The sequence below is a fragment of the Mesorhizobium sp. M0618 genome (genome assembly GCF_040320765.1).
In the GTDB taxonomy this organism is placed as follows: domain Bacteria; phylum Pseudomonadota; class Alphaproteobacteria; order Rhizobiales; family Rhizobiaceae; genus Mesorhizobium.
Map to the genome: position 1 here is coordinate 57,672 of NZ_JAMYQH010000002.1, position 115,343 is coordinate 173,014.

Below are 115,343 nucleotides of genomic sequence, written 5' to 3' on the forward strand. Positions count from 1 at the left end.
CGAAGCGATCGAGGTCGAAGGGGCGGCTGATGTCGTTGTGCTTGCCGGTCGCCAGCAACTGCGCCAGCAGCGTGCCGCCGGCGGGGATAGCCTTGAAGCCGCCCGTGCCCCAGCCGCAATTGAGGAACAGGCCGGGCAGCGGTGATTCGCCTATGATCGGCGAGGAATCCGGCACGACATCGACGATCCCGGCCCATTGCCGCATCAGCTTGAGCTGGCCGAAGATCGGGAACATTTCCAAAAGACCGGCAATCACCTCCTCCAGCGTCGGCAGATTGCCGCGCTGCGCATAGGAAGGGATGCGGTCAAGGCCGCCGCCGATGACGATCTCGCCCTTGTCCGACTGGCTGACATAGACGCCGCAGCCGGGCGACAGCACCACCGTGTCGAGGATCGGCTTGACCGGCTCGGACACGCAGGCTTGCAGCGCATAGGAATTGATCGGCAGCCGGAAGCCGGCCTTTGCCGCCAGCACCGAAGAATGCCCGGCTACCGCCATGCCGATGCGGTCGGCACGGATCGCGCCACGCGAAGTCTGGACGCCGCGACAGCGGCCGCCTTCGATGATGAAATCAGTGATCTCGCAGTTCTGGATGATATCGACGCCGAGCCGGCTCGCCGCCCGCGCGTAGCCCCAGGCGACGGCGTCATGGCGCGCCGTGCCGGCCCTGCCTTGCCAGATGCCGCCGAACACCGGGAAGCGCGCGTCCGGCGAAAAATTGTAGATCGGCGCCACCCGGCGCACATCCTCGGGAGAAAACAATTCGGCATCGATGCCGTTGATCTGCATAGCGTTGACGGTACGCGCCCCGATCTCCATCTCCGCGGTCGAGTGGCACAGATTGACCATGCCGCGCTGCGACAGCATGACATTGTAGTTCAGGTCCTTGCCCAGCCCTTCGTAAAGGCGGTGCGCCAGCCCGTAGAGCTCAACGCTTTCCGGGTAATAGTAGTTGGAGCGCACCACGGTGGTGTTGCGGCCGGTGTTGCCGCCGCCGATCCAGCCCTTTTCCAGCACAGCGACCCTGGTGATGTTGTGGTTCTTTGCCAGGTAATAGGCCGTCGCCAGCCCATGGCCGCCGCCGCCGATGACGATCGCGTCGTAGGCTGGCTTCGGCTCGGGCGAGCGCCAGGCCGGCTTCCAGCCAGTCTGGCCGGCCAGGCCCTCCTTGAACAGCGATAATGCGGAATAGCGTCTGGTCATGGCGTGCCGGACAGATCTGAATTTCTGAAGGGAACGTGAATCATTGCATGGTCTTTTGCACGGATGCCGCCGGTTCGATCGGTCATGCCCGCATCGCCTTGCCCAGTGGATCGTATGGCGACGAAGCGATGACGCGCGCACCTCTTTCGACGCCGACGATGTGGGTTGTCAACTGCGTATCGATCTCGGCCGCCTCGCGCTCGACCAGCGCCATGGCGAGGCTCTTGCCGACCGTATGGCCATAGCCGCCGGAGGTGACGAAGCCGGCAAGCCTGCCTCTGTTCCAGACCGGCTCGTAGCCACTGGCATCGGCATCCGTCGCGTCGATTTCGAGCGTCACCAGCGTGCGCCTCGATGAAGCCTTCTGCTCTTTCAGGGCCGCCTCCCGCCCGATGAAATCGCCCTTGTCGAAGGCGATCCAGCGGTCCATCCCGGTCTCATCAGGCGTATAGTCCTGCGTGAACTCGCGCGACCAGATGCCAAAGCTCTTTTCGAGGCGCAGCGAATTGACCGCGCCGAAGCCGTATTCGGTGACGCCCAGATCGCTGGCTGCGGCAAGCAGCGCACGGCGCAGGCCCGCGTGCTCATTGGCCTGGCAATGGATCTCGTAGCCGAGCTCGCCGATGACCGACAGCCGACCGACCTTGGCCCGCACCAGGCCGACATCCAATGTCTTGCAGGCGAGGAAGCCGAAAGCCTCGTGCGAGACATCCTGGTGTGTCAGCCGCTCGAGCAGCATTCGCGCATTGGGTCCGGCGAGCGAGAAACCAACAATGGCGTCCGAAATGTCGCGGACGGTGACGCCTTCGCTCATATGCTGCTCGAACCAGCGCATATGCCACTGGCGCAGATAGTAGGATCCCATGATCCACCAGGAGCCATCTCCCCAGTTGAAGACGGTCAGGTCGCCCTTGAGTTTGCCGTTTTCGCCCAGCATCGGCGCGAGCTTGGCGCGTCCCGGCTTGGGCAGCGCACAGGCAAGCAGCCGGTCCAGCCAAGCCTCGGCCCGCGGACCGGTGATCTCGTAGCGCGAGAAAGCTGATATATCGAGCAGGCCGACACCTTCGCGCACTTTGCGGCATTCCTGTGCGACAATGTCGAAGGCGTTGGAGCGCTTCAGCGTCGGTGTCTCGACGAAGCCTTGCGGCGCGAAATAGAGCGGCACTTCCATGCCCCATGAATTGCCCCAGCGCGCGCCGGCGGCATCCATCGCGTCATGCGCGCCGGCTGTCTTCAAGGGCCGTCCCGCCGGCAGCTGCTCGTTGGGATAGCTCATGACGAAGCGGCGCGAATAGAACTGCCCGGTGGTCTGCCTGATGTATTCGCGGTTGGAGGCGAAGTCGCCATAGCGGGCGATGTCCATGCCGTAGACGTCGGCTTCCGGCTCGCCATGGATCATCCATTCGGCCAGCGACTTGCCGACGCCGCCGCCTTGCAGGAAACCGGCCATGACGCCGCACGCCACCCAGTAATTGGGCACGCCGCGCACCGGGCCGACCAGCGGATTGCCGTCCGGTGAGAAGGTGAAGGCGCCGTTTACCCAGCGCTTGATGCCGGCTGTCTCCAGGCAGGGATAACGGCTGAAGCCGAGCGCCAGCTCGTCGGCGATGCGGTCGGTATCTTCCTGGATCAGTTCGATGCCGTAGTCCCAGGGCGCCCCGTCCATGTTCCAGTGTTTGTGGTTGACCTCATAGATCCCAAGCAGAAGGCCCTTCTGCTCCTGGCGCATGTAGGTGAAGCCTTCGAGATCGACGATCAGCGGCAATTCCATGTCCAGCGCCTGGATTTCGGGCAATGCCTCGGTGACGAGATAATGGTGTTCCATCGGCGATACCGGCAGGTCGATGCCGGCCATCCTGCCGACCTGCTTGGCCCACAGTCCGCCGGCATTGACGACGTGCTCGGCAATCACCGTGCCCTTCTCGGTGACCACGTCCCAACCGCCATCGGCGCGGCGGTTGAGTTCCAGCACCCGGTTGTGCTCGATGATGTCGGCGCCGCGCAGCCTGGCTGCCTTGGCATAGGCGTGCACGACGCCTGAGGGATCGATATGGCCCTCGCGCGCGGCAAAGAGGCCTCCCAGCATGCCGTCGGTGTTGAGGATCGGGCAGCGCTGCTTGATCTCATCGACACCGACCAGGTGGACATCGTCGATGCCCATGGTCTGGAAGATGCGGTAGGAGGCCTTGAGCCATTCCCAGCGCTCGGGCGCCGAGGCGACCGAGATGCCGCCGGTCATGTGCATGCCGATGCTCTGGCCCGATTCCTTCTCGACCTCGGAGAGCAGGTCGATCGTATAGGCCTGCAGGGCGGCGATGTTGGGATCGGCGTTCAGCGCATGGAATCCGCCGGCCGCATGCCAGCTCGATCCCGCTGTCAGTACCTCGCGTTCGATAAGCGCGACGTCGCTCCAGCCGAACTTCGCCAGGTGATAGAGCACCGAGGCTCCAACCACGCCGCCGCCGATGACGATCGCCCTGTATTGGGATTTCATCCTGTCACACTCCACCCAGTCAGTGCGGCGTACCCTATCGGTATTGTACATATGTGTCTAGAGTTTGGCGGAGGACGGAATGAACGGTCCATGACGTCGCTTTGCGCCGATGCGGCAGAGGGGCGCCTCCGCTGCTGTCGGCAGCAAACGTGCTTGCTATTTGGGTCGATGCGCGCCCGCGAAGTCGCCAGCCGCGGGGGCCGAACGGGCCGTACTATCGGTTGCGCGAAAGCGTTTTCTCGACATAGCGCGAGAAGTCTTCGACATCCTCCGCCGGGGGCTCCTGGCCGGTGAAGCTGCGCAGATAACCGGCGACGTGAGGCAGGCGGCTGCTCATCGGCTCGTTGAGCTCAAGCGAGTAATAGCCGATCTGCATGAAATACAGCACACGGGCTCGCACGAACGCGTCTTCTTCCTCATAGCCGTGGCGCATGAACATGTCGCGGATGGCGTTGACGCGCTCCTCGTCGGCCTCGTCGAGCGCGCGCCTGATGGCGGGCGAGCGGCGGGCCCAGGCCCTGATCGCGAAATCCAGCTGCGGATCGAACAGTTTTTCGTCCACCCAGCATTCGAAAATGCTCATCACCCCGCGGATGACGGTCGCGGAAGGCTGCCTGGCCCGTTCGACGATGAACCTGGTGTTGGTCTGCCGCCAGTAATCCAGCAATTGATCGAGCAGATCCTGTCGGCTCTTGAAATACCAGTAGAAGCTGGAACGCGACACATCGAGCTTCTGTCCAAGCGTCAGCACGCGGACGCGTTCGACACCGTCAGAGATCAACGTTTCAAGCGCAAGCTTCAGCCAGTCTTCGCGAGTGGCCTTGATATTGCCGGTGGCGCCGGCGCGCTGAATCGTCGTTCCGAGAGCTGCCATCGACACGACGCATGACACGCTGCCTCAGGCAAATCAAGGCTATGGACATTTGTGTACAGACCAAATCGGGCCCAAGCCGAACGATGCATCGTGGCTGTTGGCTGCATCGAGGCTCGATGGGGCATTGTCGTCGCCCGCCATCCGCGCGGCGCAAGCGGGGATTTTTGTCGCGGCTGCTGGTTCACTGTTTGCTTTCCCGCGAGGCAATTGTCTGGCAAATACCAGTTCAGACAGATGCCCGCGCGGCCAACAAGCAGGAACATACGATATGACGCTGTTTCGAAAGAACCTCATCGATGGCGAGTGGGTCGGCGACGCCGGTTCGCGCAACATCAACCCCTCGGATACCGGTGACATCGTCGGCGATTATGCCTCGGCGGGTGTCGAACAGGCCAAGCAGGCGATCGCCGCGGCCAAGGCAGCGTTCCCGGCTTGGTCCCGCTCCGGTCCGCTGGCGCGTCACGCGGTGCTGAAAAAGGCCTCCGACGAGATTTTGGCGCGCAAGGACGAGATTGGCCGCAACCTCGCGCGTGAGGAAGGCAAGACGCTGGCCGAAGGCATAGGCGAGACCATTCGCGCCGCCCAGATTTTCGATTTCTTTGCCGGCGAAACGTTGCGTTTGACCGGAGAGGTCGTGCCGAGCGTGCGGCCGGGCGTCGGCGTCGAGATGACGCGCGAGGCGGTCGGCGTGGTCGGCATCATCACGCCGTGGAATTTTCCGATCGCCATTCCGGCCTGGAAGATCGCTCCGGCGCTGACACACGGCAACACCGTCGTCTTCAAGCCGGCGGAGCTGGTTCCCGAGAGCGCCTGGACCATTGTCGACATCCTGCATCGCGCCGGCCTGCCAAAGGGCGTGCTCAATCTCGTCATGGGCAAGGGTTCGGTGGTCGGTCAGGCGATGCTCGACAGTCCCGACGTCAACGCCATCAGCTTCACCGGCTCGGTCGGTACCGGCAAGCGCGTTGCCGCGGCAAGCATCGAACACATGCGCAAGTTCCAGCTTGAAATGGGCGGCAAGAACCCACTGGTCGTGCTCGACGATGCCGATCTTGCGATCGCCGTCGATTGCGCGCTCAATGGCGCCTTCTTCTCGACCGGCCAGCGCTGCACCGCGTCGTCCAGGCTGATCGTGACCGAGGCCATCCATGACCGTTTCGTCGATGCCCTCAAGGATCGCATGAGCAAACTGGTCATCGGCGATGCGCTCGACGCGCAGACCCAGATCGGTCCTGTCGTCGACGCGACGCAGCTGAAGCAGGACGAGGACTATATCGCCATCGGCGTCAGGGAAGGTGCCACGCTCGCCTTCGGCGGCGAGCGGCTCGACCGCAAGACGCCAGGCTTCTATCTGCAGCCGGCATTGCTGACCGAGGCCACCAATGCCATGCGCAGTTCGCGCGAGGAGATTTTCGGACCTGTCGCCAGCGTCATTCGCGTCAAGGACTATGACGAGGCGCTTTCCGTCGCCAACGACACGCCCTTCGGCTTGACCTCCGGCATCTGCACCTCGAGCCTCAAGCATGCCACGCACTTCAAGCGCAATTCGGAGGCCGGAATGGTGATGGTCAACCTGCCGACGGCGGGTGTCGATTTCCATGTTCCCTTCGGCGGCCGCAAGGGTTCGAGCTATGGGCCGCGCGAGCAGGGCCACTATGCGGCGGAGTTCTACACCACGGTGAAGACGGCCTATACGTTCGCAGGCTGATCGGCAGTGACCGATCAGCCTGACTGATCGGTCACTGCCGACCATGCCGGCAACACCGCCATGCACATCTGGATTGGAGGGGCGCGAAAGGATGACAGTGCAAGATCTGATCTGGCTTAACCCGCCGCCGCACCATTCTATCGACGGCGACAGCGTTCGTGTGCGCACCGGTAAGGAGACCGATTTCTGGCGCGAGACCTTCTACGGTTTCTGGCGCGACAACGGCCACTTCCTGCACCGGCCGGTCGAAGGCGATTTCAGCGCCGAAGTCACGGTCAAAGGCGACTACGAAGTCCTCTATGATCAGGCCGGGCTGATGGTCCGGCTCAGCGAAACGCACTGGATCAAGGCCGGTATCGAGTACACCGACGGCCTTGCCTATTTCTCCGTTGTCGTCACCAACGACACGTCAGACTGGTCGCTGGTCGCCATTCATGCCGATCCGAACGGCGTCAGGATCCGGTTGACCCGTCACGCCGAGGCGATCCGCGTCCAGTACCTCGATGCTTCCGACGGCCACTGGAAGCCTGTGCGGCTTGCCTATTTCCCGACCTCGAAGACGGTCGATATCGGCATGATGTGCTGTTCGCCGCAACGCGAGGGCTTTGAGGTAACGTTCTCCGATTTCTCCCTCGGTCCGCCGATATCGCGGGAATTGCACGATTGAGACGTGCGGTCTTGCGCTGAACCGCAAGCACTTCGACCTTTGCCACGATCAAGTCTGTAGACCGCCGCGTGCCTCCGTCCGTGCCGGGAGTTGGTCGCGGCACTGCAGCCGGCGAGATCGTCAGCCAGTTGCGACGCCGCCAGACGGCTCGAAATTTTTGGCCCGGGTTCGGCTCAAGGCGAATATGCCAGGCAGTACGTTGCAACGCTATTGGCATCCGCGCTAGGAGTTGCCGATGGGCAGGTTTCGAAGGGCTGTCAAAAGAGCCGTCTATTCCAGGGCGCTAAGGTTTCTTGACGTTCCGCCCGTGCTGTGGTCGCAGGGCATCGGGCATTTCTGCGATTTCGCCGGGCCGCGCTGGTATCGCAATGCGCCAACTGCATCGACGCAGAGCGAGGCATTTTTCCGCCAACATTACAGCGGCGCGCATGGCATTGTCTGGCTGCGCCTGAGCACCTTGTCCAGGGATGCGCAAACCTGCGACCTCGACACGTTCGTCAGGATCGTGCTGCCGACGATCACGGCACCGTTCACGCTGCTGACGACCGACGGAGATGCTTCGGTGCCGTCGGATCTGGCGAAGGACACCGTCGACCAACTTCTCGCCAACCCTTTCCTGGTCTCCTGGTACAGCCAGAATTGTGACGGCACTCACCCCAGAGTGAAGCCTTTCCCGATCGGGCTCGATCTTCACACGCCTCGGTCTCTTGCCACGCCGGCAGGGCTTGTGAAGCAACTGGAAATCATACGCGCCCGGCAGGATCATGTGGACCGCCGCCCGCCCAGGCTGTTCTCTGATTTCAGCATCAGCAATGGCTCGAGGCAGCGCCGGGAACTGCTTGATGCCCTGGGCGGATGTCCGCACGTCGATTTTCTGACGAAACGGGTCTCGCAGCGCTCGATCTGGCAACTATACTCGCAATACCCGCTCGTGCTGTCCACCGAAGGCAATGGCCTGGACTGCCATAGGACATGGGAGCTGTTTTATCTCGGCTGCATCGTCGTCACCAGGACCTCGCCGCTCGACCCGCTCTACCAGGGCCTGCCTGTCATTATCGTCGACGACTGGCATGAGGTGAGGGACCCCGATGCGCCGAGACGCTGGATAGAGCAGGTCGCGCATCTGACCGACCGGGGCCATGTTTGGGGACGCTTGCATCCGCAAACCTATCTCGGCCCCATTCGGCAAGAGCTTCAGCACGCATCCTGATAGGGCAGACCACGAATTTCCGGCTGGACGTGGTGCGAAGCGGGGCTCCTGCAAGCGATGTGGAACGATGTGGCTCCTCCATATCTGGTGGAGGGACGGATCATGTGCCAGCCTCGTCCAGCCCCAGCCCGCCGCGGACAGCATCGCGGATGGCTTCTGGGCCGAACCTTGCCCAAACCGCTTGATGCGCGCGGATGCGCTGCCGTGCCCTGCGGTCGGCATCCAGGCAGAGTCCGACAGCCATTCCGGCAAGCCCTTCATCGGTATCCGACAGCAGCAGCTCCTCCCCGTCGACCAGATCCAGGCCCTCGGCCGCCAGAGGCGTGGCAATCACCGGCACGCCCCACGCCATCGCCTCCAAAATCTTGATGCGGGTGCCGCCGCCTGCCGCAAGCGGGATGATGGTGAGATGCGCTCTCGACAGAAGCGGCGCCATGTCTTCGGGGTCTTCGACGAGCTCCACGCCCCGCAATCCTGCCAGCGCTTGCACGGCCGTTGTCGGGTTGCGCCCAGCGAGAATCAGTGTCGCGGTCGGCAAGGCCAGTCGGATGCGCGTAAGTATGGAGCCGGCTAATCTCTGGACGGCGTCGACGTTTGGCGGATAGCCGAGATGGCCGACGAACAGGATCACCGGAAAGCTTTCGCCGGATCCGGGCTCGTCGGGCAGCGTTTCGGGGCTATGCCCGGCGTGCGGAATTCCGTTTGGAACGACATCGATCGGCAACTTATGCCGGGAAAGCGCCATCAACCGCTCTCGATCCTGGCTTGAGCAGACCCAGACCCGGTCGACAAGGGCAATCGCTTTTCTCTCGAGACGCCTGATGCCAAGGCTTGGCGTGATCGTCGCCACCGCAGGCCGCTTCACATCGACGTGCCGCAACTGCCCCGCCAAGTCGGACTCGACGTTGTGCATGTCGAGGATGAGATGTTTCGTCAATGCCCGCAAAGGCCGCAGCAGCTTGAACAGGCCGATGCCCTCGATCAGCACCGTATCGGGGCGGAAGTCCCGAACCAGTGCCTCCAGCCGCGTCAAGGCGACGCGCGAGATGCGACGCTCCGCCCTTATGCGCCACCACCCGATCGAAGCGGAGCGGGCCTCTCCCTTGATCGACAAGGCTTCGGTGCGGATCGACGGATCGGTTGTTTCCGTCGCCTGCGGCAGCACAGACACCAGGCAGACCGGGCCGAATTGCGCAGCAGACTCAGCATTGCGGTAGTTCCGCAAATCCGCGCCGGAGATCGGCGGAAAGGCCGGATCGTGGGACACAACCAGCACACGTCGCCCGGCTTTCGCCGCGGAGACAGCGTCGAGCGGTTGTGCGTCCGCGGGTTTCAAAGCGGACGCTCTGGGCTTTGCGCCGGAGGCTTCATTCCAGACGACATGCGCGACGGCCCCAAAACCACAACAATCGGCTTCGACTTGTTCAGCCGAACGCCGCTTTCGTCAAGCGCCGCATCGTCGCTGAATGTCAGATGCACCAGTTGCGCGCCCTGCCGAATGTCACCATCGCCTGGACCACGCCAACCAGCGGCCCGCCAGATGCTTCCATGATGAGGTGAGCCTTGTCCGCCGATAGGCGTCACCGGCCATCTTGATGCCTTGCGCCTGCGTCGGGAATGGATGGATGACGTCGGCCAGCGCCCGCAGTCCCATGTCCGATTTGATCGCCAGCGACACCGCATTGATCATCTCGCCGGCATGGCTGGCGACGACCGTGGCGCCCAGGATGCGGTCGGACCCCTCCCTGACGTGGATTTTGACAAAACCCTCCTCCTCGCCGTCCATCACCGCACGGGCGACATCGTGCATCAGCACCGTATAGGTCTTGACCGGAATGCCGCTCTGGCGCGCCTCCGCCGGATAGAGGCCGACATGGGCGATCTCCGGATCGGTATAGGTGCACCACGGAATGACCAGTTCGCTCAGTTTCCTGCGTCCGAGAAACAGGGCATTGCGCACGACCATGCGGGCTGTCGCCTCGGCGGTGTGGGTGAATTTGTAGGCGAGGCAGACATCGCCCGCCGCATAGATGCGCGCATTTGTGGTGCGGAGACAGTCGTCTACCTTGATACCGTCGGCATCATATGCCACCCCGGCGTTTTCCAGGTCGAGGCCGTCGACATTGGGCGATCGGCCGATGCCGGTGATGATCTCGTCGACGGAAATCGTCGTCGTGACGTCGTCGCACACCAGGTCGGCGAGCTTCTTGCCGCCTTCCGTCCGCACCGCCACCACCTCGGTGTTGAGGCGAACTTCGACACCTTCGCGCGCCAGCGCGTCCGAAAGAATTTGGGCGGCATCGCGTTCCTCACCGGGCAGGAACATCGGTTCGCGCTGCGCCTGGATGACCTTCGCGCCCAGCAGGCAGAAGGCCTGCGCCGCTTCGCAACCGAGTGGTCCGCCGCCGATGACCAGAAGCCGCTTCGGGCACTCCGTGAGATCGAACATGGTCTCGTTGCTGAGATAGCCGGCGTCGGCAAGCCCCGAGATCGTCGGCAGCCTCGGGCGCGCGCCTGTCGCGATCAGCGCCTTTCTGAAACGCAAGGTTTGTCCGGCGACCGTGACAGCGTCCCTTCCGGAAAACCGCGCTTCACCGAATAAAGGTCGATGCCTTCGGCAATCAGGCTATCGGCGGCATCGGCGCGGCTGATCCGCTGCCGGATCTGCCGCATCCGCGTCATGGCGCGCTGAAAGTTGACGTGAAGACGGTCCGGCATGTCGCCGCCGAAATTCTCGGCGTCGCGCATGTCGGCATAAAGCCTTGCGGTGCGGATGATCGACTTCGACGGGATGCAGCCGACATTGACGCAAGTTCCGCCGATCAGGTTGCGCTCGATGAGCGCGACCTTTGCGCCGAGGCCGGCCGCTTCGTAGGCGGCGGTCAGTCCAGCCGGTCCGGCACCGATGACGACGAGGTTGTAGGGACCGTCCGGCTGCGGGTTCTTCCGGTGCGGCGGATGGGCGCCCTTGATCAGCTCAATGTCGTTGTGATCGACAGGAAAGGCGGCAGCCCTGGTCCGGTCACGCGACATCGCCGCCACCCGACGCCGGGCTTGCCGGCTGAGACAGCCAGCCGCCATTGAATCCGGCCTTGCGCAAGCCGTTGCGGATGTGTTGATTTGACCGCATCAGTCTCCAGATCAACCCTGACCGATGGTTCTCGATCATCATCACCACGATGCCTTGATCCAGCCCATAGTGGCCTTCCGACACCCAGCCGTGCCTCCCGAATTTACGTCGGTTCGCCAATGTCGGATTGAAACCGCTCGGCAGTCGAAAATTGTCGATCACCTCGGGGTAGCGATCACCGAGATGGCGCAACGCCGCCAGGCAGATCTCCGGGGCGAAAGGCAGTGATGCCGGATAGGACCAAGGCGCGATCGTCCCGTCATCGGGACCGAACGGCGCGCCGCGCGCGGCATAGCCGGAAAACCGCCGGCGCTGTCGCTCCACGCTGGTGCGAAAACCGCCTGGCCCGTCGCCCGCCGAAAGACCCCAAAGGTTCTCGTCGTAGCCGCCATAGCCGTAAGGGTTGTGGCGTGCATAGTCGCGATGCAGATAGGTCGAGCGGCGGCTGTTTTCGAAATAGTCCGAGTTCTTCTCGCGCATGAAGGCGTCGCGGATGCCGGCGAAATCGATCCAGGCATGCGAGAACTGGTGCATGAACAGCGGACCGCCATACAGCACGTCGTAGCCGTAAATGTTCTCCCACTGATAGGTCGCCGTCCAGCCCTCGTAGCTGTTGTCCGAAGTCGGGCTGTCGGGCGAGGCCATCGACAGGACGTAGAGGATCGTGGCTTCGTTGTAGCCCTCCCAGCCATAGTGGAGAAAGCCGCTCCTCGGCTTCCAGCCTTGTCGCAAGGTCGGGCTTGAGCCTTGTGCCCACCGCCAGTCGACGCGCCGGTAGAGCGCCTCGGCCAGTTGGCGGATTTCGGCTTCCTCGTCATCATCACCGGAGAAATAGGCGCCCGCCACCAGCATGCCCGATATCAGCAATGCCGTATCCACCATCGACAGTTCGCAGCGCCAGACGCGCAGGCCGGTCCGCATGTCGAGGAAATGGTAGTAGAAACCCTTGTGGCCGGTGACCTCCTCGCCATTGCCTTGCGAGCCGGCCGAGAAGAAACGCAACGCGGCCAGCGTCAGCTTCGCGGCGGCATCGCGCGCCATCCAGCCGCGCTCGACGCCGACCGGATAGCTGGACAGCGCGAAGCCGACGACAGCGATGCTGGCCGGCGAATTCGGCCGCGAGGTGTCGGCGACCAATCCGTTTTCGGGGTTCACGTTCTCGAGGAAATAGTCGAAGGCGGCGCGCTGATAGCGGTCCAGAAGCTCGTCGTCGGACAGCGCGCCAGGCTCGGCCCTAAGCAAAGGAAGCAAGCTCCCGCCGGATGGCTGCAGCGTCCGTCAACCGCCAACCAGTTGCCCCGCGCCGGCAGGTCATCACGCATGCTGAACTGTCATGCCGCGTCATAGCTTTCCCGCATAGCTTTGTTGCGTCAACGTCGATTCGACGTCTGGACTATACGCCCCTACGCTCCAGTTCGTTGCGTCGTCACGCGGAATTGAGATGCGTCCTGCCTCAGTAGGTGGCGCGGCCGCCGGAAACGTCGAACACGGCGGCGGTCGTGAACGAACACTCTTCCGAGGCGATCCAGCAGATCAGCGCCGCCACCTCGTCGACCTCGCCGAAGCGCGCCATCGGTATCTTGGACAGCATGAAGTCGATGTGCTCCTGGCTCATCTGCCTGAAGATCGCGGTGCGCACGGCCGCCGGTGTGACGCAATTGACCGTCACCTTGGTCTTGGCCAACTCCTTACCGAGCGACTTGGTCAGGCCGATCACCGCGGCCTTCGAGGTGCTGTAGGCCGAAGCGTTGGGATTGCCTTCCTTGCCGGCGATCGAAGCGATGTTGACGATGCGGCCATAGTTGCGCTCGAGCATGTGCGGGACAAGCGCCTTGTTGCAATAGAAGACGCCATTGATGTTGATGTCGATGACCTTCTGCCAATCTTCGACCGAGTAATTCCAGGTCGTCATGTTGGGTCCGGTGATCGCCGCACTGGTGACCAGGATGTCGACACCACCAAGCGCTTCGATCGCCGACTGCTTGGCGCGTTCCACACCGGCCGCATTGGCGACGTCGATGGCAACACCGTGGAGGCCGGGAAGGGTAGCCTTGGCCTGTTCGATCTGAGCCGGATCGCGATCCCAGACTGAAACCCGTCCGCCCTCTTCGACAATCCTCTGAGCCACTGCCAGACCGATGCCCGATGCGCCGCCGGTGATCACCGCCGCTCGACCGCTGAACCGTCCTGCAAAATTCATCGGCATCTGATTCTCCCCCCGTCACCTGAACCCGATGGACGCCAACCACGCGCGACCGCCATACCATCGACGGCGACTGTGCGGTCACCATCAGGCAAGTTCAAGCCGGCATGCGAGGCCGATCGTCTGGGCCAATCCCGTTACCCGGCATGCCCCTCGAGCTCTCTGCCCAGCGCCTTCACCATCGCCACCAGCGCCGGTCCGATCTCGGCATGCGCGCGCTCTTCCGTGATGATCTCGCCGATGCCGCCGCAGGTGATGGCAACCAGCGGCGAGCCGTCACTCGGACGGAACGGCACGCCGACTGCATGGATGTAGCTGTGCCAGGCGCCGAACGACGTCACATAGCCCTTGTCGGCATACTGGGCGATCGCATCGTCGATCGCCGCCGCGATCATCGCCGCCCTGTCCGGCTCGGCCTCCTGCAAAGCCCCCACAAGGCTGGCACGCTCCTCGGATGAAAGTGCCGCCGCATAGGCCAGCCCCATCGATGTCTTCCAGATCGGCAGATAGGAGCCCGGGTTGAGGCGCAGCGTGACAAGGCTCTCCGACCGGCAGTTGGCGAGATAGACCATGTTGAGGCTGTCGCGGGTGCCAAGCGCCACCGCCGCCCCCGTCAGATCGGCCAGCGGTTGCATCAGCGGCCGGGCGACGTGGACGACCGCACTGGAACTCAGTGCCGAATAACCCAGCGCCACGGTGGCTGGTCCCAGGCTATAGCGGCCGAGGTCCTTGTCGTAGAGGAGATAGCCAAGCGCGCTTAGCGTATAGGTGATGCGCGAAACCGTGGCCTTGGGCAAGCCGGTGCGGGCAATGATGTCCTGATTGCCGAGTGAGGCATCGCCCGGGCGGAAAGCGCGCAGGATGCCGAGCCCGCGCACCAGCGACGACGAAAGCTGCGCGCCTTCGACTTCAAGCTCCGTCTCGTCCCTGGTGGCTCGCTTGCGCACGCTGAAGTCTTTCTGGCGTCGTCGTCCGCCTGTCGGGCCGGTGTCGCCGGCGTTGTATCAAAAATGAAATTAAATTCCATTTATATTGACAGGCGCTTTCCCCCACTGTCAATATGCTTCCCTCGATGGCATCTCCAAGCGCCCTGTGCCATCTTACGAAGCCCCTCCTTGTGAAGGTAGCCACGTGTCTCGCTATATTTTGCGCCGGCTTATCGCCATGCCGTTTCTGGTGCTCGGCATCGTCACCATTGCCTTCCTGATCACCACGGTGACCAAGGGCGATCCGCTGACCGCGATTGTCGCCGAACAGCAGATGAGCAACCCCGAAGTGGTGGCCGCCGCCAAAGCGCGCTGGGGTCTCGATCGTCCTTTGCCGGAACGCTATATGATATATCTTAGGAATCTGCTGAGCGGCGATCTTGGCACCTCGTTCATCACCAAGCGCAATGTCGGCACCGACATTCTCTACCGCTTGCCGGCAACGCTCGAACTGGTTTTCGCTGCGATGATCTTCGGCACCACGCTCGGCATTGTGCTTGGTGTGCTGGCCGCCTATTTCCGCAACAGCCTGATTGACCATGGCGCGCGGCTGTTCGCCTTGTTCGGCTCTTCGCTGCCGGTGTTCTGGTCGGGGCTCGGCCTGTTGTTCATCTTCTCCGTCATGCTGAACTGGCTGCCGGGGCCGGGCAGGGTCGATGCCCGCCTGGCATTGCCGCCCGGCATCACGGGCTTCCTGACCATCGATTCGCTTCTGGCTGGCGACTGGACCGTCCTCAAGGACGCGCTCTGGCACCTGCTTCTGCCGGCCTTCGTGCTCGGCTGGACGGTTTCGGGCACCATATCGCGGCTGGTGCGCGCCAACATGCTGGATGTGATGAGCCGCGAGTTCGTGCTCACCGCGCGCGCCAAGGGGGCGAGCGAATTCCGCGTCGTCATTGTCCACGCGCTGCGCAACACCATGGTGCCGACCTTGACCGTCATCGGCTACTCCTTCGCCTATCTGATCACCGGCGCGGTGCTGACCGAGACCATCTTCTCCTGGCCGGGCATGGGTTCCTATGCCGTCGAGGCGGCGCGCGCGCTCGACTTCCCGGCAATCATCGGCGTTACCATCGTTGGCGGCCTCGCCTTCCTGGTCACCAACCTCATCACCGACATACTCTATGTCGTGGCCAATCCGCGGGTGAGATTAAGCTGATGGCAGTCGTCGTCACCAAGTCCCGCTCCTCGACGGTTCCCGAATGGCTGACCGCGCCTTTGGTCATCGGCACGATCGTCATCCTGTTCTGGCTGTTCATGACCGTGTTCGCCAATCTGGTCGTGCAGTTCGATCCGCTCGAAATGGTGGCGCGCCGGCTGCAGCCGGCGAGCTGGGCGCACTGGCTGGGCACCGACGCACTCGGGCGCGATGTGCTGGCCCGCACTCTGCACGGGGCCGCGCATTCGCTGCCTATCGCGGTACTGGTCGTCGTCTCCGCTGTGATCATCGGCTCGCTGCTCGGCGCCATTTCCGGCTTCGTCGGCGGCCTGACCGGCGCGGCGATTATGCGGCTTGTCGACGTCACTCTGTCCTTTCCGCCGATGCTGCTGGCCATGGCCGTCGCGGCGTCGCTCGGCCCCGGCCTCGGCAATGCCGCCATCGCCATGGTGCTGGTCTGGTGGCCGGTCTACGCCCGGCTGATGCGGGCGCAGGTGCTGGAGGTGAAGGAGCGCGAGCATGTCGAGGCGGCGATCGCTGCCGGCGCCAGGCCTCGACGCGTGCTGTTCACGCACATATTGCCGCTTTGCTGGACCCCGGTGCTGATCAGCGCGACCATGGATCTCGGCCAGGTCGTGCTGCTTGCCGCGTCGCTCAGCTTCATCGGGCTCGGCGCCACGCCGCCGACGCCTGAATGGGGGTCGATGATCTCCGATGGCGCCGTCCATTTCTACCAATGGTGGATCGCCTTCGGTCCCGGCGTCGCCATCCTCACCATCGTGCTCGGCTTCAACTTCATCGGCGACGGCTTGCGCGACATTCTCGATCCAAGGTCGGATTAAGCGATGAGCGCACAGATATCTTCAGCGCCACCGGGCGCAGTCGACAAGGCGGGCAGAGGTGAGCCGCTGCTGTCCATACGCGGCCTGCGGGTAGGCTTCCGACGGGCAGGCGATCAGTTCGAAGCGGTGCGCGGCATCGACCTCGACGTCGCCAAGGGCGAAGTGGTCGGCATTGTCGGGGAGTCCGGCTCGGGCAAGTCCGTTGGCATGCTCGCCGCGCTCGGCCTGACGTCGAAGAATGCGGTGGTCACCGGTTCGGTCCGCTTCAACGGCGACGAACTGGTCGGCAAATCGTCACGCGAAATGCGCAAGATCAGGGGCGCGCGGATAGCCATGATTTTTCAGGACCCGCTGTCCTCGCTAAACCCGGTGATGACTGTCGGCGCCCAGATCGCCGAGGCGGTCAGGCTGCATCAGCGCGTCACCCGCAAACAGGCCATGGCGCGCGCGGTGGAATTGCTCAATCTGGTGGCGATCCCGCAGCCGGAGCGCCGGGTGAACCAGTATCCGCATGAATTCTCCGGCGGCATGCGCCAGCGCGCGGTCATAGCCATGGCCGTCGCCAACGATCCCGATTTGCTAATCGCCGACGAACCGACCACGGCGCTCGATGTCACGGTGCAGGCGCAGATACTGTCGGTGCTGCGTTCGCTGCAGGAGCGGCTCGGCCTTGGCCTGGTGCTGATTACCCATGATCTCGGCGTCGTCGCCGGTCATGCCGACCGCGTCGCGGTCGTCTATTCCGGCCGCGTCGTCGAACAGGCTGGCGTGTCCGAGCTGTTCGCCGACCCGCGCCATCCCTACACGCGCGGCCTCATTGCCTCGATCCCCAACCTCGAGGAAAGCCGCGAGCGGCTGTTCTCGATCGACGGTTCGCCGCCCGCACTTGGCCGCTTGCCGGGCGGCTGCGCCTTCCATCCGCGCTGCATCTATGCCGAGGCACGCTGCCGGACCGAGGATCCGCCTTTGCACGATATTGGCGGCCGGTTCTCGGCCTGCCATTTCGCGACGACCTTGCCGCCCTTCCACAGCGCTGCGCTGGTGGCGGCCAGCCTGGACAATGGAAGCGTGAGCCCATGAGCGCAGCGGAGCAAATTCAAGTCGAAACCAAGCCGGCGGCAGCGCTTTCGGTACGCCATCTCGTCAAGGACTTTCCGGTTCGCGGCGGCCTCGTCTTCGACCGTGCCGTTGCCCATGTCCGTGCGGTCGCTGATGTCTCGTTCGACGTAGCCCCCGGCGAAACGCTGGGCCTCGTCGGTGAATCCGGTTGCGGCAAGTCGACCCTCGGGCGCTGCCTGATGCGGCTGATCGAGCCGACCAGCGGCGAAAGCTGGTTCCGGGGCCAGAACCTGCTCGCGCTCAATCACGAAGACATGCGCCTGATGCGGCGCTACATCCAGCTGGTCTTCCAGGATCCGTACGGGTCGCTGCATCCGCGCATGCGCATCGCCGACAACATCGCCGAGCCGCTGCGCATGAGCGACATGTCGGCGGCCGACCGCCGCGTGCGCGTCGCCGAACTGCTCGAACTCGTCCGGCTCAATCCCGATCACGGCAAGCGCTATCCGCACGAGCTGTCCGGCGGCCAGCGCCAGCGTGTGGTCATCGCCCGCGCGCTGGCCCTCAACCCGCAAGTGGTGATCCTCGACGAACCGGTTTCGGCGCTCGACGTTTCGGTGCAGGCTGGCGTGCTCAATTTGCTTAGGGATATTCAGCAATCCTTCGGCACCTCCTATCTGTTCATCGCCCATGATCTGTCCGTCGTGCGCCACATCTCGCACCAGGTCGCGGTGATGTATCTCGGCAAGATCGTCGAGATCGCGCCCGCGGCCGAGCTCTATTCCAGTGCGCTGCATCCCTACACGCAGGCGCTGCTGTCGGCGGTGCCGCTCGCCAATCCCGAGAAGGAGCGCAGGCGCGAGCGCATCGTGCTGACCGGTGACGTGCCGAGCCCGCTCAACCCGCCGTCAGGCTGCCGCTTCCGCACGCGCTGCTTCAAGGCGCAGGCGATCTGCGCTGCCGTCGAACCGCCGCTCGATCCGCCTGGCGGTTCGCATCGGGTCGCCTGTCATTTCCCGGAGCCGGTCAACACTTTAAAGGCTGTCTGACCGGTCCTCACGATTGCTGTACCCACGAAGGATATTATCGTGACTGAAGCCCAAACTGACGATGCCAGCACGGCGGGCCGTGGGCGCCTGCCGCTCGAAGGCATCAAGGTTCTCGATCTTTCGCGCGTGCTGGCCGGTCCGTGGGCGACGATGAGCTTGGCCGATCTCGGCGCCGAAGTCTGGAAGATCGAGAACATCGACGGCGGCGATGACACCAGGGCGTGGTCGGTGCCGAGCTACAAGGGTGTCTCGACCTACTATCTCTGCGCCAATCGCGGCAAGCAGAGCATCGCGCTCGACATGAAGAGCCCGCAGGGGCTGGCCATCGTGCGCGAGCTGGCGGCGAAGGCCGACATCGTCGTCGAGAATTTCCGCTCCGGCACCGCCGATCGCCTTGGCGTTGGTTTCAAGGAGCTCAGTGCCTCAAACCCACGGCTGATCTATTGCTCGATCTCCGGTTACGGCCAGACCGGCCCCGATGCCGGACGGCCCGGCTATGATTTCGTCATGCAGGCCGAAAGCGGCCTGATGGCCATCACTGGCGAGAGCAATGGCGAGCCGATGCGTGTCGGCGTCGCCATCACCGACATCGTCTGCGGCATGGTCGCCACGCAGTCGATCCTGGCAGCGCTTTTCGAGCGAACGACGACCGGCAAGGGGCAGTTCCTCGACCTGTCGCTGATCGACTGCGCGCTCAGCCTGCTGATCAATGTCGGCAGCGGTTATCTCAACACCGGCCGAGAGGTCGCCCGATACGGCAATGCCCATCCGACGGTCGTTCCCTATCAGATATTCGAAGCCTCCGATGGCAGCTTTGCGCTGGCGGTCGGCAATGACCGCCAGTTCGCGGCGCTGTGCGAGAAGGTCGTTGATCTGCCACATCTGGCTGGGGATGCGCGCTTCATCAAGGCAGGGGCGCGCGCCACCAACCGCGAGGCGCTGATCCCGCACCTCACCGCCGTCTTCAAGACCAAGCCGCGTGATCACTGGATGTCGGCCTGTGCCGCCGCCAGCGTGCCGGCCGGCACGGTAAAATCGATACCGGAAGTCTTCGATAGTCGCAATGTGCGCGAACGTGGCCTCGTTCAGACCTTGCCGCATCCGCATCTCGGTTCCGTCGCCATGGTGCGCCCGGCGCAGGGACTTGCCGCGCAGTTGACCGCCGACTTCACCGCGCCACCGATGCTGGGCCAGGACACAGCTGCCGTGCTGGCCGACGTGCTCGGCTACAGCGCCGAGACCATCTACCAGTTGGTCGGCACTGGGGCTGTCAGCGTCTATGCGCCTGCCGCCGAACCGATCCCCGCCTGATCTTTCACGGAGCGTGACAGCCCTCGTCGCATTTGTGGGGTCGACTGAGTGGTTCTCTACTTCAAGAGCGCGAAGAGCCGTTCCTTGTTTTGGCGCTATTCCCAAGGGAAAGCGCTATGCGGTTTTCCCGGGAAAACCGCTTCACACTTTTCCTGGAATTGCTCGGCCGGTTATTTCTGCTGGCCGTAGCTCTTGTAGCGCCCGCGAATGGCGGCGAGTTCGCTGCCCTCGATGAGCACCGGCGTGCCGGCGCTGCGCGCCAGCAGATATTGCCGCGCCAAGGTTTCGAGCTTGATGGTGCGGATGAGCGCCATGTCGAGATCGCCGCCGAAAGCGATCATGCCATGATTGGCGAGCAGGCAGGCCGACCTGTCCTTGAGCGCGACGACGGCAACCTTGGCCAGGTCGCTTGACGCGAACAGCGCATAGTCCGAACAGCGCACATCATCGCCACCGAAACCCGCGACCATGTAATGGAACAGCGGCAGTCCCTCGCGCAGGCACGATAGCGCCACGCAATGGTCGGGATGGGCATGGACGACGGCGCCGGCCTCGGGAAAGGCCTTGTAGATCTCGGCGTGCATTTCCCATTCGCTCGATGGCCTGAACGCACCGTCCCAGGCTCCATCGAGCTGCATCGCCACCATCTGCTCCGGCCGCAAGGCGCTCGTGGCTATTCCCGTCGGCGTGATCAGCATGCCGGCTGTCGTGCGCACGCTGATGTTTCCGGTGGTGCCGACATTCATCCCACTAGCGTCCAGCGTCTGCGTCGCGGTGATCAGGCTGGCGCGTGTAGTCTCGGTATCCATCACGATGCCTTTCCTGTGGTTGGCCGCATGACAGGTTTTGCCGGTGGCCATATATCGATCGCCGGCGCGACGGTGGTCGCCCGTGTCATGTCTTGCAGGACGTCGGCGAAAATATCCGGGCCGCCGAGCTTTCCCGATTTCAGCATCAGCGCCAGCGGATCGGATGGCAGGTCGGGGAGGTGGGCGATGGCGCGCGACAGTCCCGGGCCCTCATAGGCGCCCATGGCGATCCGGTCGATGCCGAGCGCCTTGACCACCGAACCGGCTGTCTCGCCGCCGGCGACGACGAGCCGGCGGACGCCGAGTTCACGCACCAGAATCTGTGCAATCCCGGCCAGGATCTCTTCCGCCCTTGCTGCCACCACATCGCGGCCGTGCGCCTGCTGCAGCGCTTCGACCGTCGCTTGCGGCGCGGTCGTGGCAATGGCGATCATCGCACCGGGCAAATGCCGCTCGGCAAAGGCACGCGCTTCGGCCATGATATCGGCGCCGGCAAAGGCGCTGGCAAGGTCGATCGTCAGCAGTGGATTGTTGCGCGCAAAACGCTCGAGCTGTTCGATGGTGCGGTCGGCGACGCTGCCGGCCAGCACCGCTGCCGGCCCTTCGACGGCCGGCAGGCTGGCGGCAACGAGATCGCCTGAATTCAGCAGCCCATGCGTGAGCCAGGCCGGCGGCAGATGCGCGGCGACCGAGGAATTGCCGGTCATCAGCGGCAGGTCGAAGGTCGCTTCCGCGGTCGCAACCAGGTCGCGCTCGCGGATCGTGTCGGTGATCAGCAGCGTCTCGCCGCCCGCGCCGTGCTCTCGTATGGCGTTGCGGATGGCCTCCGCCCCGGCATCGACGACGAGATAGGGCACCAGCCCGACCTTGCCCTTGCTCTGCGCCTGCAGCACGCGAACCAGATTGGAATCGGTCATCGGCGTCAGCGGATCGAAGCGCTTGGGCGATTCACCCAGCAATTGGGCGCCGCCGAACATGTGTCCCTGATAGACGGTGCGGCCGGTCTCACACAGCGCCGGGGCGAACAGCGTGACGCCGCCGCCAAGCCGCTCGAGCAGCGCCTCGGCGCAAGGACCGATGTTGCCGGCAGGTGTCGAATCGAAAGTGGCGCAATATTTGAAGAAGATCTGCCGGGCACCAGCTTCAAGCAGCCGGTCCGCCGCCTCCAGAACCTGGCGCACCGCATCGCTGGCCGCGATGACGCGTGTCTTGAGCAGGATCACATGGGCAAGATTGCCTGGTGGGATCGGCGCACTCAGTCCGACCGTGCATCCCGTTGGAATGCCGCGCGCCACCAGCATCGACGCCAGCTCGGTGCCGCCGGTCAGATCGTCGGCTATGGCGCCGAACAGGAGTGAAGGCGTCGCGGTCATGCGCCCCGTCTCATATCCGTCTGCACCATGGCTGCCCGTCTCACAGTTGCCTGTCTCATGTCGGTGGTCAGGCCATTCGTGGTATCATATACACAGCCCATGCGACGCAGGCGACGCCTGCGCCACTGCAAGAACGGAGAGCGGATGTGACTGCTTCTATCGCGCCGATCGCGCGCGACAATCTGACGACGCGCGTCTACGAGGAGCTTCGCCGCGCCATGATGGAAGGCCGTTTCTGGCCGGGCCATCGCTTCAAGATCCGCGACCTCGCCGCCAGCCTTCAGGTTTCCGAAACGCCGGTGCGCGAGGCACTGATGCAGCTGGTGCGCGAAAAAGGCCTGGAGATGGAGGCCGGTCGTTCGATCACCGTCGCCCAGTTGTCGCTGGCCCAATATCTGGAACTGCGGAGCATAAGATTGCACCTCGAAGGCATGGCCGGTGCCGCGGCAACGACGCGCATCGAGCCGCGCGAAATCGACCGTCTGGCTGCGGTGCATGAGAAACTGATTGCCAACGAGGACAATGGCCATTGGTTCGAAGCCGTCCGCGACAATTGGGAATTCCACCACTCTATCTACGAGGCGGCGCAAATGCCGGAGCTGCTGGCCATCATCGAGGGCATCTGGCTGCGCAACGGTCCGCTGGTGAACTATCAGTACCCGCACGCGAGGCCGACCTATGACGGCCGCCACCGGCATCTCGACATCCTCGACGCGCTGCGCGCGCGCGACGAGAACGGCGTGCGCAAGGGCATTCAGCAGGACATGATCGAAGGCGGCCGCCTGTTGGTCAAGGTGCTCGAGCGGCTGAACGACGGTGCGGTCACGCCGGAGGAACTGCGCCGCGCGGCGCAGAACGGCCGTCTGGTGTCGGCCGCCGGCTGAACGATCTGTTTGCCTCCACCGCATGGGCGCTGGTTCACGCCACCTGCGCCGCGGCGGCCATGCCGGCATCGGCCGCCTGCAGGGCGAGATCTATGTCTTTTGCGGTGTGCGCGGCACTCAGGAACATGTTGTGCCGGGGATGGAAATAGGCGCCTTCGCGCAAGGCGGCCGAGCAGAAGGCATTGGCCAGCTTGAACTCGGCATCGTCGTCGAACAGCACCATCGGCATCGACGCCGGACCGGTCTGGCGCAGCGACAGGCCATGCTTCTTCGCTGCCGCGTCGAGACCTGAGCGCAGCCTGTCGCCGGCTTCGGTCATGCGGGCAATCGCGTCGGTATCGCGCAGCGTGCTGATGGTGGCGATCGCGGCGGCCATGGCGACGGCGCCATACCAGAAGGAACCCGTCACATAGATCTTGGTCGCGGCCTCGCGAAACCGGTCGGTGCCGGTGATGGCGGCCAGCGGATAACCATTGGCGATAGCCTTCGAGAAGGCGGAAAGGTCCGGTCGTACGCCGAGCGGCTCCCAGCTGCCGGCGAGGTCGATGCGGAAGCCGGCCCGCACATCGTCGACGATCAGTGCCGCGTCGGCGGCGGTAGTCAGTTCGCGCGCCCGTTTGGCGAAGGCGGCTGTCGGCAATTCCTGGTCGCGGGCGATGTCGTGCCGGAAGGCGGTGACGACGACAGCAGCGAGATCGTCGCCGGCCTGCTTGACGGCTGCCTCGAGGCTGGCAACGTCATTGTAGTCGAAATGGATCAGGTGGGCGCGGTCCTCGGCGGTGACGCCGGCGAGCGAAGGCGTGCACCACGGCACGGCGCCGTGATAGGAGCCGCGCGCGACCAGCACCTTGCGCCGGCCGGTGCCGGCACGCGCGATTGTCACGCAGGCCGTGGTGGCGTCGGTGCCGTTCTTCTGCAGCATTGCCCAGTCGGCATGCGCGACGGTCTTGACCAGCAACTCCGCCAGCTCGACCAGAACTTCACCCGGGCCGTTCATCGCATCGCCCAGGCGACGTTGCTTCTCGGCTGCCTCTTCGACGGCCTGGTGATGGTGGCCGAGGATGTTGGGCCCCCAACTGCACATCAGATCGATGTATTCGCGTCCATCGACGTCCCAGACCCGGCAGCCATCGGCGCGCTCGAAGAACTGCGGATAGGCGGAGCCGAGATAGCGCGTCGCCATGTGTCCCCACATGCCGCCCGGAATGACCGAGGCCGCACGCTCGCGCAGCAACTGGTCCTTGGAGTTGATCAGGGAAGGCATAGCGAAGTCTCCGTATATTGATATATCATATATTGAGTTTGGCGCTGGAAGAACAGGATTTGCTGATCGTCCAGGATGAGAAAACGGGAGGCGTCAGGCCGCCTCCCGCATCTTTCGCTCAGTGGCTGAGTTCCGCCAGCGGCAGGTTGCAGCAGGCGCTGTAGCGCACGCCCTTGACGTCCGACTTGTAGGCCAGGATCAGGTTCGGGCTGATCAGCGGCAGGATGATCCTGTCCTTGATCATCTCCTCGCCGGCCTGGTGCCACAGCTTGGCAGCCTCGTCGCCGCTCGCCGCGAGGGCTGCCTTGTATATATCCGCTTCCTTTGGGTTGAGCACCGACGGGTCGCGCTCCGCGCCGGCGCGGCGTGCCCACGGGCTGCCCTTGGTCATGGCGAAATAATCGATGTATTGCGAGGTGCCGTAATAGTCCGGCGCGTAGAACACCGCGGTCATCGGGATGCCGTCGCCATTGACGCGTTCGCGCCAGTTGGCGAAGGGGATCGGCTGCAGATCGAGCTTGATGTTGATCTTGGCCAGATCCTGCTGAACCTTCTGCATCAGAAGCGACAGGTCGACGCCGTAGACGTTCATGCCGGGAAACGCCGCTTCCATCTCGAAGCCGTCGGCGTGTCCGGCCTTGGCCAGAAGTTCCTTTGCCTTGGCGACGTCATAGGGCTGCGCCTCGAAGCCCGAACCGCCGGGGAAGCCGAGCGGGATCGGCGCACTGATCAACTGGCCCTCGGAGCCGATGGTGAAGTCGAGGATGCTCGGACGGTCGAGGCCGAGCGAGATGGCCTCGCGCACTTCGGGCGTCAGTGGCACCTTGTTGGCCTTGGCGCCGGGCGACAGCGCCACATAGATGAAGTTGTAGGACGGCACGGTCTCGATCTTCACGTCGCTGCCGGTCATCGTCTTGGCCGTATCCGGGTCGATCTGCATGGCGATGTCGGCGGTGCCGCTCTGCAGCATCTGCGCCTGCGCCACCGCATCCTTGGTCTGGCGGATGACGACTTCGCTCAGCGCCGGCGCCGTGCGCCAGTATTTGTCGTTGCGTGCCAGCCGCAGCTCCGAATTGGGCTCATAGGATTTCAGCACGAACGGCGCGCTGCCGGCCGAATGCGCCAGGAACCAGGCCTCGGCATTGTCTGTCGTCGAGGCTTCCGCATCGGCCTTGGCGCCGGCTTCGGAAGCAACCTTGCTGTTGACGACCGCTGCGTAGGGCGCCGCCGCGATGTTGAGGAATTCGGAGCTCGGCGCGACCATCTTGACGACCACCGTATGCGCGTCCGGGGTCTCGATCGAGGCGACATTGTCCATCAGGAACGAGGCGCTGCCCTTGAGGTTCTTCAGCCGCTCCCAGGACCATTTGACGTCCTTGGCTTCAACCGGCGAACCGTCCGAGAATTTGGCGGCCGGGTCGAGTGTGAAGGTGAAGCTGCTCTGGTCGGCATTGCCTTCCCACTTCGAGGCGAGCAGTGGGATCAGCTTGTTGTCCTTATCGAGCGTCAGCAGGGATTCATAGACGCTGGAATTGTAGATCTGGCAGGTGTCGCAGAAGGCGCGGTGCGGGTCGAGCGAGTTGAGGTCGATGTTGCGTGCGATGACCAGCGGCTTGCTGTCCTGCGCGAACGTGGCCGGTGCCCAGAAGGCGCTGGTGGCCAGCAGCACGGCTGCCAGCATCGTCGCTCTGGTCTTGCTTCTCGGTAGGATGGTCATGTCAGTTCTCCCATTTTCTTGTCGGATCTTTGTGGCAATGCGTTCGCTCTATCCGCCCACGCCAGTGAGGGATTGAAGCGCGGCCTTGAGCTTTTCAGCGCCGCCCAGTGCGGCGCGGTTGAGCGGGGCCGATACGACGGGAGCAGAAAGGCTTCCCGTCACATGCAGGATCTCGTGATCGAGATAATCGAACACGCGATCCTGAATCTCCTGTGTCAGTCGTCCGCCAAGCGATAGCCCACGCTGCACCTGCTCGATGACGGCCACTCGGTTGGTCTTGCGGATCGAGGCTTCCACCAGCGGCCAGTCGAGCCCGGTCGGGTCGAGGCTGCGCAGGTCGATGATCTCGGCATCGGCGCCGGTCTCCTCGACCACCTGTCTGGCGACAGCAACCATGCTGGCGCTGGTGAGCAGTGTGTAGGCGCTGCCCGGCCTGACTATCTTCGCCTTGCCGAGCCGCACGCAATAGTCGCGGTCGTCCGCAGGCACAGGGCCTTCGCTCGGGAACAGTTCGACATGCTCGATGACGACGACCGGATCGTCGCATTTCAGCGCTGAATTCATCAGGCCGATATAGTCGAAGGGCGTCGTCGGCGCGACGATGCGCCAGCCGGGAAACAGGGCGAACAGGCCGGACGGATCACCCGAATGCTGCGAGCCGTAGCCGGTGTGCGGCGAGACGCGCACCCTGACCACGATGGGCACCGGAAAACCGCCGCCGAACATGTGACGCACCTTGCTGACCGCGTTGAACAGCTGGTCGGCGGCAACCAGGCAGAAGTCGCCGAACATGATCTCGACGATCGGCCGCAAGCCGCAAAGCGCTGCACCCAGCGCCACCCCGACAAAACCGTTCTCGGCGATCGGCATCGCCAGCACGCGCTCCGGCCAGCGTTCCAGCGCACCTTTTGTGGCGCCCGAAACGCCGCCGCGCAGCCGGTGCACGTCCTCGCCCATGATGATGATGCGCGGATCCTGCTCCATGGCGCGAGCGATGACCTCGGACGCGGCAACCATGAATTTGACCGGCTTGGTCTCGGCCGGCGGCACGTCCTCGATCTCGAGGAAGCGCTCGCTCTTCAGTTCGGAAAGATCGCCGCGGATCTGGTTGTCGACGTCGCTTGGGTCCGGCCACAGATGATCAGGAATGCGCAGCGCGTTGCCGCTCATTTCGGTCAGCGAATCGGCAGCGGTGTTGACCACCTCCATGACGCGCTGGTCGAGTGTACCGAGGTCCGAATCGTTCAGGATGCCCATCGTCTTCAGGCGAGCCGCCATGGTGGCAAGCGGGTCGCGCGCTTTCCAGGCGTCCTCTTCGGCCCGCGTGCGGTAGCCGAATTCGCTGCCCGGGCGGGCGCCGCTCTGATGCAGGAAGCGGTAGCAGAGCGCCTCGACCAGCACCGGGCCGCCGTCTTCCTCGATCGTCCGGCGCGCCTTGCGCATGGCATGGTGGACGGCCACCACATCCATGCCGTCGCATTCGATGCCGCGAAAGCCAAGCATAGGTCCGCGCGAGGCCAGCCGCGTCTCGCGCGTCTGCTCGTTGATGTGAGTCGAGACGGCATAGAGATTGTTTTCGGCGAAAAAGATCACCGGCAGCCGGTATAGCGCGGCGATGTTCATCGCCTCATAGGCCGGCCCTGCCATCATTGTGCCGTCGCCGAAGAAGGCGACCGAGATGTTGCCGGTACCAAGCAGCTTGTCGGCGAGCGCGTAGCCTGCCGCATGCGGCAGGTTGCCACCGATGATGGCGCTGGTGCCAGGAATCCCCGAGGCGTCGTCGCGCATATGCATCGAGCCGCCACGGCCGCCGCAATAGCCGGCGCTGAGGCCCATGATCTCGGCCATCAGGCCGCGCACCGATCCCTGCATGTCCGGATTGAAAGCGTCGCCCAACGGGTCGAATCCGCCGGGCGTCTGCGCGTTGACAAGCTTGGCCAGCACCTGGTGATGGGCGCGGTGGGTGCCGTTGATGCGGTCGCCGGTGCCGAGCACGGACATGGCGCCGACCGCCGTCGCCTCTTGTCCGATGCTGGCGTGGGCCGGACCATGCACCAGCCCGGCATTGGCCAGATCGAGCACCTTTTCCTCGAAACGGCGGATGAGCAGCATCTGGTGGTACCAGCGCACCAAGCCCGAAACCTCGGCGTCGTTCCAGTCCGAATCGTCGACCTCTAGCCGCAACCAGGGCGCCGATGGCTGGATCGATGTCTGCTGGACCATGTCAGCTATTTCCGTTCTGGTAGATGATATATCAAATATTTTCTCAGTCGATTAGGCCGTTCATTTTTCCTGGGGCACGATGCTGGCTAGAAGGTTTGCAAACAAATGGAATTAAATTTCATTTTTGTGACGAGGCAGAGACTAAGCCGGGACGGCGCGGTTCCGCAAGAGGAATTTTGAGACTGCTAGCAGGGCCCATGTCGGTTCTTCGCCCGACAGATTTTCTAACGCTATTCGATATTGGTATGATATAATCACACCGACATTATAGGAGAAATCATGGCTGCCACCGAAAAGCGCACCTTCAGCCTGCCAACAGAGCAGGCTGCTTTCATCGACCGTCTCGTTGAATCAGGAACCTATGCGACCAGCAGTGAAGTGATCCGCGCCGGGCTTCGTGCCCTGCAAGAGCGCGACGCGGCCGTAGAGCGTTGGCTGCGCGAGGAAGTCGTGCCGACCTATGACAGATGGAAGGCAGACCCTTCCCGAGTTATCCCAGCCAATCAGGCTTTTGACGACATCCGCGCTCACCACGCCGCCCGCTTTAAGAGGGATGTGTGAAGCGCCGGCATATTGTTCTGTTGCCGGAAGCCCTAGCGGACTTAAGATGGATATACGACACCATCGAGATCGCCGCCGGCAACGTCACGGCCATACGCTATATCGAGCGTATCGAAGCCTACTGCCAGGGTCTCGACTACGCCTCGGAGCGCGGAACACGCCGTGACGATCTGCGGCCGGGGCTTCGGGTTGTCGGTTTTGAGCGCCGTGTAACGGTGACCTTTACAGTGGAATCCGACCAAGTGGTGATTTTCCGTGTGTTCTATGGCGGCGCCAATTGGGAGGATGAGCTCTAACCTGCAACGGGAAAAAGCGTAAACCGCCTAGCTGTCCGAACCCCGGCTGTCAGTCGACCAGATGCTGGAAGAACTGCAAAAACAATTCCCGCTCGGTGGTGATGTCGAGCTTCTCGTAGATACGCCGGCGGTGGTTCTTGACCGTGCCGACGGTGATGCCGAGGCGCTCGGCGATGTTCGCCGTCGGGTGGCCGGCGAGGATCAACTGGACCAGCTCCCGCTCGCGCAGCGACAGCTCCGGCCACAGGCTGGCCGGAATGGTCGGCTCCTGCCGGGGCGAGGCGCCGGGGCTGGTCGGTGCCGATGTGCGGGAGAATTCGGTTCCGCGCGCCTTGATGTCGAGCGCATGCAGCGCCTCGAACACCGGCAGCCGCTCGTCCAGCAGCGAGATTTCGCTGTCCTTGAAAGAAGCGGTCGAGCGATCGAGGAAGATGCCGAGGCACCAGTCACCGCCATCGGCCAGCATGATGCCGACCTCGTCGCAGATGTCCGACTGCGCCAGGAAGCCGGCAATGTACTGGCCGCGCTTGGCTTCGTCGTCGGCGAGCCGCTTCAGCGGCATGATGCCCAGCCGGCGTTCGCGCCGCCACGAGGCATAGAACGGGTCGAAGACGTAGTAGTTGTCGAGATAGCGCCGGACCATTTCATCCGAGAAGCGCCGGTGCTTGACGAATTCCGGCGTCTGCGTCGCCGAATAGCGCGTCACCGTGACGAGGTCGTGCTCGATGTCGGCGCCGATCAGGTCGATCAGGCAGTCGACATGCCTGTCGGTGCCGGTGGCGGCGATCGCTTTGGCGAGCGGCGCCCAGATATTGTCCATGCGCATGCCCTTTTCTCGGCGATGTCAGCCCAGCCGTCATTGTGTCTTTAGGCATATGGCGCGAAGCCGCCTGTCGAATCTAGCCTGGCGTCAACCTAGACCAGATCCCGAGGCGACCGTGACCCAACCCAATCTCACCGCCCCCATCGTCGGCAATCCAATTGTCATCGGCATCGACGCCGGCGGCACCATGACCGACACGATCCTTGTCGATCAGGACGGCCACTTCAAGATCGGCAAGTCGGCGACCACGCCGAAGAACGAAGCCGAGGGCTTCCTCGCGTCTGCTGAGGACGCGGCGGATGCCTGGGGCATCTCGCTGGAATCACTGTTTTCCGGCGTCAATGTCGTGCTCTATTCCGGCACCGGCATGCTCAACACGCTGTTGTCGCGCACCGGCCGCCGGCTCGGCCTGATCACCACCAAGGGCCTCGAGGACATGATCCTGATGGGCCGCGGACTGCAGGCCTGGGCCGACTATTCCTATGCCGACCGGCTGCATGCGGTCACCCATCATCATCCCGATCCGCTGGTGCCGCGCCGCCGCACGCATGGCGTCACCGAGCGCATCGACCAGTTCGGCGACATCGTGCTGCCGCTCTACGAACACGAGGTCTCCATCGCCGCCAAAAAACTGATCGCCGACAAGGTCGAAGCGATCTGCATCATGACCATCTTCTCGCACGTCAATCCCGTGCACGAGAAGCGCATCGCCGAGATTTGCCGCGAAGAGGTGGAGGAGGCCGGCGCTGACATCATCGTCTACACCAGCCACGAGGTTCGTCCGGTCATCCGTGAGCAGTCACGGCTGAACTCGGTGCTGATCGAGGCCTACGCGACTTCGCGTGGCCGCAAGCAACTTAGGGGTATCGAGGACGTCTCGAAGAAATACGGCTTCAAGTATGGCGTGCAGACGCTGCTCTCCTTCGGCGGCCTGACCTCGATCAACCATCCGCGCCTGCATGAAACCATGATCTCCGGCCCGATCGGCGGCATTCTGGGCGCTGCCTATGTCGGCAAGCTGATCGGCAACGACTCACTGATCTGCTCGGATATGGGCGGCACCTCCTTCGACATGGGCGTCATCACGCGCGGCCAGACCCGGATCGAGAACGAGCCGCTGATGGACCGTTTCAAGCTCAACGTGCCGACGTTGCATCTCGACACGATCGGCGCCGGCGCCGGCATGATCCTCAAGGTCGACCCGCTGACCAAGAAAGTTTCGCTCGGGCCTGAAAGTGCGGGCGCCGATCCGGGTCCGATCTGCTTCGCCAGGGGCGGCACCGAGCCGACCATCGCCGACTGCGACGCCATTCTCGGCCGCCTCAACCCACACTATTTCCTGGGCGGGAAGGTCGTGCTGCAGGTCGAAAAGGCCCGCCGCGCCTTCCAGGAGAAATGCTCCGACATCCTTGGCGTCGGGCTGGAGGAAGCCGCCGAAGGCATGATCGACATGCTGGAGTCCGATGCCAACAACGCGCTGCGCCGGGTCATTTCCGGGCAAGGCATCCACCCCTCGGAATTCACACTGCTGTCCTATGGCGGCTCCGGCCCGTTGCATCTGGCCGGCTGCTCCAGGGGCATCGGCTTCAAGGACATCATCACCTTCCAGTTTGCGGCCGCCTTCTCCGCCTTCGGCTGCACCACGGCCGATTTCATGCGGCGTCATTCCGTCTCCACCCAGCACGACATCCCGTCACGTGCCGACGAGGCTACGCTGGCCGCCTTCGGCGCCAAGGTCACCACTGTCTGGGACGACCTGACCAGGGCCGCGGTCGACGAGATGATCGCCGACGGCCATGCCAGGGAGAAGATCAGGACCGTGCCGTTCCTGATGATGCGCTACACCGGCCAGCTCGAGGACGTCGAGGTCATGGCGCCGCTTGCCAAGGTCGATTCGGCCGACGACATGCGTAGGGTTATCGACGAGTTCGAGGCGGTCTATGCCAAGGTCAACCATCGCGTGTCGCGCTATGGCGAGGCCGGCTTCACCATCACCGAACTCGGGCTGATCGCCACCGCCGACAAGGTCAAGCCGGTGCTGTTCAAGCGACCGCTCGGCAAGTCGGATCCGGCAGCCGCCCACAAGGGTGTGCGCGAGGCCTATATTGGCGGGCGCTGGCACAAGGCCAATCTCTACGAGATGGACCTTTTGCAGCCAGGCCACGAAGTCATCGGCCCGGCCATCATCGAACATCCCGCCACCACGCTCGTCGTTCATCCGCAGGACCGCATCCACGTCGATGAATGGACGCTGCTGCACTATACCCACGCTTGAGAGGGCGACCGCCATGTTGGACAAACCTGCCTCGGCCCTGCGCCTTCGCGAAAGACTGCTCGATTCCGAGCGGCTGATGGAGGAAACCGGCTGCTATGACGGCATCACGGAACTCACGCTGCGCAACCAGGATCCGCTGAAATTCGAGACGCTGCACACCAAGCTGCGCGCCTATTGCGTCTCGGCACGCGAAATGGCCCGCCGCATCTCGGCTTCCCCCGGCGTGCGAGAGGTCGGCGAAATGGTGGTCGCCATCTACACGCCCGAGGGCGACGCCATTGCGCTCTCCAACGGCATCATGGTGCATGTCCATACGATGAGCCGCTTCATCAAATGGATGATCAAAAACGGCTACGAGGACAACCCTCGCATCCGCGAAGGCGACATCTTCGCCAACAACGATGCCTTCATAGGCACCGTGCAGGTGCCCGACGTCATGGACGTCGTGCCGATCTTCCATGAAGGCACGCTGGTCGGCTGGGCCGGCGCTGTCTGCCACGAGCTGGAAGCCGGCGGCATCACGCCGGGCGGCGACGTGTGTCTGGCGCAGGAGCGCTTCACCGAGGGTCTGTTCGTCTGCGCCGAGAAGATCGGCGAGAATGACGAGATCCGCCGCGACTACGTCATCCGCTGCGAACGTAATCTGCGCATGCCGATCTACTGGGTGCTGGACGAAAAGGCCAAGGTCGCCTCCTGCATCGACATGCGCGAAAGCGTCAAGCAGCTGATCTCGGAGATCGGCCTAGACTACTGGATGAAGGTCTCGAAGGAGTTCATCGAGGAAGGCCGCCGCGCCCAGCTCGCCCGCACCCGCCAGCTTACCGTGCCCGGCATCTATCGCGGCCACACTTTTTACGGCCATGTCACGGCGGGAAAGCCCGGCTTCCAGCTGCTCGGCGATCCCGACTGGCTCTATAATATCCCGATCGAGATGGAGATCACCACCGACGGCAAGATCACCATGGACTTCGAGGGCACGCAGCCCTGGGGCTACCATTCGATGAACTGCACGCCGGCCGGCATGGATGGCGGCATGTTCGTGACGCTGACCCAGCACATGAATTTCGAAGGGCTGGTCAATGACGGCGCCTGGATGGCAACCGAACTGAAACTGCCGCACGGCACCTGGACCAACCCCGACAACGAGATGGTGGCGACCGCCACCTCGTGGGCGCTGCTGCTGCCAGCCTATGGCGTCTTCCAGCGCCTGCTGTCGCGCGGCTTCATCGCCCGCGGCTTCGTCGAGGAGGCCTTTGTCGGCCAGGTCAACAGTCCTATGATCGAAATGGGTGGCGAGAGCCAGTACGGCACGCCGTTCGGCATGGCCCATTTTGAATGCGCCGCCGCCGGCTCCGGCGCGCTCGCCATCAAGGATGGTCTCGACACCGCCTATGTCGGCTGGAACCCGGAATCCGACATGGGCAACATCGAGGTCTGGGAACAGTCGATGCCGATGGTCTATATCGGCCGCTCGATCGTGCCGAATTCCGGCGGTGCCGGCAAATATCGCGGCGGCTGTTCCTTCGTCTCGACCTGGCTGATCAACAAGACCTCGCATCTGCGGCTCCACACCTCCGAGCACTCCTCGCGTGTGTTCGACAACGCCGGCATGTGCGGCGGCTATCCGGCGCCGACCTGCCAGAAGCATCGCGCGGTGCGCAACTCAGACATTCACGAACTCGCCGCAAAAGGCGAACCGCTGGCGCATGCGCCCGGCATCGATCCGCATGTCTCCGACTACGAGCGGAACATCGGTGGCGACCATGTCGTGGTCGAGGGCCCCTACATCACCTCGCCGCACAAGTCCGGCGACATCTTCAGCCATTCTTACAATGGCGGCGGCGGTTACGGCGACGTTCTGGAGCGCGATCCGATCAAGACGGCCTGGGATGTCGAGAACGGCTTTCTCACCCGGCAAGCGGCGGACCAGGTGTTCGGCATCGTGCTGAAGGACGATGAGGACGGTTATCCCATCGCCGATATCGACGCCACGGTCGAGCGCCGCGCCGCCATGCGCAAGCAGCGTCTGGCGAAAGCAGTACCGGTGGCGGATTGGATCGCCAAGGAGCGCGGCCGCGTCAAAAAGGCCGATTTCGCCCCCGAGGTGAAGAAAATGTACGCCAGCGCGATCAAGCTGTCGCCGCGCTTCACCAGCGAATTCAGCGAGTTCTGGAACGTCGATGCCAGATCGATCTTCATGCCGGGAGCAAAACCATGACCTCGTACAGCAAGGAAGTCCTGGGCGATCTGGCCGCAGGCAAGCTGCCCTGGCCACAGACAAGGCGGATCATGAGTGCCTACAAGGACGATGACCGTTTCTTCAAGATGGTTGCCGTCTATCAGGATCGCGTTGCCTGGAAGGACCCGATCCTGCTGCCGGTCTCGGACCATCTGTTCATCTGCCAGAGCGGCGATGAGCGCATAACCCGCTGCGAATGCGGCCACTCCTTCGGCGACTATCGCAAGAACTGGAAGCTCAAGGCTGCGATCAACGTGCGCAACACCGAGGAGGCTTTGCGCGAAATCTATCCGAACAGCGATCTCCCCGATCCCGAGTGGATGGAAATCCGCGAATTCATCTGTCCTGAGTGCGGCACGCTGCACGAGGTGGAGGCGGCGGCACCTGGCTATCCCATCGTCCACGATTTCGAGCCCGACCTCGAAGGCTTCTATCGCGAATGGTTAGGCAAACCGCTCCAGCAAACATGAAACGCTGGCGATGGAGGCTGCGCCGGTGTGATTGCCAAATCCGGTCAGGCCTGATTGCCTGCCCGGAACGAAGTGGAGACCGTGCGCCATGACAAACCTTTCCGGCCGTAGCGCCATCGTTACCGGTGGGTTCTCGGGCATGGGCTTTGCCATTGCCACGGCTTTGGCTGAAGCCGGCGCCAATGTCGCCGTCGGCTCCTACATCGCGCCGGCCAGCTCTGACAGGTCCGATGCCGCCTACTATCCAGGCGCGGACGAGATCGAGCGGGTGCGTACGGCTCTCGCCGCCCACTGCACCAGGGTCCACGCCGCCCATCTCGACGTCCGCGACAGCGACGTCACCAACCGTTTTGTTGCGGAAGCCGAAGCGGCCATCGGGCCGGCCGACATTCTGGTCAACGCTGCCGGCACCACCGCCGAGCAGCCGGTCTGCGGCCATTCCGACGCGCTGTGGGACAAGATCGTCGACACCAACCTGACCGGCGCCTTCCGTGCCACCCGCGCCGTGCTGCCGGGCATGATTGAGCGCGGCTGGGGCCGCATCGTCAATATCGGCTCAACCGCCGCCTCGGTCGGCTGGAAGGACAACCCAGCCTACTGCGCGTCCAAGGCCGGCCTGCTCGGCCTCACACGCTGCGTGGCGCTGGAAGGGGCAGCGCATGGCGTCACCTGTGTCATGATCAGCCCGACCTGGGTCGAGACCGAACTGATGCGCCGCAATGTGGCGCAGGTCGTCGAGCGCGAAGGCAAGGGGCGCACCGCTGAGGAAGCGAGGGCCGAGATCGCCAAAGGCAACCCGCAGCAGCGCATGCTGCAGCCGCAGGAGATTGCGGCTCTGGCGGTATTCCTGTGCTCGGATCTCGCCAAGGGCATCACCATGGAGAACATCCAGATCACCGGCGGAGCGCTTTGGTAGCGTCTCGGACGCGCAACCAGCTGATCTCTCCGCAGATGCCTCGCTGTAAGACAAGGTGACCGGATTTGCCATTGAGCGCCGGGCGCAATAGGTTATATTGCACTGCACAATGGAGACGCCGTTTATTGCACGCCCATATTTGCGAAGATTCCGGCCGGCTCATGGCTTGCCGGCCCTGGGTCGTGTCGGCGAGACTCTGAGATGAAGATTCCAAAGTCCCTGCTGATCGATCCCGAGAAGAATTCGGTCTATGGCGCCTTTGCCGTAGTCGTCTCGATCTGGGCGTTTTCCTATTCGGTCATTTTCGGCCAGGTGCTGATCCTGGCCTACTATGCGGTCTGGCTTCCGCTCATCCTGGTCGACTACCGGCGGTTTTTGCGACATCTGTCCAGCGCCTGGCTGCCGCTGCTGTTTGCGGCCTATGTCTGCTTCTCGGTTTTCTGGTCGCAGGCTCCCGGCGTCACCGCAAGGACGTCGGTCCAGTATTTTTCCCATATTGCCTGCGCCTACATAGCTGCGCGCACCGTCAGCGTGCGCACGTTGACCATAGGGGCGCTGGTCGGGATATTCGTCGTCCTTCTCTATTCTGTGAAGGTCGGGAATTATTCCGAGGATGTCCTCGACGGCACCGTGAACTTCGTCGGCGCCTTCGCCTCCAAGAATCAGATCGGCTTTGTCGGCTCGCTTGGCATCTATTTCTGCGTTGTCTTCCTTGCATTCTACAGACGCGGCCGGCTGAGCTTCATACTGGCGGTGCCCGTCGTGCTGCTGTCGGCCTATGTACTGGTCGCCTCGCATTCCGCCACCTCGATGGCCTCGATACCCGCGGTTCTGGCGCTGGTGGCGCTTCTTGCGATGAGCAAACTTCTGTCACGCCGCTATCGCCGGGTCATCTTCCTGATCGGCGCCGGCCTGCTGGTCGTGACGGCCTTCGTCGCCTTGAATCTCGGGCTGATGGACTTCGTCCTCGGCCTCTTCGGCAAGGATTCGACGCTCACCGGGCGAACCTATCTTTGGGAACAAGGCTGGAACACGGTGCAGAAATCGCCGATTCTCGGCGTCGGCTATGCCGCCTATTGGGTGCAGGGCTTCGCTGAAGCCGAGCGGCTGTGGAACGAATTCTACATCACCACCCGCACCGGCTTTCACTTCCACAACACCTACATCGAGGCCCTCGTCGAACTCGGCTTCGTCGGAGCGACGCTGGTGTCGCTGATCATGCTGCGCACGCTCTACGGCCACGTCTCGGCGGTGATCTTCAAGGCATGGCAGGCGGACTCGGTGATCCTTTTCGGCGTGATGGTGCTGTTGCTGATCCGCTCCTTCGTCGAGGTCGAGATTCTCAACCCCTACATCATGGGTTCTTTCCTGATGTATTTCAGCTTCTTCAAGCTGGCGCGGCTGCCCGTTACCCGCAGGCGGCGGTCGCCGCGTCCCGAGCCGGCTGACGCGGCCGGGGGCGAGGCTGACTGGCCTCGGCATGCCCGCCGTCCGGCGGTCGCCGATCAGGCGTGAGCTATCGTCTCGGGACCTGAAGTCGCGTCAATACAAATTCCCCTGATCGAAGGCTCAAGCAGGCCGGGCGCGAGGCGGGAAATCCATGCCTCCGCGAAATAGACTGAAACGCTGGATTGTCAGACTCGCGTGCTCCGAGCGACCAGGACGTCCGGCGCGCAGCTGTTACTGTCCAAAAGCCGTGCTCCAGAAGCGCCAGGGCGTCCGGCCGGCACTTCCAGTTACGGCGCCGCGAAAACCAATCTCAGAACGTGCAAATGCGAATATCCGCGGACCATCCGCTCACAGAAGGCGACGAGCGTATGAAGCGGTTCTGCATTTCTGTCAAATGATGAACCGCTCAGCGCTTAGCAAGTCTACTGGCTGGCCAGCGGCGCCAGCTTGACCTTGATCACATCGCCAGGCAGCACCGGGGTTTCTTCCTTGGCGGCTATCTCGGTGGTCTTGCCATCGAGATTGCGCACCAGTGAATAGAGCAGGGTAGGTTGCTGATCGTTTGTTATAGCGGCCGCCATCGCGGGATCGCTGGCCTGGGCTATCAGGCCTTTCTGCATGTTCACCTTCAACGCGGCCTCGTTCAGGTCGGCTTCGGTCTGCTGCCGGTCAGTGGCGAGACTTGAACTCAAGGTGTTCTGGGCATCGATAGCATCCTGCTTCGCCTTGCTGATCGCCTGCTTGGCGGTGAGGATGGCGGTTTCGTAGTCCAGGATCTTGCCCTGCAGGTCGGCCACGGACTGGCGCGAATCCAGCAGACGGGCATTGGCGATCAGGCCCTTTTGCGCCAGCGGACCGATGCTGGCGAGTTGCTGCTGCGCCAGGTCGACCTGCTGCTGCTGATTGACGATCTTCTTCTGCAGCGATTCGATCTCGGACTCCAAGACACCTTTCAGATCGTCGAGCGCCTCGAGTTTCAGCTTCAGCGCCTTTTGGTCGGCCGTCAGGATCGTCATCTCGTCCGCGACGATGGCTGGCAGCCTTGGATCGCCCTCGACTTCCTTAGGCACGTCGAAACTCGCCTTGCCGGCCATGTCCGCATCGATGCGGGCGCGCCTGACGATCAGTCGAATGCGCTGGTCGTCGGAGATGTCGAACATGCCCTTGGCGGTGACAAGGTCCTTGCCGAGCTGGGGGCCGTAATCGGCGTTGCGCCTGATGCCGCCCGCGACGCTGATCGCCTTCAACACCGTCAGGTCTGGGACATAAGGAAATTGACCTGGGTTCTGGACTTCGCCCGAAATGTAGAATGGCCTGAACTGCGCCATCTCGACCGAGGCTTCCGGTCGGTCTGACAAAGCGAGCTTTTTCTGCAAAGCCTCGCCGATCGCCGCCGCGATTTCGGACGTGGTCTTGCCGGATGCCGGCAACTCGCCGGCGAACGGCACCGACAGCGTACCGGATGGACCGACCGTGTACTCGCCATTCACCGCCGACCAGTCACGAAATGTGCCTTCGACGGTCTGCCATTCGGCGACGCGGATGGTGAGCTTGTCTTGCGAGCCGAGGCGATAGTCGCCGGCGGCGGCGATATGCGGGACGACGAGCGCCATGGCAAGGCATGTGGCCAGCAAACGCGCCCGCCGCAGCCGGCCGGAATCCGGGCCGCTGCGAAAGGCTTCGAACAAATCTGTTTTCAACTCAACGTTCCGATCCGCTATAGCCCCATCGCCCGATGAGCTTGCGTCGAATGGCCGATGCCAATGTCTGGCATTGGCCACCGGCCGGTCAGTAAGAACCGCGCGACATCCAGACGGCCGGGACGGTCTTGATGATGATGCGAACGTCCTCGAACAGCGACCAGTTCTCGACATAGTGGCGATCGAAGGCGACGCGGCTGTCATAGGACACATCGTTGCGGCCGCTGACTTGCCACAGGCCAGTCAGGCCCGGGCGGGATTTCAGGTAATAGACGGCGGACGTGCCATAGATCTCCAGCTCGTCGCGCACGACCGGACGAGGGCCGACAAGGCTCATGTCGCCCTGCAGGATGTTGATGATCTGCGGCAGCTCGTCGAGGCTGAGTTTCCTCAGCACTGCTCCGACACGGGTAACGCGCGGATCGTTCTTCAGCTTGCGGGTGGCGATCCATTCCGCGTTGGCGTCCGGGTTGGTGGCGAGATAGGTTGCCAATACCCTGTCGCCGTCCGGAACCATGGTGCGGAACTTCAGGCAAGGAAAAATCCGCCCGCCGCGTCCAATTCGCCTGTGACCGTAGAAAATCGAGCCGCCGTCGGAAAACTTGACCAGCAGCGCTATCATGACAAACAGCGGGCTGAGTGCGATCAATCCAATCAGTGAACCGGCGATATCGAAGCTGCGTTTGAGCAAGCCGCCGATCGGTGGCGGAAAATCGATGTCAGCCTGCGAAAAGCTCGCCGTGGCCGACTTGGCAACGTCCCTCATGCCGTAAACTCCATGCGTTGAACGAATGGTTCAGCGCACGATACCAAAAAAATGTTGCAGCGCAACACACAATTTACCACCCCATTGAAATAGTCACGTCATGAATTGACTAAATAATAAGCTTGTTATGCACAAATTTCGGCGTATTTAGCACATTTGTGACAATAAATGGGCACGGCCGAAAAAATAGAGTCCTTTGTGGGGCCGTTTTTAGGCAGACCTACCTATCTGCCAAGGCAAGCTGCAAACTAGTGCTTTATCCTGCCCTGATGCATGGTGAAAACCGTATAAAATACTACTTAATATTGTCTATCTTACTGAAAATGCCGAGGAGAGGAGATCGGCTTAGCTCCCGTTGCGTGCATTGCAGCATGGCAGAGTCGATCGCAAAAGCTCGATCAAAAATATCCGAAGTTGCCCTTGCCGCCTATTGCTCGCCTTAATAGAATTGCAAATTATACCTGTCACGGTGACGACAGGTGGAAAAGGCCGGAAGCAACCGGTCGAGAGTGGGCGACCTTAACAAGCCCACATGACAAGGGACGGCGCTCGGGTGGGGCAATCGTGATAAATACCCGAGCCGGTTTATGGGCTGTTGGGCATGGCACTTCCAAAATTCATCCTCGGGATGATTTTCGCTCTGGCGATCGTCGTCGGCTGGTCCTGGCTGGGCGGTGCGTCGATAGGCACGATATTGGTGCGCGTCATCATCTGCGCCGTGATCATTCAGGCCGGCTATTTCGTGCTCATCTTCACCATGATCGCCAGGAGCGCCCCGACGCCTGCCGACATAGCCCGTGACGCCGAGCGCAAACTGAACGCACCAGAGGTCGCCGAAAGCGAGAAGCTGGGCGGTGCCAGGCGCGGCCTGCATTGATGCAGATTGCTCAAACCTGCCCCCGGTTTGGAGGCATGCTTCGAAACAAGAGACTAGGCGCCGCGTGAATCCGTTTCGGCGCGTCTTGGTCGCCGGCTCACGCGACATCGGCGGGTTCGCTCTCTGACTGTTCCCCCGACAGCATCCTCGACAACCGGCTGCCGGTTTTTTCCTTCAGCCGCTGATATTGGCCGACCTCGACGATACGGCCGTTTTCCATCGCCACCACCCAGTCGGCGAAGGCGATCATCGAAGGCCGGTGTGCGATGGTCAGGATCGTCATCGTGCCGCGCAATCCGTCGATCGACCTGGCGATCAGCGACTGGTTCTGCCAGTCGAGCGCGCTGGTCGCCTCGTCCAGGATGAGCAGCGACGGCTTGCGCAGCAGCGCGCGTGCGAGCGCGATGCGCTGGCGTTCGCCGCCCGAGAGCCGCACGCCGCGATCGCCGACCACCGTCTCGAGCCTGAGGTCGAGCCGTTCGACAAACTCGCCGGCGTGGGCCTGATGCAGCGCGGCCCACAGGTCGCCATCGCTGGCCCGTGGCGCGGCAAGGCGCAGGTTCGCCGCGATCGTGTCGTGCAGGAGGAACACGTCCTGCGGCACATAGGCCACCTGGTCGCGCCAGCGACGGCGATTGCTGGCATCGATCTCGACGCCGTCGACAAGCATCATGCCGGTGGTAGGCTCCAGCAGGCCAAGCAGCATATCGGCGATCGTGCTCTTGCCCGATCCGGACGGGCCGATCAGGGCGGTGACCTTGCCGGCCGGCAGGCCGAAGGTGATGCCGCTCACCACCATCTTGGCGCCAGCATCTCCGTAGGCGAAGGAGACACCGCGAATATTCAATCCCGTATTGAGGGAGAGTGTCCCGGCGTCGGCGAACTCGGTATGGCCTGGTTCGCGTTCGGCGTCGAAACGTGCCTGCAGGCTGCGCATTGCCGTAAAGGCGGGCAGGTTGATCAGCACTTGCTGGGCTTGCGTCTGCATGTCCATGAAGCGCGGCGCGATGCGCATGAAGACCAGGAGCAGGACGACGATCTCGGCCAGCGACAGGTTGAAGCGGACCAAAGCCACATAGATGAACAGGCTCAGGCCCACCACGCTCGCCACCTGGAATACCGCGGTGCCGATGGTGCTGTTGCGCACATAGTCGATATTGTCGGCCTTCATCCTTTCAAGCGTCGACCGCAGCTGCGCGAAATAGCTGTCCTCGACATTCAGGCTCTTGGCCACCTTGATGCCGCCGAGAAATTCCGAAACCGTCCGGTACTGATCCTGGCGATTGGCAGTCAGCACACGGCCGAAGGCAGTGGCCCGTGCCCGGAAGGGCCGCAGCGCCACGAACATCAGGACGCCGATGACGACGGCAAACAGCGTCATGACCGGTGAGATGAACACGGAAACCAGGAGATAGCCGGCCAGAAGAACGGCGATCTGCACCAGCATCAGCAGTGCGAAAGCCGCGCCCTGGACGCGGTCGATGTCGCCGGTCAGGGCATGATCGAGATCGGAACTGCGCATGCGTGTGAAAACGCCCCAGCGCGCCTTGCCGATGCTTTCGAACAGGTTCATGCGAACGCGGTTGACGAAATCGAACAGCAATTTGGCCATGTAGACCGACTTGAAGCGATTGAACGCCGCCTGCGCTGCAACAAGCCCGACCAGCGCGCAAAGCACGGTCGTCAGTTGCAGCGTGCCGTCAGGCACCAGCCAGCGCACGAAATCATTGTTGGGCAGCCGAACAGCGAAATCCTGGTCGGCGCGTCCGACCAGATGCAGCAGCGGGATGAGCAGCAGGATGGAGATGCCCTCGGTCAGGCTGCCGAGGATGAGGAAGAACAGCGCCGTCCATGTTCGCCGGCCGCCGATCCGGGCAATGGCGGCGCCGAATGCGGCAATTTCTCGAAACAGCGACAGGCGAAGGATTGGAGGCTTCGACATGGTTGCGCTCACGGCCGCCGGCTGCCAGCCGACAGATCCTTTTCGATCAGCTCCACGGCTTCGCCGATCCTGTCCAGGCCCGTCGGGACTTCCAGCCGGTACACGCCGATATGGTTAGCAATCCATGAACATTGCTGAAGATGCTCCGCCGCGAAGTCGTCGGGCAGCGCCGCACGGCCGAAGCGCGTCACATAGGAGAATTTGATGATGGCCGGCAGGGCGGTAATGGCGGGCAAGGGCGTGATGTCAGCCCTTTCGCCGCGCTCGAGGATATAGATCCTGGTCGCCGGCACCTTGTCGCCCGAAAAGTCACCGTTCAGGCGATGCTGCATTTTGTCGATCGCCGGATGCACTTGCGGCCGCACTTCCGCTCCCCCGAGCGAGATCGCCGCAGCGGCGTCGGCCGCCAGCTTGATCTGCGGAAAGCCCGGAACGGTCATTGGCTCACTCGGATTGGCAAGGTCCAGCGCCACCACGTCATCGGTAAGCAGTCGATGCCCGGCCCGGATCATCGCGCTTGCCGTCGTCGACTTGCCGGCTCCCTTGTCACCCATGAAGATGGCGCTCGTGCCGGCGGCGGCGATGGCACTGGCATGCAGGACAAGCAGGCCGCGCCGGTGCAAGAGCAGCGCCATGACCGGACCGAGCAGCGGAAACGCGAGCAGCGCATCGTCGACGCCGGGTGCCGGTTCTATGTCGATGCGGCAGTCATCGCTGATCAGGAACGCACCGACAGCATGCCAAGCCAGATATTGCCGGTCCGGCTCGAAGCGAAAGTCGGTCGCGGCTTCGGGCGCCGGCTTTGGCAGGTCGATCGCGCCGACAGCGATCACGAGATCCGCCGCCCCCGGCGGCGCCGGCTGCAGTTCGGGCAACATCACCTCCGACGCGATGGTCAGACCATAGGCGCGGTAGAAGCGGCGTTCTCGCATGGCCCGGCCATGTGAAAAGGCATCATCATTGTATAGAGCGAGTTGCTCGTTGCGCGGCATCACGTGGGGCTCCCGCCGTGCTGGAGTTGCCGCAGCCAGAGCGACAGCGAGGCCGAGCGCCAGACATACTGGACATCCAGGGGGGCTGCCTGATCGGGCTGGCGCAGCAGTCGCGCATAGGCAGCACTCACTTGCGGCAGATTGACATAAGGCGCGATGCGGTTCGCATCCGAGACCAGCAGCTGTTCCAGGAGGTCGCGATGGTTGCGCAGCATGCCGTTGACGAGATTGGCGGTGAAGTCGATCTTGTCGCGCCGCCACTGCACCGCCTCCGGCAATACGCCTTGCATGGCGCGACGCAGCACATAGCGACCAAAGCCGTGGCTCAGCTTCTCCTCGCCCGGCAATGCCAGGCAGAACTCGACCAGCGGCTTGTCCCAGAATGGGTATCGCGGCTCGACGCCGAAATTGGCGGCGGCCTTGTCGAGAACCTCGAAAGCATGCGGGACATAGCCGTTCGACAGGATCCAGCGATGGCTCAAGGCGTCGCTGGCCTGAACGCCGGGCGGCATATAGCCGGCCCGGTGAAACCGGTCGACAAGCTCGGTGCGCTTGGCAAGGTCCGGATTGATCAGGTCGCGCCAGCTTCGTGCGCGCTGCACGTGCGCGGGCTTGCGGATCCTGTTCAGGGCACGGTTGGCCAGATGCCTCAGCTTGGCGATGCGCCAGGCCGGCCCGTAGAGGGTCAGGAACTGGAGATAAAGGCCAAGCGTGCTGTCGCCATAGGTATTGGAGGCGCTGCGGACCTCGCGCCACAGATCCATCCATCGGCCGCCATTCGCAAGCTCGTGCAGGTGACCATGGCCTTGGGAAACGACCTCGTCGCCGCCATGGCCGTCCAGCAGCACCTTGATGCCCTTGGCGCCGGCAGTCCGGTAGATACCGCGGGTGAGCGTCAGGCCCGGCGCCAGGAACGTTCCTTCCTGTTCTTCCAGCACGCGTTCGAATTCGGCGAATGGGGCATAGTTGCCGACCGGGATCAGCGTCGCGTCGACCTTCTGCTGGTCGAGAACGGCATCGATGAAGGGCCGCTCGTCCATCGGCGAGCCCCTCTCGAAAATCAGCGAGAAGGTCGGCAGCTTCGGCCTGCGCGCAGCGGCATTCTGCAGGCCGGCGACACAGGCGATAGATGAGGAATCGAGGCCGCCGCTCAGCATTGCGCCGACTGCCGAGGTCCCTCGCATGCGGCTGCGCACCGATTGCGAGAACAGATGGGCGAATTCCTCCGATGCATCCGACCGCAAGGGCCGCGCCGACGGCTCGATCTGCCAGTATCGACGCAACATCACCTGTTGCGCGGTAACGGTCAGGCTGTGGCGGGCCGGCAGGCTGAATATATCGCTGTAGGGGGTCGACTGCGGGTCGTCGGGAAGCCCGGCCAGGAAACCGGAGATCTGGCGCTCGCTGACACGCGCGCGGATACCTTCGACGCCCAGGATCGGCCCGATCTCGGACGCAAAGGCAAAACGCTGGTCCGCCGCGTGGTAGTAGAACGGCTTGACGCCAAAATGATCGCGCGCGCAAAACAGCGATTGCCGCTCGTCATCCCAGATGGCGAACGCGAAATCGCCTTGCAGATGCTCCGGACAAGCTTCGCCCCAGCGTAGATAGGCCCGCATCAGCACGATCGCGTCGGCCACCGACTGGTCGCGGATACCGAGCCTGGCCAGCAACTCGTCACGGTTGTCCAGCCGGCAATCGGCGGTGATGGCGAGCCGGCCGCCAGCCATCGTCAAAGGGCCTGGACCGACCTCATCCGATGTGTTGAGCCAGGCGTGGCCAAGGGCGATGCTGGTGTCCAGCCACCATGAACCGCCGTCGGGACCGCGATGGCGCATGCGCGCCAGCATTTGCTGAATGTCTGCCGCCGCGACCGCTGGTGCGTGTGCTCCGCGCAGCAGGATTCCGGCGACGCCGCTCATCGGCTGCCGTGGTCGACGAGATGGGCGAAGCCGTCGATCGATCCGCCAAGCACGATATGGTTGTCGCTGACCAGCCAGGCATGTGCTTTCAACTGCTCGCCCGTACCACGTTCGATGCCGATGCGTATCGTCGATTCATTGCCTTGGCGGGCGAGAATATACTGGCCGGAGAGCGCTTGGGTCAGGCACGTAGCGTAAGGGACGAAACGGGCCGCGGCGGCAACACCCCAGGCGACACGCCGCAGTTCGCCCATCGAGGCGCACTGCCGCGCGTCGAGCCGCGTCACCAGGCTGCGTACACGATTGTAGGACAGCAGGGTCAGCCCCAGCCGAACTGTCGCCACCACCAGCAGGCAATGGCCAAGGAAGATCATTTCCGAGCCGCTCAGGGAGAAAATCCTGACCAGCCCGTGCCGGCTTCCGCCGCGCTTCGACTGCTTGAGGCCTGTTTCCCTCGCGGGTTTCTGCCGTAAAGCCGTGGCCCGCGAAACCAGGGTCCGCGAAACTATGGCCTGCGAAACCAGCGCCTTGTGCTGGGTCGGCTTAGACAAGTGCCTCATGATGCCGTCTCGCAAGCCCATTTTCGGCCAGGCCCTTCAGCAATGCGTCGACATCGGCCTGGCAGCGCACCGGGTCGACATTATAGCGCGCAAGCACGGCGCTGCGGATGTCGCCGATCGACCGGGGCTCCTGGATCAAATCCCAGATGAAGGCGCCGACGCCATTCAGGCTGTAGTAGACATTGGATTTGAGATTGAGCAGCGCCAAGCCATCGCCGAACTCGCAAGCCACGGCATCCTTGGTCGCACTCACGCTATCGTGGTCGGCCAGATCATGGTCGGATTGCTTCCAGTTCATCCCCGCACCTCACTGACAAAACGCTTCGACATCTCCGGTTGGCGCAGGAGAAGTCGGGAGGCTGGCCCCCCGACCCCTCTTACGTCTGCTTTTGAATCCAGAGTCCCAAAATGTCACTCTGGAAACGGCTATAAGTCTCAGGAGAACGTCAGGTCGCCGATCGGCGTGTGCGCGGGGAACGATGCGTCGATCGCCGTGTTGCCGCCGCCACCCTGGGTGATGGTCTCAATCGAACCATGAACCGTCAGGCTTGGTGTCTCGTATTCATGCTTTTCAACATTCTGTTCCATTTTACTCTCCGATTTAGGACTGGAAACGGCCTGTCGAGTGCCGTCAGCACTTTTATGCTGCAATGCAATAGCTGCACGGCAGCATTTATGAGTCAAGACTGTTTTACCTTCCGTTAATCAATTACGTTGCTGGCGTCAGGACATGAGCGGCCATGCCTAAAACTTGTCACTTTTTAGCCGATTCCTTGGGCACGATGGCAGCGCCCGCGCTGATTCTTTAAGCATGTGATTTTGCTTGCATAAGTCGTTTGCTTTGTGCCTATTTTTAGGCGTCGCTAATGGAAAGAATTTTCTGTTTGGAAAATTCGGCCGGGGATCGGCAAAAGACCTGACAAGGACATTTCAGCCGCGGTTCTCACTTCTTTCCGACGCGATCTCGATAGGCGCTCGGTTGCAAAAATTCGCACTGCAAAAGGAAAGGCTTTACGGCACCGAGGTTTTTGGTGATGTTTGCTTCGCACATGCAGCATAAGTGTTCGCGCAAACCGCTTTCTTTGGAGATTGTGCGCTAAATGGCATTGCCTGACGGCTCATACGAACGATTGCGCGCCGCCGGCTGTGCCGACGAGGTGGCCTACGTGCAGGCCTGCCTGCGATTCTATTTTGCCGGGCCGCACGCCGGCGCGGGCGACATTTCGATGCGTGATCTGGACGGTGCCAAAATTGCCGACATCGCCAGGCTGAACAAGGTCGCCACCTTTGTCCTCAAGGCCCTTTCGCGCGCACCCGCGCTTGAGAGGCCGCCTGAGCTTTTCCGATGGCTCGACACCTACCGCAGGAGAACGGTTTCGATGAACGCGTCCTGCATCATGGATTCCATGGCGGTCCATGATGTGCTGCGCGCCAACGAGATCGATTTTGTTTTTCTGAAGGGTCCGTTCCAGCAGCAGCTTCTCTACGACGACCATTTCATGAAGCCGTCCGGCGATGTCGACATTCTGGTTTCGCCGCTCGGATTTGTCAGGGCGCGTGATGCCCTTCGCAAGATCGGTTATGAGGTATCAGGCAAGTCGAACTCCGTCTGGTGGGTCCGCTTCCTCGGCGAACAGCACATGACCCGGGACGACGGGCCGAGGTCGTCCACGGTAGATCTCCACTACCGCCTCCAGCAGCCCGGCTCGCCAAGCCCGCGCGACGCGGACGGGTTCCTGCGGCGCAAACGACAGGTCGAAATCGCCGGTGCGACGGTGCCGTTCACCTCGGTTGCCGATACTTTGCTTTTGTCCTGCATCAGCGTTGCCAAGGCACTTTTCAACCGGGAACCCTGCGCGGGCTACGTCTGTGATATCGGCGCCAGCGCCGGCCGGCTCGACGAGGCGGATCAGCAGCGTTTGCTCGATGCCGCAACCGTGCAAGGTTTGGACGACACGCTGCTGCTTGGCCTGCGCGCCGCCGATGTGCTACTCGGCGGTGCTGGCACGCTGCTGTCGCAGCGCGCGACCAGGATCCTGTCGCGCATCGGCAATGAGGATCTGCTCAGCATGGTCATCGCGCCGTGGCTGCCGTCGCTCCGGTGGCCACAGCGGCGAACGGTGCTGTGGGAACTGTGCGGCCGCGCGCCGGTCCGCTATCTGGCCGAAGCCGGCTGGGCGGCGTCCGCCGATATCAGCCGCCGTATCTTCGAGCGGCCGGGGAGTCGCTGAATGAAGGCAAATCGGGTGCTGATGGCAATTCTGTAGGGCATCGAAGGAGTACGGGGCGAGGGCAAATCGATATTACCTGTACGAGAGGCAAATCCATGTCGATGACGAAATCCGAGGTCTGCGTGATCATCGCGGCAAAAAACGCCGCAGCGACAATCGCCGTCGCCATCGCATCCGCGTTGCGCGAACCGGAAGTGGCGGAGGTCGTCGTTGTCGATGATGCCTCCACCGACCACACCGCCGATGTCGCACGATCCGCCGATGATGGCAGCGGGCGGCTCTCCGTGATGCGCCTCGATGTCAATCGCGGCCCCTCCTTTGCCCGCAACGCAGCCATCGCCGGCTCGAAATCGCCGTTCATCAGCATTCTTGATGCCGACGATTTCTTCCTCGAAGGCCGGTTTCGCAACCTGTTTGCCGGCGCCGATTGGGATTTCGCAGCCGACAACATCATGCTGATCAGGGATGATGCGACGGGCGACGCGACGAAAATCGTCGCGCCGCAATTTGCCGCCGATCCGGAATTCCTCGATTTCGAGCGCTTCGTCGAAGGCAACATCTCCAGGCGCCGCGTGCAGAGGGGCGAACTGGGCTTTTTGAAGCCGGTGATCAGCCGTGCCTTCCTCGACCGCCACGGGTTGAGCTACGACGAGAGCCTGCGGCTGGGCGAGGACTATGAACTCTACGCCCGCGCGGTCGCATGCGGGGCACGGTTCAAGGTCATTCGCTCCTGCGGCTACGGCGCCGTCGTCCGCGCCGATTCTCTGAGCGGCCGCCACAAGACCCAGGACCTGAAGCGTTTGGCCGATGCGGATCTGGCGCTGCTGGCGATAGACAGTCTGCCAGAAGGCTCGAAGGCGGTGCTAAGGCGGCATGAACGGCACGTGCGCGACAAATATCGGCTGCGCAATTTCCTTGACGTCAAGGCTGAGCGGGGGCTGGCATCGGCTGCGGCTTACGCTTTCGCCAGCCTGTCCAACCTCGTCCCCATCGTCCAGGGCGTGGCTTCCGACAAGCTCGAGGCGCTGTTTCGTCGCGTCGGCCTTATGTCCAGCCAAAAACATGTCCCGCCGCGGCGTTTTCTGATGGCCGGAACCAGCATGGGCAAGGAACGCTGAGAGCGGACCCCGGTGCTTGCAATTTGTCCTCGCGGCACGTCATCACGGAAACCATTTCGGCCGGATTTATGAGTTTACGAATTGGGTGGTTGCCTCGCGGCTCCGACGATGGCAGTCTATGTTGCGGTGCAGCATAGTGGACGACCAGCCGAACTGGCCCCCGATCGGATTGGTCTGATGTCTCTCCCTCAAAAGGAGCAGGACAACGCAACACGAATTTTTGAGCCCCGGCTGCGGGGATCGGCCAGAAGCCCGGCCCACAAGCCGGCGATGACAGGAATCGGAGTCCATGGCCTCGATATTCGGTTTCAGATCAAGGGATCCGGCCCGCGACCGGCAGGCCGATGTTTCACGTCTTGATCGTCTGGCAAAGCTGTTCGAGCAGATTGCGGCCGAGATCGAGGCCGAGAGAACCGGGCTTGAGAATCGCTACCGGACAACGTCGACCAACGCCGCCTTCCTGGTCGAAGCCATGGAAAACGGCTCAGCTTCCGACAAGCGGTCTTCGGAAGTCAGCGCATTGACACAGTCGATCCTGAATTGCGAGCGCCGCATCGCGGCGCTGTCGCGCCAGGACGGCATGATGAAAGAGCTCCGTCATTCGCTGGATATGGTCTTCGACGAGAATGACGATTCGGCCGCCGCGGCGGAATTCGCCTGGCCGGCAGGCGCAGGCAGAGGTTGAACGTGAAGGCTCGGAACTGTTGCAACAGATTTGATGCAGGGCGGGAAGCAATCGAGAGGGTCACAGGGGAGGTCAAGGTTGGCCCGTTCAGGAGCGGTTCGAATGTCGACTTTGGGTTGGGGACACACAGCGCAAAGGTGAGTTTGGTATGAATTCGAATCCGAAACCTACGACAGCAATTGACGCACCGTCTCTCTCATATCGGGCCGGGCAAGCCGCCCGGCGGCGGCTGGGGTCGCTCGGTGCCTTGCTGCTGGCTGCTCTCGCTGGTTTCCTGGCAACCCCTTCCTACGCCCAGGACATTCCGACATCGCCGTCCTTCGTCGATGATTTCAAAAGCTTCGATCGTGCGCGCTGGTATGTTTCCGACGGCTGGAACAACGGCAGCCATCAGAATTGCACCTGGTCGAAAGGCATGGTCGGACTGTCGAATAATGTGCTGTCGCTCGGCTTCGAAAAGCAGACGTTGAAGGATCGCGACTACGTCTGCGGCGAGATCCAGACCAAGCAGCGCTTCGGCTACGGCACCTATGAGGCACGGCTGAAGACCGATACCGGCTCCGGCCTCAACGCGGCGTTCTTCACCTATATCGGTCCCAGCGACAAGCAGCCCTGGGACGAGATCGACTTCGAGGTCCTGACCAAGGACACCTCCAAGGTGCAGGTCAATGCCTATATCGCGGGCAAGGGCAAGAACGAGAAGCTCGTCGACGTGCCGGGCGGCACGGAGAACGCCTTCAACGACTACGCCTTCGTCTGGCAGAAGGACAGCTTGCGATGGTACGTCAACGGCCAGCTGGTGAACACGATTACCGACCCGGCGAAGCTGCCCAGCCATGCACAGAAGATATTCTTCAGTTTTTGGGGCAGCGATACGATGAAGGGTTGGATGGGAGCGTTCGCGGATCCGGGCCGCAAGCTTTCCCTGCAGATCGAGCGGGTTGCCTTCACGGCGCTCGGCGAACCCTGTCAATTTCCGGAATCGCTGGCATGCAGTGTAAAGTAGTTGGGAAAGTCGATTTGAACCGGCGGGACCGAAAACGGTCCGCTGCCTTGCATGGGAATGAAACCGAATGAATTTGACGGTGTTTGGAATTGGCTATGTCGGCCTCGTGCAGGCTGCGGTCCTTGCCGAAGTCGGGCACCAGGTCGTGTGCGTCGACATCGACGCCGCCAAGGTCGAGCGGCTCAACCAGGGCCTGGTTCCCATTTTCGAACCCGGTTTGGAAAACCTCGTTAAGGAAAACCATGCTGCCGGCCGCATCAAGTTCACCACCGATGCCGCCGCCGCGGTCAGGCATGGCGAGATCCAGATGATCGCGGTCGGCACGCCGCCGGGCGAGGACGGCTCGGCCGACCTCAAATATGTGCTGGCCGTCGCCGAGACCATCGGCCGCGAAATGGACAAACCCAAGATCGTCGTCGGCAAGTCTACGGTGCCGGTCGGCACCTGCGAAAAGGTGAAAGCTAGGATCGCCGACACGTTGAAGAAAAGAGGCCGCGAGGACCTGGCTTTCGATGTCGCTTCGAATCCCGAGTTCCTCAAGGAGGGGTCCGCGGTCGCCGACTGCATGAAGCCGGACCGCATCATCGTCGGCACCGACAGCGAGGACACCGAGGCTGTGATGCGCGAACTCTACGCGCCGTTCAACCGCAACCACGAGAAGATGATCGTGATGGACGTGCGCAGCGCCGAATTCACCAAATATGCCGCCAACTGCATGCTGGCGACCAAGATCAGCTTCATGAACGAGATGGCCAATTTGGCCGAACAGCTCGGCGCCGACATCGAGGAGGTCCGCAAGGGCATCGGCAGCGATCCCCGCATCGGCTACCATTTCATCTATCCGGGTCTGGGTTATGGCGGCTCGTGCTTCCCCAAGGACGTGCGGGCGCTGATCAAGACCGCCGAAGGCGTCAAGTTCGACGCCAAGCTGCTGCGCGCCGTCGAGGAGCGCAACAACGCACAGAAATCGGTTCTCTTCGACAAGGTGGACCGCTATTTCAAGGGCAACCTCAAAGGCAAGACCTTTGCGCTCTGGGGCTTGGCCTTCAAGCCCAACACCGACGACATGCGTGAGGCGCCGGCGCGCGTCCTGATGGAAGCGCTCTGGAAGGCCGGCGCCAATGTGCAGGCTTATGATCCCGAGGCGATGCAGGAATGCCAGGCCATCTACGGACTGCGCGACGACCTGCTTCTGTGCGGCACCAAGGAGGCGGCGCTGCGCGGCGCCGATGCGCTGCTGATCGCCACGGAATGGAAGAGCTTCCGTGCGCCCTCCTTCGATGCGGTGAAGGATGCGCTGATTACGCCGGTCATCTTCGACGGCCGCAACCTCTATGACCCCAAGGTCATCGCCCGCCACGGCATCGAATATCACTCGATCGGCAGAATGGCGGCATGAGACCAGGTCCTGGCAGACGGATGCAAGACCGGTCCGCACATGGCCTGCGGGCGCTGGGACTGAGCGCGTATTTCTGTGTGGAGTTGTAGCCGATGGTGCTGGACGTAAAGCCGGGGCAAATCACCAAGGACCATTTCGATCTCGTTGCGATCGGCTCCGGCTTCGGTTCGGCCTTCTTCCTGCATGAGTTCGCCAAGCGCCGAAAGGCGCGCATTCTGGTGCTGGAGTGGGGACGCCACAACACCCATGAATGGCAGCTCGAGCAGAACGTCAACACCGACATCGAAGACGAGACGACCTACAAGACCAATTCCAACAAGCCGTGGAACTACACGATCGGACTGGGTGGCGGGACGAACTGCTGGTTCGCGCAGACGCCAAGATTTCATCCCAATGATTTCCGGCTGAAAAGCACCTACGGCATCGGCAATGACTGGCCGATCAGCTATGACGACGTCGAGCCGTTCTATTGCGACGCGGAAGACATCATGTCGATCTCCGGCGATCCCGACATGGCGGCGATGCTGCCCCGCTCGAAGCCGTTTCCGCAACCGCCGCATCGCATGTCGACACCGGACAGGATGATGAAGGCGGCGCAGCCCGGCCAGCACTTCGTCATGCCAACCGCGCGGGCGCGGCTGCCGACATCGCAACGCACCTCATGCTGTGCCAATCTGCGTTGCTGGCTGTGTCCGGTCGACGCCAAATTCACCGTCAACAACGGCTTGATGCACGTCTTCGAGCATCCCGACGTTTCGGTCTGCCTCGGTGCGGAAGTGCGCCGGCTCGATCACGTCGGCGGCGCTGTCCGTTCGGTCACGTTCAGCCATGACGGCAAGGAATACCAGGTCAGCGGCGATCTCTTCATTCTCGGCGCCAATGCCATCCAGAGCGCGGCGATCATGCTGCGATCCGGCCTGGGCGGCGAATTCGTCGGCAGCGGCCTGCATGAATCCTACGGCTGGAATTTCGAGGTCTATCTAGACGGCGTCGACAATTTCGACGGCAGCACCATCACAACAGGCCTGAATTTCGGTCTCTATGATGGTCCTCACCGATCGGAGCATGCGGCGGCATTGGTCTATTTCGAGAACCGGTGGCAGCATGGGATGCGTGCCGAAAAAGGGCGGCTACGCCAGGCGCTGCCGCTTGTCGTGGTCACCGAGGACTTGCTCGATCCCGAGAACTTCGTCACGCTTGACGAGGATGAGAATGCCTTCGTCAGCTTCAAGGCGCCATCGGACTATGCGGTGAAGGGCATGGCGCGCGCTCTGGAGAAATTGCCGGGCCTTCTGGCGCCGCTGCCGGTCGAAAAGCTCTTCGATCGCGGCATCCGGCCGAGCGAATCGCACGTCCAGGGCACGCTGAGGATGGGTACGGGCCCAGCCGATTCGGTCATCGACAGCGGCATGATCCACCACCAGCTCAGAAATCTGGTCGTCGTCGGCACCAGCACCTATCCGAGCTGCTCCTGCGCCAACCCGAGCCTGACCGCGGCAGCGCTGTCCTTGCGGGCGGCGAGCCGGATCGCGTGAAAGGAGGTATCGCATGATCGAGATTTCCAGACGCTCGGCCCTGGCCGTCATGGCTGGCGGAGTGGTTTCGACAGGGGTCGCCTACGCCGCCGTTTCCTCGTTCTCGGACGAGGATCTGGTGCGCGTCACGCTGGAAAAATACCTTGGCAAGTTGAACATCCGCATCGAGCATCTGCAGCAGTTCGTGCTGGCGTTCCGCGACAGGAATCCATGGAACTTTCCGAGCGAAAAACTGAGTGACGCCGTCACCTTGGTGGAGGAGCTCAAACTGGGGGCCGCGCGCCGCTTGCTGCCCCAGCGGAAGCGGGAAGATCTGCTGCATTTCGACCGCTGGGTCGTCGCCGAATTCCATATGCTGACGGACTACGCCTGGCGCAGTTCGCCCAACGACCCGATCCGATTTACCGGCTGGCAATCCTGTACCAATCCCTTCGCCAATCTGGAGCCGCCGAAACTTGCCTGACGTCGAAAAGAGAGGCGGCGGACTTTGCCTGTTGTCTCCGAGCAAGGAATACGAGATGCGACAAGGAGCCCGATCATGAAAGTTCTCTTTGCAGGCGGCAACGGCTACCCGCCTGAGTTCAGCGGCGGCGTTCAGTCGAGCACGCATCATCTGGCCGAACAGCTGATCGAGCACGGTCATGAAGCCGCTGTGCTCGCCGCCCTGTTCGGTGATGGTGTCTTCGGCTTCAAGGCGCGCGCCAAGATGAAGCTGTTGCGGCAGCCGGCGGTTGTCGACAGCTATCCCGGCTATCCGGTGGTGCGGGCCTGGTTTCCCTGGGAAGCGGCGGGCTATGCCGTCGACAGGCTGAAACCCGATGTCGCCGTGGTCCAGTGTCACAAATCGGTTCCGATCGGCAAGGCGCTGCAGGCGGAGGGCGTGCCTCTGGTCGTTTATCTCCGCAATGTCGAGTTCCATGAATTGGGCGGCGATCTGCGCGAATTGCATTCAGCGCTTTACATCGCCAATTCGGACTTCACCGCACGTACCTACAGACAGGAGTTCGGCATCGAGGCGGTGGTAATCCCGCCCACCATCAACCCGGCGCACTACTCGACGCCAACGACGGGCCAGTTCGTCACGCTGATCAACCCTTATGAGGAAAAGGGGTTTGAACTTGCGGTGCGGATCGCCGGCGCCTGCCGCGAAATCCCATTCCTGTTCGTCGAAAGCTGGAAGCTCGACGACGATCACCGGGCGCGGATCGAACAGACGATCGCTCCCTTGGGCAATGTCGTCCTGGAGAGCCGCACCAGCGACATGAAGACGGTCTATGGCCGCACGAAGATCCTGCTTGCTCCCAGCAAGTGGGAAGAGGCGTGGGGCCGCGTCGCTTCGGAGGCCCATTGCAGCGGAATCCCGGTTGTCGGCTCGCGGCGCGGCGGTCTGCCCGAGGCTGTCGGCTCCGGTGGCGTGGTGCTGGATTACGATGCTCCGCTGGCCGATTGGGTCGCGGCCGTCAGGCGGCTGTGGAACGACAACCAGGAATATGACCGGCTTTCAAGCCTCGCCCGCAGCTTCGCCGGGCGCCCGGAACTCGATCCCGATCGCCAGTTCATCACCTTCTTCTCGATACTGGACAGGGCCATGCAGCAGCGCGCGCGGCAGGCGGCCTAGAGGAGTTCGCCATGTCACGGAAACGGCGAACTCCTCTAACTCTTTGTTTTGACGCGATTCCCAAGGGAAAGCGCTACGCGCTTTTCCCGGGAAAACCGTTCACACTTTTCCTGGAATTGTTCTAACGGCGCCGCCTGAGCAGGTCAGGCCGGGCGTTTGACCCGGCTTTTCAGCGTCTCGTAGCCGCGAGCGCCAAGCAGGGCGCGGGCAATGGTCTTGGCGGCGCTCTTGCGGCCCTCTTGCGACTTGATCTGCCGCAGCCTTGCCGGCAGGTTCCTGGCCGCCTGACCAAGTGCCGGCAGCGACAGCGTGTTGGGAAAGCTGACCATATGCGTTTCGACGCACAGCACCGGCTTGCCTGACAGCTCGGTGATCCTCAGCGCCTGTTCGTGCTCGCTCTCGATGAACAGGATGGCATCGGACTTGCGGTAGAAGTCGGCCTTGAAACTGCCATGCGCGCCGAGCCGCTGCCGTTCCGCCTTGCTCGGCAGATCGAGCATGATCAACTGGTCGTATTTGATCTCATGCTTGGCGAGCCATGCCTCGGTGAGCGCGCGGTATTTCTCCAGCCGGCTGGTGACCAGCCAGCCGATCCTGTGGGTCGCGACATGGAGCGGCCGCGCTTCGCTGAGGAATTTCTCATAGGCCGGGCCGTCGTCATTTTCCGCCTCTGTCGGATCGAGGCACAGCACGCCGTCAATATCGACGCAGCATTGCGCCAGGAATTTATGATGCATGAAGTTCCACTGGAACATGCGCGGATGCGGCACGACTTCGAAGACGAGGTCGGTTTCCTGGTGCTGGGGCTCAAGGCCGAACACGGCGGCAAAGGTGAACTCCGCCTCGATGCCCGAAGCCTGGATGCGGGCGCGTGCGTCGCGCATGGCGTTGCCGCCGGCGACGCTGTCGTCGATCACCAGCACCTTGCGCATCTCGGAAACCTTGCGGTCGAGAGCGGCACGGCGCTTGGTGACGCCAGACGTATAGATCCGACCTGCCAGGAAGCTGTCGAGATCGGTCATCGGGATGTTCGCGGCAAGGCTGACCAGCGTCGCTGCCAAAACGCCGCTTCTCGGCACACCGACCACCAGGTCGATGTCGCGCGGCAGCCGGTGCAGGCCCCTGACGATGGCGTCGTTCATATCGGAGATCGATCGGTAGTGCATGGTTCAGACCTGGTCCTGGAGGAGATGTCCGTAGCAGTCGAAGACGCCCAAATTATTGCGCTTCGCGCGCCGCCGCCGCAGGCAGCCTTGCCGGCAGCATCTTGAGGGCCTCGCGCAAGGCTTCGCGGCCGGAGGCGAATGCCAGTGCGATGACGACGGTAATGAGGTAGGCGAGCACGGCGCCGCTGGCCAGGGCGACGACATGCTGCTGGGGCAGCAGGGGCTTGATGAACCAGATCGCGGCCAGCGCCAGATGGGCGCCAAGCACGAACGGCGTTGCCGCGCGAAGCACATGGTGCGCCTGCAGCGGCCCGCTCTTGCCGACATAAAGCCACAAGAACGGCGTCCGCAGATATTCGCTGATCGCATAGGCGATCGCCACGCCCAGCGCGCCATAGGGCAGGCCGAGCATGAAAGCCAGCACCGACGTCACGGCCGTTATGATGCCCCAGCGCATGAAATCGCCGGAGCGACCCTGGCTGACGAAAAGCCACCCGGCCGGATTGTTGAGCGGCTGCAGCAGCCCGGCAAAGCCGAGCGCCAGGAAAATCGAGGCGCTTGCGCGCCATTGCTCGCCGAGCACGAAGGGGATCAGCACATCCGACATCGCGGTGGCGAAGGCGACGCCGGGAAGCGCCACCAGAAGGATCAGCGGCATGACGCGCAGATAGGCGCTGCGGTAGCGATCCGGCTCGTCCTTAAGCCTGGAAAGCGCCGGAACCATCACCTTCGACAGCGGGTTGGTGATCTGGCTCAACGGAAACAGAAGCAGCTTGTAGGCGCGGTCATAGAGGCCGAGTTGCGCCTCGCCCCAATATTTGCCGATCAGCACATTGTCGAGGTTGCGGGCAAAGAAATTGGCGAAGTTGAAGCCGGTGATGCCGGCGCCGAAATTGATCAGCTCGCCGATGCCGGCGACCTTGCGCGGCAGGCCCGGACGCCAGCGCGAGCTCGCCCAATAGCAGAGCGTCGGCAACACGGCACCGGTCAGCGTACCGGCAAACAGGGCCCAATAGGAGCGATCGATAAAGGTCCAGGCGATCGACACCGCAAGCCCGGCAATGGCGCTGGCGACGTCGATGACGGCCAGCCGGCCGAACTGCATGCGGCGTGTCAAGAGCGCCAGATGCTGGGCGCCCAGCCCATAGGCCATGATCTGCAGCCCGAACGCAGCCACCAGGCCCGTCACGCGCGGCTCGCCGTAGAAGGCAGCAACCAGCGGCGCCGCACCCGCAAGCACGCAAGCCAGGATAGCGCTGACGGCGACATTGATCCAGAAGAGGTAGTTCACCTCCTCATGCCGGATGCCTGATTTCTGGATCGTCGCCTGGGTCAGGCCGAAATCCTGGAACAGGGCGATAAAGGCAAGCACCGGCGCGCACATCGCCACGACACCGAAATCCTGTGGCGACAACAACCGCGACAGCACGATGACGGACAGGATCTGTGTCGCGACCCGCACCGATTGCGCCATGGCCGTGACAACCGCGCCGCGCCCAACCGATTTGCGCAAGGAGCCTTCTGGCGGATCGAATGCATTGGCTTCCAAATTCAGGATTCCTGATTTTTTACGTGGATTTCCGAGCCCGAAATCCACGACCGCCGCCGACCACAAACTACGGCAATAATTTTGCAGTGCAACAGAAAACGTCGATGCGTGCAGCAAAAATGTTGCGATGCAGCAAGAGCTGTACTAGCATTCCCTCGGGTGGGCCAACAGCGGTCGAGTTTTTATGCTGCATGTCTTGTACCTTGTGCACGACGTTTCCGACCCGGCGGTGCGCCGGCGGATCACGATGCTCAGGGCAGGTGGGGCCCAGGTCACTTTGGCCGGCTTCCGTCGCACCGCGAATCCGATTGCGGATATCGAGGGACTGCGGCCGATCGACCTCGGCGCGACGCGTGACGGGCGATTCGGCCAACGCCTCGCGGCCGTCGCCAAAGCAGCCGTTTCGATAGGCTCGAAGCTTGGCGGCATGCCAAAACCGGATCTCATCATCGCGCGCAACCTGGAAATGCTGGCGCTTGCCCGCCGCGCCAGGTCAGCCTTCGGTGCATCGGTCCCGATCGTATACGAGTGCCTCGACATTCATCGGCTTGTGCTGCGCAACGATGTCCTGGGCAAGGCGCTGCGCGCCACCGAACGCTTTCTGGCCAGGGATGTGAAGCTGCTGGTGACCAGTTCTCCTGCCTTTATCGCCAATTATTTCAAGCCGTTCGGCCAGGTCGCGGCACCCATCGAGCTGGTCGAAAACAAATATTTCGAGGCCGCGACGATCTTGCCCGGCGCTCCGGAGGCTGAAGAGAGCCCGGCCGGTCCGCCATGGCGGATCGGCTGGTTCGGTGCGCTGCGCTGCCGCCGCTCGCTCGAGCTGCTGGCCGATTTCTCCCGCCGCATGGAGGGCCGCTTTGAAATCGTGCTGCGCGGACGTCCGGCTTTGTCGGAATTCCCTGACTTTCACGGCTTTGTCGAAGCCGAGCCGTGGCTGTCGTTTCTCGGGCCCTACCGCAATCCGGAAGACATGGCGGCGATCTACAACGATGTCCATTTTTCCTGGGCGATCGATTTCTTCGAAGCGGGGCAGAACTCCGAATGGCTTCTGCCCAACCGGCTCTACGAAGGCTGCCGTTTCGGAGCGGTGCCGATCTCGATGGGCAACACCGAGACCGGGCGGTTCCTTAAACAGCAGGATATCGGCGTGCTGTTGCCGCAGGCGTCGCCCGAAGCGCTCGAAGCCGTGCTCGGCAAGATGGAAGAGCATCGCTTCGCCAGGCTGAAGGGGCGTGTTCTGGCGCGCAACCCGAGAACCTGGAGCTACGATCGCAGCGACTGCCGGGCGCTTGTCGAGCGGCTGCGCAGCCTGACGGCCGTGCCCGGTTCGTTTGCCGCCGAGGCATTGGCATAGGATGGCCAAGGATGGACAGAGGCAAGATGGACAGAGGTTGATGACGCCGACGGAAAAACCCTCATCCAGCCTGATCGTTATCCCGTGCCTGAACGAAGCCGCCCATATCGGTGCGCTGCTCGATCAATTGCGGCCCGCGGCCGCCCGGCTTGGCGCCCGGATCATCGTCGCCGACGGCGGCAGCACCGACGGCACGCTTTCCATCGTCGAGGACGTCATTGCCACGGACCCGCGGGTTATCCTGCTCCACAACAAGCGGCGCATCCAGAGCGCGGCGATCAATCTCGCCGTCGGTACCTTCGGCGATGGTGCCGACTATCTCATCCGCATCGATGCGCATGGCGGTTATCCCGACGATTATTGCGACCGGCTGGTCGAGGAAGCCCTGGCTACATCAGCGGATTCGGTTGTCGTTTCGATGCTGACCAGCGGCAGCGGTGCCGTGCAGAAGGCGGCCGCTGCGGCGCAGAACTCCAAGCTCGGCACCGGCGGCTCGAAGCATAGGCATCTTTCGCAGGGACAGTGGATCGATCACGGCCATCATGCACTGATGCGGATATCGGCGTTCGGCGCTGTTGGCGGCTATGACGAAACGTTCAGCCATAACGAGGACGCCGAGCTCGATTATCGCCTGCGCAAGGCCGGCTACAAGATCTGGATGAGTGGCAAGACGCAGATGGTCTACTATCCGCGCGCCTCGCTCTCAGGCCTCTATTTCCAGTATCTCGGCTACGGTCGCGGGCGTGCCAAGAATGTGCTGAAGCACCGCGTCATCCCAAAGATCCGGCAGATGGTGCCGCTGGCGGTGTTCCCGGTGGTTCTTCTTGCGGCCTTCTCCTTCGTGCATTGGATTGCGGCAGTGCCTTTGTTGCTGTGGGTGTCGGTGTGCCTGGGCTACGGACTGGTGGCGGCTATCCGCCAGCGCAAGGCTGACGTTGCGCTGGCCGGTGTCTCGGCCATGGTCATGCATCTTGGCTGGTCGGTTGGCTTCTGGCTGCAGCTTCTCGGCCTCGGCTCGCGACGCGGAGTGGCCTGATGGCAGTGTCGGCAAAGAACCGCAGCATCGACATCGGCGTCTGCACGTTCCGCCGGCCGGAGCTGGCTGACACGCTGCGCTCGCTCGACGCCATGGAGATGCCGGCGGGATTCGATATCCGCATTATCGTCGCCGACAATGACGACACCCCGACGGCCCGTGACCTGGTGGCGGCGCTGTCGCGGGAATTGACGGTGCCGATCCACTATCGGCATGCCCCGGCGCGCAACATCTCGATCGCCCGCAATGCCTGCCTCGATGCGAGCACAGCGGATTTCGTCGCCTTCATCGATGACGACGAGACGGCCACGCATCAATGGCTCGCCGAACTGGTCGTGATGGCGCAGCAAAGCGGTGTCGCCGTCGTGCTCGGCCCGGTCAGGGCGCGCTATCGCCCAGATGCGCCGGACTGGATGCGGCGCGGCGATTTCCATTCGACCTTGCCCGTCTGGGTGCGCGGCGAGATCCGCACCGGCTACACCTGCAATGTTCTGCTGCGGATGGGCTCGGATAGCCTGCGCGGCCGCCGCTTCAGCCTGGCGCGTGGCCAGACCGGCGGCGAGGACACCGAATTCTTCGATCAGATGCACAAGGCGGGCGGCCGCATCGCGTTCTCGCCCGAGGCCTGGGTCGACGAGGTGGTGCCGCGCTCAAGGGCGGCATTCGACTGGCTCGGCCGCCGCCGCTTCCGCGTCGGCCAGACGCATGGCCATCTCCTGGGCAGCAGCGCCAGCGGCATCGGCCTGGTCAAGCAGGTCGGCCTGGCCTCGGCAAAGGCCATCTATTGCTTCGCCTCGGCACTTCCGGTCGTCGTCAGTCCGGTCCGTAGGAACCGCAGCGTGCTGCGCGGCATTATGCATGTCGGTGTCGTCAGCGGCCTCGTCGGCATCCGCGAAATCCGCCTCTATGGCCAGCCGTCGCCACAGGAGGGAGGCAAGCGTGCAGTCTGACGTCAGCTCTGTCCCCGATGTTTCCTTCGTCATTGCCGCCTACAACGCCGAGGCGACCCTTGATCGGGCGATTGCCAGCGCCATCGCCCAGAAGGGTGTCAGCGTCGAAATCATCGTCGTCGACGACAAGTCGCGCGATGCTACGCTCGACGTGGCGCGGGCCTATCCAGGGGATATCGTCCGTGTCGTCGCCCTGGCCAGCAACCGCGGCCCCGGCGGCGCCAGGAATGCCGGCCTCGACGCCGCCCGAGGCAGATGGATCGCGGTTCTCGATTCCGACGACGCGGTCTTTCCCGGCCGGCTCGCGGCCATGATCGCTCGTGCCGAAAGCGCGGATGCCCAGATCGCCGTCGACAATCTGCAGGTCGTTCGCGAAGATGGCGTCATCGAGGACGCGATGTTTCCGCGGCAGTATCTGGAAGGCTTGCGCGAGATTTCGCTGGCCACCTACATCGCCGGCAACGTTGTCTTCGAATCCAAGTTCAACCTCGGCTATCTCAAGCCGATCTTCCAGCGCGAGTTCCTGAACGAAAACCGGCTTCGCTACGACGAAAAGCTGAGGATCGGCGAAGACTACGTCCTATTTGCCGAAGCCCTGGCCAGGGGTGGCAAATGCGTGGTCGAGCCTGATATCGGCTATGCCTATCATATCCGCAGCGGCTCCATCTCGCGCGTGCTCGAGCTTCACCACGTCGAAGCGATGAGCCAGGCAGATGCCGAGTTCGCTCAAACCCATGCGATGGATGAGGCTGCGCAAGCCGCGTTTGCCCGGCGCGGCCGCAGCCTGCGCAAGGCGGCATCGTTTCTGTCACTGGTACAGCACATCAAGGCGCGGTCCCCGCTCAAGGCGATCCGGACAGCGCTCAGCGACCCGGCGGCGGTCAGGCATATGGGCATGCCGATCGCCGTGCGGTTGCGAAGAATGGCGGCACAATTTGCCGTTGGGGCGGGGAGGTGAAGATGCAGGCACATGGAGGGATTTTTCGTGGCCTGTGAATGGACTGAAGTTGATCTCCTCAGAAGGAATTTGCGATGAAGAAAATCAGGAAGGCCGTGATACCGGTGGCGGGGCTTGGAACACGGTTCCTGCCGGCGACCAAGTCGATGCCGAAGGAAATGCTTCCCGTGGTCGACAGGCCTGTCGTGCAATATGCGGTGGACGAGGCCTTCGAAGCGGGCATCGAGCACATCGTCTTCGTGACCGGTCGCAACAAGGCGGTGATCGAGGACTATTTCGACCTGCATCCGGAATTGATCGGCACCCTGGAGCAGACCGGCAAGAAGACCCAGCTGGAGGCGCTCGAAAGCATGCTGCCTGTGGCCGGTGCCACCAGCTTCATCCGCCAGCAATCGCCGCAAGGCCTCGGCCATGCCGTCTGGTGCGCGCGCGAGGTTATCGGCAACGAGCCCTTTGCCTTGCTGCTGCCGGACATGGTGTCCTTCGGCGGGCGCGGATGCCTAGCCGAAACCGTCGAGCTTTATGAGCGCACGGGCGGCAACGTGATCGCCGTCGAGCGTTGCGAACCGAGCGAGACCAACAAATACGGCATCGTTGGCCGTGGCGCCGAGATCGGTGGCGGTTTCGAGGTGACGGCCATGGTCGAGAAGCCGGCGCCGGCCAATGCGCCGTCGAACTTCTACATCAACGGCCGCTACATCCTGCAGCCCGAGATTTTCGCTCTTCTGGGCAATCAGCAGCGCGGCGCCGGCAACGAGATCCAGTTGACGGACGCCATGGTTCGTCTGTCGAAGGATCAGCCGTTCTTCGCCCAGCCTTTCCTCGGCCGCATGTTCGACTGTGGTTCCAAGGAAGGGTTCATCCAGGCCAACATCGCCTTCGCGCTGGCGCGCGATGACATGAAGGGTCCGGTTTTCGAGATGCTTCAGGAGTTCGTCCGGTCGCATGAACGCCAGGAAGAAGCCGCATAATGCCCATCTTTCGGGAGCATGGTCAGATGGCTGGCGAAGAGGGGCCGGCAGGTTCTCGCCGTCTGGCACGACGCTTGCTTCGCTTCTGGCGATGCTCCCGATCTTCGAGGCGCCTGCAAGCCAAGGCATGATCCCGGAAAGTGGGTCCCGGTTTCCGGAAAAGATCATGTTGAAACAGTGAGATAGAGCCCATTGCGACGGACCGGCTCTAGAATTGGACCGAAGATGAATTATGCCAATTTTCCTCTCGACAAGAGGATGCCATTGCCGAATTCGGACGCAGGAGACGGCGAAGACTTCATCGATATCGAGCGGCTGCTTGGCATGGCCGCACGGCAGGCCAAGGTGGTTGCCGTGTGTGCCGTCATCGGTCTCTTCCTGGGCCTGTTCTATTTGCAGACAACGCCGCCCAAATATCAGTCGGTCGCGAGCGTGCTGATCGACGAAGGCTTGAACAAGATTGTCGACGATATCTCGGCGGCGTCGACAACCATGCAGACCGATTCCGCCATCCTGAGCCAGATCGAGATCCTGACCTCGACGCGGCTTGCCGCCGTGGTCGTCGACAAGCTGAAGCTCGACCAGAACGACACGTTCATGAATCCGCCCCAGTCGGCGCTTGCCCAAGGCATAGGCCTCATCCGCAGCGTGATCCAGTATGTCCGCCCCAGCCCTTCCCTTCCGGGTGGCGCCGACTTCAGCAAGCTCGACCCCGCCGCCCGCGATGCGCTGATCGCCACGTCGCGCCGCGACTACGCTATCCTCAAGCTGCAGAACGAGATCCGGGCGGAACGCGTCGGCCGAAGCTACGTCATCGCGCTCGGCTATCAGGCGACGGATCCGGCCTTGGCAAACGCCATCACCAAGGCCTATGCCGATGCCTATCTCGCCGATCAGCTCGATGCGAGCTTCGATGCCACCGAGCGGGCTGCGGTGTGGCTGCAGGGCCGGTTGACGGAGCTGCGCCAGAGTTCGCAGGCAGCTTCGCTCGCGGTTGAGAAATTCAGGGCCGAACATGGGCTGGCCGCCAACAGCGATGGCCAGCTGATGAGCGACAAGCAGCTTTCCGACCTCAACGCCCAGCTTATCGTGGCGCAGGCCGACACCGCACGCGCCAGCGCCCGCTACCAGCAGTACAAGGCCATTGTCGACAGCGGCTCCGAAAACGCCTTCAAAGATGCCGCCATATCGAGCGACCAGCCAAGCAGTTCGGTCATATCGGCGCTCAAGACCCGCTACCTCACAGTGGCCAAGCGGCTGCAGGACGTCGAGGCGAATTTCGGCCCCGAGCACCCGCAGGCGGTGGCTCTCTCCAAGGAGAAGGCCGACATATCGACGCAGATTTTCGGCGAGCTGAAGCAGCTGACCGAAAGCTATCGCAACGAATATGAGGTGGCGCAGGCACGCGAGACCGCGCTCAGGGCCAACGTCGCGGCCGCGCAAGGCAAGAGTTCCGTCGACAACCAGACGCAAGTCAAGCTGCGTGAACTCGATCAGCAGGCGACGGCGCTCACCACGCTCTATCAAACATTCCTGGGTCGTTACGAGGAAGCCGCGCAGCAGCAATCCTTCCCGGTCGGCAAAATCCGCATCATCTCGGACGCCTCGATGCCGTTTGCCGCGTCAAGCCCGCGCACCATCGTCGTGCTCGGACTTTCGCTGGTGCTTGGCCTGCTGATGGGCGCCGGCTTTGGTGGGCTGAACGAGTTCAATGAACGCTTCTTCAGGACCGGCGAGGACGTGCGCGACCGCGTCAACCTGAAATTCCTCGGCTATCTGCCGACGATCGGCGGCAAGCTCGGCAAGGAAGAAAAGCCGGGCGATACCCAGGTGGACGCTAAGACCACTCAATCGCTGTCGGCGGCCGAAAGGCGGGCGCGCATGCGGGTCAGCATCGATTCTCCAGCCTCGATGTTCTCCGAAACGCTGCGCAGCGCCAAGATCGCCTTCGACGTCGTGATGGAAGGGCAAGGCAGCCGCGTCATCGGCATTATCTCGGTGCTTCCCGGCGAGGGCAAGTCGACGGTCGCGGCAAATCTCGCGGGCTTGCTTGCCGCCAATGGCGCCAAGACGCTGCTGATCGACGGCGACTTGCGCAATCCCGGCCTCAGCCGGGGCCTTGGCATGGAAGCCGAGCAGGGTTTGATGGAAGCGGTTGTCAGCGGCCAGACTTGGCAGTCTGTCGGCAAGATCGACAGGCAGACGAAGCTGGCGATCATCCCGGCGGTGCTGCGCGGTCACTTCTCGCATACCAGCGAACTTCTCTCCTCGGCCGGCATGCGGCGCTTCATCGAGAACGCCAAGGAGACGTTCGAATACATCGTCGTCGATCTGCCGCCGCTCGGACCGGTGGTCGACGCCAAGGCCTTCGCCCCCTTGGTCGACGGGTTTGTCCTGGTCACCGAGTGGGGGCGCACGCCTCGCGCGATGGTCAGGTCGATGCTGGAATCCGAACCCTATGTCGCCAACAAGATCGTCGGCGCGGTGCTGAACAAGGTCGATTTGAAGAAACTGGCCAAATACGGATCGTTCGGTGGCTCGGAAAAGTTCTTCGATAAATATTCGAGCTACTATCTGGAAAAGTCGGAAGTGCGCGGCAAGGCGCCGGTCTGACATCGGTCATTGCGCGCGTGGGGCCACTTTGAGGTGTATCGATCTTCAGGTCAGCACACCTGAACATCGATGCGTCAGGAGAAGATCAGCCTGCCTTGCTTGTCGGCGATCCTGACGGCGGTCAGGCGTCCGCTCTGGAAGGCGGCTGTGTCGATGCCGAGCCGGCGCCCTTCGAGCTTCGGGACATCCACCGGCGTATGCCCGTGCACCACCCAGCGGTCGAGCAGGTGTGTTGCCTCGAAGAAGTCCGAACGGATGGTAATTAGGTCGTGGTCGGTTTGCGCCGCAAGGTCGACGCCGGGCCTGATGCCGGCGTGGACAAACACGAACTTCCGCGAACGGACCATGATCGGCAGCCCGCGTAGGAAGCTGACGTGATCCTCTGGAATGATCTCCCTTATGCGCCTGTCGATCTGCGCGCTGCTCCCGTAGAGGCTGGTGAGGCGCGCCGGATCGATGCCGTAGGAAAACAGGGTTTGCAGGCCGCCCGTCGCCAGCCAGGGCTCGCGCGACAAATGTCCGTCGAGATAGTTCAGCATGGCCACTTCGTGGTTGCCCGCAAGACAAATGCGCTGAAACCCTTTCGGCGCCGGCGCCAGAAGGTGATCGAGCACCCGCGCCGACTGGAGCCCCCGGTCGATGTAGTCGCCAAGCATGACGATGATCTTGCGGCTCTGGAAGCGCAGCGAATCGAGCAGGATGTTCTGCTCCAGGGCGCGGAGTTCCTTGTAGCAGCCATGCACGTCGCCGATCGCGTAGACAACGGCATCCTGCATGTCGATATCCAGGCGCGGACGCGCCGCGATGCGGGGTTTTCGCTGGAACAGGGTCACGTGCGGCGTCTCGAGGCGAACTCTCATGCGGAAGGCATAAGCGCCTGATATCTTGCCCGAAACGGAGAATTCCGCAATCGTGGAAAATGCAACCACGCCGGGTTGGGACCGCCAATGCATGTCGCCCAAAAATGAGCTCGGTTTTGGAAGAACGGCCTGTGTGGAAACAAAGCCTGAATCCGCTCAGGCGCGACATGCTTTACGTCGGCCGTCCGGCCGGTAATGCCGGATCGTCGTCAGGCTGCCTTGAGCCGATAACGGAACACGGTGTGGTCGAGCAGCAGCCGGATGCGTGGTTCGGCCTCGATCGCCACCAGCCAGCTTGCCGCGATCATCGTCGCGCCGACGACCGCCATCGAGAACAGATGTGGCAGACCGGCGCGGACCAGGATGCCGAGCAGGGCCGCGCCGACGACATCGTGCAGCAGGTAGAGCGGATAGGTCATCAGCCCGATCCGGCGCCAGCCGCTCCAGGAAAGGTCGAGCCGCAGCGACCATGCCATCAGCGCGATGCCGATGAGGAAGATGAGGATCGGCGGCGCGAACGGCATATCCCGCCCGACCTTCAGGATATGAACGTCGACCGAACTGGCGATCTGCAGCACACCACCGGCCAGGAACAGGGCGCAGAAGGCAAGTCGGGCGCCTGTCACCGCCTTGAAGCGCATCAGCCACAGCATGACGCCGGTGGCGAAGAAAACGCCGTGATGCACCAGCAGCAGGTCGAGTGTGCGTGTTTCGGCAAGATCGGCCCAGCCGAGCGGGTAGTAGAGGCACCAGAACAGCGTGCTGACCAAGCCGATGGCGACGGCCACAATCTCCATCAGATGGAAGCGGCCAAGGCTGAGTAAGATCCAGACGATAGCATAGAAGGCGATCTCGATGCCCAGCGTCCAGTAGACGCTGTCCACCCAAGGCGCGTACGGAACGAACAGGCCGGTGCGTAGGAGCCTGATAACGGCATCGGTCGGCCAACTGAGGCCGACAAGCAGCAGCACCACCGCCGTGACCGGTGCGCAGATCCAAACCGCCGGCGCCAGCCGTTTCACCCTTGCTTCGAAAAACTGTAGGGGTGTCGACCTTTCGGCGCTGAAGGCGATGACGAAACCGCTGATGACGAAGAAGATCTGGACGCCGACCCAGCCGGATTCGACCCAGGCGCCTATTGCCGGCTGCGGGGGAACGCCGCCCGTCGCGCGCGCCGAAACACCGTCCGGATACGCCCACACCCAGAAGCCATAGTGATAGACCATGACCATGACGGCGGCGAGAAAGCGCAGGATGTCGACGCCGCCAAATGTAATCTTCTTTTGAGCCATGCGACCTTTGTCGATGGCCCCCCGCAAGCACTGTAGGGCGCATTGCTGCGTTGCACAATAAAAGATTGCTCGTCGATCCGAAAAGCGGCCTCGGCAAGCCAAAGCCTTCAGCCGCTCAAAGGCCGATTCCGCGCTCCTTCAGGGCGACGGTGATCTCGTCGAGGATGACCGGATCGTCGATCGTCGCAGGCATGGCCCATTCTTCCTTGTCGGCTATCTTCTGTATGGTGCCGCGCAGGATCTTGCCCGAACGCGTCTTGGGCAGGCGCTTGATCGTCACCACCGTCTTGAAGGCGGCTACCGGGCCGATGCGTTCGCGCACCAGGCCGACCACCTCGTTCTCGATGGAGCCGACATCGCGGGTTACACCTGCGTTCAACACCACGAAGCCCAGCGGAACCTGGCCCTTCATGGCGTCGGCAATGCCGATGACCGCGCATTCGGCGACATCGGGATGGGCCGAAAGCACCTCTTCCATGGCGCCGGTGGAGAGCCGGTGGCCGGCGACATTGATGATGTCGTCGGTGCGGGCCATGACGTAGAGATAGCCGTCGTCGTCGACCATACCGGCATCCGCCGTCTTGTAGAAGCCGGGGAACTCGTCGAGATAGGCTTGGCGGAACCGTGCGTCGGCATGCCACAGCGTCGGCAGGCAGCCGGCCGGCAGCGGCAGTTTGACCACCACATTGCCCAGTGTGCCGCGAGGCACCTGATGGCCAGCATCGTCGAGCACGCGGATGTCGTAGCCGGGCATCGGCACGCCGGGCGAGCCGTATTTCACCGGCAGCAGGCCAAGGCCGGCGGGATTGATCGTCATCGGCGAGCCGGTCTCGGTTTGCCACCAATGGTCGACCACAGGCACACCTAGCTTCTGCTCCGCCCATTTGATGGTTTCCGGGTCGGCGCGCTCGCCGGCAAGAAACAGCGTGCGGAATTTCGAGAGGTCGTGTTTGGCAATGAACTCGCCCTTCGGGTCCTGCCCCTTGATGGCGCGGAATGCGGTCGGCGCGGTGAACAGCGCGACCACGCCATGCTCCGCTATCACCCGCCAGTAGGTGCCGGCATCGGGCGTGCCGACAGGCTTGCCCTCGAACAGGATGCTGGTGCAGCCATGCAGCAGCGGTCCGTAGACGATGTAGGAATGGCCGACCACCCAGCCGACATCGGACGCCGCCCAGAACACCTCGCCCGGCTTGACGCCGAACTCGTTTTCCATCGTCCATTTCAGCGCGACCATGTGGCCGCCATTGTCGCGCACGATGCCCTTGGGCTGGCCGGTCGTGCCCGATGTGTAGATGATGTAGAGCGGATCGGTGGCCAGCACCGGCACGCAATCGACATTGGCGCCCGCTGCCCGTTCGCGGGCGACCGCATCGGCATAGTCGATGTCGAAATGCTCCTTCAGCTCGCAGCGCAACTGGTCGCGCTGCAGGATCAGGCAGGCGTCCGGCTTGTGGCGGGAGATCTCTATCGCCTTGTCGAGCAACGGCTTGTAGGCAACGACGCGGCCCGGCTCCAGGCCGCAGGATGCCGAAATGATCAGCTTCGGTCTGGCATCGTCGATGCGGGTGGCAAGCTCATGCGAGGCAAAGCCGCCGAAGACCACCGAATGCACCGCGCCGATGCGGGCGCAGGCGAGCATGGCGATGGCCGCCTCGGCCACCATCGGCATGTAGATGATGACGCGGTCGCCCTTGCCGATGCCGCGGTTCTTCAGCACAGAGGTGAGTGCAACCACCTCGCGCTTCAGCTCGGCATAGGTGAACTTCCTGACCGTTCCTGTGATGGCGCTGTCATGGATCAGCGCGATCTGATCGGCGCGCCCGCCTGCGACATGGCGGTCGATGGCGTTGTAGCAGGTGTTGCAGGTGGCGCCGGTGAACCAGCGGCCATAGACGCCGGCCGCAGCGTCGAACACCTTGTCCCAGGGCGAATACCAGTCGATGCCGCTAGCCGCGTCCGCCCAGAAGCGCTCCGGGTCGCGCTTCCAGCCTTCATAGACCTCGTGATAGCGTGAAGCCATCCGTACCTCCCCGGGAAATGTTTTTCTTCCTTCCAGATAGCGCGCTCTAACCTTGGCCGCAAATCCACGCCATTGTGGCGACGGCATCGACCTGGCGCTTGGGGGCAAGCAGCTATGAATTGGGAGACAGGATTGGGGTTGGTGATGTTTGCTGCTGTGCGGTTCATCGGGCGCTTTGCGCAATCATCGGTCACGGGCGCCCTACTTGCTATGTCCACCGGAACCGCTGAAGCCGGCGATGCCGCGGCACGGCACATCATCGGCTTTTCGCCGGATGGCGCTTATTTCGCCTTCGAGCAATTTGGAACGCTCGACGCCGGCGTCTCGGACTCCGGCTGGTCGCAGATCGATATCATCGATACCCGTACGGATCAGGTGGTTGGCGGCAAGCCGATCCTCGTCGTCGACGAGACGGAGGAAGCGACACTGACCCTGGAGCAGGCGAGGGCTCAGGCCGCCGCTCAGGCAGCGCCCATTCTGGCCCAATATGCGATCACATCTGTGGCCGAGCAGGCCGCTTCCGACAAGTTCACCTTCCCCGGCGAAATGGTTGCCTACAACGACATCTCCCGCCTCGAACAGGTGTCGCCGAAATGGCTGTCGCCGCTCCACGGCGAAACAGGCATTTCGACCATCCAGCTCGACGAAATCCTGGCGGCCAGCGCGACCGATTGTTCGGCGAGTGTCGATGCGAGGCAGGAGGGCGACCAGCTACTTCCAGGTGAAAAGCCACTTCAAGGTGAGAAGGCAGGCAAGGCGCTCGGCTTCCGGCTGACGCTGCAAGGCCAGGATGGCAAGCCGATCAAGGTGCTGCATGAGGACAAGACCGTGCCGGCCTCAAGAAACTGCCCGACCTCCTACAGCCTGTCGGAATCCTACCAATTCACCCCGGCCGGCAAGCCGGCGGTGATCGTCGTGCTGGTCCAGCGTTTCAGCCAGGGTTTCGAGGGGCGCGATCGTCGCTTCCTCGCGGTGACCGGGCAGCCACGCTGAGAGGTTGCGCCCAGGCGCCGGCAGCCGCTGTGTCTGAAGGTTGTTTCTAGATCGGCAGGGCCACAAGCATGAAGCCAATGCCGCCAGCGATCAAAATGGCTGTAGCCAGCGCTTTTCTGTGACGTTCGAAGCTCGTCGGAGCTCGCTCCCAATTGTAACGCATACGCTATCTCCCCAATACCCGGACAGGTTTTATCTTACTTAGGGGAAGAAATGCAACGTCCGCTGCCGGCAGGCCCGCTGCTTGTCACATTTCACCGATGACTATTTCTGGGACGAATGCGGCCGGGAAGACGCAACCGAGCAGGTTCTAACGCGACTGGGGCGGAGAATCTGTCAGCAAAGCCGTTGGTCCCGTGCACTGGGCTCCCATGATCGGCTGATAGACAGCGCTCCACCTCCGCGCTATCTGATTTCCGGGATGAGCGTGGCTTGGAGGGGCGTGGTGGAAATAGTCTCTGGAACCGTTCTGCGGCTAGCCGAGGATGCCTCCGTGCAGCATGTGGGCGATGGCGCAGTCGTGCTTTTGGCGCGCAGCGGCCAGCTTTATACATGCAACGGCACGACCGAAGCCTTTCTCGACAAGGTGGACGGCGCGCGTAACCTCGACCAGATCGTCGACCTGCTTTGCGAGGAGTTCGAGGTTGACAAGGGGACGCTCGATCAGGACATGGCGGCACTGGCCACGGATCTGATCTCTGAAGGTATCCTCGCCGCGCCAGGTGCTTGATGGCTGACGGCCCGCTCCTGCGCGCTCTGTTTCGCTGCCATCTCTGGGCAAGCGCGCGGCTGATGCCGGTCCTTGTCACCAACCGGAGCTTCGAGGAGGTGCTCAAATGGGCGCCGCTCGCCTCGTCGACGCCCTATCGCGGTCTGCCGTCCGCCTACATCGTCGCGAGTGTCAACCGCGCCGTCCGCCATCCCTGGCTGATGCGTGACCGCAGGTGCCTGAGGGAGGGTCTGCTAGGTCATCGTTTCCTGCGCCTAGCCGGTTTCGATCCGGACCTGCGCTTCGGCGTCGATCCGCAGTCGATGCAAGCGCAGCGCCTGGCAGCGCATTGCTGGGTCTGCCTCGATGGCAGGCCGGTGGTCAGCGACAAGCTTCCCGGCATGGTCGAAATCTATCGTCATCATGCCGATGCCGTAAAGGCGCGCCCCGCTTGACCAGACCTTCAGCCTGCTATGGCCTCAACGGCCTGATCCTTGGCATATCGGCCGAGCGCCCCGAGCTGTGGCAGGATTTCGACCGGATGCTGGGCAGCCTGCGTATCGCGGAACCCGTCGAGCCGGACTTTCGTCTCGAGATCGCCGAGACAGTCACCTTGGACGAGGCACCCAACGGATCCCTCGTCTTCGATGGCGAGGTGCCGGAGGATGGTCACTGCCGGATGATCGAGGATGGTGGTATCATCCATCTGGTCTTTCCCGAGCGTCAGACCGTTGCCATCAATGGCGTGGCGGGCTGGGCCGAACTCCGGATCCGCCCTGGCGCGAAAGCCGCGTGGACACCGGCAATGCTGGTGCTCGACGCCGCGCTCGACGCCGGTGGCCAGCATATGCTGCACACTGCCGGCTTGACGTTGCCGGACAGCGATGCGGTGGTGCTGATCCATGCTCCGAGCGGCACCGGCAAGACCACGACGTCGCTCGCGCTGGCAACACAGGGCTTTGGCCTCTGCTCCGACGACGCCATGATCCTGAATGTCGCTTCTGGCAAGGTCGTCGCCTGGGGCTTGCCGCGCGCCGTAAAAATCCACCAGAAGACTGCCGAAATGATCCCGCAGGTGGCGCGATGCCTTGGCCAGACGTGGGATCGCAACAGCGAACAGCCCGTCTCGCTTGAAAGGCTGGCGGGGATCGTGCGGGTGGAAAACGCATCCGCCCGGCCGGTGGCGGCCCTTCTGCACCTGGCGCGTTCCGCCGACAGCCAGACCCGGCTCGTCGCCATGGCCGGGACCGACGCAATGGTGGCGCTGGCAGTGGACAATGTCCGCACGGGCATGACCGGGCTGCTGCCCATGCAGAAGCGCCGGCTGGCGACCATCGGCGGGCTGGTCAATGCGGTGCCGACCTTCCGGCTGGAGGTGGGCGCGCGCCCGGCTGACGCTGCGGCGCTGATCAGCGCCACCCTGGATTGACGTCAAGTCAGGCTACTTGCGGCCTGGCCTTGGCCAATCTCTGGATCCACCGGAAGGCGTCGCGGCGCAGGCGCGAGCCCAGTCTGTCCCTGGAATTGACGCCGAGCAGCGTATTCGTGGTGATCAACCGCTTGGCCAGCCGTATCGAGAGATCGGGCTTGATCCGGGCGGCGAGTTCAAGCGCTCGGCTCTCCTTGAACAATTGGCCCGTCACATCGAGCACAACAGCCAGTTCGAGTTCGATGCCGGTCATGCGGGCAGCATCGAACAGGCATGTTTCCGCTTCCGGCGACTGCAGCGCCCGCACCCCTTGCAGCACGTCGACGCAAAGCTGCAGCCGGTGGAATTTGTGGCCGCCGGCAGCGTGAACGATGGCGATCGTCAGAAGAGCCGCCGGCGTGTCGGTTGCGTCGCCGTCGATGGCGCGCAATTCTGGGAAACCCAGCGACAGGCGCCGCCGCATGCCGGTGTCATGCACGAGGTCGCCATGCAGTTCGACCAGCAGGCTGGAATTCTCCTTTTCGAGCCATTTGAATTCCTGCAATTCGTAGGATTCGGCCTCGTTGCTGCCAAGCTCGAAGCCGCATGCCGCGATCACCCGGTTTGCCCTGGCCAGATTGGCGGGTTCGACGAGGATGTCGATATCGGTGAACGGCCTGTCGGCGACGTTGCGGTAGAGCTTTCGCGCGAAGGCCGGCCCCTTGACGATCCGCGCCGGAATATTGTCCGCCGCCAGTCCCTTCATGATGCGGTCGCCATGATACTTCAACAGCATCGACTGGCCGGTGGCGATCGTCGCTTTCTGGCGCAGGTCCTCCAGTTTGTCTCCCAACTCCTGATCCGATGGCAGTTGCGCGTCGCCGCTGAGCTTGCGCAGCATGATCGGCAGGACGCCATGGAATTCGGCGTTGTCGAGCAGCGACATCAGCGTCTTTGCCGACAAATTATCGACGTCGACAGTCGGCGCTTCCGGATCTGCGTAGCGCAGCAGCAGCTTTTCTTCGGCAGGGGTAAGCGGTGGCAGCATCAACCCGGACAATGTTGCGATTGAAGGGAAAGATGTTGCAGAAAAGCAGGGTGGAAGCCAGCTTTACATACCCCAGCGCAGCGCTGCCGTGTGTACCGGCGCATCCCAAAATCCGGTCGTCTCGTGGTCGAGCATGGTCAGCGTGATCGAGCAGCCGGCCATGTCGAGCGAAGTGACGTAGGAGCCGACCAGCGAACGGGCCACCGTCACGCCACGCTTCTCGAAGATCAGCCGTGCGCTGTTGTACATCAGATAGAGTTCCATCAGCGGCGTGCCGCCGAAGCCGTTGACGAACAGCAGCGCCGGACCCTTCGCCCTGTCCCCGAGATCGCCCAGGATCGCGGCACAGATCTCCTGCGCGATCGCATCGGCGCTTTTCAACATGTCGCGCCGGCGGCCGGGCTCGCCATGGATGCCGACGCCGAACTCCATCTCGCCATCGCCGATATCGAAAGTCGGCTTGCCCGCCGCCGGCACGGTACAACTTGTCAGCGCCACGCCCATCGAGCGGGTTGCCGTGTTGACGCGGTCGCCCAGCGCCTTCAACGGCGCCAGCGCCAGGCCATGTTCGGCCGCCGCGCCGACGATCTTTTCCACCACCAGCGTTCCGGCGACTCCACGCCGGCCCGTCGTATAGGAAGAATTCTCGACTGCGACATCGTCATTGGTCACGATCTGCTGGACGCCTTCCGACATCTCGGCCGCCATGTCGAAGTTCATCACGTCGCCCTCATAGTTCTTGACGATGAACAGGCAGCCGGCGCCGGTGTCGACGGCTTGCGCCGCCGCCAGCATCTGGTCCGGTGTCGGCGAGGTGAACACCTGGCCGGGGCAGGCGGCGTCCAGCATGCCGTGACCGACAAAGCCGCCATGCAGCGGCTCGTGGCCGGAGCCGCCGCCCGAGATCAGCGCCACCTTGCCCGGCCGCAAGGTCTTGCGCCGGATGAATTTGTGCGCGTCGCCAAGCATCAGGATGTCGGCATGGGCGGCCACGAATCCGTCGAGGCTCTCGGTCAGCACCGTGTCCACCGAGTTCATGAACTTCTTCACGATCGTCTCCTCCGGAAATAGGCCTTCCAAACAATTCCAGGAAAGTGTGTCGCGTTTTTTCCGGAATTGCGTAAAACAAAGCGTTCGATCAGCTACCCTTGCCAGTGATGCTGGTGATCTTCTGGATGAAGTCGTTTACCGCTTTGTCGAGCGCGGCGTTCTGCTTGTCGTCGCCGAAATCCGGCACGATCAGCGAGACATGCCGCGTCTTGCGCATGCCTGATGCGATCGACATTTTTCCCGGATGCGCCTGATGGTAGGCGGCGAGAAACTGGTCACGCTCGGCCGGGCTGAAATGGCACACCGAAAAGATAACCGGCAAATGTTTTGACGGAATCGGGATCGAATAGGCCGGGCTGGAAATCTGCGTGACGAAGCTGCGGTGCTTGCCGAGCGCATCGGCAAGGCGCTGGCGCATGCCGGATGGGCGCTGGTCGATGACGTGCGACAGGATCGTCTTGTAGGCGCGGATCGCCTCCTCGGAGCCAGGTTCGGGTTTGATGTCGACCATGCCAGCCGCGCCTAGACAGAAACGTCCGCGATGGCCGCCTTGGCCATGGCGAGTTGCGCCGGAGCGACGGAAAGATCGCGCAGGCCGGCCTCGAGCAGCGACGGGATCGAGGCTGGATCGCCGCCGGCATCGCCGCACAGGCTGATCGGGATATTTTCACGCGAGCCGAACGCAGTCACGGCAGCGATCAGCCGCAGCACGGCCGGATGGCGGACCGAATTGAGATGTGCCACGGCAGCGTTGTCGCGGGCCGCCGCCATGACATATTGGGTGAGGTCGTTGGAGCCGATCGAGAAGAAGGCGGCATCAGTAAAGGCTTCCGGCACGATCGCCACCGAAGGCACCTCGACCATAATGCCGAGGGGCGGCACCTTGTGCGCGGTGCTGCGCGCGGCAAGTGCGGCCTGCTCCTCGGCAAACATCGCCGCTGCCTGTCGGTATTCCTCCACAATGGCGATCATCGGGAACATCACTTTCAGACTGCCATGCACGGCGGCGCGCAGCAGCGCACGAATCTGTACACGAAACACCTCCGGTCTTGCCAGCGACAGCCTGATGCCGCGCAGGCCGAGGAACGGATTGCTCTCCTCGATGGTGAAGCCGGGCACCGGCTTGTCGCCGCCGGCATCGACGGTGCGGATCGTCACCGGTTTTTCACCGGCCCATTCCAGCACCTTGCGATAGGCGCAATACTGCGTCTCCTCATCCGGCAGCGTCTTGCCGAACAGGAATTCGGTGCGCATCAGCCCGACCCCGTCGCAGGTGGCGATATCGATGCCGTCGACCTCGGACGGGTCGGCGATGTTGACCTGCACCCGCACCGCCGTGCCGGTCTTGGTGACCGCCGGCCGCGCCAGGAATGTCCCGGCCCGGTTGCGGCGCGCAGAGAACGACGCGCAGGATTGCCGAAAAGCGGCGATTTCGGTCCTGGAGGGCGACACCACGATGCCGCCATGTTCGGCGTCGAGCAGGGCGATGCCGGCGAGATGAGCCGGCGAAGCACCGAGACCGACGATCATGGGTACGCCGCGCGAGCGCGCCAGCATGGCGACATGGCTGGCCGTGCTGCTCGCCCTCAGCGCGATGCCGCCGCCGCTGCTCCAGTCGGTTTCGAGAAAACGCGTCGGCGCGATATCCTCGCCATAGAGGATGGCGCCAGCCGGTGCCTGGAAGTCGCCATCCTCGGACAGGGCCCGCAGCACCTGATCCCTGATATCGCGTATGTCGGCGGCACGTGCACGAAAGTAATCCTGGTCGGAAGCATCGTAGCCGGCGATTTCGGCGTCGAGCGCCTGCCGCCACGCTCTGTCGGCCGGCAGGCCGGTGCGGATCGCGGCAAAGGCCGGGCTGCTCAGCGCATCATCCCCCAGCATGGTGATCTGGAACTCGAGAATGTCGGCGGCATCACCTACGGCCATCTCAATCATTACGCCGAGGCGGCCCGCCGCGACGGCGATTGCGGTTTCGAGCGCGGCCTTCTCGTCGTCCGCTGTTTCTTTGCCGACATAGGATGCGGCAATCCGGTCGAGGTCGAACAGCGGTCCTTCGGCATAACCGGCCGAGGCCGAAATGCCTTGCAGCCTAAGCGGTTCGGACATGGTCCGCGCCTTCGTCGAAATCGCGCCGCACCAGTTCGACCAGCGCGTCGACGGCATCGTTGGCGCCGTCGCCGCTGGCCCTGATGTGCAGCACTGTGCCCTTCGGCGCCTTGGCCGCCATCACCTTGACGATGCTCTTGGCGTCGAACCATGGCCCGTTGGCGGCCAGCGCTATTTCCACCTCGGCGGCGAAAGTCTTGGCCAGCTTGGTGAACTTCACCGAAGGACGCGCGTGCAGGCCCACCTCGTGGGTGACGACAACGGTCGCTTCGGCGGATGCGGACATGTCTTCAAGCTTCCCGTTCACTCACGACGGCGACAATTCGTGCGCCGTCGCCACCACTTCCCTGAGCGAGGCGCCGCCTGAGGCCTCGGTCGCCGCCATCACCGCGCCTTCGACGATCGGCGCGTTGCAGACGATGATTTTTTGCGACCGTGGCTCGCCGATCATCTCCACCGCCATTTCCGAGTTGGTCTCGGCACCGCCGAGATCGACCAGAATGGCGACACCGGCTTCCGACCAGGCCTTGTCGATGGCGCCCATGATCGCCTCGACATTGGTGCCGAGCCCGCCATGGCCGTTTCCGCCGCACCATGCAAGCGGCACTTCGTCGCCCACCATCTGCCGCACCATGTCAGCCGTGCCCTCGGCAACCAGCGGCGAATGCGAAACGATGACGATACCGACATTGCTCATGGCTGACCTTCCAGCGTTCCGGCGATCGTGCGCACCAGAAGCGCGGTCGAACGTGCACCGGCATCCATGTGGCCGATCGACCGGTCGCCAAGGAACGAGGCGCGGCCACGCAAGGCTTTCATAGGCACGGTCGCCTCGGCCGCCGCGTCGGCGATATCGGCGATTTCAAGAGCTGTCTTTCCCTGCAGCAGCGCGTCATGCACCGGCTGCAGCACGTCGAGCAGGGTTTTTTGTCCGATCTGCGATTTGCCCCGCGCGGCCACCGCTTCGATCGCCTTGCCGAACGCTGCCGTCAGATTGGCGCGATTAGGCGCCGCTGAAATCTCCTTGCCGAGCGCCAGGAACAGGGTGCCGAATAGCGGGCCGGAGGCGCCGCCGACCGTCATCACCAGCTTGGTGCCGATCGCCTTCAGGGCATCGGGCAGCGGTTTGGCCGAAAATGCTTCGGCTTCGGCGCGCACGGCCTCGAAGCCGCGCTTCATGTTCAGCCCGTGGTCGCCGTCGCCGATCGCCTGGTCGAGCGCCGTCAACTCCTCGGCGTGAGCGGCAATGGTATCCGCAGCGGCCGCGATCAGCCGGGCAAGGTTCAATGCCGCCATGTCACCCGCATTCCCGGTTTCCATGCCGCCCGCAGTATCGAAAGAACGCTCATTCGACAACTGGAGCATGAATCAGGCCGCTTCGTGGAGCGCGGCCGCCGCCGCGAAAACCTCGGCCACTGCATAGGCGCCGGGGTCGGCCACGCCTTGCAGCTTGCTGCCGACATAGGCGGACCGCCCGGATTTTGCCCTGTCCATGGCAGCGGTGGCCTCGGCACCATGGCGAGCCGCGATAGCCGCTTCGTCCAGGCTCTTGGCATCGAGCGCTCTGAGGGCAGGCTCCAGGGCATCGACCATTGTACGATCCCCCATCCTTGCGCCGCCATAAAAGGTCATCCGCTCAAGGCCGGCAAGCAGCGCCTTGGCCAAGCTCGCGCCGCTATCCAGAGCCTGCGCCGCCGCCGTGAAGAAGATCGACAGCAGCACGCCGCTGGAGCCGCCCATCGAGGCGCTCAGAATGTCGCCCATCGCGCCAAGGGTCGCCGCCGGCTCGGCAAGCGGCAGCGCATCAAGCCGCTCGAGGATGCTGCGCGCGCCGGTCGCCACCGTCGAGCCCGTGTCGCCGTCGCCCGCCTTGGCGTCGAGCCCGTTCAACGTGGTTTCCAGCGCGATCAGTCGTTCGCAGATGGTGACGAGAAGAGAGCGGGTCCGTGCATCCTGGCTGGGCTTGCGTGCCGCGCTCTGTCCGGCCGCTTTCGCCATCGGCACCACGGCAGGCGGCACAACCGGCTTTGCCGGCATCCAGGCGTGCGGACCGACCGGCGCCTGCAAGGCCGTCTCGCGCGCGGGGTCGAGCCGGATCAGCGACAGCGAGAAGCCGTTCATGTTGAGCGCCGTCATCAGCGGGCCCGGGCCGATCGCCAGCTTGATGGTTTTGGCCAGCGGCGAGGCAAGCACTGCGTTGGCGATAACGGACATTTCGAGCGGCGGCACCGAACCGAGATTATTGATCAGCAAGGCGTGGCCGGCCTTGGGATCAAGCCGTGCCGCTAGGCGCGCCGCCATGATCGCCACCAGCCTGTCGGCGCTCTGCACCGCAATCCGCTCGACGCCCGGCTCGCCATGGATGCCGAGGCCGAGCTCGCCATCGTTCTCGCCGAACCTGTCTTCGTGCGGCTGGCCGGGAATCGAGCAGGACGACAGCGACATGCCGAGCGAAACAACGTCCTTCGCTGCCGCTCGCGCGACAGCCGCTATATCGGCAAGATCGTGCCCGGTCTCCGACAGGTGGCCTGATATCTTGTGGACGAACAAGGTGCCGGCAACGCCGCGCGGCTGGGCAATGTCGGGCAGCGCGATGTCGTCGGCGACGATCACCATCTCGACGGCAAAACCCTCGGCGCGCGCCTTCTCTGCCGCGAGGCCGAAATTGAGACGGTCGCCGGTGTAGTTCTTGACGATCAGCAGGCAGCCGGCCGAACCGGTGACCGCGCGAATCGCTGCCAGCACCGCCTCGACGCTTGGCGAGGCAAAGATCTCGCCCGAAACCGCCGCCGTCAGCATGCCCTTGCCGACGAAGCCGGCATGGGACGGTTCGTGCCCGGCCCCGCCGCCGGAGACGACGCTGACTTTCGTCCTGTCCCAGTCGGTGCGCAGGATGACCTTGATCTCGGGATAGCCGTCGAGGCGCGCGAGATCGCCGGAGCCAATGGTCCGTAACAGGCCGTCGAGCGCCTCGGTGACGATCGTTTCCCTGCGATTGAAAAAGTGCTTCATCGAATTCGTCCCGTACTGGCAAAGTCAAAACCGGTGCTGAATCACCGAAAACCGCTCACATCAATCGCTGTCCATCGGCGTCGAAATACAGCGGCGCCCGGTAGCGGATCACCACTCTGTCGCCCTGCGCCAGATCCGTGTCGGGATCGGTCAGCGTCACCAGTTTCTTGGTCCCTACCGTCACATGCAAATGGTTCTGATCACCGAGATGCTCCACCCAGTCGACAACGCCGTCGGCGTGACCATTCGCGGCCTTCGCGATCGAAAGATGTTCGGTGCGCGCGCCGATCGTCTTGGTCCCGGCCGGTGCGCCGCCGTCAGGCAGCAGTCCGGTTGGCAGAAGATTGATCGCCGGCTGGCCGAGCCTTGCCGCGACATGCAGGTTTGCCGGCTCGGAATAGATGGTGCGCGGCGAACCGATCTGCACCAGCACGCCATCGGCAAGGATGCCGATACGGTCGGCCATGGTCATCGCCTCGATCTGATCATGCGTGACATAAAGCATGGTGGCGCCGAGTTCGGTCTGGATGCGCTTCAGCTCGAGCCTGAGATCGCCGCGCAGCTTGGCATCGAGCGACGACAGCGGCTCGTCCATCAGGTAGATCGAGGGCTTGCGCACCAGCGCCCGGCCGATGGCAACGCGCTGCATTTCGCCGCCCGAAAGCTTGGTCGAGCGATTGGCGAGCTTGTGATGGATGCGCACCATCCTGGCCACCTCCTCGACCCGGCGGCGGATCTGCTCTTCCGGCATCTTTCGGGCCGGTGAGCGCAGCGGGAAGGCGAGATTGTCGAAGACCGACAGATGCGGATAGAGCGAATATTGTTGGAACACAAAAGCCGTGTCGCGCTCCGCCGGCGACAGTGTCGTGGCATTGTGTCCGCCGATCTCGATCGTGCCGGTATCCGGCCGTTCCAACCCGGCGATGAGCCGCAGCGTCGTTGTCTTGCCGGCCCCGGTCGGCCCGAGCAGCACGACGAATTCACCATCTGCTATGTGCAGGTCGAGGCCGTCGACGGCGACATGGTCGCCGAAACTCTTGGTCACGTTCTTGATGTGCACCTCAGCCATGCTGGGCCCTCCGCTCCGAGGCGACATCGTGGATCGCGGTTCTCACCGCGCGGCCGGACCCCTTCTCGAACAGCGACAGCCGCGCGCTGCTCAGCGTCAGGCCGACATGATCGCCGGTCGAGAGCCGGATTTCAGCCGGCACGCGCGCCTTGATGATGCCGTCCGCCGTCTCCACCGCGACGATCTGCGTGGTGCCGAGATATTCGGTGCCATAGATGGCGCCACGCAGCTTGGAGGCGTCGTCGAAGCGTATGTGCTCCGGGCGGATGCCGAGCGCCATGTCGCTCGGTGCGATGTCCTCGCGCACCTCCGGCACCGCCACCTTTGCACCTTGCACGATGATCTCCCTGGCGCCTTTGGCCAGCCCGCCGCCAAATCCCAGAAAGTTCATCGGCGGCGAGCCGATGAAGTCGGCGACGAACATGGTCGCCGGGCGGTCGTAGATTTCGCGTGAGCTTCCGAATTGTTCGATGACACCATGGTTCATCACCGCGATCTTGTCGGCCATCGACATCGCTTCCATCTGGTCGTGCGTGACATAGACCGTCGTGGCGTGGATGCGGTTGTGCAGCTCGCGCAGCTCGCGGACCATCAGATCGCGGAATTCGGTGTCGAGCGTGCCGAGCGGCTCATCCATCAGGAAGCATTTTGGCCGCCGCACGATGGCGCGGCCGAGCGCGACGCGCTGGCGGTCGCCGCCGGCCAGGCCGGAGACGGATTTGTTGAGCAGATGGTCGATGCGCAGCAGCTTCGCCGTCTCCTCGACACGGGTGCGGATTTCGGCCGAAGGCATGCCTTGCGCCAGGAGCGGGAAGCCGATGTTCTTGCGCACATTCATGTGCGGATAGAGCGCGAAGAGCTGGAAGACGAAGGCGATGTCGCGCTCGCGGGCCCGCAGCATGGTGACGTCGTCGCCGCCGAGCAGGATCTGGCCGCCGGTCGGCAATTCGAGCCCCGCGATCATGCGCAAGGTCGTCGTCTTGCCGCAGCCGGACGGGCCGAGCATGACGAAGAACTCGCCATCCTCGACAACGAAGTTGGAATCCTGCACGGCGACGAAATCGCCGAAGGCCTTTCTCAGGTGCTGGACGCGGATTTCGGCCATGATTATTCCGGGAATTTCGAGACGATGATGAACATCACGGTGCCGGCGAGCATGGTGATGAAGGAGTAGGTGTAGAGCGACAGCACGAAGGGCTGGAATAGCATCAGGAAGCCGATGGCGATCAGCGCCGTCGCGATGTTTTCCATCAGCCCGCGCCGTGCCCAGACCGGCCAGCGCGATTTGCGTTTATCAGGCTTGGTCAGGCTCATTTGCGCACCGCGCCGAAGGTGATGCCGCGCAGCAATTGTTTGCGAAGCAGGATGGTGAAAACCAGGATCGGCACCAGGAAGATCGTCGTGCCGGCCGCTACCGCCGGCCAGTCCTGGCCGCCTTCGCCGATGATGGTTGGGATGAAGGGCGGCGCAGTCTGCGCGGTGCCGGAAGTCAGGAGTGCCGCGAACGCATACTCGTTCCAGGCGAAGATCAGGCAGAAGATGGCGGTCGCTGCAATGCCGGTCGTCGCTTGCGGCAGCACCGTGCGCCAGAAGGCCTGCAGCCGCGTGTAGCCGTCGATCATCGCCGCTTCTTCATATTCGCGCGGGATCTCATCGATGAAGCCTTTCAGCAGCCAGACGGCCAGCGACACGTTGACCGCTGTGTAGAGCAGGATCATGCCGAGCGCGGTGTCCGACAAGCCAAGCTCGCGGTACATCAGATAGATCGGAATGGCGACAGCGATCGGCGGCATGAAGCGCGTCGACAGGATGAAGAACAGGAGGTCGTCGGCGAGCGGCACCTTGAAGCGCGAGAAGCCGTAGGCCGACAGCGTGCCGAGGAACACGGCGCAAAAGGTCGAGCCGAAGGCGATGATCAGCGAATTGACGAAGCGCGGCAGGAAGTTGGACGGACCGGCGATCACCATGTTGCGCTTGCGCGTGGTCTCGTCGCAGAAGCCCGTCGCCGGGCCCAGCGAGTTGATGTATTCCGGCGTCTGCCGGGTCCGCGTCGTGAACAAATTGCAGTAGCCTTCGAGGCTGGGCTGGAACAGGATCTTGGGCGGATAGGCGATCGAATCCGGCGGCGTCTTGAAGCTGGTGGCGAAGATCCACAGCAGCGGCACGATCGAGATCAGCGCATAGGCAATGATGATCGCGCCGGCGATGCGCTTCGAGTTGCTGCTCGGTGCGACGACCGAATGGGCTGTGGTCAGGCTCATCTCTGCTTCACCTTGTTGAGCGCTTTGACGTAGATGTTGGCGAGGCCGAACACCGCGACGAACAGGATGATGGCGAAGGCCGAGGAGTAGCCGGTGCGCCAGCTCTCAAAAGCCTGCCGCTTCAGCGTGATCGAGGCGACCTCGGTGGTCGAGCCCGGCCCACCGCCGGTCAAGAGGTTGACCATGTCGAACATCTTGAAGTTCTCGATGCCGCGAAACAGCACCGCCAGCATGATGAAGGGCAGCGCCATCGGCAGCGTGATCGACCAGAACTGCCGCCAGTTGGAGGCGCGGTCGACCTCGGCCGCCTCGTAGATGTATTCGGGGATCGAGCGTAAGCCGGCGAGGCAGATCAGCATCACGTAGGGCGTCCACATCCACGTGTCGACGATGATGATCGACCACGGCGCCAGCGACACGTTGGAGAGCATCTGGATATCGGTTGGCGGGATCCTCGTGACGAAGGAGATGGCGTAGGCGAACAGGCCGATCTGCGGCTCGTAGAGGAAGCGCCAGAAATTGCCGACCACCGCCGGCGACAGCATCATCGGCACCAGGATCAGCGTCGTCCAGAAGGCATGGCCGCGAAACTTCCTGTCGATCAGCCAGGCCAGCGTGAAGCCGATCAGCGTCTGCAACAGGATGGTCCAGAACACGAAATGCGCCGTCGTCTGCATGGCGATCCAGATATCCTTGTCGCCGAGGATGCGCTGGTAGTTGGCGAAGCCGAGATTCTTCACCACCTCGTTCGGCCGGTTGGCCCGGTAGTTGGTGAACGACAGATAGATCGCCCAGAACAGCGGAAAGATGTTGATGGCCAGCAGCAACAGGATCGTCGGCGAGATGAACAGCCAGGCGAGGCCCTTGTCGCTGATGCCCCGGACCTTGCCGGCCAACGGTTCCGGGGTCGCCCGGGCAACGTTCTCCGCAGTCCGATTGAGCATGGTGAGTCCTGCTTCGGTCACTTGGTCGTCTCTGTCATGGAATTTATCTGAACTGCGTCCCGTGCCAAGGGCGGCACGGGACGCTAGGGCCCTAGCTCGGGAGGAGCCGGGGTTACATCTTGCCGTCGTCCTGGAAGACCTGCGTCCAGTCCTTGACCAGGCCGTCGAGCGCATCCTTGGCCGAGCCCTGGCCGGCCACGACATAGTCATGGAAGCGTTTCTGCGAAGCCTGCAGCAGCGGTGCGTAGCTCGGCTCGGCCCAGAAGTCCTTCACGATGGCCATCGAGTCGAGGAAGGTCTGCGCGTAGGGCTGGCTGGCCGGGAACTTCGGATCCTTGACCACCGCGTTGAGGCAGGAATAGCCGCCGAGGGACCACCATTTGGCCTGCACGTCCTTGTTGGCGAACCACTTGATGTATTTCAGCGCCGCCTCCTGCTTGTCGGAATAGGACACTACCGAGATGCCCTGGCCGCCGAGCTGGGCGAACTGCTCACCGTCGGGACCCTTCGGGTTGACGAAGTAGCCGATCTTGTCGCCGCCGACATTCTCGTCCTTCTGCAGGCCCGGCCATGTGAAGGCGAAGTTCATGTGCATCGCCACCTGGCCGGATTTGAAGGCATCGACGCCTTCGCCCATGTAGCTGTTCGACGCGCCCGGAGGGGTACAGCAATCATAAAGCGCCTTGTAGAATTCCAGGCCCTTCACCGACTTGTCGGAGTTGACGAAGCCTTCCATCTCGTAGGGCTTCTTCGGGTTTTCGTACTGGAAGCCGTAGCTGTAGAGCACGTCCATGGCGCCCATGGTGATGCCTTCCGAGCCGCGCTCGGTATAGATCGAGGCGCCGTAGACGGTCTTGCCGTCAATCTCGCGCTTCTGGAAGAACTCGGCGACCTGCTTCAACTGGTCGAAGGTGGTCGGCGGACCGAGATCCCAGCCGTACTTCTCCTTGAATTCCTTCTGCAGCTCCGGCTTGGAGAACCAGTCCTTGCGATAGGTCCAGCCGACGACGTCGCCCATGGCTGGCAGCGCCCAGTAGTTCGGCGTGTTCTTCGGCCATTCCGAATAGCCGACGACGGTTGCCGGCACGAAGTCGTCCATGCTGATCTTCTCCTTGTCGAAGAAGTCGTTCAGCTTGACATTGTGGCCGTTCTCGGCCGAACCGCCGATCCACTGGCTGTCGCCGATGATCAGGTCGCACAATTTGCCGTGCGAATTCAGCTCGTTGAGGAAACGGTCTGCATAATTGGTCCACGGCACGAACTCGAATTTCATGCCGATGCCGGTTTCCTTGGTAAAATCCTTGGACAGTTCGACAAGCGCGTTGGCCGGGTCCCAAGCGGCCCAGCACAGCGTCAGGTCTTCAGCGTGCGCGACATTCGAGACGGCTGTCGACGCTGTGATCGCCGAGGTCAGTCCCAACGCCAGTTTCAAGCTCGATTTCATGACTTCCTCCCATTTGCGAAACGCGCCCGGATGACGGTTTCAAAAAGCCCTCAACCCCTCTCCTCAGGGGCCCAAACATGGCGGCGCGGTCACGCTGCGGATGTTTAGTAATTTGTTTAGTGATGCAACTTTTACTAAACAAGGCAAGCGAATTCGTTGCTGCGCCGCAGCATGCTTATGGCGATGTCTGAAAACCTTGGGAAAAGCGCGGGTCGCTGGTCGGCCTACCGAAGCTCTTCAGGCCGATTCTGACCAGGACGTGGGGCAGCCTCGGTTTTCAATCCACCCTTCTGGTGCTCACCATCACCTTGCGGATTGGCGGCGCCGGCGGCAGCAGCGCGCGGATATCGGCGAACGGGAACGACGGTTCGAAACGGAACGCTTCGGCCGATGAGCCTTGCGCGCTGTTGCACTGGCCGGCGCGAAAGGCGTTCTGTGTCCGCGCGATGTCGACGAAGCGGTCGGGATCCTGCGACTGATGCATTCGGATCGCCTCAGCTTTGACGTCGGCATACCCGGAAATGTCGACGTAGTGCGTCGGCGAAAAACCGGTGCCGCCCATCGTGTCGGCATGCAGCACCGGGACGGCGAAAGACGCCGCGATGCGCACGCCGTCCGACAGCGCGCGATGGTCGGCGTGATAGTCGTTGGGCGCATGCGTGATCACCAGATCCGGGCCGGTTTGACCAATCAGTGCTTTCAGAGCTCCGATCAGCGCTGCATCGGCCACCAACTCGCCGTCCGGGAAGTCGAGGAAGCGTGGCATCGCGCCTACCAGCGCAGCCGCGGCCGTTGCTTCATCGCGACGGACACGAGCGAGAACAGCGGGATCACTCGTGCCGCCCCTGGCACCATCCGTGGCCATGGCAAAAGTGAGCTCTGCGCCTTGCGCGGCATAGGCGGCCATCGTACCGAACATGAAGATCTCGATGTCGTCCGGATGCGCACCAAGCGCTAGGATTTTCAAATCACTCTCTCCCCGGAACTGGAACAACGTGACGAACGGAATCCTGCTCGCCCTGATCGCCTACGCAAGCTATTCGGGCAGCGATGCCGTTGTCAAAAGCCTGGGCGGTCAGCTCACGATCTTCGAGATCGGCTTTTTCATAACCTTGTTCGCGGGCTTCTTCCTATTCTTCACGCGACCTGCGGGCGAACGCTGGCGCGATTTCTGGCGCACCAAAAGGCCATGGGCGGTGCAGGCGCGCGCCTGGGCGGGTATCGCTTCCGGCGTGCTCAGCGTCTACGCCTTCACCACCATTCCGCTGGCCGAGTCCTATGCGCTGATCTTCCTGGCGCCGCTCTGCGTCACCATCCTCTCCACGGTGATCCTCAAGGAGAAGGTCGGCCCCTGGCGCTGGCTGGCGGTGGTCGCCGGTTTTGCCGGTGTCATGCTGGTGGTGCGGCCTGGCTTTCGCGAGCTCAATCTCGGCCATCTTGCCGCCTTCGGCGTTGCCTTCCTCGCCGCCATCAGCGTCATCCTGATGCGCTCGCTGGCGCAGCAGGAAAAGCGCACCACCATGCTCGGCGTGCTGGTCGGTTGCGGCCTGCTGTTCAACGGCATCGGTGCCGCCGCCACCGCCTTCACTGTTCCCAGCGGAAAGCAGTTGCTGTGGCTGGCAATGGCCGGAGCCTTCACCGCAGGTGGACAATTCCTTCAACTGCTGGCCATGAAATACGCGCCCGCCAACCGCGTTGCGCCGACGCATTATTCGCAGATCGCCTGGGCGGTGGTCCTCGGCGCGTTGTTCTTCCAGGAATATCCGGACGGGCTGTCGCTGGTTGGTCTGGCGGTCGTTGGCGGCGCCGGCCTGTTGACCATGGTGCGGGAGGAAGCGCGGCTGGGCACCGTGCGCTGGAACCCGTTTTCGCGCACCCGGCTTTGAACCGTCTCTGGTTGCGCCGTGGCTACAACCGCTGATATGCGGGCGCCATGATCACAAAACCCCTGCCGGAGCTTCCTGTATCTGCCGTGCTGCCGGCGCTGAGGGAAGCGCTCGGCCATGGCAACAGCGCCGTGCTGGTGGCGCCGCCGGGCGCCGGCAAGACGACGCTGGTGCCGCTGGCGCTGCTTGACGCGCCTTGGCTCGGCGCCGGCAAGATCATCCTGCTTGAACCGCGCCGCCTCGCCGCCCGCGCCGCCGCCCGCCGGATGGCTGAATTGCTTGGTGAGGAACCTGGCGCCACCGTCGGCTATGCCATGCGCATGGAAAACCGCATTTCGGCAAAGACCAGGATCGTAGTCGTCACCGAAGGCGTGCTGGCGCGCATGATCCTCGACGATCCCGAATTGCCCGGCGTTTCGGCTGTCATTTTCGACGAATTCCACGAGCGTTCGCTCGATGGCGATTTTGGGCTCGCACTGGCGCTCGACGTGCAGGGTGCGCTGCGGCCGGACCTGCGCTTGGCTGTGATGTCGGCAACGCTCGACGGCGCGCGGGTCGCGAAACTGCTGTCGGGTGCGCCGGTGATCGAGAGCGAGGGGCGCGCCTTTCCTGTCGACATCCGCTACGACGAGCGCCCTACCGGCATTGCCATCGAGGACGCGATGGCCAAGGCGATCCGCACAGCCCTTGCCGACGAGATCGGCAGCGTGCTTGCCTTCCTGCCCGGCCAACGCGAGATCGAGCGAACCGCCGAGCGGCTGGCCGGCAAGGTCGGCACTGAAACCGACATCGTGCCGCTCTACGGCATGCTCGACGGCAAGGCGCAGGACGCCGCGATCAAGCCGGCGCCTTCAGGCCGCCGCAAGGTGGTGCTGGCCACCTCGATCGCCGAAACCTCGATCACCATCGACGGTGTGCGCGTCGTCATCGATTCCGGCCTGTCGCGCCTGCCGCGCTATGAGCCGGCCAGCGGCCTCACCCGGCTGGAAACCGTGCGTGTCAGCAAGGCTTCCGCCGACCAGCGCGCCGGCCGTGCCGGGCGCACGCAGGCTGGCGTCGCCATCCGGCTGTGGCGGGCCGAGCAGACGGCTGCACTTCCCACTTTCACGCCGCCGGAAATCCTCGAGGCCGATCTGTCCGGACTGCTGCTCGATTGCGCTGCCTTTGGCGTTGCCGATCCGGCAGGGCTCGCCTTTCTCGATCCGCCGCCTGTTCCGGCCCTTAGTGAGGCAAGGGCACTGCTGCGCGCGCTGGATGCCATCGACGAGACGGGCCGCCTGACGGAGGCGGGTGCAGCGATGCGCAAGCTCGCTCTGCCGGTGCGGTTGGCGCACATGGTTGCCGAGGCAGCCGGCAGCGGCCATGCCTTCGAGGCGGCGATGCTTGCGGTGCTGCTCACCGAACGCGGTCTTGGTGGCGACGGCGCCGATCTGGAGCGACGGCTGATGCGCTTTCGTGGGGAAAGATCTCCGCGCGCTACCGCCGCCAAGCAGCTCGCCGAACGGCTGGCGCGGCAGGCCGGCACCTCTTCACCCTCCCCCTTGTGGGGAGGGTCGATCCGCGAAGCGGAGCGGGGTGGGGGTAGGCCGAGCGCTGCACCCCCACCCCGTCTCCCTCGCCTTGCTGCGCAAGGCGCGCTCGCCGACCCTCCCCACAAGGGGGAGGGTAAGTCAGCCGGTTCCCTGCTCGTCCACGCCTGGCCGGATCGGGTGGCGAAGGCGCGTGGCGAGCGTGGCCGTTTCGTGCTGGCCAACGGCTCTGGCGCCGTGCTCGACGCCGCCGATCCGCTGGCGGGCGAGCCGTTTTTGGTCGTCGCCGACTTGCAGGGCAAGGCACAGAATGCGCGCATCACGGCGGCGGCGGCGATCGGCGAGGACGATGTCCGCGCTGCGCTGGCGGACAGGTTCGAGGTCCGCCGTGAAACGAGCTTCGACCGCGACAAGCGCGCCGTGCGCGTCCGCGAAACAGTGCGCCTTGGCGCCATCACGCTTGCCGAGCGCATGCTGCCGCCGCCAATCGGTGCTGACGCTGATCGCGCCGTCCTCGATGCGGTGCGCCAGCACGGGCTGTCGCTGCTGAATTGGAGCAAGGAGGCGCAAACGCTGCGCCAGCGGCTTGGCTGGCTGCATCGCGGCCTTGGCGCGCCCTGGCCCGACATGGCGGATGCCGCCCTCATCGAGCGCCTCGACGACTGGCTGCTGCCTTACCTCGCCGGCGCGGCATCGTTTGCCGCCATCGATGCGGGCGTTGTCTCGGCCGGACTGACCAGCCTCGTGCCGCATGATCTGCAGCGCAGGATCGATACGCTGGCGCCGACCCATTTCGATGCCCCGTCGGGCAGCCATGTGCCGATCCGCTATGACGGCGAATGGCCGGTGCTGGCGGTTCGCGTGCAGGAGCTGTTCGGCCTCGACCGCCATCCTTCGATCGCCAATGGCGCCGTGCCGCTGACGCTCGAACTCCTGTCGCCGGCGCACCGGCCAATCCAGACGACGCGCGACCTGCCCGGCTTCTGGCGCGGCTCCTGGGCCGATGTGCGCGCCGACATGCGCGGCCGCTATCCCAAGCATGTCTGGCCGGAAAACCCGCTGCTCGCCGCCGCCACCGCCCGCGCCAAACCGCGCGGGACCTAGCGTTCCTGGTCCTACGGCTGTAATTCATGGCCATGATCAACGTTTTGCGTTCGCCCGATTTCCAGCAGAGCCAGAGACTGCGCCTCAACACGCTGATCCGGTTGCGCTGGCTTGCCATTGTCGGTCAGAGCCTGACGGTGCTCGTCGTCGCCTATGGGCTGAAGTTTCCACTGCCGGTCAGCCTCTGCTTTGCCCTAATCGCCTGTTCGGCCTGGATGAACCTGTTTCTCGCCTTTCGCTTTCCGGCGGCGCACCGGCTCACGCCGCTTGCGGCCTTCGGCATCCTCATCTTCGACAGCCTGCAGCTTGCCGGCCTGCTCTACATGACCGGCGGCCTCACCAACCCGTTCTCGCTGCTGATGACCGTGCCTGTCGTCATTTCGGCGACATCGCTGCCCCTGCGCCTGACCGCCATCCTCGGTGGGCTGGTCATGTCGGCGGCGACCTTTCTGGTCTTTGTCCATCTGCCGCTGCCCTGGCATGAGGACGCGCCGCTGGCGATGCCTTTTCTCTATGTCGCCGGCATGTGGATGGCGGTGCTGTCCTCGATCGCCTTCACCGCCATATACGCCTTCCGGGTGGCCGCCGAAGCCCGGCTTCTTGCCAATGCGCTCGCCGCAACCGAGCTCGTGCTGCAGCGCGAGCAGCACCTTTCGGCACTCGACGGGCTGGCCGCCGCGGCCGCGCACGAGCTCGGCACGCCGCTCGCCACCATCGCGCTTGTCGCCAAGGAGATGGAAAAGGCGCTCGGCAAGGATCCGAAATACGGGGAAGACGTGACGCTGTTGCGTTCGCAGAGCGAGCGTTGCCGCGAGATTCTCAAGCGGCTGACCAGCCTGTCCTCCGAGGGCGAGGCGCATCTTTCGCGGTTGCCATTGACTTCGCTGGTCGAGGAGGTCACCGCGCCGCACCGGGACTTCGGCATCTCGATCAAGCTTCGGCCCGGCGAACGCATCGGCCCCGAGCCGGTCGGGCGACGCAATCCGGGCGTCATCTACGGCCTCGGCAACTTGGTCGAGAACGCCGTCGATTTTGCCCGCAAAAGCGTCACCGTGCGCTGGAGCTGGGACGAGGCCACCGTCACCTTCTCGATCATCGATGACGGCCCCGGCTTTCCGGCCGAGATCATCGACCGCATCGGCGAGCCCTATATGTCGACGCGCCAGGGCAATGAAACCGGCGGCGGTCTGGGCCTCGGCCTGTTCATCGCCAAGACCCTGCTCGAACGCTCTGGTGCCGTGCTCGATTTCCGCAATTCGAGCGGCCTGGGCGAGGGCGCCATGGTCCAGATATCGTGGCCGCGTGGTGTGTTCCTCAATCCGGAAATCACTTCGGCCAGCATGTTCGACACCGCCTGAGAGCCTTGAAGGACCTCTAAAAATTGGACAAGGAGGCTCAGGAACTATATTTGCGTAAAATTAAGGCAGCAGGAATTTTGAGACTATGACAGGCGACGAGAATATTGGCGCAATGGTTGAAGGCGAGGACACCTCGCTGCTTGTCGTCGATGACGACAAGCCGTTCCTCACGCGTCTGGCCCGCGCCATGGAAGCCAGGGGCTTCGTGGTCGAGACGGCCGAGAGCGTCGAGGAGGCGGTTGCCAAGGCGCGCGCCAATCCACCCGCCTACGCCGTGGTCGACATGCGGCTCGGCGACGGCAACGGCCTCGACGTGGTCGCGGCCATCCGCGAAAAGCGTGAGGATTCCCGCACCATCATCCTGACCGGCTATGGCAACATCGCCACCGCGGTGACTGCGGTGAAGCTCGGTGCGGTCGATTATCTCTCCAAGCCCGCCGACGCCGATGATATCTTCGCGGCACTCACCCGCACCGCCGGCGAGCGCGCGGCGCCGCCTGAAAACCCGATGTCGGCCGACCGCGTCCGTTGGGAACATATCCAGCGCGTCTATGAGATGTGCGAGCGCAACGTCTCCGAGACAGCGCGCCGGCTCAACATGCATCGCCGCACCTTGCAGCGCATACTGGCCAAGCGCGCGCCGCGTTAAGGCCGCCGTTTGCCATCTTGCGGGATCGAAGCCCGCCAAAACAGACGGCATGACGGAGGCGACATGCAGGACTTGAAGCATCGGCGGGTTTCCGTCTTCCGCGAATTCCTCGATAGTGAAGCGGCTGGCGGCATCATCCTGATGGTGGCGGCGGCACTGGCGCTGATCGTCGCCAATTCGCCGCTCGCCGAAACCTATTTCTCCGCGCTCCACGCCTATCTCGGCCCGCTCAGCGTCTCGCATTGGGTCAATGACGGGCTGATGGCGGTGTTCTTCCTGCTCGTCGGACTGGAGATCAAGCGCGAGATGCTGGACGGCCAGCTCTCCACCTGGCCCCGGCGCGTGCTGCCCGGCATTGCAGCCGCCGGCGGCATGGTGGTTCCCGCACTCGTCTATGTGGCCGTCAACCGCGACAATGCGGCCGCCCTGTCCGGCTGGGCGATCCCGACCGCCACCGACATCGCTTTCGCGCTCGGCGTGCTGTCGCTGCTCGGCAGCCGCGTGCCGGCTTCGCTGAAGGTGTTCCTCACAGCACTGGCGATCATCGACGACCTCGGTGCCGTCATCATCATCGCCATCTTCTACACCAGCGGCCTGTCGCTGGCTTATCTGGGTGCTGCCTTCGCCGTCATTGCCGCGCTTGTTGTGCTCAACCGCATGCGGGTGATGACGCTGGTTCCCTATCTCGTGCTCGGCGTGATCTTGTGGATGCTGGTGCTGAAATCCGGCGTCCATGCCACGCTCGCCGGCGTGGCGCTGGCGCTGACCATCCCGCTTGAGCGCTCCGCCGGGATCGGCCACGATCTCGACCATTCGCCGCTGCACCGGCTCGAGCACGGCCTGCACAAGATTGTGGCCTTCGTCGTCATCCCGATCTTCGGCTTTGCCAATGCCGGCGTTTCGCTGGCCGGCCTCAGCGTCAGTGCGCTGATCGAGCCGTTGACGCTGGGTGTCGCCGCCGGCCTGGTGGTTGGCAAGCTGGTCGGCGTGTTCGGCTCCTCGGCACTTGCGATCCGGCTCGGTCTTGCCGACCTGCCCGCCAATGCCGGCTGGACGCACATGATCGGCATATCGCTGCTGTGCGGCATCGGCTTCACCATGAGCCTGTTCATCGGCCTGCTCGCCTTCGCCGGCGACGTGGCGCTGCAGGACGCGGTCAAGGTCGGCATCCTCGCCGGCTCCTTCATCGCCGCCATTCTGGGTGCTGCCGTGCTGCTCATGGCGCCCGCCAAGGGTGGCGTGGAGGACGATGAAGAGCAGAGCCGGTCATAGACTGAAGGACGGGCCGTTACTCGCTCTCACCCTCCAGCGCCGGCACCGACACGCCGGCAAGCTCTGCCGCCAGCAGCCGCGAAGCGCCGGCCCGCGCGACCCGCAGCATCAGCGCCTTGCGCGTTGCCGCTGCCATGCGGTGCTCGGGCGCATCGCGCAGGATCTCGGCGCCATAGCCGTCGGAAAGGATGAAGCCGCATTCCTGCGGAAAGATTTCCGAGGGCACGCCGGGATGGGTGGCGAAGAAGAAGCGGTCGGAATGCAGCCGGTAGTCGGGCCATTTGCGGTCGACCCTTAAATCCTCGATCGAGGATTTAATCTCGATGATCCAGATATCGCCCTGCCGGGTCAGCGCGACGAGGTCGGCGCGGCGGCCCGTGGCCAGCGACAGTTCGGGCAACACATGTGCGCCCATATCCATGAGCAGCCGCTGTACGCCGCGCCGCACCAGCATGGCGCGTTCGGACTGGCGGCCGTCGATGAGAGGATTGATGGGGATGGGGGAGATGATCGGCACGCCAGGCACCATGCCAGATTCTGTTCACGGTTTGAACCTGTTTTATGTGGGCGCTTTCAGGTAATCGTCGGGCTTCCACTCTTTCATCGCGGGCTACTTCCGCGCGATCCATTCCGCTAAACCGGGCTCAATGTCGTCGCTATCCGTATACTCCCGGATCAAAAGCTCGGCCTCGGCCCGCCATTTGTCCTCTGGAATGTTCTTCTGGATGACGATTTTTATGAACGCGCTGCGCAAAATATCGCAGTCAAAAGCCGATACCGAGCTATCGAACTGAGACATGGCCAACCTCCCATCCATAAGGGCGGGAGCTTAGCGTTACTCTCAACCACCGGTGCGCCGTTAACCCGTAGCCGGTGACCTTGGGATTTTAATACGCTGTGAGGTGGCTTCAATAAGGATTCACTGTACGTTTTTAACCAAGCGGCTGGGCCTCAATTGCCGGCCAATTCGCGCGCTCTAGCTCCCGGCAGGCGGCAACCCCTCAAAGAAGCCGCAGTGGCCGGCGCGGATCATCATTCATCCGGCAACCTGCGCCGGCCATTTTGGCGTTAGGCCTGTCAAATATATAACCGCCTTTATGTAGGCGATCATGTAGTTGTCGGACCTCAATGAACGCCCGTTTTGGACAGCAGGTTTAAAACCAGCACTCCAGCCAAGATCAGGCCCATGCCGACAAAACCTGCCACGTCGGGCCGTTGCCCGTAGACAATCCAAGCGACCAGCGCGACCAGAACAATGCCGCCGCCCGCCCATACTGCATAGGCAACGCCGACCGGTATGCGGTCCAGCACCTGGGACAGAAAGAAAAACGCCGTGGCGTAACCGAGCAGCACCAACATCGACGGGCCAAGCCTGGTGAAGCCTTCCGAGGCCTTCATCGCGCTGGTCGCGATGACCTCACCGACAATAGCCAGGGCAAGAATGGCATAAGCAGGCATTCGATGAACCTCCAGTGGCGGGAGGCATCTAATGATCAGAACGCTACGATGGCGTCACGTTCACTTTCCCGTGATCGTGCCTCGCCGCGAGCGGCGCAGGGTCTCGTCGATTGCAAGGGCGCGCGCCTGTCCGATGAGGCCCACCCAGCTACACTCCGGGCTGCGTCGCTCCTGTTAATTAGCTAGAGATAATATAAGTGAAAGGTGATATTTTCGAAGCAGCCGGGGCTCCCCCAATACACCCCGCTCCGGTCAGGCCCGGTGGCGGTCCACCCAAAGGAAGGCTACCGGGCCGATCCCTGCAACCAACCGGTGACCCGCTCGTTGACCCATGCCGGGTTGATCCCCCGGCACTCCAGGACCTGCCCGCTGCCGAGGGGCGGCGGGCCTTTTTTACCGATTGGGTTCAAGCCTGCAGCGATAGCGAAGGCGCCGGCGGACTCCGGGACCTTCGCGTTGCAGGTCTCGTCAGAAGTGGATCCAGAAGGATCTGCGGAAACACCTGCGGCGCCAGGAACCGTGGCGCCAATAGCGACGGCAAACCCGCCTCCACCCGCGTCGACGACGGCGGCGGTGCCACCTGCGGTGCCGCACGAACTCGACGCCGTCCTGGACATCGGGACCATCCGGGTCGAGAATGTCGTCGGACGGTTTGTCGAGCTCATCGAGAATGCCCGGCCCCGTATTGGGGATGCCGGCCAAGGCGGTGGCAGGACGCGCGATTGCGACGACGGTCGCAGCCCCTGCCAGCCCAAGCATTCCAGTCAGAAACAATCGCCGATCCATGCCAATCTCCATCGTTGATCATTGCAACAAGGGAAGACATAGCGCGTCAGATTGACGCGCCCAGATGCCGAAGAAAATTGGATCAATCGCTCTGCCGTGCCGGCGGTGGGCCTATTTAGCGATCTCTGACAATCCACGCGGCCAAATGCGCCTGTTCCCGGGGATCATTCCTCCGACAAGCCGGTCGCCGTTGCGTCCGTTTCGATGCTCACCGGCACGCCCTGGCGCAGGGAGTTGCTGACCGTGGAAATCGCCGCGGCCCTTGTGATGATCTCCGCCGGGTCGGAGCCGTCCAGCGTCGTGCAGGAAACCGTCATGGTTGACGAAGTCGCGAGCAAAGGCTTGCCTTCGAGGTTCAGCGTCACGGTCACGGCGATCTTGTTGAGCGTTATGCCCATTTCCTCGGCAACGTAGCGAAGGTCGTTGCAGAAGCAGCCGCCGATCGCCAGGGCGAGCAGCTGGCCGCCATTGAAGCCCAGGCCCATGCCGCCGGCCTTGCCTTCGGGCCGGTCGACGATGATCGTGTGGCCGCCTGCCCAGCCCATGGCCGCCTGCGTGTCCCCAACATTGCGCAGTTCGACGGTCATCGAAACCATTGTGGACGTCCTCCCGGCAGGAGTCGACCGGGCGCGGGCCTCGTCGACGTAGGGTCATTATGCAGGCGCAGAGGTGCCCCTGTCGCTGAGCAACGCCGCTCCCGCCATGTCATCAAGGATCGGACAATCCGGCCTTTCGTCGCCGTGGCAGGCATGGATCAGTTTCTGCAGCGTCGAGCGCATCGACTGCAACTCGCGCACTTTCTCCTCGATCGCCGTGACATGGGCGGCGGCGATTTCGCGCACGTTGTGGCTGGCGCGGCTGCGATCCTGGTAAAGCGCCATCAACTGGCGGCAATCGTCGATGGAAAAGCCGAGATTGCGCGCGCGGCGCAGGAAGGCCAGCCGATGGATGTCGTCTCCGGAATAACCGCGGTAGCCGTTGGCGGCCCGCGCCGGGGCGATCAGGCCGATCTCTTCATAGTAGCGGATAGTCTTGGCCGGCAGGCCGGAGCGGTGGGCGGCGTCACCGACATTCATGACGGTTCTCCTCGATTTCCAGGAGCCCATGGAGCAGGCCCCTTGAATTTGCTTCACAATCCTGTGAGTCCTGTTGCCAAAATGCCATAGTGATACGCTTACCGGTACGTCAAGGCAGGCATATAGGCATCGCGCGCTTGGCAAGCAAAGCAAATGCCAGCATGAATGACGATGAGAGAGCGGCCGACTCGTGCCGCCGAATTTGGGCGGGGCACCGGATCACCTGATGCGCATGAAGTCGTTTGCAATCATCGCCGCACTGGCGCTCTCCACTGCTATCGCCGGTTGCAGCACCATCGGCTCGCAGATCTTCTCCAACGACTACGGCGCGGTCACCGACGCCGGTTATCAGCTACCGCGCATCCCGATCGAGAAAGTGCCGATGAAGTACCATCGGCAGGAAGTGAACTACGACAGCCCGGAAAAGCCGGGCACGATCATCGTCGATACGCAGAACAAGTTCCTCTACTTCATTGAGGGCGACGGCAGGGCCATTCGCTACGGCATCGGCGTCGGCCGCGAGGGCTTCGAGTGGCATGGCACCGCCCACATTGCGCTCAAGCGCGAATGGCCGACCTGGACGCCGCCGAGGCAGATGATCCAGCGCCAGCCGGAATTGGAAAAGTTTGCCGGCGGCATGGAGCCGGGCCTGAAGAACCCGCTCGGCGCGCGCGCCATGTACCTGTTCAACAAGGGCGGTGATTCAGGCTATCGCCTGCATGGCAGCCCGGAGTGGAATTCGATCGGCAAGGCTATGTCGTCTGGCTGCATCCGCCTAATGAATCAGGACATTATCGACCTCTATGACCGCGCCTCGGTCGGCGCCAAGGTCATCGTTCTCTAGAGGCAGTTTTCGTACGCGGACCGTCTAGGCAACAACGGACGTCCCAAGCAGAAAACCGGGCAATTCGGCCCGGTTTTTTGTTGTTTGCCTCTAATGCGTCGAGAAGGAGGTCTCTACGAGACCTGCTCGACCTGCTGCACTTCCGGCACGAAATGGCGCAGAAGGTTCTGGATGCCGTGCTTCAGCGTCGCCGTCGAGGACGGGCAGCCGGCGCAGGCGCCCTTCATGTGCAGGAACACCGTGCCGTTCTCGAAGCCGCGGAAGGTGATGTCGCCTCCATCCTGGGCGACCGCCGGGCGCACCCGTGTATCGAGCAGTTCCTTGATGGTGATGACCAGCTCCTCGTCGGCCTTGTCGTAGAACTCACCGGTCTGGCTGGTCTCTGCGGCCGGGCCAGCCTTGGCCATGACAGGCGCGCCGGACATGAAATGCTCCATGATGGCGCCGAGGATCGCCGGCTTCAGATGCTGCCAGTCGGGGCCATCCTTGGTCACGGTGATGAAGTCATAGCCGAAGAAAACGCCGGTGACGCCAGGAATTTCGAACAGCCGGCCGGCCAGCGGCGAGGCGACGGCGGCGCTGTCGGCATCGCGGAAATCGGCGGTGCCTTCCAGAAGCACTTCCTTGCCGGGCAGGAATTTCAGCGTCGCCGGGTTTGGCGTCGATTCGGTCTGGATGAACATGGCCGTCTCCGTGCCCGTTTGGGCATCTAGTTTGGAACAATTCTAAATAGGCTCAATTGGATGGACATTCAAGCGAAACGCATCGCCGGAACGGCTGGCTGGCGGAATGTTTTTTCGCGCCCAAAATCGGAGCGGCATCACCTGAAGAGCAAAATCTCAGGCCAGGCTGTCTATTTCCTCGTCCGACAGGTTCTGCGGCACGACAGTCACCGGGATCGGGAAGGCGGCACCCTTGCCGGCCACGGCGCCGACAAGCGGCCCAGGGCCTTCCTTGCCCGCACCGGCGGCCAGCACCAGGATGGCGATGTCCTGGTCTTCCTCGATCAATTTGTGGATCTCTTCCGTCGGCTTGCCTTCGCGCACCACCATCTCGGGCTCGATGCCGAGCTTCTGGCGCACCTTGTTGGCATAGCTGTCGAGTGCGGCGCGCGCCGTGGCGTTGGCTTCCTCGCGCATGATCTTCTCGACACCCAGCCAATGCTGGAAATCGTCCGGCACGATGACATAGAGCAGCACCAGCGTGCCGCTGGTGCTCTGCGCCCGTTTCGAGGCATAGGCGACGGCGCGCTCGCATTCCGGCGTGTCGTCGATGATCGTCAGGAATTTCCTGCGATGGCCGGCTTCGCGGCTGAGGCGTTTGGAGACCATGTCTATCTACTCGGTGTCGTGCGGCCGCAATCTGCCACTGCGGGGGACCGGCGGCAAGCCGCCGGCCTTGTGCCAGTGCACCCGATGTCGCGATCAGCCCTGCAGCAGGCCGATAATGTCGCGCACCGTCTTCATCGTCGCTTCGGCCAGCACGCCGGCGCGCTCGCCGCCATCCTTGAGCACCGCGTCGACATAGGCGCGGTCATCCGAAATGCGGCGCATCTCGCTGGCGATCGGCGCCAGTTTTTCCACTGCAAGATCGGCCAAGGCCGGCTTGAACACGGAAAACTGCTGGCCGGCGAATTCCTTGAGTACATCCGCCTTCGACATCTCGGCGAGACCCGCATAGATGCCGACCAGGTTCTCCGCCTCGGGCCGGCCGGCCAGGCCGTCCAGCTCGCTCGGCAACGCTTCCGGGTCGGTTTTGGCCTTGCGAATCTTCTTCGAGATGTCATCGGCATCGTCGGTCAGGTTGATGCGCGACAAATCCGACGGGTCCGATTTGGACATTTTCTTGGAGCCGTCGCGCAGCGACATGATGCGCGCCGCCGGCCCACCGATGACCGGCTCGGTCAGCGGGAAATAGCCGTTCACGGTCTCTTCGCCGACCTGCATCTCGACGCCGATGCCAAGGGCCGCGATGCGGTCGGAGAAGTCGTTGTTGAATTTCTGCGCGATGTCGCGTGTGAGTTCCAGATGCTGCTTTTGGTCCTCGCCCACCGGCACGTGGGTGGCACGGTAGAGCAGGATGTCGGCAGCCATCAGCGAAGGATAGGCTAGCAGGCCGAGCGACGCGTTCTCGCGGTCCTTGCCGGCCTTGTCCTTGAACTGCGTCATGCGGTTCATCCAGCCGATGCGCGCCACGCAATTGAAGATCCAGGCGAGCTCCGCATGCTGCATGACCCGCGACTGATTGAAGACGATGTGCTTCTTCGGGTCGATGCCCGAGGCCAGGAACGCAGCGGTGATCGACCGCGTCTGGTCGGCTAGGTCTTCATGAACGAGTTGAGCTGTCAGCGAATGCAGGTCGACGACGCAATAGATGCAATCGGAGGTGTCCTGCAGGGCGACGAATTTCTTGATGGCGCCGAGATAGTTGCCGAGGTGCAGATTGCCGGTCGGCTGGACACCGGAAAAGACGAGTGGCTTGAAGGCGGTCATGATTGTCCTCATGGCTTGTGGAGGGCCGTATAAGCGTGATTCCGAAAAGTTGCAGACTTTTCGGAGCCAATCACGCGGCTGGAAACCGCGCGCGGCGAAAGTCTTGCGACGGCGCGCTTATGGACGAGAGCGGTGAGAGGATCAAGAGGCCATTGGGCCTTGGAGCAGACTATAAGGAACAGGGACAAGAAACCGGGAGTGTCTCGGTTTGAAATTTGAAATATGCGAAAGCACCTATATGCTTCGCGGAAAGCAGGGGCCGGAGACTTGGCGCGAGTTTGGAAGATTGTACGCCACGGGGCGCCCGATCAATGGGAGGATTCCATCCCAGAGAAGTCGCTGGCCGAAGGGCAATTAGTCGTGCTTCTATCGCGGCTAGCCGCGAGCCATCTGCCACCCGTCGCCACGACCCCATTGCCACGAAACGCTCCGCGGTTCACTACGTCGCTCACTGTCAAAAACGACCGCTTTGGCAACAAGCACTTCATCATGTACGCGAGCGGCAGCCGGGTGCATTACATAGCGACCTTGGAGGAGACGCCTTGAATGCCCACCGGATCTGAAGGTCAGAAGCGCCCCGCCGGCGTGGTCGGTATGCAAGAGGCACTGCAGCGCAGGCGCAGCCGCGAGACGCCGCTGGAGACCGCGGCACGGCTTCGGGCCGAACTCGGAATTGAACTGAGGGGGCAGGCGCGCAACACCTTGCCACCCTCCGTCTACGACGAATTGTCTGGAGAAGACTAATGTTTGTCGAAGCAGCCGCTATCGTCGCAATGAGGGGTGGGACATTGCAATAAATTCCGGCTCACGGATCTGGAGACTGTTCCCTAGTCGGCGGCGATCCTTTCCGTCCGACATTGCGCCGGATCATCCCGAAATCGGCGCCGCCGGTGGCAAACGCGGTGATGAAATAAAGCAGCGCCCCGCCGGCAACCAGCGACAGCAGCGTCGCCGCCTTGACCACCAGCGGCGAGCCCGGCCCAAGCCTGATGGCGAACCAGTGTTCGGCAAAATAGAGCGCAGCGCCCATCACCACGGCGGACAGCACCAGACGTGGAATGCGCTTCATCAGCGGTACGTCGCGGCCCCAATGGCCGCGCCGGATCAAGACGCCGAGCAGCATCACCGCGTTGACCCAGCCGGCGACGGCCGAGGCCACCGCAATGCCGGGCGCCCCCATCCGTGGAAACAGCGTCAGCGCCGTGGTGACGTTCACCGCCACCGAGATGGCGGCAAAGATCATCGGCGTGCGCGTATCCTCACGGGCGAAATAGCCTGGGGTGAACGCCTTGATCAGCACGAAGGCCGGCAGGCCGAGGCCGAAGATGGCCAGGATCGCCGCCACCGTCGGCGTCGATCCGTTGGCGGCGAACGCGCCGCGCTCATAGACCAGCCGCACGATCGGTTCCGACATCACCCAGAGTGCCGCGGCTGCCGGCAAGGTCAGGAACAGCGTGAACTCGACCGAGCGGTTCTGCAGATTGGCCGCCTCGATCAGATTGCCCGACTTCAGCGCCCGCGACAGTTCGGGCAACAGCACGATCGCCACCGCAACACCGACCACGCCGAGCGGCAACTGGTAGATGCGGTCGGCGTAGGCGAGCGAGGACACCGCGCTGTTCTGCGCCGAGGCGATCGCCGTACCGATCAGCTGGTTGATCTGGGTGATGCCGCCGGTGATGGCCGCCGGCAGCGCCAGGATCAGCAGCCGCTTGACCGCGGGCGTCATTTTGGGACGGCGAAAGCCGATCGAGATGCCGGCATGGCGCACCGCCACCCAGACGATCGCCAACTGCACCAGTCCGGCGGCAAGCACGCCCCAGGACAGCCCGTAGCCGACTGCGAGGGCATCCGAGCCCTTGTACCAGGCATAGGCGAGCACGCCGATCAGGATGATGTTGAGGAACACCGGTGCCACTGCGGCGGCGAAATAGCGGCGCAGCGAATTCAGCATGCCCGCCATCATCGCGCCCAGCGACATGCAGATCAGATAGGGAAACATGATCGTCGCCAGCGTCACCGTGGTGTCGAACTTCCCCGGCGTGCCGGCAAAACCCGGCGCCACCAGATAGCGCACGATCAGCGGCATCGACAGTTCCATGATGATCGTCAGCGCCAGCAGCGCCGTGAACAGCACGCCGAATACTTCCTCGGAAAAGCGCTTGGCGCCTTCGGTACCGTGGGTCTCGATCTCTTTGGCGAACAGCGGCACGAAGGCGGCGTTGAAGGCCCCCTCGGCAAACAGCCGGCGAAAGGTGTTGGGAAACTGGAAAGCGGCGTTGAAGGCATCGGCAACCGGTCCGGTACCGAGTGCAGCAGCCATCAGCATCTCGCGGCCGAAACCGAGCGCGCGGCTCATCAGCGTGCCGGAAGCGACCGTTGCGAATTTCTTGACGAGGCTCATGCTTTTGGGAACTGCCTGCGCAATTGGGACAAAGTGATGGTCGTTGTCACTCGGCCGCCGCCCTGGGCTTGCCGCCGCGTTCGGGCACGATGCCTTCGAGCGTTGCCATCAGCCGATTGCGGATGGTGGCGATGCGGGCCGGGCTATCTATCTTCTGGCCAGTGAGATCGGTGACATAGAAAGTGTCGATGACCTTTTCGCCGAAGGTGGTGATATGGGCCGATGCGATGTCGAGCGACAGGTCGGAAAGCGTTCCGGTGATCTCCGACAGCAGTCCCGGCCGGTCGAGGCCCTCGACCTCGATGACCGAAAAACGGTTCGACAGCGTGTTGCGGATTTCGGCACGCGGTGGGATCTTGAACACCTTGGAGCCGCGCCGCGGCTTGGTGCGCTTCTCGATCATTTCCGGCAGCCAGCTCTTGCCCGACAGCACGTCCTCGATCAGCCGGCCGACACGTTCGGCGCGCCGGCGCTCGTCCTCGTCGCGATCGAATTCTCTGCTGATCAGGATCGTGTCGAGCGCGCGGCCATCCGACGTCGTGAAGATCTGCGCGTCGACAATGTTGCCGCCGGCTCCGGCGCAAGCCCCGGCGATGACAGAGAGCAGGCGGGGGTGGTCCTGCGCCAGCACGGTGATTTCGGTCACCGCCTCGAACTGGTGGGTCTTGACCATGGTGGCAAGCTTGTTGCCTGACACGTCCGCTTCGCGGATGAACTCGGCATGGCGCAACTGGTCTGCGAGATCGACGGTCAAAAGGTAATTCTCGTAGTGTTGGCCGACATAGCGCTTGCGGGCCTTGTCCGGCCAGTCGGCAAGCGCCTCGGCCAGGCGCTCGCGCGCCGCCGCCGTGCGCTGCGCGCGCGACACTTCCGAAAACCCGCCGGTCAGCAGCAATTCGGTCTCGTAGTAGAGCGTGCGCAGCAGCTGGCCCTTCCAGCCGTTCCAGACACCGGGTCCGACGCCCCTGATGTCGCAGACGGTGAGGATCAAAAGCAGCTTCAGCCGCTCGACCGACTGCACGATCGCGGCAAAATCCTCGATGGTCTTGCGGTCGTTGAGGTCGCGGGTCTGCGCCGTCATCGACATCACGAGGTGGTTCTCGACCAGCCAGGCCACGGTTTCGGTATCGGCAGGCGACAGCCCCATATGCGGGCAGATCCGACGGGCGATCCTGGCCCCCGCCTCGGAATGGTCCTCCGGCCTGCCCTTGGCGATGTCGTGCAGCAGTACGGCGACATAGAGCGCTTCGCGGCTCTTCTTCAGGCCCGGCATCAGCGTGTGCGAGAGGGGGTGGACCTTTTCGCCGTCGCCGCGCTCGATCTCGGCCAGCACGCCGATGCAGCGGATCAGATGCTCGTCCACCGTGTAGTGGTGGTACATCGAGAACTGCATCATGGCGACGATCTTGCCGAAATCCGGGATCAGCCTGCCGAGCAGTCCGGCTTCGTTCATGCGACGCAGATTGAGTTCGGCATTGCGATCCGAGGTCAATATGTCGAGGAACAGCCGGTTGGCCTCCTCGTCGCGCCGCAGCGACTTGTTGACCAGGCCGAGCGAACGGGTCAGCAGCTTGAGCGCGTCAGGGTGGAATTCCAGACCGTGCTTGTCGGCGAACCAGAACAGCCTCAGCAGATTGACCGGATCGCGCTCGAACACCTGGTCGTCGGCGATGTTGATGCGGTGGTTGTCGACAATGAAATCGGAGGTGCCGGCCAGCTTGCGTTTGCGCCTGGAGAAAGTCAGGAAGATGCGGTTGAAGCCAGGAACGTGCTTGGCCTGCTCCTCCTCGAGCGCCGCGCAGAAGATGCGGGTCAGGTCGCCGACGTCCTTGGCAACGAGGAAGTAGTGCTTCATGAAGCGCTCGACCGCCGACAGGCCGGGGTGTGTGGTGTAGCCGAGCCGTTCGGCGATCTCGCGCTGGATGTCGAAATGCAACCGCTCTTCGGCCTTGCCGGTGAGGAAATGCATGTGGCAGCGTACCGCCCACAGGAAATCCTCCGCCTTCTGGAACTCGCGGTATTCGCCCTCGGTGAAGACGCCCTTGTCGACCAGTTCCTCGCCGGTACGCACCCGATAGAAATATTTGCCGATCCAGAACAGCGTCTGCAGGTCGCGCAGGCCGCCCTTGCCGTCCTTGACGTTGGGCTCGACCAGATAGCGGCTTTCGCCGGCCTTGGCATGGCGGTCATCGCGTTCGGCAAGCTTGGCTTGGACATATTCGGGGCCGGTCGTGCGCACCACCTCATGATCGAACCGCAGCATCAGTTCATCATAGAGCTTTTCCTCGCCCCACAGGAAACGTGCTTCGAGGATCGAGGTGCGGATGGTGACATCGGTCCGCGACAGGCGCAGGCATTCGTCGATGTTACGGGTGGCGTGGCCGACCTTCAGCCCCAGGTCCCACAGCATGTAGAGCATGTATTCGACTGTCTGTTCGCCCCACGGCGTCTGCTTGTAGGGTAGCAGGAACAGAAGGTCGATGTCGGATCCCGGCGCCAGCGTGCCGCGGCCGTAGCCGCCGACAGCGACGACGGCCATGCGCTCCGCCGAGGACGGGTTCTTGACCCGGTAGACATGGGTGACGGCGAAATCGTAGAGCGCCCGGATGATCTCGTCCATGAGATGCGACAGCCGCGCCGCGCAGGCGCTGCCGCCGCCATCGTCCATCAGCATTCGTTCGGCAATGGCGCGCCCTTCCGCCAGTCGTCCCTTGAGCAGTTGGAGCACGCCATTGCGCGCGGCCTGCCCTGAGCCATCGTCCGCCGTGGCCGCGGTCAGCGCGGTCATCTCGCGGCGCAAGGCTTCGCCGTCGATCAATTCGTCGAGCTTCAGGGAGATTCTTGCCATATATCCAGTCGGCCTTGCCGTTTCGGCGGCGTCTATAGCGCGTTTTCGTGGCGCTGGGTATGGGGCGTTGAAAGCCGGTTCAAGACCCGGCTGAGCTTTGGCTCGGATAAGTAAATGGAATAACCATTCTCCGCTTCAGTCGACAGAAATCGACAATGCGCTTGCCTATCCGCCGTGCCTCGGCTTTGAGCTTCGCTATGGCTGTCTTTCTGCGTTTCCCGGTCCCGGCGGCGCACTGGATATCCCGCTTTTCCCTGAGCAGGCTTGGCAATTGGAGCGCCCTGTCGCCAAGGAACTGATCTTGCGCGCAGAGCGCAGGAACAAGCTGATAGATTGTCTCGCCTCGCAAAACCGAAAACTCGGGGTTGAAAACAATGTCGTCGACAGCGATGCCGATCTCCTCGGTGGCCTTGATCAGGTCGAGCGCGGTTTGCCTGGAGATGATGTAGCCGGCGGTTCCTATATGTCCGGCGTCGAGTTTGGATGTGGAAAAGCCGTGACCGATGTCAATGCGCTTGCGTCGGATCACGGTCTTGCAAAAATAGCTTTCGAGCTTGACGACTTCGGCATCGGCTGGAATCCAGTGGCTGTCGCGAAGCAATGCGCCGGCTTTCGCGGCAAAGACGATGTCGTCCTCGAAGATTGCCCCGTAGCGAGCGTCGCCTTGCGCGATGGCGGCCCAGCAGGCCCGGTGACTGAGCAGGCAGGCGATCTCGCCGTCAGTCAATGGCAGCCTGTTCCGATATCCGACATTTTGCGGCAGCTGGTCCAGGTCCGGCCGATCCCGTGCGTCGATGGCCTGAACGCGTTCGAATGGGACGCCGATGCGGGCAAACTCCGCCGTCACACGGGCAAGGCGATCGGGAGACCGATCGAGATTGATGACCAGACGCTTCATTGCCAAAGAAAATCTCACCCCCGGGACGCTCGCTCTCTAGCAGGCGTGGTGTTGCCGCGTGAGACTTTTTCTGGGGAGAATGGACGCGCCGTGGACCGGAGAAGAAAAGTCGAAACAGCCCTTGACCTTCCAGTTACTGGAAGCCCTATCTCCACGTCACACACCGATCCATCAAGGCATTTTCGAATGACGCATTCCGATCACGATCATCACGCGCATGGTAGCTGCTGCTCGACAAAAGGCGCCGTGCCCACCACGAAGAGCGTCGTCCGCGACCCGGTCTGCGGCATGACTGTCGATCCGGTCGCCGGCAAGCCGACGACCGAGCATGATGGCCATCCCTATCATTTCTGCAGCCAGGGCTGCCGCACGAAATTCGTCGCCGAGCCGGAAAAATTCCTGACGGCCACCGATCCGGTCTGCGGTATGAGCGTCGACCGCGCGACAGCCAGGCACTTTGCCCGCCACGAAGGCCAGGGCTTTTACTTCTGCTCGGCCGCCTGCCAAGCGAAATTCGAGGCGGAGCCGCAAAAATATCTCGGCGACAGGCCGGCACCGCAGCCGATGCCCAAAGGCACGCAATACACCTGCCCGATGCATCCTGAAATCATCCGCGACAAGCCAGGATCCTGCCCGATCTGTGGCATGGCGCTGGAGCCGATGGGCGTGCCGACGGGCGATGAAGGGCCAAATCCCGAGCTGGTCGATTTCACCAGGCGGTTCTGGGTGAGCGCTGCCTTGTCGGTCCCCCTGCTGATCATCGCCATGGCACCCATGATCGGCTTGATGTTTGAAGGCCTGGTCGAGGACCGGGCAAAAGTCTGGATCGAACTGGTCCTGGCAAGCCCGGTGGTGCTTTGGGCCGCCTTTCCCTTCTTCCACCGCGGCTGGGACTCGCTGGTCAACCGCAGCCCCAACATGTGGACGCTGATCTCGCTCGGCGTTGGCGCTGCCTATCTCTACAGCGTCGTCGCCACACTGTTTCCGGATATCTTTCCGCATCAGTTCCGCGGCCATGGCGGTGCGGTGCCGGTCTATTTCGAGGCTGCTGCCGTCATCGTTGCACTGGTCTTCCTTGGCCAGGTGCTGGAGCTGCGCGCCCGTGAAAAGACCGGTTCGGCGATCCGCGCCTTGCTCGATCTGGCGCCGAAGACCGCGCGGCTGATTGCCGCCGATGGTTCCGAAAACGACGTGCCCCTCGACGCCGTCAAGGCCGGCGATCGCCTGCGCATACGCCCCGGTGACGCCGTGCCGGTCGATGGCACGGTGCTGGAAGGGCGATCCTCGCTCGACGAATCGATGATCACGGGCGAGCCGTTGCCGGTAGAGAAGGTCGAGGGCGATGCGCTGACCGGCGGCACGCTCAACAAGAATGGTGCGCTGATCATGCGCGCTGAGAAGGTCGGCGCCGAGACGACGCTGGCGCGCATCGTCGAGCTCGTCGCCAAGGCGCAGCGCTCGCGCGCCCCGATTCAAGGGTTAGCCGATCGCGTTTCTTTCTATTTTGTCCCGGCCGTCGTCCTAGTCGCGATTGTCGCTTTCATCGCTTGGGCCGTGTTTGGACCCGAGCCCAGCCTGATCTTTGCCATCGTCTCGGCGGTGTCGGTGCTGATTATCGCTTGCCCCTGTGCGCTCGGCCTTGCCACGCCGATGTCGATCATGACCGCCACCGGGCGCGGAGCGCATGCCGGTGTGCTGATCAAGGAGGCCGCAGCACTCGAACGCTTCGCTTCCGTCGACACGCTGATCGTCGACAAGACGGGGACGCTGACCGAAGGCCGGCCGAAGCTGACCGATGTCGTTGCGGCAAACGGTTTTTCTGAGGAGGAATTGCTGGCGCTTGCCGCCGGTCTGGAGAAGGGGTCGGAGCATCCGCTGGCTGAAGCCATCGTCGACGGCGCCGCTACGCGCGGCGTGACAGTTGCCGAGGCCAGCGCCTTCGAGGCCGTCACCGGCAAGGGCGTGTCCGGTTCGGTCTCGGGAAAGACGGTCGCGCTCGGCAATACCGAGATGATGGCCGACCTTGGCGTCGACATCGCATCCATCTCGGCCAAGGCCGAGGCGTTGCAACTCGAAGGCAAGACGGCGATGTTCGTCGCTGTCGACAAAAAACTGGCCGGCATCGTCGCCGTCGCCGACCCTATCAAGGCAACGACGGCCGAGGCGATCAAGGCGCTGCATGAAAGCGGCTTGCGGATCATCATGGCAACCGGCGACAATGAACGCACGGCCAACGCGATCGCCAGAAGCCTCGGCATCGACGAGGTCCGCGCCGGACTGCTGCCGGAACAGAAGGCAGCCCTTGTCGAGGAACTGCGCGCAAAGGGCGCCGGCGTTGCCATGGCCGGCGACGGCGTCAATGACGCACCGGCCCTTGCCGCCGCCGATGTCGGCATCGCCATGGGCACCGGCGCCGATGTCGCCGTCGAAAGCGCCGGTATCACTCTGGTCAAGGGCGACCTCAACGGTATCGTGCGCGCCCGCACGCTGGCCCAGGCGACGATCCGCAACATCCGCCAGAACCTGTTCTTCGCCTTCCTCTACAATGTGCTGGGCGTGCCGGTCGCCGCCGGCGTGCTCTATCCGCTCACCGGCACGCTTCTGTCGCCGATGCTGGCGGCGGCGGCGATGAGCCTGTCTTCGGTGTCGGTGATCGCAAACGCATTGCGGCTGAGAACATTGAAACTCTGATCCAAGCCCCCAAATACGAAACCACCCAACAGGAGACCATGAATGACCTTCGCCAAAAAACTCGTGCTGCTGCTGATGGCGGCCGGAATGCTGGTTGCCGTCTTCCTCGAAAGTGTTCCGGCGCAAAGTGAGGAGATGAAACACGACATGGGCGCCATGGCGACGGACGCGACCAGCCCCTCGACCGAGGGCTACAAGGCAGCGATGGACAAGATGCATGCCGACATGATGGCATCTGAATATACCGGCAATGCCGATGTCGATTTCGTCAAGGGCATGATCCCGCACCATCAGGGTGCCATCGACATGGCCAAGGTCGAGCTTGCCAACGGCAAGGATCCGGAAATCCGCAAGCTGGCCGAAGGCGTCATCGCCGCGCAGGAAGCCGAGATCAAGCAGATGCAGGCCTGGCTCGCCGCCCATCCGGTGAAGTAAGTCTTCAGCCATCGCCAGCGCGGCGAGAACGCCTCTGGATTTCTCGTCCAGCCTGTGATGCGATCGGCCCAAATGGAGCCCGCCATGCCGCCGACCATCAGAACCACCAAACTGCCCTCAGGCGAAGCCGTTCAGGTGCTTGGCCAGGGCACATGGAAGATGGGCGAGGATATCAGTCGCCGTGCCGATGAGGTGAATGCCCTCAAGCTCGGCCTCGACCTCGGCATCACACTGATCGACACCGCCGAAATGTATGCCAGCGGCGGCGCCGAGGAGGTGGTGGCAGAGGCTATTGCCGGGCGCCGTGACGAGACCTTCCTGGTCTCGAAAGTTCTGCCATCGAACGCTTCGCGCGCGGGCGTGCAGCGCGCCTGCGAAAACAGCCTGAAGCGCCTGCGCACTGACCGCATCGATCTCTATCTGCTGCATTGGCCGGGCAGCGTGCCGCTGGCGGAAACGGTCGCGGCCTTCGAGGCCCTGAAAAAGGCGGGCAAGATCCGTCACTGGGGCGTCAGCAATTTCGACACCGACGAGATGGAAGAGCTGATCGGCTTGTCGGATGGCGGCAATGTCCAGACCAACCAGGTGCTCTACAATCTGGTCCGGCGCGGCCTCGAATTCGACCTGGCGCGTTGGAGCCGGCAGCGCAACATTCCCTTGATGGCCTATTCGCCGGTCGAGCAGGGCGCGCTGGCGCGCAATGCCAGGCTCGACGCCGTCGCCGCCCGCCACAACGCCACGGCCGCCCAGATCGCCTTGGCCTGGGTGATGCATCAGGCCGGCGTCATCGCCATTCCGAAGGCCAGCAGCCAGGAGCACGTCCGCCAGAATGTCGCCGCGCTCGACATCAAGCTTACGCCTCAGGACATCGCCGATCTCGACCGTGGCTTTCCGCCACCGACGCGCAAACGCGGGCTGGAGATGATTTAGGCGCGCAGATAGCGAAGGCCCGTTCCGTCACACCCCCCTCTGTCCTGCCGGACATCTCCCCCGCAAGGGGGGAGATAGGCAGCTTCCGCGCTCCGCTCTCCTTGCATGGTGATTGGCGAAAGCCAAGGTGACGTCCGATCTCCCCCCTTGCGGGGGAGATGCCCGGTAGGGCAGAGGGGGGTGCTGTCCCGCCGACCTTTACTGGCTACGCCAGTCCCTTAAGCTGGTAAAGCGCCTCCAGCGCCTCGCGCGGCGTCATCTCGTCGGGATTGATCGCGCCGAGCGCGTCGCCGAGCGCATCGTTTTTCGTCGGCTTTGGCGCTTCGCGCTTCACCGCCACCGAAAACAGCGGCAGGTCATCCACCAGCCGGTTGGTCTTGCCGGAGACTTCGCCTTCTTCGAGCTGATGCAGCACTTCCTTAGCCCGGTCGACCACCGCCTCCGGCAGGCCGGCCAGCCGCGCCACCTGCACGCCGTAGGAGCGGTCGGCGGCACCCTTGCCGACCTCGTGCAGGAAGACGACGTCGTTTTCCCATTCCTTGACCCGCATGGTGACGTTGGAGAGCCGCGCCAGCTTGCCGGCCAGCGAGGTCATTTCGTGAAAGTGAGTAGCGAAGATCGCCCGGCAGCGGTTCTTCTCGTGCAGGTATTCGACCGCCGCCCAGGCGATCGACAGGCCGTCGAAAGTGGCGGTGCCGCGGCCGATCTCGTCGAGGATCACCAGCGCGCGTTCGCCGGCCTGGTTGAGGATCGCCGCCGTCTCGACCATCTCGACCATGAAGGTCGAGCGGCCGCGCGCCAGATCGTCCGAGGCGCCGACACGCGAGAACAGCCGGTCGACGACGCCGATATGGGCCGATGTCGCCGGCACGAACGAGCCGGTCTGGGCGAGGATGGCGATCAGCGCGTTTTGCCGCAGGAACGTCGACTTGCCGCCCATATTGGGGCCGGTCAGAAGCCAGATCGCGCCATTCTTGGCGCTGCCCTCCGGCGACAGGTCGCAATCATTGGCGACGAACGGGCCTTCGCCCGAACGGCGCAAGGCCTGCTCGACCACCGGATGCCGGCCCCCCAAAATGTCGAAAGCAAGGCTCGAATCCACCACCGGCCGGCACCAGGCTTCGCTTTCCGAGAGAAGCGCAAGTGCCGCCGAGACATCGAGCACGGCCAGCGCATCCGCACCGGCGCGGATCTTCTCCGCTTCGCCGACCGCTTCCGCCGTCAGCGCGTCGAAGGCGGCAAGCTCGATGCTGAGCGCCCGGTCGGCGGCGTTGGCGATCTTGGTCTCGAGTTCGGCAAGCTCGGTCGTCGTGAAGCGCATGGCGTTGGCCATGGTCTGGCGGTGGATGAAGCGCGCCTTGGCGCCGTCGCTGCCGGTCATGATCGCGTGGTGATTGGCGGTCACCTCGATGTAGTAGCCAAGCACATTGTTGTGGCGGATCTTCAGCGAGCGGATGCCGGTCTCGTCGATCAGCGAGCGCTCCAGCCCGGCGATCACTTTGCGCGACTCATCGCGCAGCGCCCGCATCTCGTCGAGATCGGGGTGATAGCCGCCGCGAACGAAGCCGCCGTCACGCTTGAGCAGCGGCAGTTCGTCGCCAAGCGCCTGTGTCAGGTGCTGGGCCAGCGCCTGGGGCAGCGCGTGGATGGCAGCGAGTGCCGCCGTCAATTCCCTGGGCAGGGCGGTCGCGGCAAAGATCTCGGCGATCGCGCCGGCAGCCTCGAAACCGGCGCGCAGCGCGCCAAGGTCGCGCGGGCCGCCCCGGTTGAGCGCCAGCCTGGACAGCGCGCGCGGCATGTCGGCGACGCTCTTCAGGCTCGACCGTACCGCCTGGCACAGCCGGGTCTCGGCACGGAAGAACGACACCGAATCCAGCCTGGCGCCGATCGCCACCGGGTCGGTCAGTGGCGCCATCAGCCGGTCGGCGAGCAGCCTTGCGCCGCCGCCCGTCACCGTGCGGTCGATCGCCTTGAACAGCGAGCCTTCGCGGCTGCCCGACAGCGTGCGTAAGAGTTCCAGATTGCCGCGCGTGGCCGGATCGATGAACAGGGTCGATCCTTGCTCTTCGCGCTCGGGCCGCGATAGCGGCGGGCGCTCCGCCTTCTGCGTCTTCTCGACATAGGCGATGGCGCCGGAGATCGCCGACAGTTCGGCGCGCGAAAAGGCGCCAAAACTATCCGGTGTCGCCACATCGAAGAAGCGGGCGATGCGTCCCGTGGCCGAGGCCGAATCAAACAGCGACGGCGGCTGCGGGCTGGCGACGCGGCCAAGCACGTCGAACACCGGTTTCAACTCCGGATCGTGGAACACCGGCTCGGCGACGATCAGCTCGCGCGGATCGACGCGGAAAATGTCGGCCAAAAGCCGGTCGGCGGTGGTGTCGGTGACGCGGAAGGCGCCCGTCGAGATGTCGATCCAGGCCAGCGCAAAGGAGTGGTCCGCTCCGCCTTTCACCCGCCCCAGCGCCATCAGGAAACTCGATTCCGACGGCGCCAGCAATTTGTCCTCGGTGATGGTGCCCGGTGTCACCAGCCGCACCACGTCGCGGCGCACCACCGATTTGCCGCCGCGTTTCTTGGCCTCGGCCGGATCCTCGATCTGTTCGCAGACGGCAACGCGGAAACCCTGGCCGATCAGCTTTTGCAGATAATCGTCGGCGGCATGCACCGGCACGCCGCACATCGGAATGTCGAGCCCTTGATACTTGCCGCGTTTGGTCAGCACGATGCCCAACGCCCGGCTTGCCTTCTCGGCATCGTCGAAGAACAGCTCGTAGAAATCGCCCATGCGATAGAACAGCAGCGAATCGGGGTTCGCCGCCTTGATCTCGATGAATTGCTCGATCATCGGCGTGGCGCCGGCGTGGGCGGTCGGCACCGGCGTCATCGCCTCGGGGGCGTCTGGCTCGTTCGGGCTGTGCATGTTCATGCGCGGCACGCTAGCAGATGTGATGATGCGGTTTAATGCCAGAGCTTCGAAAAACAGGGGACGACGGGACGGCAGCTTGTCCGCAATTGCCGATGCGGACGGCGATTCCAGCGCGCTGGCGGTTTACACGCGGCGGCGCGTGGTCTTAATTCGGTCCGACACAAAGCACCCGCTTCAACGAGGTGCTGCACCGGTGAGGAAATCAAGAACATCATGGCCAGGAAAACCGAGAACAACGGTCCGTCCGTCAGTGCGCAGGAAGCGCTCGAATTCCACGCCATGGGTCGCCCCGGCAAGCTGGAGGTCGTTGCCACCAAGCCGATGGCGACGCAACGCGACCTCAGCCTCGCCTATTCGCCTGGCGTCGCGGTTCCTGTTCTGGCCATCGCCGAAGACCCCTCGCGCGCCTTCGACTACACGACGCGCGGCAATATGGTCGCCGTCATCTCCAACGGCACCGCCATTCTCGGCCTTGGCAATCTCGGCGCGCTGGCCTCCAAGCCGGTGATGGAGGGCAAGGCGGTGCTGTTCAAGCGCTTCGCCGATGTCGATTCCATCGACCTCGAGGTCGATACCGAGGACGCCGACGAGTTCATCAACTGTGTGCGTTTCCTCGGGCCCTCTTTCGGCGGCATCAATCTCGAGGACATCAAGGCGCCGGAATGCTTCATCATCGAGCAGCGCCTGCGCGAATTGATGGACATCCCGGTCTTCCATGACGACCAGCACGGCACTGCGATCATCTCGGCCGCCGGCCTGATCAACGCGCTGGAAATCACCGGCCGCGACATGAAGACCACAAAAATGGTCTGCAACGGCGCCGGTGCAGCCGGCATCGCCTGTATCGAGCTGATGAAGGCGATGGGTTTTGCGCCGGAAAACATCACTTTGTGCGACACCAAGGGCGTGGTCTTTCAAGGCCGCACCGAAGGCATGAACCAGTGGAAGTCGGCGCATGCGGTCAAGACCGAGGCGCGCAGCCTCGCCGAGGCACTCGATGGCGCCGACGTCTTCCTCGGCCTCTCCGCCAAGGGCGCGCTGACCACCGCCATGGTGCAGTCGATGGCCAAGAACCCGATCATCTTCGCCATGGCCAATCCCGATCCGGAAATCACGCCGGAGGAAGTGGCCGAGATCCGCACCGACGCCATCATGGCCACCGGTCGTTCTGATTACCCCAACCAGGTCAACAACGTGCTCGGCTTTCCCTACATCTTCCGCGGCGCGCTGGATGTCAGGGCAACCACCATCAATGACGACATGAAGATCGCCGCCGCCCAGGCGCTGGCGGCATTGGCACGCCAGGATGTGCCCGACGACGTCGCCGCCGCCTATCAGGGCAACCGGCCGAAATTCGGCCCCAACTACATCATCCCGGTGCCGTTC

At 63.2% G+C, this 115,343-nt stretch carries 101 protein-coding genes (2 of these 101 cut by a window edge); 46 read left to right on the top strand and 55 right to left on the bottom strand.

The features are described 5' to 3' along the window. The 3 genes from NKJ04_RS02440 to NKJ04_RS02450 form a co-directional block, all read right to left on the bottom strand. On the bottom strand, positions 1-1,204 hold the 5' portion of the coding sequence (locus tag NKJ04_RS02440; RefSeq protein WP_352673289.1) for a sarcosine oxidase subunit beta. The gene continues 50 nt to the left of window position 1, outside the view; 1,204 of the gene's 1,254 nt are visible here — the first part of the coding sequence; the start codon lies at positions 1,202-1,204; the stop codon falls past the left edge of the window. 82 nt (positions 1,205-1,286) lie between these two features. Then, a complete protein-coding gene (locus NKJ04_RS02445) occupies positions 1,287-3,698 on the bottom strand; it encodes a GcvT family protein (RefSeq protein ID WP_352673292.1) in 2,412 nt (803 codons plus the stop codon). A gap of 214 nt (positions 3,699-3,912) precedes the next feature. Beyond that, on the bottom strand, positions 3,913-4,572 hold the full coding sequence (locus tag NKJ04_RS02450; protein ID WP_352673294.1) for a TetR/AcrR family transcriptional regulator: 660 nt from the start codon (positions 4,570-4,572) through the stop codon (positions 3,913-3,915). Between the two features lie 268 nt (positions 4,573-4,840). Between NKJ04_RS02450 and NKJ04_RS02455 the strand changes: the two genes are divergently transcribed. The 3 genes from NKJ04_RS02455 (at position 4,841) to NKJ04_RS02465 (ending at position 8,157) form a co-directional block, all read left to right on the top strand. Further along, positions 4,841-6,280, top strand: coding sequence for an aldehyde dehydrogenase family protein (locus tag NKJ04_RS02455; protein ID WP_023811552.1), 1,440 nt, complete (start codon positions 4,841-4,843; stop codon positions 6,278-6,280). Positions 6,281-6,371: 91 nt separating this feature from the next. Next, a complete protein-coding gene (locus tag NKJ04_RS02460; RefSeq protein WP_023811553.1) occupies positions 6,372-6,947 on the top strand; it encodes a DUF1349 domain-containing protein in 576 nt (191 codons plus the stop codon). Positions 6,948-7,182: 235 nt separating this feature from the next. Then, positions 7,183-8,157: a hypothetical protein gene (locus NKJ04_RS02465; protein WP_127289841.1), complete on the top strand. Its 975-nt coding sequence runs from the start codon at positions 7,183-7,185 to the stop codon at positions 8,155-8,157. A gap of 100 nt (positions 8,158-8,257) precedes the next feature. On the opposite strand, the gene NKJ04_RS02470 is transcribed toward NKJ04_RS02465, so the two are convergent. The 6 genes from NKJ04_RS02470 to NKJ04_RS02495 form a co-directional block, all read right to left on the bottom strand. Next, on the bottom strand, positions 8,258-9,493 hold the full coding sequence (locus tag NKJ04_RS02470) for a glycosyltransferase family 4 protein (protein ID WP_352673298.1): 1,236 nt from the start codon (positions 9,491-9,493) through the stop codon (positions 8,258-8,260). 165 nt (positions 9,494-9,658) lie between these two features. Continuing rightward, entirely contained in the window at positions 9,659-10,702 is a 1,044-nt protein-coding gene (locus NKJ04_RS02475; protein ID WP_352673301.1) for an FAD-dependent oxidoreductase, read from the bottom strand. Further along, positions 10,681-11,190, bottom strand: a complete 510-nt coding sequence (locus NKJ04_RS02480; RefSeq protein ID WP_352673304.1) for an FAD-dependent oxidoreductase — start codon at positions 11,188-11,190, stop codon at positions 10,681-10,683. Before NKJ04_RS02480 ends, NKJ04_RS02475 begins: the two co-directional genes overlap by 22 nt. Then, entirely contained in the window at positions 11,180-12,529 is a 1,350-nt protein-coding gene (locus NKJ04_RS02485) for a glucoamylase family protein (RefSeq protein ID WP_128302893.1), read from the bottom strand. The genes NKJ04_RS02480 and NKJ04_RS02485 overlap by 11 nt, the downstream gene beginning before the upstream one ends. A gap of 211 nt (positions 12,530-12,740) precedes the next feature. Then, positions 12,741-13,493: an SDR family NAD(P)-dependent oxidoreductase gene (locus tag NKJ04_RS02490; protein ID WP_352612464.1), complete on the bottom strand. Its 753-nt coding sequence runs from the start codon at positions 13,491-13,493 to the stop codon at positions 12,741-12,743. 134 nt (positions 13,494-13,627) lie between these two features. Further along, entirely contained in the window at positions 13,628-14,437 is an 810-nt protein-coding gene (locus NKJ04_RS02495; protein ID WP_352439771.1) for an IclR family transcriptional regulator, read from the bottom strand. Positions 14,438-14,621: 184 nt separating this feature from the next. On the opposite strand from NKJ04_RS02495, the gene NKJ04_RS02500 reads away from it, so the two are divergent. From NKJ04_RS02500 to NKJ04_RS02520, 5 genes are read left to right on the top strand one after another with little or no spacing between them, the layout of a single operon-like run. Continuing rightward, positions 14,622-15,635: an ABC transporter permease gene (locus NKJ04_RS02500; RefSeq protein WP_352673306.1), complete on the top strand. Its 1,014-nt coding sequence runs from the start codon at positions 14,622-14,624 to the stop codon at positions 15,633-15,635. Beyond that, positions 15,635-16,477: an ABC transporter permease gene (locus tag NKJ04_RS02505; RefSeq protein ID WP_502897883.1), complete on the top strand. Its 843-nt coding sequence runs from the start codon at positions 15,635-15,637 to the stop codon at positions 16,475-16,477. Before NKJ04_RS02500 ends, NKJ04_RS02505 begins: the two co-directional genes overlap by 1 nt. A gap of 3 nt (positions 16,478-16,480) precedes the next feature. After that, on the top strand, positions 16,481-17,557 hold the full coding sequence (locus NKJ04_RS02510) for an ABC transporter ATP-binding protein (RefSeq protein WP_352551177.1): 1,077 nt from the start codon (positions 16,481-16,483) through the stop codon (positions 17,555-17,557). After that, on the top strand, positions 17,554-18,585 hold the full coding sequence (locus NKJ04_RS02515; protein ID WP_352673308.1) for an ABC transporter ATP-binding protein: 1,032 nt from the start codon (positions 17,554-17,556) through the stop codon (positions 18,583-18,585). The genes NKJ04_RS02510 and NKJ04_RS02515 overlap by 4 nt, the downstream gene beginning before the upstream one ends. A 39-nt stretch (positions 18,586-18,624) precedes the next feature. Beyond that, complete coding sequence (locus NKJ04_RS02520) at positions 18,625-19,896, top strand: CaiB/BaiF CoA transferase family protein (RefSeq protein WP_352673310.1); 1,272 nt, start codon at positions 18,625-18,627, stop codon at positions 19,894-19,896. Between the two features lie 170 nt (positions 19,897-20,066). Here the strand turns inward: NKJ04_RS02520 and NKJ04_RS02525 are convergent, their stop codons facing one another. Both NKJ04_RS02525 and otnK read right to left on the bottom strand, forming a co-directional pair. After that, complete coding sequence (locus NKJ04_RS02525) at positions 20,067-20,705, bottom strand: class II aldolase/adducin family protein (RefSeq protein WP_352673313.1); 639 nt, start codon at positions 20,703-20,705, stop codon at positions 20,067-20,069. Beyond that, positions 20,705-22,078, bottom strand: a complete 1,374-nt coding sequence (gene otnK, locus NKJ04_RS02530; protein ID WP_352673315.1) for a 3-oxo-tetronate kinase — start codon at positions 22,076-22,078, stop codon at positions 20,705-20,707. The genes NKJ04_RS02525 and otnK overlap by 1 nt, the downstream gene beginning before the upstream one ends. Before the next feature lie 146 nt (positions 22,079-22,224). On the opposite strand from otnK, the gene NKJ04_RS02535 reads away from it, so the two are divergent. After that, complete coding sequence (locus NKJ04_RS02535) at positions 22,225-22,962, top strand: GntR family transcriptional regulator (protein WP_027039784.1); 738 nt, start codon at positions 22,225-22,227, stop codon at positions 22,960-22,962. A 34-nt stretch (positions 22,963-22,996) separates the two neighbouring features. Here the strand turns inward: NKJ04_RS02535 and NKJ04_RS02540 are convergent, their stop codons facing one another. The 3 genes from NKJ04_RS02540 to NKJ04_RS02550 form a co-directional block, all read right to left on the bottom strand. Then, a complete protein-coding gene (locus NKJ04_RS02540; protein ID WP_128302845.1) occupies positions 22,997-24,226 on the bottom strand; it encodes an aminotransferase class III-fold pyridoxal phosphate-dependent enzyme in 1,230 nt (409 codons plus the stop codon). 118 nt (positions 24,227-24,344) lie between these two features. After that, complete coding sequence (locus NKJ04_RS02545) at positions 24,345-25,907, bottom strand: ABC transporter substrate-binding protein (RefSeq protein ID WP_164892841.1); 1,563 nt, start codon at positions 25,905-25,907, stop codon at positions 24,345-24,347. Between the two features lie 84 nt (positions 25,908-25,991). Beyond that, positions 25,992-28,166 carry an alpha-ketoacid dehydrogenase subunit alpha/beta gene (locus NKJ04_RS02550; protein WP_352673319.1) on the bottom strand — a complete coding sequence of 725 codons (2,175 nt, stop codon included), beginning with the start codon at positions 28,164-28,166 and terminating at the stop codon, positions 25,992-25,994. 279 nt (positions 28,167-28,445) lie between these two features. On the opposite strand from NKJ04_RS02550, the gene NKJ04_RS02555 reads away from it, so the two are divergent. Both NKJ04_RS02555 and NKJ04_RS02560 read left to right on the top strand, forming a co-directional pair. Further along, complete coding sequence (locus NKJ04_RS02555) at positions 28,446-28,727, top strand: type II toxin-antitoxin system ParD family antitoxin (RefSeq protein ID WP_023811572.1); 282 nt, start codon at positions 28,446-28,448, stop codon at positions 28,725-28,727. After that, the gene (locus tag NKJ04_RS02560) at positions 28,724-29,023 is read left to right on the top strand and encodes a type II toxin-antitoxin system RelE/ParE family toxin (RefSeq protein WP_023811573.1); all 300 of its coding nucleotides are present in this window, start codon (positions 28,724-28,726) and stop codon (positions 29,021-29,023) included. Before NKJ04_RS02555 ends, NKJ04_RS02560 begins: the two co-directional genes overlap by 4 nt. Before the next feature lie 49 nt (positions 29,024-29,072). On the opposite strand, the gene NKJ04_RS02565 is transcribed toward NKJ04_RS02560, so the two are convergent. Next, on the bottom strand, positions 29,073-29,849 hold the full coding sequence (locus NKJ04_RS02565; RefSeq protein WP_128302850.1) for a helix-turn-helix transcriptional regulator: 777 nt from the start codon (positions 29,847-29,849) through the stop codon (positions 29,073-29,075). Between the two features lie 112 nt (positions 29,850-29,961). On the opposite strand from NKJ04_RS02565, the gene NKJ04_RS02570 reads away from it, so the two are divergent. From NKJ04_RS02570 to NKJ04_RS02590, 5 genes are all read left to right on the top strand, one after another. Beyond that, complete coding sequence (locus NKJ04_RS02570; protein ID WP_352612479.1) at positions 29,962-32,121, top strand: hydantoinase/oxoprolinase family protein; 2,160 nt, start codon at positions 29,962-29,964, stop codon at positions 32,119-32,121. A 13-nt stretch (positions 32,122-32,134) separates the two neighbouring features. Next, the gene (locus tag NKJ04_RS02575; RefSeq protein WP_352612481.1) at positions 32,135-34,339 is read left to right on the top strand and encodes a hydantoinase B/oxoprolinase family protein; all 2,205 of its coding nucleotides are present in this window, start codon (positions 32,135-32,137) and stop codon (positions 34,337-34,339) included. After that, the gene (locus NKJ04_RS02580) at positions 34,336-34,830 is read left to right on the top strand and encodes an acetone carboxylase subunit gamma (protein WP_352673324.1); all 495 of its coding nucleotides are present in this window, start codon (positions 34,336-34,338) and stop codon (positions 34,828-34,830) included. Before NKJ04_RS02575 ends, NKJ04_RS02580 begins: the two co-directional genes overlap by 4 nt. 88 nt (positions 34,831-34,918) lie before the next feature. Then, complete coding sequence (locus NKJ04_RS02585; protein ID WP_352673327.1) at positions 34,919-35,746, top strand: SDR family NAD(P)-dependent oxidoreductase; 828 nt, start codon at positions 34,919-34,921, stop codon at positions 35,744-35,746. Positions 35,747-35,947: 201 nt separating this feature from the next. Further along, positions 35,948-37,261: an O-antigen ligase family protein gene (locus tag NKJ04_RS02590; protein ID WP_023811579.1), complete on the top strand. Its 1,314-nt coding sequence runs from the start codon at positions 35,948-35,950 to the stop codon at positions 37,259-37,261. Between the two features lie 356 nt (positions 37,262-37,617). On the opposite strand, the gene NKJ04_RS02595 is transcribed toward NKJ04_RS02590, so the two are convergent. Both NKJ04_RS02595 and NKJ04_RS02600 read right to left on the bottom strand, forming a co-directional pair. Further along, a complete protein-coding gene (locus NKJ04_RS02595; RefSeq protein WP_164892842.1) occupies positions 37,618-38,883 on the bottom strand; it encodes a polysaccharide biosynthesis/export family protein in 1,266 nt (421 codons plus the stop codon). Between the two features lie 100 nt (positions 38,884-38,983). Next, on the bottom strand, positions 38,984-39,661 hold the full coding sequence (locus NKJ04_RS02600) for a sugar transferase (protein WP_023811581.1): 678 nt from the start codon (positions 39,659-39,661) through the stop codon (positions 38,984-38,986). Positions 39,662-40,262: 601 nt separating this feature from the next. Here NKJ04_RS02600 and NKJ04_RS02605 point away from each other — a divergent pair. Beyond that, entirely contained in the window at positions 40,263-40,538 is a 276-nt protein-coding gene (locus NKJ04_RS02605; RefSeq protein ID WP_352673331.1) for an exopolysaccharide production repressor protein, read from the top strand. A 97-nt stretch (positions 40,539-40,635) separates the two neighbouring features. Here NKJ04_RS02605 and NKJ04_RS02610 read toward each other — a convergent pair whose 3' ends face one another. From NKJ04_RS02610 to NKJ04_RS02635, 6 genes are all read right to left on the bottom strand, one after another. Then, positions 40,636-42,480, bottom strand: coding sequence for an ABC transporter ATP-binding protein (locus NKJ04_RS02610; protein WP_352673333.1), 1,845 nt, complete (start codon positions 42,478-42,480; stop codon positions 40,636-40,638). Positions 42,481-42,488: 8 nt separating this feature from the next. Further along, complete coding sequence (locus NKJ04_RS02615; RefSeq protein ID WP_352673335.1) at positions 42,489-43,475, bottom strand: phosphoenolpyruvate carboxykinase (ATP); 987 nt, start codon at positions 43,473-43,475, stop codon at positions 42,489-42,491. Then, entirely contained in the window at positions 43,472-45,394 is a 1,923-nt protein-coding gene (locus NKJ04_RS02620; protein ID WP_352673337.1) for a lasso peptide isopeptide bond-forming cyclase, read from the bottom strand. The genes NKJ04_RS02615 and NKJ04_RS02620 overlap by 4 nt, the downstream gene beginning before the upstream one ends. Further along, positions 45,391-45,954, bottom strand: a complete 564-nt coding sequence (locus tag NKJ04_RS02625; RefSeq protein ID WP_352673340.1) for a lasso peptide biosynthesis B2 protein — start codon at positions 45,952-45,954, stop codon at positions 45,391-45,393. Before NKJ04_RS02625 ends, NKJ04_RS02620 begins: the two co-directional genes overlap by 4 nt. After that, on the bottom strand, positions 45,938-46,252 hold the full coding sequence (locus NKJ04_RS02630) for a PqqD family protein (RefSeq protein ID WP_352673343.1): 315 nt from the start codon (positions 46,250-46,252) through the stop codon (positions 45,938-45,940). Before NKJ04_RS02630 ends, NKJ04_RS02625 begins: the two co-directional genes overlap by 17 nt. A 137-nt stretch (positions 46,253-46,389) precedes the next feature. After that, complete coding sequence (locus NKJ04_RS02635; protein ID WP_013891488.1) at positions 46,390-46,542, bottom strand: lasso peptide; 153 nt, start codon at positions 46,540-46,542, stop codon at positions 46,390-46,392. Positions 46,543-47,054: 512 nt separating this feature from the next. Here NKJ04_RS02635 and NKJ04_RS02640 point away from each other — a divergent pair. The 8 genes from NKJ04_RS02640 to NKJ04_RS02675 all read left to right on the top strand — a co-directional run bounded on the left by NKJ04_RS02640 (position 47,055) and on the right by NKJ04_RS02675 (position 55,546). Beyond that, a complete protein-coding gene (locus NKJ04_RS02640; RefSeq protein WP_352673345.1) occupies positions 47,055-48,185 on the top strand; it encodes a nucleotidyltransferase family protein in 1,131 nt (376 codons plus the stop codon). Between the two features lie 95 nt (positions 48,186-48,280). Then, entirely contained in the window at positions 48,281-49,303 is a 1,023-nt protein-coding gene (locus tag NKJ04_RS02645; protein WP_023811589.1) for a glycosyltransferase family 2 protein, read from the top strand. 289 nt (positions 49,304-49,592) lie between these two features. Next, positions 49,593-49,988: a hypothetical protein gene (locus tag NKJ04_RS02650; protein ID WP_352673348.1), complete on the top strand. Its 396-nt coding sequence runs from the start codon at positions 49,593-49,595 to the stop codon at positions 49,986-49,988. 148 nt (positions 49,989-50,136) lie between these two features. Beyond that, positions 50,137-50,994, top strand: coding sequence for an endo-1,3-1,4-beta-glycanase ExoK (exoK, locus tag NKJ04_RS02655; RefSeq protein ID WP_352673350.1), 858 nt, complete (start codon positions 50,137-50,139; stop codon positions 50,992-50,994). Positions 50,995-51,061: 67 nt separating this feature from the next. Then, positions 51,062-52,393, top strand: a complete 1,332-nt coding sequence (locus NKJ04_RS02660) for a UDP-glucose dehydrogenase family protein (protein ID WP_127267657.1) — start codon at positions 51,062-51,064, stop codon at positions 52,391-52,393. Positions 52,394-52,485: 92 nt separating this feature from the next. After that, positions 52,486-53,928 (top strand): GMC oxidoreductase, encoded by a 1,443-nt coding sequence (locus NKJ04_RS02665; RefSeq protein WP_352612494.1) that lies wholly within the window; start codon positions 52,486-52,488, stop codon positions 53,926-53,928. Between the two features lie 13 nt (positions 53,929-53,941). After that, positions 53,942-54,391, top strand: a complete 450-nt coding sequence (locus tag NKJ04_RS02670; RefSeq protein WP_023811594.1) for a hypothetical protein — start codon at positions 53,942-53,944, stop codon at positions 54,389-54,391. 75 nt (positions 54,392-54,466) lie between these two features. Continuing rightward, positions 54,467-55,546 carry a glycosyltransferase gene (locus NKJ04_RS02675; protein WP_023811595.1) on the top strand — a complete coding sequence of 360 codons (1,080 nt, stop codon included), beginning with the start codon at positions 54,467-54,469 and terminating at the stop codon, positions 55,544-55,546. A 143-nt stretch (positions 55,547-55,689) separates the two neighbouring features. Here NKJ04_RS02675 and NKJ04_RS02680 read toward each other — a convergent pair whose 3' ends face one another. Both NKJ04_RS02680 and NKJ04_RS02685 read right to left on the bottom strand, forming a co-directional pair. After that, on the bottom strand, positions 55,690-56,712 hold the full coding sequence (locus NKJ04_RS02680; protein WP_023811596.1) for a phosphoribosyltransferase family protein: 1,023 nt from the start codon (positions 56,710-56,712) through the stop codon (positions 55,690-55,692). Positions 56,713-56,764: 52 nt separating this feature from the next. Then, on the bottom strand, positions 56,765-58,261 hold the full coding sequence (locus NKJ04_RS02685) for a lipopolysaccharide biosynthesis protein (RefSeq protein ID WP_352612495.1): 1,497 nt from the start codon (positions 58,259-58,261) through the stop codon (positions 56,765-56,767). A gap of 184 nt (positions 58,262-58,445) precedes the next feature. Here NKJ04_RS02685 and NKJ04_RS02690 point away from each other — a divergent pair, with 184 nt between their 5' ends. The 6 genes from NKJ04_RS02690 to NKJ04_RS02715 all read left to right on the top strand — a co-directional run bounded on the left by NKJ04_RS02690 (position 58,446) and on the right by NKJ04_RS02715 (position 66,146). Further along, complete coding sequence (locus tag NKJ04_RS02690; RefSeq protein ID WP_352551141.1) at positions 58,446-59,618, top strand: glycosyltransferase; 1,173 nt, start codon at positions 58,446-58,448, stop codon at positions 59,616-59,618. Between the two features lie 40 nt (positions 59,619-59,658). Then, on the top strand, positions 59,659-60,654 hold the full coding sequence (locus NKJ04_RS02695; protein WP_352673356.1) for a glycosyltransferase family 2 protein: 996 nt from the start codon (positions 59,659-59,661) through the stop codon (positions 60,652-60,654). Next, positions 60,654-61,604: a glycosyltransferase family 2 protein gene (locus tag NKJ04_RS02700; RefSeq protein WP_023811600.1), complete on the top strand. Its 951-nt coding sequence runs from the start codon at positions 60,654-60,656 to the stop codon at positions 61,602-61,604. The genes NKJ04_RS02695 and NKJ04_RS02700 overlap by 1 nt, the downstream gene beginning before the upstream one ends. After that, complete coding sequence (locus NKJ04_RS02705) at positions 61,594-62,562, top strand: glycosyltransferase family 2 protein (protein WP_128302869.1); 969 nt, start codon at positions 61,594-61,596, stop codon at positions 62,560-62,562. The genes NKJ04_RS02700 and NKJ04_RS02705 overlap by 11 nt, the downstream gene beginning before the upstream one ends. Positions 62,563-62,636: 74 nt before the next feature. Beyond that, positions 62,637-63,533 (top strand): UTP--glucose-1-phosphate uridylyltransferase, encoded by an 897-nt coding sequence (locus tag NKJ04_RS02710; RefSeq protein WP_013528099.1) that lies wholly within the window; start codon positions 62,637-62,639, stop codon positions 63,531-63,533. Positions 63,534-63,758: 225 nt separating this feature from the next. Beyond that, positions 63,759-66,146: a polysaccharide biosynthesis tyrosine autokinase gene (locus NKJ04_RS02715; RefSeq protein ID WP_023811602.1), complete on the top strand. Its 2,388-nt coding sequence runs from the start codon at positions 63,759-63,761 to the stop codon at positions 66,144-66,146. 74 nt (positions 66,147-66,220) lie between these two features. Here NKJ04_RS02715 and NKJ04_RS02720 read toward each other — a convergent pair whose 3' ends face one another. The 3 genes from NKJ04_RS02720 to NKJ04_RS02730 all read right to left on the bottom strand — a co-directional run bounded on the left by NKJ04_RS02720 (position 66,221) and on the right by NKJ04_RS02730 (position 70,321). After that, complete coding sequence (locus tag NKJ04_RS02720; protein WP_023811603.1) at positions 66,221-66,979, bottom strand: metallophosphoesterase family protein; 759 nt, start codon at positions 66,977-66,979, stop codon at positions 66,221-66,223. Positions 66,980-67,215: 236 nt separating this feature from the next. Continuing rightward, on the bottom strand, positions 67,216-68,298 hold the full coding sequence (locus NKJ04_RS02725; protein WP_352673361.1) for an acyltransferase family protein: 1,083 nt from the start codon (positions 68,296-68,298) through the stop codon (positions 67,216-67,218). Positions 68,299-68,413: 115 nt separating this feature from the next. After that, positions 68,414-70,321: a propionyl-CoA synthetase gene (locus tag NKJ04_RS02730; protein ID WP_352673364.1), complete on the bottom strand. Its 1,908-nt coding sequence runs from the start codon at positions 70,319-70,321 to the stop codon at positions 68,414-68,416. Between the two features lie 210 nt (positions 70,322-70,531). On the opposite strand from NKJ04_RS02730, the gene NKJ04_RS02735 reads away from it, so the two are divergent. The 4 genes from NKJ04_RS02735 to NKJ04_RS02750 all read left to right on the top strand — a co-directional run bounded on the left by NKJ04_RS02735 (position 70,532) and on the right by NKJ04_RS02750 (position 73,452). Beyond that, entirely contained in the window at positions 70,532-71,314 is a 783-nt protein-coding gene (locus tag NKJ04_RS02735) for a DUF2259 domain-containing protein (protein WP_352673366.1), read from the top strand. 445 nt (positions 71,315-71,759) lie between these two features. Continuing rightward, complete coding sequence (locus NKJ04_RS02740; protein ID WP_013528093.1) at positions 71,760-72,044, top strand: PqqD family protein; 285 nt, start codon at positions 71,760-71,762, stop codon at positions 72,042-72,044. Beyond that, on the top strand, positions 72,044-72,478 hold the full coding sequence (locus tag NKJ04_RS02745; RefSeq protein WP_023811607.1) for a lasso peptide biosynthesis B2 protein: 435 nt from the start codon (positions 72,044-72,046) through the stop codon (positions 72,476-72,478). Before NKJ04_RS02740 ends, NKJ04_RS02745 begins: the two co-directional genes overlap by 1 nt. Next, a complete protein-coding gene (locus NKJ04_RS02750) occupies positions 72,475-73,452 on the top strand; it encodes a phosphoenolpyruvate carboxykinase (ATP) (RefSeq protein WP_352673369.1) in 978 nt (325 codons plus the stop codon). The genes NKJ04_RS02745 and NKJ04_RS02750 overlap by 4 nt, the downstream gene beginning before the upstream one ends. 7 nt (positions 73,453-73,459) lie before the next feature. Here NKJ04_RS02750 and NKJ04_RS02755 read toward each other — a convergent pair whose 3' ends face one another. The 15 genes from NKJ04_RS02755 to NKJ04_RS02825 all read right to left on the bottom strand — a co-directional run bounded on the left by NKJ04_RS02755 (position 73,460) and on the right by NKJ04_RS02825 (position 87,335). Then, positions 73,460-74,479 carry a nucleotidyltransferase family protein gene (locus NKJ04_RS02755; protein WP_023811609.1) on the bottom strand — a complete coding sequence of 340 codons (1,020 nt, stop codon included), beginning with the start codon at positions 74,477-74,479 and terminating at the stop codon, positions 73,460-73,462. Between the two features lie 63 nt (positions 74,480-74,542). Beyond that, the gene (dhaK, locus tag NKJ04_RS02760) at positions 74,543-75,529 is read right to left on the bottom strand and encodes a dihydroxyacetone kinase subunit DhaK (RefSeq protein ID WP_352673372.1); all 987 of its coding nucleotides are present in this window, start codon (positions 75,527-75,529) and stop codon (positions 74,543-74,545) included. Between the two features lie 88 nt (positions 75,530-75,617). After that, on the bottom strand, positions 75,618-76,040 hold the full coding sequence (locus tag NKJ04_RS02765) for a hypothetical protein (protein WP_352673375.1): 423 nt from the start codon (positions 76,038-76,040) through the stop codon (positions 75,618-75,620). A gap of 11 nt (positions 76,041-76,051) precedes the next feature. After that, complete coding sequence (gene ptsP / locus NKJ04_RS02770) at positions 76,052-77,638, bottom strand: phosphoenolpyruvate--protein phosphotransferase (protein ID WP_352673378.1); 1,587 nt, start codon at positions 77,636-77,638, stop codon at positions 76,052-76,054. Next, the gene (locus NKJ04_RS02775; RefSeq protein ID WP_352673380.1) at positions 77,622-77,924 is read right to left on the bottom strand and encodes an HPr family phosphocarrier protein; all 303 of its coding nucleotides are present in this window, start codon (positions 77,922-77,924) and stop codon (positions 77,622-77,624) included. Before NKJ04_RS02775 ends, ptsP begins: the two co-directional genes overlap by 17 nt. Before the next feature lie 21 nt (positions 77,925-77,945). Further along, a complete protein-coding gene (gene dhaM / locus NKJ04_RS02780; protein ID WP_127380390.1) occupies positions 77,946-78,335 on the bottom strand; it encodes a dihydroxyacetone kinase phosphoryl donor subunit DhaM in 390 nt (129 codons plus the stop codon). Then, entirely contained in the window at positions 78,332-78,934 is a 603-nt protein-coding gene (gene dhaL, locus NKJ04_RS02785; RefSeq protein WP_352673383.1) for a dihydroxyacetone kinase subunit DhaL, read from the bottom strand. The genes dhaM and dhaL overlap by 4 nt, the downstream gene beginning before the upstream one ends. 72 nt (positions 78,935-79,006) lie before the next feature. Continuing rightward, positions 79,007-80,650, bottom strand: a complete 1,644-nt coding sequence (locus NKJ04_RS02790; RefSeq protein ID WP_023811615.1) for a dihydroxyacetone kinase subunit DhaK — start codon at positions 80,648-80,650, stop codon at positions 79,007-79,009. 55 nt (positions 80,651-80,705) lie between these two features. Continuing rightward, entirely contained in the window at positions 80,706-81,719 is a 1,014-nt protein-coding gene (locus tag NKJ04_RS02795; RefSeq protein WP_023811616.1) for an ABC transporter ATP-binding protein, read from the bottom strand. Beyond that, complete coding sequence (locus NKJ04_RS02800; protein WP_352673387.1) at positions 81,712-82,824, bottom strand: ABC transporter ATP-binding protein; 1,113 nt, start codon at positions 82,822-82,824, stop codon at positions 81,712-81,714. The genes NKJ04_RS02795 and NKJ04_RS02800 overlap by 8 nt, the downstream gene beginning before the upstream one ends. Positions 82,825-82,826: 2 nt before the next feature. Then, the gene (locus NKJ04_RS02805) at positions 82,827-83,033 is read right to left on the bottom strand and encodes a hypothetical protein (protein ID WP_352439744.1); all 207 of its coding nucleotides are present in this window, start codon (positions 83,031-83,033) and stop codon (positions 82,827-82,829) included. Further along, positions 83,030-83,980 (bottom strand): carbohydrate ABC transporter permease, encoded by a 951-nt coding sequence (locus NKJ04_RS02810; protein WP_352551118.1) that lies wholly within the window; start codon positions 83,978-83,980, stop codon positions 83,030-83,032. The genes NKJ04_RS02805 and NKJ04_RS02810 overlap by 4 nt, the downstream gene beginning before the upstream one ends. After that, a complete protein-coding gene (locus NKJ04_RS02815) occupies positions 83,977-84,924 on the bottom strand; it encodes a carbohydrate ABC transporter permease (RefSeq protein WP_023811620.1) in 948 nt (315 codons plus the stop codon). Before NKJ04_RS02815 ends, NKJ04_RS02810 begins: the two co-directional genes overlap by 4 nt. Before the next feature lie 112 nt (positions 84,925-85,036). After that, complete coding sequence (locus NKJ04_RS02820; RefSeq protein ID WP_352673392.1) at positions 85,037-86,368, bottom strand: ABC transporter substrate-binding protein; 1,332 nt, start codon at positions 86,366-86,368, stop codon at positions 85,037-85,039. A gap of 277 nt (positions 86,369-86,645) precedes the next feature. Then, positions 86,646-87,335, bottom strand: coding sequence for a PIG-L deacetylase family protein (locus tag NKJ04_RS02825; RefSeq protein WP_023811622.1), 690 nt, complete (start codon positions 87,333-87,335; stop codon positions 86,646-86,648). Positions 87,336-87,363: 28 nt separating this feature from the next. On the opposite strand from NKJ04_RS02825, the gene NKJ04_RS02830 reads away from it, so the two are divergent. The 5 genes from NKJ04_RS02830 (at position 87,364) to nhaA (ending at position 94,166) form a co-directional block, all read left to right on the top strand. Then, positions 87,364-88,254, top strand: a complete 891-nt coding sequence (locus tag NKJ04_RS02830) for a DMT family transporter (RefSeq protein WP_023811623.1) — start codon at positions 87,364-87,366, stop codon at positions 88,252-88,254. Positions 88,255-88,301: 47 nt separating this feature from the next. Further along, the gene (gene hrpB, locus NKJ04_RS02835) at positions 88,302-90,887 is read left to right on the top strand and encodes an ATP-dependent helicase HrpB (protein WP_352673396.1); all 2,586 of its coding nucleotides are present in this window, start codon (positions 88,302-88,304) and stop codon (positions 90,885-90,887) included. 26 nt (positions 90,888-90,913) lie between these two features. Continuing rightward, positions 90,914-92,245, top strand: a complete 1,332-nt coding sequence (locus tag NKJ04_RS02840) for an ActS/PrrB/RegB family redox-sensitive histidine kinase (RefSeq protein WP_128302879.1) — start codon at positions 90,914-90,916, stop codon at positions 92,243-92,245. 85 nt (positions 92,246-92,330) lie between these two features. Then, on the top strand, positions 92,331-92,894 hold the full coding sequence (locus NKJ04_RS02845) for an ActR/PrrA/RegA family redox response regulator transcription factor (protein ID WP_013528072.1): 564 nt from the start codon (positions 92,331-92,333) through the stop codon (positions 92,892-92,894). A 63-nt stretch (positions 92,895-92,957) separates the two neighbouring features. Further along, on the top strand, positions 92,958-94,166 hold the full coding sequence (nhaA, locus tag NKJ04_RS02850) for a Na+/H+ antiporter NhaA (protein ID WP_352673399.1): 1,209 nt from the start codon (positions 92,958-92,960) through the stop codon (positions 94,164-94,166). Positions 94,167-94,182: 16 nt separating this feature from the next. Here the strand turns inward: nhaA and NKJ04_RS02855 are convergent, their stop codons facing one another. The 5 genes from NKJ04_RS02855 to cueR all read right to left on the bottom strand — a co-directional run bounded on the left by NKJ04_RS02855 (position 94,183) and on the right by cueR (position 97,486). Next, the gene (locus NKJ04_RS02855) at positions 94,183-94,683 is read right to left on the bottom strand and encodes an MmcB family DNA repair protein (protein WP_352673402.1); all 501 of its coding nucleotides are present in this window, start codon (positions 94,681-94,683) and stop codon (positions 94,183-94,185) included. A 93-nt stretch (positions 94,684-94,776) separates the two neighbouring features. Further along, positions 94,777-94,965 carry a hypothetical protein gene (locus tag NKJ04_RS02860; RefSeq protein ID WP_127289952.1) on the bottom strand — a complete coding sequence of 63 codons (189 nt, stop codon included), beginning with the start codon at positions 94,963-94,965 and terminating at the stop codon, positions 94,777-94,779. Positions 94,966-95,291: 326 nt separating this feature from the next. Further along, entirely contained in the window at positions 95,292-95,624 is a 333-nt protein-coding gene (locus tag NKJ04_RS02865) for an SMR family transporter (RefSeq protein ID WP_352673406.1), read from the bottom strand. A 950-nt stretch (positions 95,625-96,574) separates the two neighbouring features. Further along, positions 96,575-97,006, bottom strand: a complete 432-nt coding sequence (locus tag NKJ04_RS02870) for an OsmC family protein (protein ID WP_352673409.1) — start codon at positions 97,004-97,006, stop codon at positions 96,575-96,577. 57 nt (positions 97,007-97,063) lie between these two features. After that, positions 97,064-97,486 carry a Cu(I)-responsive transcriptional regulator gene (gene cueR, locus NKJ04_RS02875; RefSeq protein WP_352673411.1) on the bottom strand — a complete coding sequence of 141 codons (423 nt, stop codon included), beginning with the start codon at positions 97,484-97,486 and terminating at the stop codon, positions 97,064-97,066. Between the two features lie 226 nt (positions 97,487-97,712). Here cueR and NKJ04_RS02880 point away from each other — a divergent pair, with 226 nt between their 5' ends. Further along, a complete protein-coding gene (locus tag NKJ04_RS02880; RefSeq protein ID WP_013528066.1) occupies positions 97,713-98,330 on the top strand; it encodes a L,D-transpeptidase in 618 nt (205 codons plus the stop codon). Between the two features lie 113 nt (positions 98,331-98,443). Here NKJ04_RS02880 and NKJ04_RS02885 read toward each other — a convergent pair whose 3' ends face one another. The 3 genes from NKJ04_RS02885 to trpS form a co-directional block, all read right to left on the bottom strand. Beyond that, on the bottom strand, positions 98,444-99,013 hold the full coding sequence (locus tag NKJ04_RS02885) for a NifU family protein (protein WP_023811631.1): 570 nt from the start codon (positions 99,011-99,013) through the stop codon (positions 98,444-98,446). 156 nt (positions 99,014-99,169) lie between these two features. Further along, the gene (locus tag NKJ04_RS02890) at positions 99,170-99,661 is read right to left on the bottom strand and encodes a universal stress protein (RefSeq protein WP_013528063.1); all 492 of its coding nucleotides are present in this window, start codon (positions 99,659-99,661) and stop codon (positions 99,170-99,172) included. A gap of 93 nt (positions 99,662-99,754) precedes the next feature. Further along, a complete protein-coding gene (trpS, locus tag NKJ04_RS02895; RefSeq protein WP_023811632.1) occupies positions 99,755-100,822 on the bottom strand; it encodes a tryptophan--tRNA ligase in 1,068 nt (355 codons plus the stop codon). Between the two features lie 546 nt (positions 100,823-101,368). On the opposite strand from trpS, the gene NKJ04_RS02900 reads away from it, so the two are divergent. Beyond that, on the top strand, positions 101,369-101,566 hold the full coding sequence (locus tag NKJ04_RS02900) for a hypothetical protein (RefSeq protein ID WP_050592693.1): 198 nt from the start codon (positions 101,369-101,371) through the stop codon (positions 101,564-101,566). Between the two features lie 61 nt (positions 101,567-101,627). On the opposite strand, the gene murJ is transcribed toward NKJ04_RS02900, so the two are convergent. The 3 genes from murJ to NKJ04_RS02915 all read right to left on the bottom strand — a co-directional run bounded on the left by murJ (position 101,628) and on the right by NKJ04_RS02915 (position 106,972). Next, a complete protein-coding gene (gene murJ / locus NKJ04_RS02905) occupies positions 101,628-103,226 on the bottom strand; it encodes a murein biosynthesis integral membrane protein MurJ (RefSeq protein ID WP_352673416.1) in 1,599 nt (532 codons plus the stop codon). A gap of 46 nt (positions 103,227-103,272) precedes the next feature. Next, positions 103,273-106,074 carry a [protein-PII] uridylyltransferase gene (locus tag NKJ04_RS02910; RefSeq protein WP_127289968.1) on the bottom strand — a complete coding sequence of 934 codons (2,802 nt, stop codon included), beginning with the start codon at positions 106,072-106,074 and terminating at the stop codon, positions 103,273-103,275. 79 nt (positions 106,075-106,153) lie between these two features. Beyond that, entirely contained in the window at positions 106,154-106,972 is an 819-nt protein-coding gene (locus tag NKJ04_RS02915) for a glycosyltransferase family 25 protein (RefSeq protein ID WP_352673418.1), read from the bottom strand. Between the two features lie 186 nt (positions 106,973-107,158). On the opposite strand from NKJ04_RS02915, the gene NKJ04_RS02920 reads away from it, so the two are divergent. The 3 genes from NKJ04_RS02920 to NKJ04_RS02930 all read left to right on the top strand — a co-directional run bounded on the left by NKJ04_RS02920 (position 107,159) and on the right by NKJ04_RS02930 (position 111,028). Continuing rightward, positions 107,159-109,663 (top strand): heavy metal translocating P-type ATPase, encoded by a 2,505-nt coding sequence (locus NKJ04_RS02920; protein WP_352673421.1) that lies wholly within the window; start codon positions 107,159-107,161, stop codon positions 109,661-109,663. Positions 109,664-109,705: 42 nt separating this feature from the next. Then, positions 109,706-110,098, top strand: coding sequence for a CopM family metallochaperone (copM, locus tag NKJ04_RS02925; RefSeq protein WP_352439733.1), 393 nt, complete (start codon positions 109,706-109,708; stop codon positions 110,096-110,098). A gap of 84 nt (positions 110,099-110,182) precedes the next feature. After that, positions 110,183-111,028, top strand: coding sequence for an aldo/keto reductase (locus NKJ04_RS02930; RefSeq protein WP_352673423.1), 846 nt, complete (start codon positions 110,183-110,185; stop codon positions 111,026-111,028). Positions 111,029-111,233: 205 nt separating this feature from the next. Here the strand turns inward: NKJ04_RS02930 and mutS are convergent, their stop codons facing one another. Next, complete coding sequence (gene mutS, locus NKJ04_RS02935; RefSeq protein ID WP_352673426.1) at positions 111,234-113,957, bottom strand: DNA mismatch repair protein MutS; 2,724 nt, start codon at positions 113,955-113,957, stop codon at positions 111,234-111,236. 213 nt (positions 113,958-114,170) lie between these two features. Here mutS and NKJ04_RS02940 point away from each other — a divergent pair, with 213 nt between their 5' ends. Next, a protein-coding gene (locus NKJ04_RS02940; protein ID WP_023811643.1) for an NADP-dependent malic enzyme crosses the window boundary here: on the top strand, positions 114,171-115,343 show its 5' portion. Its footprint extends 1,107 nt past the window's final position; the window shows 1,173 of its 2,280 coding nt (coding positions 1-1,173); the start codon lies at positions 114,171-114,173; its stop codon lies beyond the right edge, outside the window.

Excerpts from the sequence above, each read along its gene's own strand:
- NKJ04_RS02660 (WP_127267657.1), top strand. The coding sequence starts at position 51,062 with ATGAATTTGACGGTGTTTGGAATTGGCTATGTCGGCCTCGTGCAGGCT.
- NKJ04_RS02525 (WP_352673313.1), bottom strand. The coding sequence starts at position 20,705 with ATGGATACCGAGACTACACGCGCCAGCCTGATCACCGCGACGCAGACG.
- NKJ04_RS02725 (WP_352673361.1), bottom strand. The coding sequence starts at position 68,298 with ATGGCTCAAAAGAAGATTACATTTGGCGGCGTCGACATCCTGCGCTTT.
- NKJ04_RS02605 (WP_352673331.1), top strand. The coding sequence starts at position 40,263 with ATGGCACTTCCAAAATTCATCCTCGGGATGATTTTCGCTCTGGCGATC.
- NKJ04_RS02545 (WP_164892841.1), bottom strand. The coding sequence starts at position 25,907 with ATGCTGGCAGCCGTGCTGCTGGCCACCAGCGCCTTCTGGGCACCGGCC.
- NKJ04_RS02840 (WP_128302879.1), top strand. The coding sequence starts at position 90,914 with ATGGCCATGATCAACGTTTTGCGTTCGCCCGATTTCCAGCAGAGCCAG.
- NKJ04_RS02625 (WP_352673340.1), bottom strand. The coding sequence starts at position 45,954 with ATGAGGCACTTGTCTAAGCCGACCCAGCACAAGGCGCTGGTTTCGCAG.
- NKJ04_RS02865 (WP_352673406.1), bottom strand. The coding sequence starts at position 95,624 with ATGCCTGCTTATGCCATTCTTGCCCTGGCTATTGTCGGTGAGGTCATC.
- NKJ04_RS02465 (WP_127289841.1), top strand. The coding sequence starts at position 7,183 with ATGGGCAGGTTTCGAAGGGCTGTCAAAAGAGCCGTCTATTCCAGGGCG.
- NKJ04_RS02665 (WP_352612494.1), top strand. The coding sequence starts at position 52,486 with ATGGTGCTGGACGTAAAGCCGGGGCAAATCACCAAGGACCATTTCGAT.
- NKJ04_RS02690 (WP_352551141.1), top strand. The coding sequence starts at position 58,446 with ATGCTGCATGTCTTGTACCTTGTGCACGACGTTTCCGACCCGGCGGTG.
- NKJ04_RS02610 (WP_352673333.1), bottom strand. The coding sequence starts at position 42,480 with ATGTCGAAGCCTCCAATCCTTCGCCTGTCGCTGTTTCGAGAAATTGCC.
- NKJ04_RS02575 (WP_352612481.1), top strand. The coding sequence starts at position 32,135 with ATGTTGGACAAACCTGCCTCGGCCCTGCGCCTTCGCGAAAGACTGCTC.
- NKJ04_RS02540 (WP_128302845.1), bottom strand. The coding sequence starts at position 24,226 with ATGCCTTCCCTGATCAACTCCAAGGACCAGTTGCTGCGCGAGCGTGCG.
- NKJ04_RS02630 (WP_352673343.1), bottom strand. The coding sequence starts at position 46,252 with ATGAACTGGAAGCAATCCGACCATGATCTGGCCGACCACGATAGCGTG.
- NKJ04_RS02930 (WP_352673423.1), top strand. The coding sequence starts at position 110,183 with ATGCCGCCGACCATCAGAACCACCAAACTGCCCTCAGGCGAAGCCGTT.
- NKJ04_RS02490 (WP_352612464.1), bottom strand. The coding sequence starts at position 13,493 with ATGCCGATGAATTTTGCAGGACGGTTCAGCGGTCGAGCGGCGGTGATC.
- NKJ04_RS02460 (WP_023811553.1), top strand. The coding sequence starts at position 6,372 with ATGACAGTGCAAGATCTGATCTGGCTTAACCCGCCGCCGCACCATTCT.
- NKJ04_RS02790 (WP_023811615.1), bottom strand. The coding sequence starts at position 80,650 with ATGAAGCACTTTTTCAATCGCAGGGAAACGATCGTCACCGAGGCGCTC.
- NKJ04_RS02700 (WP_023811600.1), top strand. The coding sequence starts at position 60,654 with ATGGCAGTGTCGGCAAAGAACCGCAGCATCGACATCGGCGTCTGCACG.
- NKJ04_RS02775 (WP_352673380.1), bottom strand. The coding sequence starts at position 77,924 with ATGTCCGCATCCGCCGAAGCGACCGTTGTCGTCACCCACGAGGTGGGC.
- murJ (WP_352673416.1), bottom strand. The coding sequence starts at position 103,226 with ATGAGCCTCGTCAAGAAATTCGCAACGGTCGCTTCCGGCACGCTGATG.
- NKJ04_RS02450 (WP_352673294.1), bottom strand. The coding sequence starts at position 4,572 with ATGGCAGCTCTCGGAACGACGATTCAGCGCGCCGGCGCCACCGGCAAT.
- NKJ04_RS02800 (WP_352673387.1), bottom strand. The coding sequence starts at position 82,824 with ATGGCCGAAATCCGCGTCCAGCACCTGAGAAAGGCCTTCGGCGATTTC.
- NKJ04_RS02505 (WP_502897883.1), top strand. The coding sequence starts at position 15,635 with ATGGCAGTCGTCGTCACCAAGTCCCGCTCCTCGACGGTTCCCGAATGG.
- NKJ04_RS02445 (WP_352673292.1), bottom strand. The coding sequence starts at position 3,698 with ATGAAATCCCAATACAGGGCGATCGTCATCGGCGGCGGCGTGGTTGGA.
- NKJ04_RS02565 (WP_128302850.1), bottom strand. The coding sequence starts at position 29,849 with ATGCGCATGGACAATATCTGGGCGCCGCTCGCCAAAGCGATCGCCGCC.
- NKJ04_RS02915 (WP_352673418.1), bottom strand. The coding sequence starts at position 106,972 with ATGAAGCGTCTGGTCATCAATCTCGATCGGTCTCCCGATCGCCTTGCC.
- NKJ04_RS02650 (WP_352673348.1), top strand. The coding sequence starts at position 49,593 with ATGGCCTCGATATTCGGTTTCAGATCAAGGGATCCGGCCCGCGACCGG.
- NKJ04_RS02890 (WP_013528063.1), bottom strand. The coding sequence starts at position 99,661 with ATGGTCTCCAAACGCCTCAGCCGCGAAGCCGGCCATCGCAGGAAATTC.
- NKJ04_RS02885 (WP_023811631.1), bottom strand. The coding sequence starts at position 99,013 with ATGTTCATCCAGACCGAATCGACGCCAAACCCGGCGACGCTGAAATTC.
- NKJ04_RS02510 (WP_352551177.1), top strand. The coding sequence starts at position 16,481 with ATGAGCGCACAGATATCTTCAGCGCCACCGGGCGCAGTCGACAAGGCG.
- NKJ04_RS02675 (WP_023811595.1), top strand. The coding sequence starts at position 54,467 with ATGAAAGTTCTCTTTGCAGGCGGCAACGGCTACCCGCCTGAGTTCAGC.
- NKJ04_RS02795 (WP_023811616.1), bottom strand. The coding sequence starts at position 81,719 with ATGGCTGAGGTGCACATCAAGAACGTGACCAAGAGTTTCGGCGACCAT.
- NKJ04_RS02645 (WP_023811589.1), top strand. The coding sequence starts at position 48,281 with ATGTCGATGACGAAATCCGAGGTCTGCGTGATCATCGCGGCAAAAAAC.
- mutS (WP_352673426.1), bottom strand. The coding sequence starts at position 113,957 with ATGAACATGCACAGCCCGAACGAGCCAGACGCCCCCGAGGCGATGACG.
- hrpB (WP_352673396.1), top strand. The coding sequence starts at position 88,302 with ATGATCACAAAACCCCTGCCGGAGCTTCCTGTATCTGCCGTGCTGCCG.
- dhaL (WP_352673383.1), bottom strand. The coding sequence starts at position 78,934 with ATGGCGGCATTGAACCTTGCCCGGCTGATCGCGGCCGCTGCGGATACC.
- NKJ04_RS02670 (WP_023811594.1), top strand. The coding sequence starts at position 53,942 with ATGATCGAGATTTCCAGACGCTCGGCCCTGGCCGTCATGGCTGGCGGA.
- NKJ04_RS02695 (WP_352673356.1), top strand. The coding sequence starts at position 59,659 with ATGACGCCGACGGAAAAACCCTCATCCAGCCTGATCGTTATCCCGTGC.
- NKJ04_RS02920 (WP_352673421.1), top strand. The coding sequence starts at position 107,159 with ATGACGCATTCCGATCACGATCATCACGCGCATGGTAGCTGCTGCTCG.
- NKJ04_RS02640 (WP_352673345.1), top strand. The coding sequence starts at position 47,055 with ATGGCATTGCCTGACGGCTCATACGAACGATTGCGCGCCGCCGGCTGT.
- NKJ04_RS02845 (WP_013528072.1), top strand. The coding sequence starts at position 92,331 with ATGACAGGCGACGAGAATATTGGCGCAATGGTTGAAGGCGAGGACACC.
- NKJ04_RS02805 (WP_352439744.1), bottom strand. The coding sequence starts at position 83,033 with ATGAGCCTGACCAAGCCTGATAAACGCAAATCGCGCTGGCCGGTCTGG.
- NKJ04_RS02550 (WP_352673319.1), bottom strand. The coding sequence starts at position 28,166 with ATGGTCCAGCAGACATCGATCCAGCCATCGGCGCCCTGGTTGCGGCTA.
- NKJ04_RS02480 (WP_352673304.1), bottom strand. The coding sequence starts at position 11,190 with ATGTCGCGTGACCGGACCAGGGCTGCCGCCTTTCCTGTCGATCACAAC.
- NKJ04_RS02515 (WP_352673308.1), top strand. The coding sequence starts at position 17,554 with ATGAGCGCAGCGGAGCAAATTCAAGTCGAAACCAAGCCGGCGGCAGCG.
- ptsP (WP_352673378.1), bottom strand. The coding sequence starts at position 77,638 with ATGTCCGAACCGCTTAGGCTGCAAGGCATTTCGGCCTCGGCCGGTTAT.
- NKJ04_RS02715 (WP_023811602.1), top strand. The coding sequence starts at position 63,759 with ATGAATTATGCCAATTTTCCTCTCGACAAGAGGATGCCATTGCCGAAT.
- NKJ04_RS02585 (WP_352673327.1), top strand. The coding sequence starts at position 34,919 with ATGACAAACCTTTCCGGCCGTAGCGCCATCGTTACCGGTGGGTTCTCG.
- NKJ04_RS02735 (WP_352673366.1), top strand. The coding sequence starts at position 70,532 with ATGTCCACCGGAACCGCTGAAGCCGGCGATGCCGCGGCACGGCACATC.
- NKJ04_RS02870 (WP_352673409.1), bottom strand. The coding sequence starts at position 97,006 with ATGGTTTCGATGACCGTCGAACTGCGCAATGTTGGGGACACGCAGGCG.
- NKJ04_RS02580 (WP_352673324.1), top strand. The coding sequence starts at position 34,336 with ATGACCTCGTACAGCAAGGAAGTCCTGGGCGATCTGGCCGCAGGCAAG.
- NKJ04_RS02590 (WP_023811579.1), top strand. The coding sequence starts at position 35,948 with ATGAAGATTCCAAAGTCCCTGCTGATCGATCCCGAGAAGAATTCGGTC.
- nhaA (WP_352673399.1), top strand. The coding sequence starts at position 92,958 with ATGCAGGACTTGAAGCATCGGCGGGTTTCCGTCTTCCGCGAATTCCTC.
- NKJ04_RS02755 (WP_023811609.1), bottom strand. The coding sequence starts at position 74,479 with ATGCTGCCACCGCTTACCCCTGCCGAAGAAAAGCTGCTGCTGCGCTAC.
- NKJ04_RS02730 (WP_352673364.1), bottom strand. The coding sequence starts at position 70,321 with ATGGCTTCACGCTATCACGAGGTCTATGAAGGCTGGAAGCGCGACCCG.
- dhaM (WP_127380390.1), bottom strand. The coding sequence starts at position 78,335 with ATGAGCAATGTCGGTATCGTCATCGTTTCGCATTCGCCGCTGGTTGCC.
- NKJ04_RS02635 (WP_013891488.1), bottom strand. The coding sequence starts at position 46,542 with ATGGAACAGAATGTTGAAAAGCATGAATACGAGACACCAAGCCTGACG.
- NKJ04_RS02810 (WP_352551118.1), bottom strand. The coding sequence starts at position 83,980 with ATGAGCCTGACCACAGCCCATTCGGTCGTCGCACCGAGCAGCAACTCG.
- exoK (WP_352673350.1), top strand. The coding sequence starts at position 50,137 with ATGAATTCGAATCCGAAACCTACGACAGCAATTGACGCACCGTCTCTC.
- trpS (WP_023811632.1), bottom strand. The coding sequence starts at position 100,822 with ATGACCGCCTTCAAGCCACTCGTCTTTTCCGGTGTCCAGCCGACCGGC.
- NKJ04_RS02880 (WP_013528066.1), top strand. The coding sequence starts at position 97,713 with ATGCGCATGAAGTCGTTTGCAATCATCGCCGCACTGGCGCTCTCCACT.
- NKJ04_RS02455 (WP_023811552.1), top strand. The coding sequence starts at position 4,841 with ATGACGCTGTTTCGAAAGAACCTCATCGATGGCGAGTGGGTCGGCGAC.
- otnK (WP_352673315.1), bottom strand. The coding sequence starts at position 22,078 with ATGACCGCGACGCCTTCACTCCTGTTCGGCGCCATAGCCGACGATCTG.
- NKJ04_RS02745 (WP_023811607.1), top strand. The coding sequence starts at position 72,044 with ATGGCTGACGGCCCGCTCCTGCGCGCTCTGTTTCGCTGCCATCTCTGG.
- NKJ04_RS02680 (WP_023811596.1), bottom strand. The coding sequence starts at position 56,712 with ATGCACTACCGATCGATCTCCGATATGAACGACGCCATCGTCAGGGGC.
- NKJ04_RS02600 (WP_023811581.1), bottom strand. The coding sequence starts at position 39,661 with ATGAGGGACGTTGCCAAGTCGGCCACGGCGAGCTTTTCGCAGGCTGAC.
- NKJ04_RS02900 (WP_050592693.1), top strand. The coding sequence starts at position 101,369 with ATGCCCACCGGATCTGAAGGTCAGAAGCGCCCCGCCGGCGTGGTCGGT.
- NKJ04_RS02860 (WP_127289952.1), bottom strand. The coding sequence starts at position 94,965 with ATGTCTCAGTTCGATAGCTCGGTATCGGCTTTTGACTGCGATATTTTG.
- NKJ04_RS02555 (WP_023811572.1), top strand. The coding sequence starts at position 28,446 with ATGGCTGCCACCGAAAAGCGCACCTTCAGCCTGCCAACAGAGCAGGCT.
- NKJ04_RS02820 (WP_352673392.1), bottom strand. The coding sequence starts at position 86,368 with ATGAAATCGAGCTTGAAACTGGCGTTGGGACTGACCTCGGCGATCACA.
- NKJ04_RS02765 (WP_352673375.1), bottom strand. The coding sequence starts at position 76,040 with ATGGTCGACATCAAACCCGAACCTGGCTCCGAGGAGGCGATCCGCGCC.
- NKJ04_RS02910 (WP_127289968.1), bottom strand. The coding sequence starts at position 106,074 with ATGGCAAGAATCTCCCTGAAGCTCGACGAATTGATCGACGGCGAAGCC.
- cueR (WP_352673411.1), bottom strand. The coding sequence starts at position 97,486 with ATGAATGTCGGTGACGCCGCCCACCGCTCCGGCCTGCCGGCCAAGACT.
- NKJ04_RS02620 (WP_352673337.1), bottom strand. The coding sequence starts at position 45,394 with ATGAGCGGCGTCGCCGGAATCCTGCTGCGCGGAGCACACGCACCAGCG.
- NKJ04_RS02710 (WP_013528099.1), top strand. The coding sequence starts at position 62,637 with ATGAAGAAAATCAGGAAGGCCGTGATACCGGTGGCGGGGCTTGGAACA.
- copM (WP_352439733.1), top strand. The coding sequence starts at position 109,706 with ATGACCTTCGCCAAAAAACTCGTGCTGCTGCTGATGGCGGCCGGAATG.
- NKJ04_RS02815 (WP_023811620.1), bottom strand. The coding sequence starts at position 84,924 with ATGCTCAATCGGACTGCGGAGAACGTTGCCCGGGCGACCCCGGAACCG.